Origin of the sequence: Microbispora sp. NPDC046933 (genome assembly GCF_040644635.1) — a bacterium.
Lineage (GTDB): Bacteria > Actinomycetota > Actinomycetes > Streptosporangiales > Streptosporangiaceae > Microbispora.
Genome location: NZ_JBEYWW010000033.1, coordinates 1 through 102,250 on the forward strand (window position 1 = coordinate 1; position 102,250 = coordinate 102,250).

A 102,250-nucleotide genomic window follows, 5' to 3' on the forward strand; every position below is an offset into this window, starting at 1 on the left:
CGGTGCGCTTCATGAGCATCGACGACAAGGCGATCATCTCCTACCTGGTGACCACCTACTACTCGGCGGCCGTCCTGGTCCCCGACGCCCTCGGCGTGCTGGAGAGCGTCGAGGTGAACTGACTCCACGTCGGACCGGCCGGGGCGCTCGGGGGAGTGCCCTGGCCGAGGTGGGCGGCTGGTCTGAACGGGACATCGAATCCGCGGACCACCGCCGCATGATTGGACAGCGAGGTTCGCGGGGCTGCGTCGTGAATGTCGGGGTTCGTGGGACTGCGCCGCCTGGAACCTCCGGTTCTCGCGAAGCCCGCTCCGCTCCACCCGCGGGTCTCGTCCCTGGCGTTCGCCCCTCATACGCGGCGTGACGCGGCTAAGGTGGCCGCTGGCCGGTCAGGATGTGGTTCACGAGCGTTCGCGGGGTGGGGTTGTTCGTACCGTTGGATCGCTCCCGTCGGGCGGAGGCGGCCTCCGCCCTGGGCAGCCTGGAACGTGGGATCGAGATCCTCCTGTGCCTGGCCGCCGGCATGAGGCCGATGAACCTCACCCAGGTGCACCGGTCCACCGGGTTCTCCAAGACCACCACCCATCGCCTGCTCGGGACCCTGCAGCGGCGGGGCCTGGTCACGCGCACGGGCGGCGACTACACGGTCGGCGGGCGCCTCGCCGACCTCGTGACGTCGCGCGGCTGGGCGATCCCGGGCCGCCGCCCGCCCGGCTCCCGCAGGGCGATCCTGCCGCACCTGCTCCAGCTGTACGAGGCCACCCGGCAGACGGTCAATCTCGCCGTGCCGGACGGGTTCGAGGTCGCGTACGTCGAGCGGTTGTACGGGCACAACCGGGTCAAATCGCCGTCGGACGGCGTGGACCGTGCTCCGCTGCACTGCACGGCCGCGGGCAAGGTGCTGCTCGCCTACGACGCCGGCCTGCGCGCCGCGTTCCTCTCCGCCCCGGCCCTGCGGCGGATGACCGGCCGTACGGTGACCGGACCGGTCGCGCTGGAACGCGAACTCGCGGCCGTCCGCGGTGAGGGCGTGGGCTATGCGCGTGAGGAGTTCGCCGAGGGGGTGTGCTGCGCCGCCGCGCCCGTCTTCGGCCCGGACGGCGGAGTGTGCATGGTCGTCGCCGTCGCGGCCCCGGTGAGAGCGGTGGGGGCGGCGGCGCTGCCGCGCCTCGGCGCGGCCGTGCGCAGGGCCGCCCACCGAATCACCGGCGCCCTCGTCCTGTGATCCCCGTTTCGTGGGTTGGGGCCGCCTGGTTCGGGGAAGGCTCGACCGAGCCGAGCGGCGGGGCCTGGGCCGCTCCGGCCGCCGGTGCCACGGACCGGCGGAGCCGTCGTGGTCTCAGGGAGAGTCATGCGTCGAGGACCGTACGCGTCCCGCTTGATCGGCCGCGCCGGCCTCGCCGCCGTACCGGTGACCGTGCTGCTCACGGCATGCGGGACGCCGGATCCGCAGGTGCGGACGCGGCCCGTGGCCACGGGCGGCCCGGCGTCCACCGCGATCCCCGCACCCACGGTCTCCGCGTCGCCTTCGCCCAGCCCGTCGGTCGTCTCTGCCGCGGACCATCCGGAGGCGTGCCGGAATGCCGACTGTGAGGTGGCGGTCCGCCCGGGGGACCGGTTGCGGCTCGACCGGAAGACCGGCCTCGACGCGATCACGATCGCCTCACTCGACCGGGACGAGTTGCGGCTGCGTTTCGAAGCGGGCGCGGGCGCCTTCCGCGTCCAGGGCATGAACACCGACGTCAGTCAGGACTGCGTCAACGGCCGCTGCCGGACGGAGGGCGGCCTGACACTGGCCGTGGGACGGCCCGGCAGGATCGGCGACATCCGCTTCCGGCTCGCGAGCGTGGCGCCCGACCACGCGGTGTTGATCCTGTCGCCGGCGTGACCGGCTCTTCTGTGATGGAAGGTCAGGTTCAACGCCGCCGTCGAAGGGATGACCGGGTGCGCCATCACACGAGCCAGGCCACGGGCCGTACCGGATCCGCAGCCGCGAGACGAGCCGCGCCCGCCCGGGAGGAGGTGCCTGAGGCCCTGCGAGAGATCGCAGCCGCCTGGCGCTCCGTCGGATCCCGGATCACCAGTGGAACCAGTGAATGCGACGGCAGCTGCTGCACACGAAGCAGGTGGCGTCGCGGTTGGCCCAGTCGAGATTCATGAATGTCATGCCCGTGGTCTGGAGTTTCCACCGGCGGTGCTCGAACAATTCGTTCTCGCACGTGTCGCATTTCAGATTGCGGCCGTTGGGGAGCGTGACCGGTTGTGGTTCGTCCATCTTTCGATGCTAAATCGCGAATTGGTTTCCTGGTCCGCCACGTAAACCTGTCGCGACCGGAAGCGCGCCGAACGGCTCATGAGGCGTTGTTCCTGTGGCCCATCTGGAGCGCGGGCGGGGTCGCGTCGATGACGACGATCATTTCGTCCGCGTAGCCGTCGAGGTCGTCCAGCCGTATCCACTCCTCCCCGGCACGAATCTGGTGAAAGCGGAAAGTGCCGTTCGTCTCATTGGCGGCGGTGATGCACCGGACGGGTGGCCGATCGGGCAGGCGACGCGCGAGGGCGTGGACGGTGCCCGACAGGACGATGCCCTGCCTGAGCATGTGGATTTGATGATCACGACCGACCTGCGGGCGCCTGAGGTCGTCGATCGACACGACGACGTCCGGGTGGTCGTCGAGGTGCCGGCTGTTGGCGTCGCACTCGACGCCCGTGAGGTCAATGTGATCGTGAGGCGAGAGCTCGTGCGAGTATCCCGGTGCGAACAGGGCGCCGCTGCGGTCGCGTACGAGGCCGCCGCCGAGCAGCAGCCGCTGGAGATCGGCGGCGTCGACTCCCGCCAGTCCGAGGTCGTGCTGAGGAAACCCCAGAGCCTCGGCTGCGGCGTCGTTCATCCGGACGGTGATCACCACCGCAGGGTGCCCGTCGATGCGGGGAGGGTCAAGGCAAAGTGGATCTGGGCTACGGTGGCCGTCCGTGGACGTCTATGGTGCGATCGCCTCGTTCGCCGTCATCGTGGCGCTGCTCACGCTTACGCCCGGTCTGGACACGGCTCTGATCCTCCGTACCTCGCTGCTCGCCGGCAGGAGATCGGCCTGGGCCGTGGTGCTCGGCATCCAGGTCGGCACCCTGCTGTGGGGCCTGCTCACGGCCGCCGGACTGTCGGCTCTCCTGACCGCCTCCCACGTGGCGTACGAGGTGCTGCGGTGGGCGGGCGTCGCGTACCTGGTCTGGATGGGCGGCAGGATGCTCTGGCACAGCCGCACGAGCCGGGCGGACGACGCGGCGCCGCCCGGCCTGCCGGACGCGGGATGGGGACGGGCGTTCCGCCGGGGCCTGCTGACCAACCTGCTCAACCCGAAGGTGGGTGCCTTCTACGTGGCGGTGCTGCCGCAGTTCATGCCGCGAGGCGTGCCGCACGCGGTGATGGGCGTACTGCTGGCCGGCGTGCACGTGTGCGAGGCGCTGGTGTGGAGCGCCGTGCTCATCGGGTTCACCGGGATGGTGCGCGGCTGGCTGCGCAGGCCGTCGGTCAAGCGCGCCCTGGACCGGCTCACCGGCGTCATCGTCATCGGCTTCGGCCTGCGCCTGGCGGTCCAGCAGTCCTGAGCCGCCCGTCGTAGGGACCGATCCCGCAGACCTGGGGGACGGCGGTCATCGGGACCTCCTCGGTGAGGGCGCGGACCAGCAGGGCCTCGACTCCGCGCAGCATCGCCTCGGCGATGTCCCCGGGCAGGTAGGCGGTGTCCACGATGAGGCTGAGCTGCCCGGTGTGGGCGGCCGAGACCACCGTGAAGAACGCCTTGAACCGGACACCCGGCCAGGCGTTCGTGACGTACGTCCGGGTCTTCTCGGCGAGACGGGCCACGTCCTCGTCGGGACCGGCGGGAGGCAGACCCGGCCACGTGCCGATGGTCCGCCTGTCGTTGAAGAACGCGTCGAGGTCCGGCTCGCGGCCGCGGCGGCGGCCGATCTCCTCCCGCATGGCCTGCATCTCGAACGGGTCGTAGTGCGCGTTGCGGTACGCCGTGAGCGCCCCGCGGTGCGCGGCCCGGCAGGTGGCGGCGAAGTCCGTGGCGGGCAGGTCGAGCACGAAGAGGCCGTCCTGTTCCACGGTGCCGACCATGGTGCGGGTGCGCGCGTCGCGGCGGTTGCTGTGCACGAGCTGCATGACCGCACGCGGGCGGCCGCTCACCGTGGCCAGCACGGTGGCGCAGGCGGCGAGCAGCACGCTGGTCGTGCTCATCTTCCAGCGCTCCGCCAGCCTTTGCGCCGCGGTGGCGAGCGCCACCGACTCCATCCCGACCTCGATGAACCGGGGGTCCTCCGCCTCGCGCGGCGGATGGTCGAACACGTCCAGCGGTCCCTCCGCCAGCACGGAGTGCCAGTATCGGACGGACTTGGCCGAGCGGGCGGGGTACGGCTCCTCACGCTCCACGGCCGCCTGGTCCATCGGCTGCCACTCGGCGGGCGGCAGTTCCTCGCCGCGCAGCAGGGCCCTCCACTCCTGCGACAGTGTGTTCAGCGCCTGGAAGTCCACCGCCAGATGGGAGAAGGCGAACGCCAGCGCCGTCGGGCGGCCACCTTTGACGACGACGGCGCAGCGCAGCGGCAGTTCCCGGTCGTGGGCGAAGGCCGTCCGGCCCAGCTCGGCCGCGAGCCGCTCCGCGACCCGCAGCGCCCGTTCCTGTCCCGCCTCCACCACGTCCACGGTCAGCTCGCCGCCGCGTGCCACTCGCTGCACCGGTCCTTGGGGCGTGGCGGCGAAGGTCGTACGCAGGCTCTCGTGGCGTCCGAGCAGCACGCGCAGCGTGTCGAGGACGCTGCCGAGGTCACGCCTGCCGTACACGGGGAGCACCCACGGGCAGCTCAGGAACGTCTGGCTGTCGCCCATCAGGTGGACCGCCCGCCATATCAGCCGCTGTCCCCAGGTCAGGGGCGCCTGGCCGTCCCGCGTGCCGCCGAACGCCACCGTCAGCATGAGACCGTCGTCCTTCGGGGGGACGTGGCGCAGGCCACCAGGGCGGACAGGGTGCCGACGTCCTCGAAGGTGGCCAGCTCGTCGCCGAGGTCGGCCTCCACGCCGAAGGCGTCCTCGATCGCGTGGACGAGCCGGATCCGTGCCGGCCAAGTGAGTCCGAGCGCCGACAGGGAGTGGCCGGCTGCGAGCACCTCCTCTGCGCTGATCTCGCCGTCCGACACATCGGCGATCATCTGCGCCAGCCGGCGCGTGTACTCCTCCGCCGTCACGCTGCACCACCTCCGAAAGGTTTCGACACGATGCCCACTCCGTGATCGGCATAAGGCCGGTTTCCGGCTGCTCTCTAAGCCTCCGCGTAACGGAAGAATAGGCAACTGGAGCGGAAAGGCAACAGTGAAAACAGAAAGTCCCCTTCCGAAACTTTCGGGAGGGGGCGTCGTGAGGTCGCGGCTACCTCTTGTCCGGGACGACGATCGTGATCTTGTTGCGGAGGGTGATCTCGACCGTACCTCCCGTTCTCCCCGGTGTCCTCGTTCCCGGCAATCCTGAAGATCGATTGTCTGTCCGGCCTCGTACGATGTGGCCTATGACCGGCACGGTTTCACGCTCACGGCAGAGGGCCCGTTCGACTTCGGCGCCACGTTGCGCTTCGTCGAGGACTGGCCGGCCACCAGCGGGCTGCCCTCCGACGGGCGGGCGCTGCGCTTCGCCTACTGCGCCGAGTCCGACTGGCTGCCGATTGGCGTGACCGTGACCGCCGCGCCGGGCGGGGTCGCCGTCGCCACCACGCGGGCCGCGGGGCCGCGGATCCGGGACGAGGTGGCGCGCATCCTTTCCCTCGACGTGGACGGCTCCGGCTTCGCCGAGGCCGGCGAGGCCGACCCGGTGCTCGGCGAGCTCCAGCGCGGCAGTCCCGGGCTGCGCCCGCTGTGCTTCTGGAGCCCCTGGGAGGCGGCCTGCTGGGCGGTGATCGTGCAGCGTTCGTCGATGCTCATCGCCGCCCGGATCAAACAGCGCATCGCGGAGCGGTACGGCGCGAAGGTCGTCGTGGACGGGGAGACGTACGCCGCCTTCCCGCCACCGATGACGCTGCTACAGGCCGGCGGCCTCGGCCTGCCCGCGCAGAAGGAGGAGTGGCTGCGCGGGCTGGCGCGCGCGGCGCTCGACGGCGTGCTCACCACCGAGCACCTGCGCGCGCTCGGCCCCCAGGAGGCGCTGGCCGAGCTGCGCGCCCTCCCCGGCGTGGGGCCGTTCTCCGCCGGCCTGATCCTGATCCGCGGCGCGGGCGCGCCGGACGCGTTCCCGGGCAACGAACCACGCCTGTTCGCGATCCTGCGTGAGGCGTACGGCCTGCCGGAGGACGCTCCGCCTGCCGCATACCGGAAGGTGGCCGATGCGTGGCGGCCCTACCGCTCCTGGGCCTCCTTTCTGTTCCGGGCGTCGGGCTACGGCGTCATGGACGACGAGCGGCCGCCGAGCCGGTCAGCGCGAGGCCGCTGAACACGCGCCTGCGCGCCGTCAGGCGAATGCTTGTTCCCCGGAAAATGCGGGTCGGCGCCTCGTGGTTCCTGAGAAGACGATTAACGGGTCGGGGCGTCGTCTCATCGGATTTTCATGCGGGCTGAACATCGGATGAGACTTTCCCGTCCGGGCAGGTCCTGCCGCACTAAGACGGTCATCGTCCGCGTGTCCGTTCTGAACTGGCGTGATAAGAATTCCGTAAGCAGGGCGTCGTGGTCGTGCGGATATTTAAGGATCGTCTCGGCCGCGGAAAAGGCCGATACGTTCTTCGGTGAAGACGAAATCCGGTGCGGGCACCCTCTCTGTCCGTTGAAACCCGCGCCGGTGGTTCTCCCGAGGAGGAAGAAATGCGTGCAAAAGTGACCGCCGGGCTGCTGACCGCCACTGTCGGCGCCTGCGTGCTCGTCCCGACGGCGTCGGCCTTCGCGGCGACCGGAGAGCCGGGCGCACCGCGACCCGTGGCCACCACGACGCCCAAGCAGGACCCGAAGCAGGACCCCAAGCAGGCTCCGAAGCAGGACTCCAAGCAGGCTCCGAAGCAGGACTCCAAGCAGGCTCCGAAGCAGGACTCCAAGCAGGCTCCGAAGCAGGACTTCAAGCGGAATGACGGGCAGAAGGACACCCGCGCCGCGGCGGCCACCTCGCTGACCATCACCGCCTCGGCGGGCGAGGAGACGGCGAAGCGGTCCCGGTATGACCGGCGTGCCAAGCAGTTGGCGCTGTCGGGCTCGCTGACCTCCGGCCGGTCGGGTCTGGCCGCCCAGACCATCGCCGTCTACTTCCGCAAGACCGGCTCCACCCGCTACACGTACGTCACCTCGACGCGTACGGAGTCGCGCGGGCAGTACAGCGTGAAGGTGAACAACGGCGGCGCGGGCACCTGGAAGGCCGCCTTCGCCGGTACGTCGGCCAGGCAGCAGAGCTCGGCCACGGTGAACGTCGCCTGACATTCACGCCACGACTGGGGGCGCGTTTCCGCGGGAGCGGGAACGCGCCCCCTCTTTTCGGCTCCGCTCTTTTCGGCTCCGCTCTTCTCCGCTCCACACTTTTCGGTGGCGCGGCGGTCGCGTCCCGGAAGTGTTGGCCCGGCGGGCTACAACCAGCCCTTCTCCTGCGCGGCGCGTATGGCGGTGATCCGGTTGGTCGCGCCCAGCTTGGCCATGGCACTGGACAGGTAGTTGCGCACCGTGCCCTCGGTCAGGTGCAGCGCCGTGGCGATCTGCCGTACCGACGCGCCCTCGGCCGCCAGCGACAGCGCGTCGCGTTCGCGATCGGTGAGCGGGTTCTCCCCGGCCATCATCGCCGACACGGCCATCTCCGGGTCGAGGTACCGCCCCCCGGCGTGCACCTTGCGGATGGCGGTGGCCAGTTCGTCGGCCGAGGCGTCCTTGGGGATGAACCCGCGCACTCCGGCGGCGAGCGCCCGCCGCAGGTATCCCGGCCGCCCGAAGCTGCTCAAAATGATCACTGCCTGGCCCGGCAGTCCCTCGGCGGCGGTGAGCCCGTCCATGCCGGGCATCTCGATGTCCAGCACCACGACGTCGGGACGGTGCTCGCGTACGGCGGGGGCGACCTCGTCGCCCCGGCTCACCTGGGCGACGACCTCGAGGTCGGGCTCCAGCCCGAGCAGGGTGGCGATGGCGCCGCGGATGAGATGCTCGTCGTCGGCGAGCAGGACGCGGATCATCAGACCACCGCCTCGGTCAGGACATGCTCGTGGACGGCCGTGGGCACGACCGCCCGCAGGACGAATTCACCGGAGCCGGTCGGCTGGGCGGTCAGGCTACCGCCGGCGGCGGCGAGCCGCTCGCTCAGCCCGATGAGGCCGGTGCCGCCGTCGCCGGCGCTCTGGCCGCCCACCCCGTCGTTCACCATCTCCAGCACCGCCGTCGTTCCGGTCGTCCTCAGCGTGATGCGGGTCCGGGTGGCGGCGCTGTGCCGCAGCGTGTTGGTGGCGCCCTCCCTGACCACCCACGCCAGCAACGTGGCCGGCTCGCCGGACGGAAGCCGCCCGGGTGTCTCGAGAGCGCACCGGATGCCCGCCGCCTCCAGCACGGCGCGCACGCTGTCCAGCTCGGCGGACAGGTCGATGGCGCGGTAGCCCCGCACGGCCTCCCTGATCTCCCGCAGGGCGTCCTTGGCCAGCCCGCGCACGGCCGTCATCTCCTCGGACGCCTGCTCGGGGGCGGCCCGTACGAGCTTCACCGCCAGCTCGCTCTTCACCGCGATGGCGGACAGGCTGTGGCCGACGAGATCGTGCAGGTCCCGGGCGAAGCGGAGGCGTTCCTCTGTCACGGCGAGCTGGGCCTGCGCCTGCCTGCCCTCGTGCACCTGGACGATCAGCCGGTAGACCCACAGCCAGACCCGGTTGCTGTAGGGCAGCAGGGCCAGCATCAGCAGGTAAGAGGCGATCTGCCCCCGCTGTGCGCCGAAATCCGGAACCATCAGGAAGACGAGGGCGACGTAGACGGCGGCGTCGCCCGCTGTCAGCGCCACGGCGGCCCGGGCGCTCAGCCCGAGCACCGCCGCCGCGGCCCAGGTCACGGCCAGCATGCCCCAGCCGAACGCCAGTGCCCCCAACGCGTCCCCGGTCAGTTCCCGCAGGTAGATCCCCTCGAAGGCGATCAACACCAGGGCGAGCGCACCGGAGGCGACGACGTCGCGCTTCGCGGCCCGCCCGTCGACGACGGCGCCGACGACGCGAACGAACAGCCAGCTGAAGACCGAAAGGCCCACGACCTCGAGGACGAGACGACTCCAGCCGATCTCGCCCTCGTGCGCCTCCATCATGATCCGCATCACCGGCCCGAGCCAGGCGAACACCAGCTCCGCGGCCAAGGTCCAGAAGGTGATGCGACGCGCCCGCTTGATACCGGCGTTCATGGCCCAGACCTTACCTGTCAGCCCCGGCGCGGATCCCAGCGGAAGAACCTCCTGGCCAGCAGGGCGGCGACCACGATCCATGCGGCGAGGACGCCCAAGGAGGGCAGCGCGGCGCCCCAGCGCTCCAGGAGGCCGAGCGGCTCGTGACCGGTGCCGATGTAGTCCAGGCCGAGATAGGCGGTACGCATGATCTCCACGATGGGCGTCATCGGCAGGAACTCGGTCACGCCGCGCAGCGCCTGCGGCAGGATCTCCTGCGGCAGCATCACCGGCGAGCCGCCCACCAGGAGCAGCACGACCGGCAGCGTCGCGATCTGCGCCATCTCCCCGGTGGAGGACAGACCGGAGACGGCCATGGCGAGCAGCGAGAAGAAGGCCGCGCCGAGAAGCGCGCCGAGCAGCAGCAGCGGGATGTCGGCCGGCGCTCCGGTGCCCATGACCGCGGCCATGAACACGCAGAGGATCACCACCTGGCCGAGGTACACGACGGTCGCGCCGAGAGCGCTGCCGCCGAGGACGGCCGCCTTGGACGCCGGTCCGCCCAGCAGGCGCTTGAGCACCAGTTCCTCGCGGCGGGCGGTGTAGAAGCCCGCCAGGTTCATGAACGTCGCGAAGATCAGGATGAAGGCCATCATCCCGGTCATCAGATACCGCGACGCCGGGATGCCGGCGGTCCCTCCGCCGATGTTGTTGGACGCCAGCGCCCCGGCGATCAGCAGCGGCAGCAGTACGGCGTTCACCAGGGCCGTGCGGTTGCGGAAGATGAGGGTGAGGTCGACGCGGGCCAGCCGCGCCGCCTGTGCCAGCTCGGTCATGCGCTCTCCTTCACCACGGAGTGGAAGACGTCCTCGAGCGAGGCGGTCCGGACGGCGAGCCGTTCGAGCGTGACGCCGCGCTCGCCGGCCCAGGCGAACAGCGGAACCAGCGCGGTGTGGGCCCGCGTGGCCTGGTCGCCGCCGGTGATGGTGTACGAGACGACGGGCGTTCCGCCCGCCAGGGCGATGCCGGGAGCGTGGCCGCCGATCCGTGGAAGGGCGTCCAGGGGGATCTCCGGCGGCAGCCGGAAGGAGACGTGGTCGCCCTGCCTGCCGACGACCTCCTCCGGCGTTCCCTCGACCCGGATCTCGCCCTGGTGCATGATGGCGAGCCGGCTCGCGAGGTGCTCGGCCTCCTCCAGGTAGTGCGTGGTGAGCAGGACGGTGGTGCCCTCCTTCACCAGGCCGCGGATCAGGTCCCAGGTCGTCCGGCGCGCCTCGGGGTCCATGCCGGTCGTGGGCTCGTCCAGGAACAGCACCTCGGGACGGCCGATCACCGACAACGCCAGGTCGAGCCTGCGCTTCTGGCCGCCGGACAGTTGCCGGATCCTGACCTGTGCCTTGTCGGCCAGCCCGGCCATCTCCAGCGCCTCGCCCGCGGATCGGGGGTTCGCGTGCAGGTCGCGCCACAGTCCGATGGTCTCGGCCACCGTCAGGTCGGTCAGGAAGCCGTTGTCCTGCAGCATGATCCCGACCCGTGCGCGGAGTGCCCGGCGCTCGCGGTACGGATCCAGTCCCAGCACCTCGGCCGCGCCGGAGGTGGCGGGGCGGTAGCCCTCCAGGACCTCCATCGTCGTGGTCTTCCCGGCGCCGTTGGTGCCGAGCAGGGCGAACAGCTCACCCCGGCGGACGGACAACGAGATGCCCTTGACGGCCTCGTAGTCGCCGTACCTCTGCCGGAGCCCGGCCGCCGCGATCGCCACATCGAGGGCGACCGCCGTTCCCTTCACGTCCGTTGTCATGGCTCAAGGGTGGGTTTTCCACCGCTTCCCGATGTAGTCGCCGATGCCATGAGATCGACATGGACCGCGCGGATCACCCCGATGACAAATGTCAGAACGGCCGTACGGCTGATCGCGTCCGGCCTTGACCCTGACGCTGCAGGAGGCTCGACGATCAGGGCATGAGCCAGTTCGTCAGTCCCGTTCCCATGCCCGCGCTCGACGCGACCGCCCCCGAGATCTACCGGGCTTACTACGGCATGCCGATGTTCGTCACGATCCCGACCGGCGACCTCGCGGCGTCGAAGGACTTCTGGATCCGCGGGCTCGGGTTCGTCGACCTGTTCTCCGTACCGGGCCGGCTGACCCACCTGCGACGCTGGGCCTTCCAGGACGTCCTCCTCGTGCCCGCGGAACGAGTGGGCGAGGTCCCGGCGATGAGCGTCAGCTTCGCCTGCGTCCTCAGCCAGATCGACCAGGTCGCCGCCCGCTGCGAGGAGCTCGTGCCGGGATGCACCAGCGGTCCGCGGGAGATGCCGTGGAACTCCATCGAGCTGACGGTCGTCACGCCGGAGAACGCCCGGGTCGTGATGACGGCCGCTCAGCCGCTCGATCCGCACAGCGCCCGCGCGGACGGCCTGCGAGCGATCGGCATCGAGATCCCGCACGAGTGAGCAACCCGCCCGCCCGTCTCAGACCGTGGGCCTTCGGCGAGGTCGGCGATACTGAGCCGGTGACGAGCGACGCCCGCGAACGGGAACCCGCTCCCGCCGGGCCGGCCGGCTCCGACGGCCTCACCGTCGGCCGGGCCGCCGCGCTCGTCGGGGTCAGCGTGAAGACGCTGCACCACTGGGACGCGATCGGCCTCGTACGCCCGAGCGGGCGCACCTTGGCCGGATACCGGGTGTACTCGGGCGACGACGTCGCGCGGATCCACCGTGTCCTCGTCTACCGGGAGCTCGGGTTTCCGCTCGCCGAGATCGGCCGGATCCTCGACGACCCGGGTGCCGACGCGCGCGACCATCTGCGCCGGCAGCGGTCGCTGCTCGTCGAGCGCATCTCCCGCCTGCGGAAGATGGTCCGCGCGGTCGACCGCATGCTGGGAGCGTCGAGCACCGGCATGCGGCTGACCCCGGAGGAGCAGGTCGAGATCTTCGGCGACGACTGGCGGCCCGCCTGGGTCGACGAGGCGGAGGACCGCTGGGGCGACAGCGCCCAGTGGACGCAGTACGCCGAGCGGGCCGGCGAGATGACGCCGGACGACTGGAAGAGGGTCGCGGCCGAGACAGCCGCCCTCAACGCCGACTTCGCCGCCGCGAAGCGCGCCGGCGTCACCCCCGGATCCGCCGGCGCGAACGCCCTCGCGGAGCGGCACCGCGCGTTGATGTCGACCTACTTCGACTGCACGCACTCGATGCACGCGTGCATCGGGCGCATGTTCGCCGCCGATTCCGGGTTCGCCGGCCACTACGACAAGGTCGCGCCGGGCCTGGCCGTCTGGCTGCGCGACACGATCTGCGCGAATGCCGAGGCCCACGGCGTCGACCCTGAGACGGCGACCTGGGAGTGAAGGGAGGATGGTGGCGGAGAGTGGCGATGTGAATCCGGTCCGTATGTGCAAACCCCCGTCCTCGCCTGTGCGTTCGGTCTAGCCTGAGGCTCCGGACCCCGTCGGCACCGAGCGCTTTCCTGGGACGGCCATGGAGGTGGGGTTGGACGACTCGACGAACGACACTTTTCCCACGCAGCCCGAGCTGAGTCGGCTGCTGCCCCGGTATCGGCTGATCCGCCGGCTCTCCCGGACGTCCATGAGCGAGGTGTACCTGGCGGAGGAGCTGGACCTCGGCAACCGCAGGGTGGCGCTGAAGGTCCTCAACCCGACGCTGTGCGGCGAGCCGAGCTTCCGCAAGCGTTTCACCCGCGAGGTGCGCATCGCCGCGCGGCTCGGTCACCCCAACGTCATCCCGGTCTATCAGTCGGGCGAGGCGGGCCCCCTGCTCTACCTGGTCATGCCGTACGTCGACGGCACCGACCTGGCCGCGCTCCTGCGTGACGAGGGCCACCTCGACCTGGGCAGGACCACGCGCGTCATCCGCCAGGTCGCCGCCGCCCTGGACGCGGCCCACCGCGGGGGGCTGGTGCACCGGGATGTCAAGCCGCACAACATGTTGGTCGACCGCGACTCCGGACACGTGTACCTATGCGACTTCGGCATGGCCAAGCACGTGGCGGACGAGACGCTGTCGTCGGCCGGGCAGTTCATCGGCACGGTCGACTACGCCTCGCCCGAGCAGATCCAGTGCCGCAAAGTCGATCAACGCACCGACGTGTACTCCCTCGGCTGTGTCCTCTATCAGTGCCTGACCGGGCGCAAGCCGTTCGCCGGGCAGGACCTCGCCGCGGTGGTGTGGGCCCACCTGAACGCACCGCCGCCGCGGGTGACGGACCTGCGCCCGGACCTGGACCGACGGATCGACGAGATCGTGGCCACCGCCCTGGCGAAGTCGCCGCGCGACCGCTACGCCGGGTGCGGCGAGCTGGCCGACAGGCTCGCCGAGATATCCGCCGGCGCGGCGCCGGCGCCGCGCCTTTCGCTCCGGCTGCCAAGGCTCCGGCGGCTCACGCAGAGCCGCCGGTGGCGCGTCCCGGCGATGCTGGCGACGGCGGCGCTGTTCGTCAGCATCGGCATGATCAGGTATGCGGCGAGGGGGGAGGACCTCGATCCGGCCGCGCTGGCCCGCGTCCCGGCGTCGCTGAGGGCGGGCTGCGTCCGCGTCGGTACAAGTGACAGGTTCCCCGGCGCGGCCATCTCACTGAGCTGCCGTGACGCCTTCGGCAAGGAGGCGTTGTTCGGCCTGTTCGACACGACGGCCGGCATGGATGAGGCGTACGGCGCCGCCGTACGCGAGGCCGGCATCGCACGGGGCAGCGGGGACTGCGTCTCGGGTGACACCGGCGAGCACCGTTACCCCGGCGCAGGACCGGCGAAGGGGCGGGTCCTGTGCCGGACGGCGCACGACACCATGTCCCTGGTCTGGACCGACACCTCGGCGAGGACCGTGGCGCGCGCCGGCATGCCGAAGGGCGCCGAGCCGGGTCTGCCCCGCACGTGGGCCGCCTGGCTCGGTGAGCCCCTGTTCCCGACCGGGGACGAGCGGTCGCTCATCGACGAGATGGAGGCGAAGGGCTGCAAACGGGCCGAGCCCGGTGACCTGGACAGGTATCCGGAGGCGGTGGCCGGGGTCGAGTGCGACCCGGGCGGCGGCGTCACCACGGTCTCCTACTATCGCTTCAACGACCTGGCCGCACTACAGCGCGCCTACAGCGAGCGCGCGGGCAGGATCCGGGCGCCGTACGGCATCTACTGCGGCGACAAACCGTCCGGGTTCCTGGGCAGTGGCCGATACGACCACAAGAGCGTGGAGATCGGCAGTGTGCTGTGCCATCCGGAGACGGGTGGCGGGTTCGCCGTCGAGTGGAGCATCGAACCGTTTCTCATCATGGGCCGGGCGCTTGGCACGGACTCCGGCAAGCTGGCCGACTGGTGGAGCGCGTCCGGCACCCCCTCCGCCGACAAGGTGTCGCAGGCCATCAACGCGCAGGCGCGACCCGCGTTCCCCACGGCCGCCGAGCAGGCCCTGCTACGGCACATCCCGGTCGCGTCACGGGTCAACTGCGTACGCCCACCGCAGAAACAGATAGCGACCAACGTGCACGACACGTCGATCGTCGGCGTGGTATGCGGCCCCACCCGGGGCGCCGGCATCGTCTTCTACTACCAGTTCCCCGACGGGGCGTCGATGCGGAAGAACTACGGGGTCGACACCCCGCAGAGAGACACGCCCTGCGTCACGCTCCCGAAGGACTTCACCGCGGAAGGCGTATATGTCATCGACGGCAAGCCCGCGGGTCGGCTCGCGTGCAACGGGAATGGCGATTCGCCCTACCTCGTCTGGACCGACGAGCGGCTGCACATCCAGGCGTTCGCCTTCGCCGGCCAGGATCCCAGGACCCTGATCGACTGGTGGCGCAAGGAGTCGGGACCGATCTAGAAGCGTCACCGGCTTGTCTCATCCGGTGAGCTGGCGGGTGATGGACGGGTCGGTGATGGCGGTGTCGTCGGCGAGCAGGAACGCCTTGGACAGGATGACCGACAACATGCCTCCGTCCTCCTCGAAGGGCAGGAAGACCCGGTCGCCGGCGCCGCGGGGGACGATGCACAGGTAGGCGTCGTTGGGTTCCATCAGGATGTTGCCCGACCCCAGGTGGATCTTGTAGGTCCGCAGGTCCCCGCGCACGCGCAGGAACCGGTCGGTCAGCTCAGCCCGGTCGGCGATCCTCAACCGGGGCAGGAGACGGGCCAGCGCGTCGCGCCGGGTGCGGGCGGTCTCGGTCAGATCGCCGAAGCCGTAGGACTGCCAGTAGTCGCCGTGCCCCTCGGGGTCGAGGCCGGTGGAGGTGACACCGACGGCCAGATCGGCGTCGCGCAGCGCCTCCGACAGAGACAGCGGGTCGACCTGGGCCAGCGGGACCGCCGCCCCGCGGTCGTCGGTGATACGGAGATCCCCGCTGACGCAGATGGAGACGTGGCCGAAGTCGTCCCGCTCCGCGGACTCCAGGTCCAGGGAGAACTCCCAGTGCGCGGCGAGCCCACCGGGCAGTTTCTTGGTGGCGTCCGCCTGGTCGGAGCCGTACTCCCAGCCCCAGTGGCCCAGGGACATGCCGGTCCAGCCGCGCTCGGTCAGCAGGGCTTTGGCCTGGCCGTAGCGGAGCAGATGACCGGCGAAGCGGCGCGAGTGGTCGAAGGTCCGCTCTTCGGCCGGAGTGAGCAGGTAGACCTCACGGAAGGCCTGCTTGAACGGCTGGCGCAATCCTGTCTCCATCAGGTGGTCGCGCCAGGCGCGGACCTCGTCCACGCCGTGCGAGATGGGGTGCCAGAGGCGAACCGGCGTGTCGGGACGGGGTTGTATCCGGCGTCCCGCCGGGTCGGTCAGCTCCCAGACACCGTCCACCTGGACGGGAAGCCCCGCTGGTCCCTGGAGGATCTCCCAGATCAGGGATCTGCCGTAGGGACCGGTGACCGGATGGTCGAGGTAGAACGCGCACACCTCGTGCCAGCGCCACAGGCGTTCGGTGGTCAGCGCCCGCTCGATGCGGAAGCGTTCGGCGGACAGCGCCTTCTTCAGTTCCTTGGCGGTGGCCCTGAGCTCGGCCAGCAGTTCCTTGTGCTCCTCGCGGACGGCCTTGGGGATCGTCTTGCGTATCGTGCCGCGCGGGTCGACGAAGTTCACGGCTCCGTCGACGCTCAGCCGCAGGCCGTGCTCGGTGCGGGTGCCGTCGGAGCCCAGGCCGAAGGTCGGCACGGTGCGCTCCAGCAACTGCTCTGCGGACAGGCCGGTCTGCGCGGCCACCGTGTTCAGGGTCGCCGTCACCGCGGCCAGGATGGTCTTCTTGCGGACCTTGGCCTGCACCCGGGCCAGCTGGCCGACCACTTCCAGGCCGCCGCGCCGGGCCAGCACCCCGATCGCGGCGTTGGCCAGCCGTTCGCTGCGGGCGTTGGGCCCCGACCCGCCGATCCCGGTGCCGGCGGCCACGGCGACATCCCCCAGCAGCGCCGTCACCCAGGGCTCGTCGATCAGCTCGCAGGTCCACACCATGCCCCGCAGCGGTACGGCGGTGCGCTCGTGCAGGTAGACGACCTCGGTCCACTCGTAGTCGTCGCGCCGGTGCCGGATGACGCGCTCACGATAGGCAGGCACACGGCCGAGCACCTCCCTGATCAGGGCGGTGGCCTCCGGCGTCAGCAGAGCCGCGGCCCGGTTGAGCCAGGCGGCGGTCGGCTTGGCGGAGGTCGCGGTGGTCCAGTGCCGCAACAGGGGAAGGACGTCCGCGGCGCCGAGGCGATCGGCGTACTCCTCACGGAGCAGCACGGCGAACTCGTCGTGGGTGGTGAGGAGGGTCCTCGTCGCGGTGGCGGCATCGCCGGCCGAATGCTCGATCAGCACGTTGTCGAGGAAGCGTTTGGCGGACCATTTCGCCGTCCACTTGTGCTCGCTCAGTTCGGCGTGTGCCCGGCGGAGATGCTCCAGGTACGGCTCACGCTCGGCGGCGGTCAGCCGCTTGAGGGCGGCGACGGGGACCATGAACAGCTCCTCACGCTGCTGCCCGTTGCCCAGCGGGGTGGCGGCCGTCCGCCAGAGCAGGTCGATCTCCGCCGGAGTCCAGCCGAGTTTGCGGCGGGCGACCGCCGGTGGGACGGTCGTCAGGATCCAGCAGTATCCGGGCCCGTTCTGCCGCTGCCAGAGGATGTGCATGCGCAGTTGTGCCCAGATGCCCATGGCCCGCCACTCGGCGTCGCCCCACTCCTGGGCCAGCTTCCCCATGGGAGTGTCGGCCAGCGCCGGCCGCGGCCACGCGTAGCCGTACGTGTAGACCGCGTCCAACTGCGCGAAGACGTCGAGAGCGCTCTGGTCCAGGCCGTCCAGCCAGGCACGGTGCTCGGCGGGGAGTTCGTCGGCGACACCCATGTCAGCCTCCGACCAGGGGGACGAGCTTGACGAACGACACGACCGGGGCGACGGTCAGGTCGATCTCGGTGTCCAGGTCCTCGATCTGCCGGTCGCCCACCAGCAGCAGGAACCCGTTGCGAGCGAAGGCGGCTTCGGCGGCGTCGGCCTGCTTCTCCCAGTCGAGCCTGCGGGCGGTGCGCATCCGGTAGCCGTTCAGCTCGGCCTCGGCGTCGGTGGGTTTGACCAGGCCGCGGAAGTGGTGGGAGGGGGCGGCGTTGTAGCGGGCCACCTCCTCGCGCACGCGCAGCCGCACCAGCTCTCGGGCCGAGATGCGCTCGGGCAGGTCGGGCAGGGTGAATTCCTCCAATGCCCGTCCCGTCGCGGTCTCGTCGCGAAAGGTGACCAGCGCCATCGGTACATCCCTTGATCGTCGGGGGGTGACAGCGACATCTATAGCAACCCACTCCGACAGAAACGCGTGCCGCAGGTGCGTCGGCCCGGAGTCCGCGGAGCGGGAGTGAGCGCGACGTCGAGGTGTCCGGCGAGGCAGGCGGCGCCAGCCGAGCGATCGCCCGATCCGGGCCACCATCCTGCTCAACGGGCCGCCGGTGAGCACCACCGGGCACCGGCGCCTCGTACGGACGTTTCTCGCCGCCGCGCAGACCGGCGACCTCGCCGAACTGGAAGAACTGCTCGCCGTCGGCCTCGCCCGCGAGGCCGTCCGGCCGGATGTCCGGTCCCGTTCGCCGGCTTGCGACCGGGGTGGGCTGCGTTCCGCGCGCGGTCCTCGTGAACAGCCTGCACGCCGAGGTTCCTCTCCAGCGCGGGTGATGCGACTGGTCGAACTGCGGTCGTCGAGGACGGTCCTCACCTCTCGGCCGGCGACCCGAGGCCGGCAGTCCCGGCGCCGGTGATCTGGCTGAGCTGGAAATCGGCTGCCTGGCGGGTGAACAGGCGGGCGTACTCGCCGCCGAGGGCCATCAGCTCGTCATGGGTGCCCTGCTCGGCTACACGGCCGTCGGCGAGGACGACGATGTGGTCCGCGCCGCGCACCGTGTTGAGACGGTGCGAGATGAGAAGGCTCGTACGGCCGCTGCGGTAGTCGCGGAGCCGCCGGTGGACGGCGTACTCGGCCTCGGGGTCGAGTCCCGAGCTGGGCTCGTCGAGGATGAGCAGGTCGGCGGTGTCCGTGCGGAGGAGGGCGCGGGCGAGGGCGACGCGCTGCCACTGCCCGCCCGACAGGAGCACGCCCTGGCCGGGGTCCTCGTCCTCGGCGGCGAAGAACCGCGACAGGATGGTGTCGTAGCCGCGGGGGAGGCTCACCAGCCTGTCGTGGACGTCCGCCCGGCGGGCCGCCTCGTGGATCCGCTCCGGCCTGCCGAGGGCGCCGAGGTCGCCGACCGCGACGTTCTCGGCCGCGGTGAGGTCGTAGGCCATGTAGTCCTGGAACACGGCTCCGATCCGGCGGCGCAGCTCGTCCACGCGCAGTTCGCGCAGGTCGGCGCCGTCCCAGCGGACGCTGCCGCGCTCGGGGTCGTACAGGCGGCACAGGAGCTTGACGACGGTGCTCTTGCCCGCGCCGTTCAGGCCGACCAGGGCCACGCTCCGCCCGTACGGGATGGTCAGGTTCAGGCCGCGCAGCACGTACGGATGGTCGGCGTCGTACCGGAACCACACGTCGCGGAGTTCGATGCCGTGCCGTAGCGGTGGCACGTCGCCGCCGGTGGCGGGTTCCGGCAGGTCGGGTCCGATGGTGACGACGTGGGCGTAGTGGCCGGCCAGGACGAGTGCCTCGTTCAGGTGGGCCAGCTGGATCACCACGCCGGAGAGGGAGGACTGCGTGCCTGCCACAGCGGCGGTGAGGATGGCCAGGTCGCCGATGCCGGCCTCGCCCGCCGCTATCCGGGAGACCATCATGATCAGTGCGGCGCCCGCGATGACCGTGCTGAGGGCGGTGAGCGCACCGTTGTAGCGGATGGCGGTCATGTCCACCCGGCGTTCCGCCCGCTGCTCGGCGGTCAGCTCGCCCAGCATGCGCCGCCGCAGGAAGCCTCCGATGCCGAACAGCCGGATCTCCTTGGCGGCCTGATGGTCGAGCAGCAGCGTCTGGTAGAACATCCGGCGACGTTCCGCGGGGGCTATCTCCATCCGGAGGTACGCGCGGTGGCGGCCGAGCCTGAGCTGGACGACCAGTTCGGGCACGGCGGCCGCGGCCACGACGGCGGCGAGGAGCGGGCTGAGCGTGGCGAGCGCGCCCAGGAGCCCGGTGATGGTGATACCGCCGCGTGCCGCTCCGAGCGCCGACTCGGCGACGAGCTGCGGGGCGGTCTGGGCGGACTGCTGGGCCAGCTGGAGCCGGTTGTGGAAATCCGGGTTCTCCAGCCTGGTCAGTCCCTGCATCCGGCACACCGCGGTGAACAGTTCGTCGCTGGTGCGCCACGCGATACGGCGCTGCTGCTCCCGCTGGACCCACCCGGACAGGTGGGGCAGCAGCGCGGTCAGGGCTCCGAGGACGGCCATCGCGGCGGCGAGCGGCGTCGTCGAGGGGCCCGGCCCGGCGGTCAGGCGATCGATCAGGAGTTTGGTCAGCCACGTGATCGCGACGGGGGCCGCGCCGTTCAGGACCGCCATGGCGAGCTGGGACAGGGCGAGCACCGGTCCGGCGCGCCAGACGAGCGCCAGGGTGAGCCGTAGCGGCCCGAGTCGTGACCTCACGCCGGTCAGGCGTGGGACGGCGCGGCCAGTAGCCGCTCCGGCTCATGGCCGCTGGCGGTGACGGTGGCGTCCGGGCCGATCAGGAAGAACCAAGGGAAGGCCGTGATGGCGAACGCGCCCACCATGGCGCCGCTTTCGTTCTCCACGACCACGTTCACGTCGTCCGTGAGCGCGGTGAACAGGTCCGTGGGGTCCTCCTGCCCAGCGACGATCACCGCCAGGGCCCGTACGCCGTCGGCCTCGGCATCACGGGCGGTCGCGGCGAAGACGGGTGCCTTCGGCAGGCAGTGCCGGCAGTCGGTGCTGAAGAACCCGATCAGGGTGCGCTCGCCCGCGAAGTCGTCCGCGGTGACCTTCGTGTTCGCCGCTGTGAGCGCGGAGAAGGCGGGGACTTCGGAGCCGACGGGAAGGCTGGGGTTCTGGGGATGTCCCCAGTCGGGGCGCGACTCCCCGGACGGCTTTCGCAGTCTCCTGATGACCGCGCCGGTCAGGAGCAGGTTCAGCAGTACGAGCCCGCCGAGGAGGATGACGGCGGCGACCAGGACGGTCATGGGCGTTCCCTTCGGTGTGGGGGTCGACCTGGCATCGGGAGTCGGTCCGCTCCGGGTTGGCGGAAGAGGTCGGCCAGGTCGTCGAGGAGGACGACGGCGCCGGTGGCGACGGATGCCCCGAGCAGGCAGAGTGCGGCGGCGGGCAGCGTGACAGGCGCGCCGCCCGCCGTGGATGTCATGGCGGCCCCGGCCACCGCGCACACGACGAGTACGGCGTTGCGCGCCACGTGCCGGCGGCTGATCGGCTGGTCCGATCCGCCGAGGCATCGGCACGGTTCAGCCGTTCCCCGCCGCAGTGCCACCAGCAGGACGACGGCGAACGCGAGGAGCAGGCCTCCCGCGAGCAGGAGGCCCGCCCTGCCGTCGCCGTCGAGGCCGGGCGCCGCCAGCATGACGACGGTCCCGGCCTCGACGGCGACGACGACGGCGGCGGCGGGCGTCCCGAGAGTCGCGGGAAGGCCGCCGAGCCGCCGTGCCGCCATGGTGAACTCGCCGAAAGCCTGCCTCGTCCGCAGCTTCGTGAGCACGGAGACCAGGAAGACCCCCATCAGCACGAGCCGGAGAGTCAGCACGGCGTAGACCATGGGATCTGCTACCTCACGTCAGCAGTAACCGACGTAGTACCAGGTGCCGCAGTCCGAACGGACGTACTTCAGGCAGATGGAGCCGGTGGGGTTCGGGTAGCAATGCTTCTCGTGGTGGCACGCGTAACCGGGCGGGCCGTAAACGTTCCCCACGTAGTAACACGTGTCGGCCCGGGCTTCGGCGCCGGGGAGGAGCCTTCCGAGCAGCCGGTCTCCCAGGCGGTTCAGGGTGCGGATCATACTTTCTCCCTTCACGGGGGTTCGGGCGTTGGGGTAGCCCGGTTCGTCAGGATGCTCCGCGCGACCTTCGCCGCGGTTGCGCACGGTTGCGCGATATGCCGCAGGCGTCGCGCTACCGCGGCGCAACCCGGGTCCATCACAATCGCGAACGGCTGACCAGGCCGAAAGGGTGACAATGCACCATGTTGTGATTTCGCTGCTCTCGCTGGCCGCGGTCGCCGTGGCGGTCGCGGCCCGGCGACGCTTCGTCGTGGTACGGGTGGCCGGGACGAGCATGGTTCCGACGTACCAGCCGGGAGATCGGGTGCTCATACGGCGCGGCGGGCGGGCGGTCCTGCGGCGCGGCCAGGTGGTGGTCTTCCGGCGCCCGCAGCCGGACGGTACGGGCTCTTCGGGACGCGCGTCCGGACTGCGCGGGACGGAGTTGCTGATCAAGCGGGTCGCCGCGACGCCGGGCGACAGGGTGCCCGACCAGGTCGCGCCGGGCGTGCACGCCGCGCCGGGCGACGTGGTCCCGGCCGGCCGGCTGGTGGTCCTCGGCGACGGACCTGCCAGCCGGGACTCGCGCCACTGGGGCTACCTGCCGGTGAGCGAGGTGCTGGGCGTCGTCATCCGCAGGTTGTCGTGATCGGTCGAGGCCCGTCCGCGCCGCCCGCCACGGCGATCTCGGCGATCTCGGCGGCCTCGGCGGTGTTGCCGAGCCGCTGGAACAGCCGGTGAGCCGCCGCCCAGGACCGCGTGGCCGCCTCCCGGTCGCCGCGGTCGTGCTGGGCGCGGCCGAGGGACTTGAGCGCGAGCGCCTGCTCGTGGAGGTCGTGCAGCCCGCGCGCCATGCGCACCGCCTCGTCGAGCGTGCGTACCGCCTGGTCCGCCCGGCCGCCGTGACGGTAGGACTCGCCCAGGATGCGGAGCCCGACGGCCCGTCCCGACGGGACCGCGTACTCGTCGAACACGGCCAGCGCCTGCTCGATCAGCTTCGCCGGGTCCCGGCGCCCGAACCGCAGGGACAGATCGCCGATGGCGAGCAGGAGGTACGCCTCGAGCAGTCGCTCGCTCCGCCGCCGGCACATCTGCAGGCCCTCCCAGAGCCGATGGGGAATGCGCGTCAACGTGGTGTCGTCGCGGCAGGCGGCGGCCATCTCCCACAGGGCGAGGGTCCTGGCCACGAGGCTGTTCCCGCGGATCGCCAGGCGGAGCGCGCGCTCCGCGCAGGCGCCCGCGTCCTCGTGGAGCCCCTGCTCCCGGTCCGTCACGGCGCGGACGTACCAGAGACGACTGAGAGCGAGCTCGTAGCCGATCTCCTCGGCCACGGCCATGGCCTCGTCCGCCACCGCACGGGCCTGGCCGGAGTCGCCCGCGCGGTGCAGCGCGAACGCCCGCAGGCACAGCAGGTCGACCGCGCCGTGCCGTTCCCCCGCCGCGAGGAGCGCCGAGAGTGCCGCCTCGATCGCCTCCGGGACGACGCGGCGCCACGGCTCCACGCCCATCATGCGGAGGTGGCCGAGGCCGCGCGTCATCACCGCCTCGCCCCACCGGTTGCCGCCCATCGCGCACGCCCGCAGCGCCAGCTCATGCGAGGACGACCAGTCCCGGTAGTGGCCGCGGAAGGCGTAGTAGCCGGCCGCGCGGGCGGACAGCTCCCAGGCCAGCTCGTCCAGACCGAGCCGGCACGCCTGCGTCACTCCCGCCAGCAGGGTCTGCCGCTCGCTGTCGAACCAGGCCGGCGGATCGCCCACCAGGGCCCTGGTGGTGGCGGGGTCGGCGTACCAGCGAGGGGCCGCGCCACGGATGACGGAGGCCACCTGCTCCGGCAGGCCGCTTTCCGCCGCCTCCGCCAGCGCGAGCAGCGCGCCGAGAACGCGGCTGATCGCCTTGTGCCGTTCGCCGGCGGTCTCCTCCACCTCGGCGCGTTCCCGCGCGTAGAGCCGTACGAGATCCTGGAGACGGTAGCGGAACTGCCCGTTCCCGTCGCTGCCCTCGCAGCTCAGGAGCTGGGCGTCGACGAGCAGATCGGCGTACGTCTCGGCTTCGCGCACCGTCACGTCGAGGGCAGCCGCGAGCATCCAGGCGGCGAAGGAGGGGAGGTCGAGCAGGCCGAGCATCCGCAGCGCCCGCCGGCCGGTCTCGTCGAGACTGTCGTAGTCGGCGGCCAGCCCCGCCCGGACCGACAGGTCGCCGACGGCGAGCTCGTCCAGACGCCGCCGCTCCGCCCGCAGGCGATCCGCCAGGTGTTCGAGGTGCCAGTGCTCGCGCAGCGCCAGCTTCGCCCCGGCTATCCGTATCGCCAGGGGCAGGTGACCGCAGAGCCGGACGATCTCGGCCGTGACCGGGGGCCGCGCCGCCACCCGATCCGGCCCGGCGATCCGCCCCAGCAGCTCCGACGCGCAGGCGGGGTCGAGCGGGCCGAGGCGTACGGAGCGGGCGCTCACCCCGGCGACCCCGCGCCTGCTCGTCACCAGTACGGCGCAGCCGGAACCGCCCGGCAGGAGCGGCCTGACCTGCTCCTCGCCCGCGGCGTCGTCCAGCACGACCAGCACGCGGCGATCGGCCAGGAGGGTACGGAACAGCTTCCCGCGATCCTCGGCCCCGTCCGGCACCGCCCGCGCGTCCACCCCGAGGGCGATCAGGAACCGTGCCAGCGCCTCGGCCGGGTCGGTCGGCCACCGGGAGGTCCCGCGCAGGTCGATGTGGAGCCGGCCGTCGGTGAACGTCTCCCGCAGGCGGTGGGCGACGTGGACCGCGAGCGTCGTCTTGCCGGTGCCCGCCCCGCCGTACACCGCTACGACCGGCGTCGCGGAGGAGTGCCCGTCCGCGCCGGTGAGCCACAACCGCAGTGACTCCGCCATGTCCTGCCGTCCGGTGAAATCCGCGATGTCCGGTGGCAGATGGCACGGCACGGTCGTCGCGGGCCCCGTCCACCCCTCACCCGCCCGGCCCTCCGCGTCGTTCCCGGGGTCGTTCCGGGGGTCGTTCCCGGGGTCGTTCCGGGGGTCGTTCCCGGGGTCGTTCGCCGGGTCGTTCGCGGGGTCGTGACCGGCGGTGTTCCGGGCTTCGAGGTACGCGGCGCGCCCGTCCGCGCAGGCCGTCCCCTCCGGGCCGAGGATCTCGTCGACGAACGGGCCGGTCGCCTCATCCCGCAGGATCGCCTCGTGAACCCGCCGCAGCAGGCGGCCGGGTTCCACGCCGAGCTCCTCGCCGAGCACGGTCCGCGTCCGCTGGTAGACCCGTAACGCCTCGACCTGCCGCCCGGCCCGGCTCAGGGCCAGCATCAGGCAGGCGTGCAGGCGCTCCCGGTACGGATGCAGCCCGGCCATCTCGGTCAGGCCGGGGACCAGCTCCGCGTGGCGGCCACGGGCCAGGTCGACGACGGCCAGCTCCTCGCAGGTCAACAGCCGCTCCTCCTCAAGCCGCCGGGCCTCGTCGGCCACCAGCGTCACGTCCCCGATGTCGGCGTAGGCGGGCCCCCGCCACAGGCCGAGCGCGCGCTCGAACAGCATGCCCGCCTGCGCCAGATCCGCGTTCCTCCTGGCGGCCCGCCCCGCCGCCGTGAGCTCCTGGAAGCGCAGCGCGTCCAGCTCCGGCGGCAGTACGGTGGCGGCGTAGCCGCCGATGCCGTGGACGACGCGGTCGCGCTCGCCCATCGCCTGCCTCAGCCGCAGCACGTAGATCTGGAGGGTCTTGTTCGCGCTGCGCGGCGGCGTGTCCCCCCACAGGGCCTCGATCAGCGCCGGCACCGCCACCGGCCTGCCCGGCGTACAGAGCAAGGCCGCCAGCAGGCGTCGCAGCATCGCCGCGCCCAGCGGGACGGGCACCCCGTCGCGGCTCACCCGCAGCGGCCCGAGAACGTCGAACTCGAACACCGTCACCCCTCGCGAGGCCGGTCACCGTGGCGAGCCTTCGATCAGCCGAGGTGCCCGCCGACTCCCCTCCCCGGCCATGCCCTGCCCCGGCGACCCCGTCGCATGGTCACCTTCTCTTCGCGTGAGTGTGCGGGCTCGCCGAGCATCGAGGACGCCGGTATATGCGAGGTATAGGCCCTGGTGGGCCGGCCTGGGAACCCACGGAGGGGTGTCGTCCTGCGGGCTCGACGTGGCCGCACCCCAGGGATCGAGCCCCTGGCATGGCGAGACGACGTGCCGGACGAACTCACCGCACCGGCCGGGCAGCCTTGTTCGGCCACGGAACCACTGGAGTGGAGAGGGAGGGATCTGGCCGAGGGGACGGTGTCCCTGGGGTTCGGTTTCCCGAACCGCCAGGTGACGACGCGCTCGACGGCCTACTCGTGCAGGTGTGCGGCGTGGATCTGGAGAGCGAGCGGCTGCCATGTCAGAGCGTCTTTTCACTTGGTGAGGAGCGCTACGGCATCAGGGGCGAGACGGCCGAGGGTTCCATCGGGGCGCAGGAGGTTGTGACACCCGTCAAGCTCGACGTATGCCTCCAAGTAGTAGCCGGAGCTCAGCGCTGCGAACCGGGTGTGGTCGCTCGGGCAGTCGCTTGCCGGTGCGGCATCCAGGGCGCCGAGCAGGGTGCGCAGTTTGCGGCCCTGGAGGATGTACGAATATTCGAGCCTTCCCTTGACCGAGTTCCAGGTCTGGGCCGTGTCCGGGGTCTTCTTCGCGAGGCGGAAGACGCATACCCGTAGACCCTGCGGTGGAGGGTTCCAGATTTGGTGGGCGGCTCCTGGCCGTCCCATGCGGCGAAGAACGTCGGGGTATTCGTCGCCGCAGCCGGCCCGGAAGGCCTTTTCGCTCTCGACTCTCCGAATGGGTATCTGTTCGTCGACGTGGTACGGCAGGCTGCGAATGGCGGCCAGAGCGGAGGGGAACGGCTTTCCGCATACGCCGGTGGGCACGTTGGGTAGCACCGCCCTGCCGGAGGAGTCGACCACGACGAAGTAGTCGACCTTGATGCCCACGTCCAGGCAGTCCTGACCGAATAACGACCTCTCGGATGGGCGGCGTAGCTCGGTCATCAGCTCGGTTGCGGGGCCGTCGGCGTGCTCTTGGATCACGACCTCCCAGCGCCCCTTGCCGGGCAGGTAGCGGAACTCCCAACGGCAGCGGGTGATTCTGACCGGGATGAAGCCGTCGGGGAGCGGCTGGCGTGATGCGGCCGGCAGGTTCGGGTCCGACCTCTTCGGGCACGAAGCGGTGACAACGTGGTCCAACTGCATGGTCCTGTTTTCCTGGCGGTCGCATCCGCTGAGAGCGACGACAGCGAACAGGGCGAGAACTACCCGGAAAGATCGCACTCCACTGGGACGTGTTGCCTGTCCTCTTTGGTTCAGTGAGGGCAGCTTTGGTTCAGTGAAGGCAGCGATCAAGGACAAGGCGGTCGCCGCCATCGCCGAAGTTCGCGACGGAGACACGACCTGGCGAGCCGCGAGCGGCAAGGCAAGCTGAACAACGCCCAGCCGGCTCCGGTGAACGGGCGGTTCCGGGCCGGGAGCGTCACCAAGTCATTCACGGCTACCGTGGTGCTTCAACTCGTGGGAGAGGGAAAGCTGCGACTGTCCGACAGCGTGGAACAGTGGCTGCCGGGGCTCGTGGACAAGGGCGCCGACATCACGATCAGGCACCTCCTCCAGCACACCAGCGGCCTCCGCGAGTACTCGACGGGCATGATGGACGAGGCGGGCATCCCAAGGAGCGAACTGGTGGAAAGGGCGGAGAAGCTCTCACGCGACTTCCCGCCCGCGTTCCCGGGGCCTCTCCGGAGGTGTACGGCCCGCACGCCCCCGCGTACGTGCCGGTCAGCAGGGGCGGCAAGGTCGTCCCTGTTGACGTCACGCGGTTCAATCCCACGATGGCCGGTGCGGCGCCGCCATCAAGCCATCGCCCGCCGATGCCACTGCCAGCGGTGTCGGGGAGTGCGAGCACGTACCGAGCACGGCTGACTCCCAATTGATCATTGCATCGTGGCTCCACACAATGAATTGCCCCGCGAAGTTGCTCGAGAGCTGGGTGATATTCGCGCGGCTCGGCTGCTCTTCATGTCATGATCATGGGTTGTCGTCGGGGGTACGAACGAAACGAGAGAGACGGGTCGCATGGACGCGATCATCAGCCTGATCATGATGCTGATCTCGGCAACGATCACCCTTACTGTGATGGTCTGCAAGCTGATGTTTCAGCTCACCATGATGATGGTTCGGCTCACGGTGCAAATGATCAGCGCTTTCAGCCGTCGCTGAGGGGGACGATCGGCTCCGCAACCGCTTCATTGCCGGACATGACGGCGCGGTCTTGTGGGGCAAGTGCGTCGAGTACGGCGTGGCTGACGTACGGCGGGAGGCCCAAGCCGCCGCCGGCCGGGACCGGTTCCCAGGCCGCATGCCCGGCCGGCGAGCGGGTGATGGGTCCGCTGCACGGCGGCGCCCCGCGCCGCCGCCTTGACTACCGAGCAGGCCGCCTCGCCCCTCGCGGCCCGGCCGTATGACCTGCGCCACGCGGCCGTGTCCCTCTGGCTGAACGCGGGTGTCTGAGGGCCGGGCTGAGGCACGAAGCCCAGCCCGTCGATCGCGCCCAGCCCCGCACGACGTCAACCACCGTGAGACCCTCGACGCTCCGCCTCCGCTGGATCTCGACCTCTGGGAGGCCGTCGTGGAAGTCACCTACGACAGCCCCGAAGGAGAGGCGCTCCTCATCGACTGGGCGCGGAGCGTGATCGATGACAGCCCCTCTCTGACACCCCACGGCCCCGGCAGCTACCGTCTCCGCGTCCACGCGCGCGGCAGGGACATGGAGTGGAGGGAACTCGCCCCGAGCGAGCCCGGCGAAGAGCACCTGATTCAGATCTGGCCGGCCCCACCGGCCGACGAAGTAATTCACAAACTCGAAGACCTCATCGTGAAGATCATCCCGTAGATATCCCGTGAGATACCTGCGTGGCCGGCCGTTCCGTCGGATACCTGCGGTGCTCCTCTCCGGGATCGCCGTCGCCCTATTGCGAGCGGTCGCGAGATCGGTTCTTCTTGAAGTGGCGCCAGAAGATCTTGAAGTGATGCCACCAGATGTAGGCGGCGGCGGTGCCACCGATTACTCCTCCCACGAAGTCGTCGCCAGCCAGGAGATCGTGAAGGCATACGAACAAGACAACAGGGCCGCCGATGAGAATGAACCATCCCGTCCATGCGTCATCACAGCGACCCCGCTTGTGCCCGGATTCGTCGGAGGGGTCGGCCACAACAGCAATGTAGCTGGCGCTGCTTGACTGTGCACTGGCCGCAGAGCCGTCCAGGTCAGGCTGCCGCATGTTGGCCGTGCTCAGGACGTCGGCATGCGAGGATGACCTGCGGCGTCGCCTCTCAAGGTTGTACAGACTTTTCGTCGGACTCGCATGCCAGAATCTCCATGATCTGTCCCTGGAGAGAACGGGATTTTCATGAGCGGCTACGACTGGCTCGATGACGATGCGTTCTGCGCAACATTCGTCCGCGGCCTTACCCCGCACGAGGCGCTGGCCCGCCTTGGCATTGACGTATTCGACGGCGATGACGAGGAAGGCGAGATCGAGGAGGGCCTCATCTCTGCCCGGTCGGCTGAGGGCGGCACCATTCTGAGCGAAGAGAACGGCTACGCCGGCACGCTGGACAAGGTGCTGCGGCCCTTGTCGGCCGGGACGGTCACGGCGAGTGTCTTCGTCAACGTGAACCTGGTCGCGTCCTTCGACCATTACGTTGACGGCCGCAGGATCCTGTCCTTCGATCCGCTGTTTCCCGGTGACGAGGATGGCATCCCAGAGGACTACCTGGCCGACCGGGTCGAGCTCGGGCTGATTGGTGACAAGTACGAGGGCGGGCTTGCCGCTGCGCTGCTGCTGGCCGAGCGCATCACCAAGGTGCGGCCGAACGCTTCAAGTGACATCGTGGCCGCCCACGGCGTTCTCGAGTACTGAGCCGCTTCCGCCCTGTTTCCACGGCTCAACGGTGCAGTCCCGAAGCCTGTCCGAGCTTGGAGCCGCTTGCATGTAGTTCGGACGATTGCCAACCGCACTGCACGCTGAGCCGGGGTGAGGAACGAACCCCAAATCTTCGATCGCTCCCGACCACGACAGACAACGGCCACCCCGTGGCGATCGTCGTGCTGCATTGGGGCGGCGGCGCGACCAGAGGCCGGCGGATGGCCTTGGTACGGCGCGACGTGCGTGCGGTGACGGCCCAGCGTCCTGGGCGCGCGTCGGGACGGGCCCCCAGTCCGCAGCGCCGCCGCCCCTTGAGCTCCCCAACGGGGAGATCCGCATCTACCACAGCGAGTTCACCGCCTGGCTGGAGCCTCCGGGAGGCGACGTGAACGCCTCCTACGACGTGAGGTTCTCGGATACCAGGCGAAACAAGTCGAGCAAGAAACCGTCCTACGAGGTGCGCTGGAAGGTCGGCGGCCGGGAGAAGTCCGAGAGCTTCGGGACCAAGGCGCTCGCGGACAACTGGTTGTCCGACCTGCGGCAGGCCGCCAAGCGCGGTGAGGCGTTTGACTGGGCTTCCGGAATCCATGCTCAAGGCCAAGAAGGCACGCACCTGGTACGCCTTCCCGGTCGCTTACGTCGAGACCCGATGGCCTCACTCGGCGGCCAAGAGCCGGGAGGGCATGACGGACGCGCTGTCCAACGTCACGCCCGTACTCACCAGCGACCGGCCGGGCCGACCGGATGACGAGACCCTGCGGCGTGCGCTGCGGGAGTTCGCCTTCATCCCGGCCGACCGTCGCCCGGCCCCCTCGCCGGAGATCGCGGCGGCCCTGCGCTGGCTGGAAGCGGCCTCGCTGCCCTTGACCGTGCTGGAGGACGCCAAGAAGGGCCGCACTGGAAGCCCTCTCGCTGCTCCCCGAGGGCAAGGTCGCGCAGGCGTCCGGGAAGATAGACCGGCGCGTCGTCGTCAACCCGGCCCAGGCGCGGGAGCTCCTGGTCGCGCTCACCTACTGCGGCCGTAAGCGCGGGCCTATGCTCGTGGCGATGTTCGCCTGCATGTACTTCGGCGGCCTGCGTCCTGCCGAGGCGGCCGGGCTGCGTGAGGAAGGACTTCACTCCCGAGCAGGTCGCCTCGCCACTGGCCACTCGGCCGTATGACCTGCGCCACGAGGCCGTGTCCCTCTGGTTGAATGCGGCTGCCCACGCTCCGGAGGCGGCTGAGCGGGCCGGTCACGGCGTGGACGTCATGCTCCGCGTCTACGCCAGATGCATCGATGGGCAACGCGAGATCGCCAACCAACGGATAGAAGGCGCGCTTGCATCGTGACTGATCAATGCGGCGATACTGGCCTGGTGGAACTTTCCCCCGAACTCAACAATCGCCTGGCTGAGCTGCGAGGTGAACTCCTCTGGGGTCGGCTCTCTGGGATTGCGCCGGAGGCCGGTTGGCTGGCTTGCGAGCTCATGGAGGCCGGCCTCAACTCTCCTGCCGTCTGGGAGCTCGCGGGTTATGCGTTGTCCATCGGCTCCATGACCGAAGTCGAGCCGCTCGTCCGTGAGGTGCTGGCCGAGAGCGGCTTCCCACCCATTGATCTCCAGCGCACGCCATGGGGGGTCGCTCGGGATGTCGCGCAGGGCATCGCCGAGAGTACGGTTCCAATCGCCAAGGGTGCGGACTTCCTGATCTTCGAACTCGGCGACAAATGCGATCGTCCCGAGGAGATCTATCTGCTGCAGGGGATGGTGGATGGCTGGGAGGACGTATGGGACACCCCACCAAGTGACGACGAGATCCGAGAGCAAGCAAGAAAGATCGCCGACGCCGCAACAGGTCGGCTGGCGGCGATGGTGGATCAGGAGTCGTAAGAAGTGGGAACGGCGCCAGTCAAGGGCCTCGGGTCGCTCCGGGGCCCTTCGGCGTTCTCTGGAGGTAGGTCTCATCCCGCAGAGGTCCCGGGAAGCCCCGCGCGACCTGGGGAAACGTGACCAGCATCATCCCGCGTATATCCCGTGACTGGCGACAGACGGCGGCTCTCGGCGGCGTACGGCTGCACACGGGTCCAGAGCGTGATCAAGCGAAAGTCCAGGTCAGGGGCCAAAGAGGCTGGGTGGGGGAGCGTGCCCTGAGCGCGCCCGGGCCGCCGAGCTCCTCACCTGGACGAACACGCCAAGGTCTGGGATTTCCGGTTACCGGGCATAACTCAGGATCGAGGCCGCGCTTTTTACATTCCACCAGTTCCCCCCAGTCCGCCCGGCAACCTCTTTCCGTCATCCCTAGCTGTTGCATGCATTCAAGAAAGACCGTTCCCAGCTCTTGACATGACAGAGGAGAGAGATCTTGCTCGACGCAACTCAGATAATCCAAGGTGAGGGCTGAACAGGTGGACGGTCCCGCACCCTTGACGTCCAGGCGCATACACCGCTCGACGACGCGGCGTGCGCCTTTACAGACGGTCTCTTCCCAATGTTCAGATCTCTGCTGACATTCGGACGCCATGACACTGACCTGCGTGCATTCGGGGGATACGGAATGCACGCCACGGAATCTCTCGAACATTGGCCGCTCGGCGGCCGCTGACCCGGCCAGCACCATCATCAACACGCTGGCGACGCACAGCATCGCCAGGAGTGGTCGCACGCCGCTCATGGATCCCCTCTTCGATCGCATTGCCATCAATGACAATCAGGCTTGAACTTCGGGTTCAACAAGCCAGTACCGGCTGATCGAGAAGAATTTGTGTAGGTGATCCAGGCGCCGCAGCCCGGGTACTCGTCGCGGAAATCTGACCATTTACTGTTGATCCATTCAATGCCCTTCTTCGCGACGGCATCTCCGACCAGCCCGACGAGGCCGCAGATGGTTTCGGCTTTCTCATTCTTAGTGACGAGGCCACTGAACTCGCAAGGAGTGCCCAGCCCTCCTTCCCAATCGCCCAGCATATTCTCCATCAGCCACAATTCTGGCGCGTAGTAGTAGTCCGTGCACTCGATCACGCGGCCACCACCAAGCGTCTCACAAGGCTTGCTGTCCGGCTTGCCGTCGCAGTGCTTGTGCTTCGGGTTCGACAGGCACCAGGCGAACTTCTCGGCCAGGCCGTTGCACTGCTTTTCTGTTCCCTTTTCTTCGGCCAGGCACTCGGACTGGATCAGACCAATGTAGGCGCAGTCGGATGCCGCGTGGCCCGCCTTCACGCAGTCCATGTACTGGTCGGCGACGCCGGTGCACTAACCGGCGGCTACTCGAACCGTTTCTCCTTCTTCTTGGCATTCCCGATCGAGCCGGTCGATCTGCAGCGCACATAGGTGTCACGGAGTTTGTGGCAGACGGGGTCGGCGTCCATGCCCTGCTGCCGGCAGTCCTCGTATTCCCGGGTGGCCTCGGCGCAGACCCCCTTGTTCGGACCGGTGTCGTCAGTCGTCCCTCGGCAGATTCCGTACTCCTGCGTGCCTTCGATGCAGATCGTCCGATCAATGCCCCCCTTTCGGCAGGCCTTGTAGCCAGGCATCGCGTCATGACAGTAGTCCGTGCCCTTTCCCGGGCATCGCTGCAGGCCTTCTCAACCGCCTTGTTCTCACACGTCTGGTAATTCCCGCTCTTGAAGTAGCACTGGCTGAGCTGGCCGTAGGCGTCCTTGCAGGCGTCGGCCGCGTCGCCGTATCCGCCGTACCCCTTCTTGCAATCCTTGAAGAAGGTGGCGAGCTCTCCTCGTCGTCGCAGTATGACCCTGTCAGTCGCCGTCCAGATGAAGCTCCAGCGCGGGATTTGCTGCGCACTCTCGGGCAAGGTCCTCGAACTCCCGGATCACCGGACGTCTTCGGCTGTGACAGCAAAGGCTCGAAGCCGAGCAAGCTCTTCGATGAACTGCGGCATCTCAGCCGATGTCAGGATCACGCTCCCGTACGGGTCGATCCTCTCCAGCATCGGATTCATGCTGCGCCCACGGATCTGATCGACGAGGCGAACGAACGAATCATTGTGATCCAACGCCGTGGCAGCGGACGTAAGCCTCCTGCTCTTGGGGCTGGACCCTGGTTGTTCCACCCGCATCAGCACGGCGTCGACGCCCATGATCACACCTTACTCAGGGCCCGGTTCCCCGCCGGGGCCCTTCGGCGTGCTTGCCTCGGGATCGTTCCGGGGATCGGCAGAATCCGCCGGGCGACCTGCGGAGACGTGGCCAAGATCATTCCGGGTATATTCCAGGAGTGGCCGCCTGGGGCTGCATCTGGTGGCGTACGGCTGCACACGCGATCAGAGCCCGATCAAGAGAAAGCCCAGGTCAGAGGCCGGATGGGCTGATGGGAGGAGCGCGCCCTGAGGGATTCGAACCCCCGACCGTCGGATTAGAAGTCCGATGCTCTATCCAGCTGAGCTAAGGGCGCTCGTGCCTAATTCTGCATGATCCGGGGACCTGGTACACACCCGGTTTCCCGGACATGAGCCGGACCACCCCTCGCGCGGGTCCCGCGCCTGGTGGCTGCGGCCGTCGGGGATTGCCGATCGGCCTGCGCCGACGCTGCTCAGGCCCCTGTGCGCGAGGGCGTCCTTGACATCCCGCAGGTGTCGCGTCCGGCGCCGCCGACCGGATTCAGCGCACCTCACGTCACCCGGCCGTCGCTCGCCGTGCTCTCGCGGAGGAAGGCAAGGACGGGTTCCGCCTGGCCGCGCAACCCGTGTCCGGCGTCGGGCAGGAACCTGATCGTGGCGTGCTTCACCGCACGCCTCACCCGGCGCTCGGTGTCGCGGGAGTCGAGCATGACGTCCCGGCCGCCGAGGATCACGAGCACGGGCATGGTCAGGCCGCCGAGGGCGCCGTCGCCGAACACCGGCAGTTTCTCCCTGCGTGGCCTGAAGTGCCGGGAGATCTGCGCCGCGTAGTCGAGATACGCCGCAAGGCGAGGTTCCGAGCCCGAGGGCGCGTCGCCCATGACCATGGTGAGCACCCGGCGCCGTCCCCACTCGCCGAACAGGAGCAGGACCAACGCCCGCACCGCGAAGCTCGCCTTCTGCCGGCCGATGCCGCCCGGGCACAGCAGCGCGAGCCGCTCGACGCGCCCGGGACGGCGGATGGCGTAGTCCACGGCCATCCAGCCTCCCAGTGACGCGCCCACGAGCGACACCCGCGACAGCCCCAGACCCTCCAGCACGTCGTCGAGCCACAGGGCGTACGCATCGGAGCCCAGCGGAGGCCGTGAGGGAGCGCTCAGACCCGGCTCGCCGATCAGGTCGACGGCGTGGACGCGGTAGTGCCGCGCCCAGGTCGCGACGTCGCCCATCCACATCGCGTTGTTCGTGGTCGAGCCGTGCAGCAGGACCAGGGGTGGCGCGTCCGGGGGGCCCGAGACGATCACGAACGTCTCGCCCTCGCGGGTCGGCACGCGCAGCCGGTCGGACGCGACCGGCCAGCGGCCGAGGATCTCCTCGTACCGCTCCCGAAGTTCGCGCTCGCCTTCGCCCGTGGAGTAGATGCCGGTGGTCGTCATGCCGCCTTCCTTCCCTATAGGTACGGAACCTTCTCCAGGATAAGGAACTAAAGGGAATAATAGCGACATGTGCAGTTGGTTCGAGTGATCTCGCGGCTACACTGCATCGCCATGTCCGTGCGCGAGATCCCACTGATCGGAGACGTCTCCGAGGGGGTCGTACGGGTGGGGGCGACGGTACGACGGCCGATGCGACCCTCGTCGGCGGCGGTCCACGAACTGCTGCGGCACCTGGAGGCCGCCGGCTTCGACCGGGCGCCGCGGTTCGCCGGGATCGACGAGCGGGGCAGGGCGATCCTGACGTACGTCGAGGGCGTGGTGCCCGCGCATCCTCTGCCCGCGTACGCGGTGAGCGACGAGGCGCTGACCGCGCTGGCCCGGCTGCTGCGGCGCTTCCATGACGCGGCGGCCTCGTTCAGCCCGCCTCCCGGCGCCGTCTGGGAGGACGGCTCGGCGCCGGAGGGCCCCGCCGAGCTCGTGGGCCACTGCGACGTCACCCCGGCCAACGTCGTCTTCCGTGAGCGCCCCGGCGCGGGGCTCCTGCCGTACGCGCTGATCGACTTCGACATGGCCAGGCCGACGACGCGGCTGTTCGACGTGGTGACCACGCTGCGGCACTGGGCCCCGCTCGCCGATCCCCTGGACCGCGACCCGCTGCAGCGGTCCCTGGACGCGGCGGCCCGCGTCCGGCTGTTCTGCGACGTGTACGGCCTGCCGGCGCGGGACCGGCTCATGCTGGTGGAGACGGCCAGGATGCGGTTCGGCCGCTCCTACGCGCTCATGCGAGACCGGGCCCGCACGCTCGGCGGCGGCTGGGCGCGCATGTGGGCCGGCGGCGCGGGCGGACGGATCAGGCGCGCGGCCGCCTGGCTCGACGCCAACGAGGACGCGATCCAGCGCTGTCTTCTCGGCGACGAGCCCATCTCATGACAAACAGGCACGTACGGCAGAATGCCTGCGTGATCCGGATCATGGACGGTGCCACGGCGGCGGGGCTGCTCGCCGGGGCCGCGATCGACGCCGCGGTGGGGGATCCCCGGCGGGGCCATCCCGTCGCGGTGTTCGGCACCCGGGCCGCCGCCCTCGAAAAGCGGATATATCGCGATTCGCGGTTAGCGGGCATCGCCTACACCACCGTCTGCGTCGGCGCGGCGACGGTCACAGGAGTGATCGCCGAGCGGATGACCCGGTCGAGCCCGGTCGCGCGGGCCGCGGTCACCGCCGCCGCCACCTGGGCGGTCCTCGGCGGCACGACGCTGGGCAGGGAGGGCAGGCTGATGGCCCACTCGTTGAAGGAGGGCGACCTGGCCGCCGCCCGCGCACGCCTTCCGCACCTGTGCGGGCGCGACCCGTCCGGGCTGGACGCCGCGGAGCTCGCGCGGGGCACGGTCGAGTCCATCGCGGAGAACACCTCGGACGCCGTCGTCGCCCCGCTCGTGTGGGGCGCGGTCTTCGGCGTGCCCGGCCTGCTCGGCTACCGCGCGGTGAACACGCTCGACGCGATGGTGGGCCACCGGTCACCGCGCTACGCCAGGTTCGGTTGGGCCTCGGCCCGGCTGGACGACGTGGCCAACTACGTGCCGGCCCGGCTGACGGCCCTGCTCACGGCGGGCCTCGCCGGTCTGGTGGGCGGTTCCCCGCGCCGCGCGGCGGCCGTCCTCACGCGGGACGGGCACCGCCACCCCAGCCCCAACTCCGGACGCTGCGAGGCGGCCTTCGCCGGAGCCCTCGGCGTACGTCTCGGCGGGGCGAACGACTACGGCGGCAGGGTGGAGCACCGCCCGGAGCTGGGCGACGGTCCCCGCCCGGCCGTCTCCGACATCCCCAGGTCCGTACGGCTGGCGCGCGCGGTGTCGTACGCGTCGGTCGGCCTGGCCGTCGCCGCCCGGCTGGCCCTCGCACAGAACCGCCGAAGGGATCGACGATGAGTGCACTCGTCCTGCTGCTGGTCTTCGCGGTCGTCTTCAGCGTCGTGGTCGCGGTGATCGTGGTCGCCGTGCTGATCATGCGCGCGTCACGGCAGCCCGCGCCGCCACCACGAGACCGGAATGATCTGCCCCAGGATTGGTAGGTTCGACGGCATGGGCGGAGAAAGCGGAGAGAACCGGGTCCTGCTGGTGTTCGACGGCGACTGCGCCTTCTGTCAAACGTGCGTGAACACCGGGCATCGCGTCCTGCCGTACATGCCCGTCGTGCGGGCGTGGCAGGGCCTCGACCTCGACGCGGCAGGCCTGACGCGCGAGGAGGTCGCGACGTCCGTGCAGCTCCTGGGCCCGGACGGGCTGCGTGCGCACGGCGCGCGCGCCGTCGCGCTGATCCTCGCCCTGCAGCCGCGCGCGGCCTGGCGCGCGGCCGGACGGGTGATGCTGACGCCACCGGTGAGCTGGCTCGCCGAGGCGGGCTACCGGCTGGTCTCCCGCTACCGCCACCTCCTGCCCGGCTCCACCACCTGTGGCATGCCATGACCTCCGCGTGACCTCCGCTTTGCCGAAGGTGGGAACAAACACGACCGGCAAGTGTCCGGAAGCGGGCATACCCCGCGCCTGACCGGAGCGCCACCATTGCGGCATGACAGCAGTGGTGGAAACCGAAGGACTGACGAAGTTCTACGGTGCGAGACGGGGCCTCGAGGACCTCACCCTCCAAATCCGGCCGGGCGAGGTCTTCGGCTATCTGGGCCCCAACGGCGCCGGCAAGACGACGACGATCCGGCTGCTCCTGGACGTGATCCGGCCGACGTCCGGCCGGGCGACCGTCCTCGGCGCCGACACCCGTGATCCGCGCGTACGCGCCCGGATCGGCTACCTCCCGGGCGAGCTGGCCCTGGAGGGCAGGGAGCGGGCCCGCGACTACCTGCAGTTCCTCGCCGACGTACGCGGCGGCGTGAGCCGCGGCAGGATCGACGAGCTGGCCGAGCGGCTCGACGCCGACCTGTCCGTCAGGATGGGCGAGCTGTCGAAGGGCAACAAGCAGAAGGTCGGCCTCATCCAGGCGTTCATGCACGAGCCCGAGCTGCTCATCCTCGACGAGCCGACGAGCGGGCTCGACCCGCTGGTGCAGCAGGAGTTCCTGGCCATGGTCCGGGAGGCGCGCACGGCCGGCCACACGATCCTGATGTCGTCGCACGTGCTCGCCGAGGTGGAGCACGTGGCCGACCGGGTGGGCATCGTGCGCGCGGGCCGCCTCGTCGCGGTCGAGGACATCGCCGCGCTGCGCGAGCGGGCCGTACGGCACGTGGAGCTCCACTTCGACGCGCCGGTCCCCAAGGAGTCGTTCGAGGGGCTCCCCGGCGTACGCGACGTGGTCGTCCAGGGGGCGAGCCTGCGCTGCACGATCGACGGCAGGCCCGACGCGCTGATCAAAGCGGCGGCCCGTTACACCGTGGTCCACATGGTCAGCGCGGAGCCCGACCTTGAGGAGATCTTCCTGACCTACTACAGCGAGGAGGAGGGCCGCCATGCCCACGCTGGTGCGTAAGAGCCTGGGGGAGTACCGCCGCGCCCTCATCGGCTGGACGGTCGGACTGTGCGCGTTCCTCGGGATGTACATCTCGATCTACGCGAGCATGATGAACGACCCCGAGACGTTCAGCAAGCAGGCCATCGCGAAGTATCCGGGTGCGTTCAGGGACCTGATGGGCGGCATGAGCGACATCGCGACCGGCCGCGGCTACCTGCAGGCGGTCGCCTACCAGCTTCTCGGCCCGCTGCTGTTCACCATGTGCGCCGCGATCCTCGGCAACCGGGCCATCGCCGGCCCGGAGGAGGCCAAGACGCTGGAGCTCACGCTGACGCTGCCGATCGACCGCAGACGGCTGCTCCTGGAGCGCTGGGCCGCGCTGGCGCTCGGCCTGCTCGCGGTGGCGCTGGTGACGCTGGCCGTCGCCACCGGGGCGTCGTCCGCCGCCGGCATGGACGTGCCGTTCGGCAGCATCCTCGCCGCGCACACCGGCCTGTTCCTGCTCGTGCTGTTCTTCGGGACGCTGACGCTGTGCGTGGGCGCGGCGTTCGGGCGCAAGCAGGTCGCGCTCGCCGTGGTCGGCGTGTGGGGTGTCGCCGGGTACATCGTGGAGACCATGGGCAAGAGCATCGACGCGATCTCCTGGCTGCGCTGGCTCTCGCCCGTCCACTACTACCTCGACGGCAGGCCGCTCTACCAGGGCTGGCCGTACGGTGACTACCTTTTGCTGCTGGGTGCGACGGCCGTCCTCCTCATGACGGCGCTGCTCGCCTTCGAACGGCGTGACGTAGGGGTGTGATGGACAGCGTTCTCGCTCGCGTGAGCGAGGCGACCGGGGTGCCCGCCGACTTACTCGGCGGGTTCCTGTCGGTTCTGGCCGCGTCGGCCGCCACCGGCAGGCTGCCCGGCCGCGCCGACATTGACGGCCTGCGTGAGTGCGGCGCCCTCGCCGCCGAGCGCGGCATCCCACTGCGGGTGCTCGCCGACGCCTGCCTGCACGCCGCCGAGATCACCGCAGGCGGTGCCTTCGGCGCCGTACGCCGCGGCATGGCCGCCTACATCGAGGGGTACGAGGAGGCCCAGCGCGCCGCACTCCGGCAGGAGGAGGAGGCCCGCCGCCTGTTCGTCGACGACCTGCTGCAGGGGAGGGCGGACGCCGAGCGGGCCGAGCACTTCGGCCTGCGGCTCGCCGGGGCGTACGTCGTGACCGTGGCCAGGCCGGGCACCCCGGTGGCGCCGGGCGACCCGCTGGCCGCGAGGATCGAGCAGGCGCTGGTGGCGAGGTTCGGGTCGCACAACATCCTGGTCGCCGTCCGCGACGGCCTGCTGGTGTGCGTGTCCCCGGGCGCGCTGACCGCCGCGAGCGGCGAGTTCACCCACCACGTACGCTCCGCGCTGACGACCTGGCGGGCGGGGGTGGGCCGCCCCCACCAGGGCCCGGGCGGCATCGTCACCTCCTACCGGGAGGCGGTCAACGCGATCGACCTCGGCGAGCGGCTGGGCCTGCGGGCCCAGGTGCTGAAGGCGGCCGACCTGCTGGTCTTCCCGGTGCTGCTGCGGGACAGGGAGGCGATCGTGGACCTCGTCTCCACCGTGCTCGGGCCGCTGACCTCCGCCCGCGGCGGGCCCGAGCCGCTGCTGGAGACGCTGGAGGCCGTCTTCGCCTCCCAGGGCAACCACACGGCGGCGGCGCGCAGGCTCGGCGTCAGCACCCGGGCGATCACCTACCGGCTGGAACGGATCCGGAGGCTGACCGGCTTCTCGCCGAGCGACCCCACACAGCGGTTCACGCTGGAGACGGCCGTGCTCGGGGCCCGCCTCCTGGAGTGGCCGGCCCACCCCCTGGTCTGATCGAGGCATCCCCCGCCACCTTCAACGTATAGGGGACGGGGGGACTTGCGGCAAGGCCCCGGTGACGGCGCACAATCGGGGGCCGTGAGCCGGGCCGTCCCAGGGTGGACGCCGCACCGAGCGGCGAGCACGCTCACGTCGTCCATGCCATCCCAGGGGAGTGCACATGCGCGTGCTGTTGTCCACGATCGGAACGCGAGGGGAAGTCCAGCCGATGGTGGCGCTGGCCGTGGAGCTGCGGGAACTCGGGCAGGAGGCCCGCCTGTGCGTGCCTCCCGACTTCCGCGACTGGATCGAGGGCCTCGGATTCCCCGTCGTGCCCATCGGCCCAGAGCTGCGCCCGACCGCGTCGGCCGCCCCACGGGTCCAGGCCCCGCCCACACCCGAGCAACGCCTGCGGATGATCGAGGGCACGGTCGCCGTCCAGTTCGCCACGATCCCCGCCGCGGCCGAGGGCTGCGACGTCATCGTGGGTGGCGGGGCCATGTCGATGGCCGCACACTCGGTGGCGGAGCGGCTGGGGATCGGCTACGTCTACGTGAGCTACTGCCCCGTCACCCTGCCGTCACCACACCACGCACCCGTGCCCGTCTGGGGGCAGACGCCGGCGGACGCGACGGCCGGCAACCGCGCGCTCTGGGCCGAGGACGCGCGGCGCTGGAACGGCACCGCCGGCGCCGCGCTCAACGCCCACCGGGCCGCGGCCGGGCTGGCTCCGGTGGCGGACACGCGAGGTCACATGTTCACCGACCGGCCCTGGCTGGCCGCAGACCCGACGCTTGCGCCCTGGCCCGAGCCCGCGGACATCGGCGTCGTGCAGACCGGCGCCTGGATCCTGCCGGACCGGCGCCCGCTGTCGCCGGAACTGGAGAAGTTCCTCGACGACGGCGAGCCGCCCGTCTGCGTCGGCTTCGGCAGCGTCCACGCTCCCCGGGACATCGCGCAGGCGACCGTCGACGCGGCCCGCGCGCTCGGACGCCGCGTGATCGTGCTGCGCGGCTGGGCCGGCCTGTCCCCGGCGGACGACGAACCCGATTGCCTGCCGATCGACGAGGTCAACCAGCAGGCGCTCTTCCCCCGGGTCGCCGCCGTCGTCCACCACGGCGGCGCGGGCACCACGACCGCCGCCGCGCTGGCCGGGGCGCCCCAGGTCGTCCTGCCGCAGCACTACGACCAGCACTACTGGGCGGGGCGGGTCGATGATCTCGGGATCGGGATCGCCCACCCGCCCGCCGAGCCGACCGCCGGGTCGCTGACCGCGGCTCTCGGCCAGGCCCTCCACCCCGGCGTGGCGGCCCGCGCCGGAGCCGTCGCGGGCGAGGTGCGCACCGACGGCGCCGCGGTCGCCGCGCGGCGGCTGATCGCCCTGGCGGCCTGAGGACGGTTCCCCGTGGTGCAGGGGCTCAGCGGTTCAAGGGCTCAGCGGTTCAGGGGGTCGGCGGTTCAGGGGATCAGCAGCAGCTTGCCGGTCGTCCGCCTGCCCTCCAGGTCGTCGTGGGCACGCCGGGCCTCGGCGAGCGGGTAACGCTGGGAGACGTGCACCTTCACCGCGCCGGAGGCGACCCAGCCGAGCAGGTCGTCCGCCCGCGACAGCAGCTCCTCGCGGGTGGCCGTGTAGTGCGCGAGCGTGGGCCGGGTCAGGAACAGCGAGCCGCCCGAGTTGAGCCGCTGCGGGTCGACCGGCGGGACGGGCCCGCTGGCCGCGCCGTACAGCGCCATCATGCCGCGCGGCCGCAGTGACGCGAGCGACCCGTCGAACGTGCTCGCCCCGACCCCGTCGTAGACGACGTGCACCCCGGCGCCGTCGGTGATCTCCCTGACGGCCTCGGGGAAGCCCTCGTAGCCGACGACCTCGTCGGCGCCCGCCTGCCGGGCGAGCTTCTCCTTCTCGGCGCTGGAGACCGTGCCGATCACGCGGGCGCCGCGGAGCTTGGCCATCTGAACGAGCAGCAGGCCCATGCCGCCGGCCGCCGCGTGCACGAGCACGTCGTCGCCCGACCGGATCGCGTACGTGGAGTGGGTCAGGTAGTGGGCGGTCAGCCCCTGGAGCAGCACCGCCGCGGCGAGGTCGGGCGACAGCCCCTCGGGCAGCCGGACCACCTTCTCCGCCGGGACCACGGCCTTGGTGGCGTACGAGCCCATGACGCCGGCCCAGCCGACCCGGTCGCCGGGCACGACGTCGGTCACGCCGGGCCCGACGGCCGTGACGGTCCCGGCGCCCTCGTTGCCGGGCACCAGCGGGAGCGGCAGCGGGTAGCGCCCCTCGCGGTGGTAGACGTCGATGAAGTTGACGCCCGTCGCCGCCACCTCGACCAGCACCTCACCGGGGCCGGGCTCGGGGTCGGGCCGTTCGGCGTACTCCAGCACGGAGGAATCACCGTACGCGGGGACGACGATGGCATGCATGCGCGGCTCCTGTTGTCTTCGGCTCGGTTCCTGTCGTCCCCAACCGGCCCGGCCGTATCCGTTGTTCCCGTCCCCGGAAAGCTCAGAAGCCGGTGAGAGTGATCTTGCCGATCGCGCTGCCCGATTCGAGGACGCGGTGGGCCTCACGCAGGTTGGCCGCGTTGACAGGGCCGAGGTCACGGGTGGCGGTGGTGGTGACGACCCCGGCGTCCACCAGCCGCGCGACCCGGTCGAGGATGCGGCGCTGGTTCACCTGGTCCGGCGTACGGAACATCGAGCGGGTGAACATGAACTCCCAGTGGAAGGAGATGCTCTTCGCCTTCAGGACGCCGATGTCGAGGGTGTCGTGGTCGTCGATGGCGACGATCTGGCCGAACGGCCTGAGGATCTCGGCGTACGCCGGGAGGTTCCGGTCGGTGCCGGTCGTGCTGAAGACGTGGGTCACGCCCTCCGGGGCGACCTCCTTGAGCTGCTCCGCCAGCGGACGGCGGTGGTCCACCACGTGGTGGGCGCCCATCCGGCGCGCGAACTCGACGGTCTCCGGGCGGGAGGCGGTGCCCACCACGGTCAGGCCGGTGAGCGCGCGGGCGAGCTGCACCGTGATCGAGCCCACGCCGCCCGCGGCCGCCGTCACCAGCAGCGTTCCGGTTTGATCGAGGGCGTCGCCGCGCAGGCCCAGCCGCTCGAACAGGCCCTCCCAGGCCGTGAGGGAGGTCAGCGGCAGCGCGGCGGCCTCGGTGAAGGAGAGCGTGGCCGGCTTGTGGCCGACGAGGCGCTCGTCGACCGCGTGGAAGCGGGAGTTCGCGCCTGCCCGGTCGAGCGCCCCGGCGTAGTAGACCTCGTCGCCGACCTCGAAAAGCTCCACCTCGGCGCCCACGGCGACCACGGTGCCGGCCGCGTCCCAGCCGAGCACCCTGGCGTCGCCGCCCGGGTCCGCGTTCTGGCGGACCTTGTAGTCCACCGGGTTCACGGCGACGGCCTCCACCCGGACCAGCAGATCGCGCGGGCCGGGTCGCGGCACCGGCAGCTCCACGTCCAGGAGGCTTTCCGGGTCGTCCACGGGCAGGTTGCGCCGGTAGGCGACGGCGGGCATGGTCCCGTTCTGGTTCTCGGTCATGTCTGTCCCTTGCGCTTCATGGATTGTGTGCCGGGGCGCCGGTCGTACGGCCCGGCGGCATGACCCGCACGGTATCCACCGACGCCTGGTTACCCGCAAGGGATACGAGTACCCATCGGGAACCATCGAGGTGAGAGGGCTAGTCCGAGCCGGGGAAGCGGTCGATGTTCCGCTCCACCCACGTCCGCAGATGGGCGAGCGGGACGTTGGCGTCCCTGCCGAGCGGGGTGAGGCTGTATTCCACGCGCAGCGGCACTTCCGGGTACACGTCGCGGTCGATCAGCCCGTGGTCCTCCAGGCGGCGCAGGGTCTGGGTGAGCACCTTGGGGCTGACGCCCTGGAGGCGGGCGCGCAGCGCGCCGAAACGCTGCGGCCCGTCCTCCAGGGCGCCCAGGGCCAGCGCGCTCCACTTGTTGGCCAGCAGGTCGAGCATGTTGCGGCACGGGCAGGCGGCCGAGTAGACGTCCTTTGGATCCTCGCAAACGGTCTTCATAGTGTGAAGATACCCAAAGGGAACTAACTACCGTTAAGTAACTGCCCCGGGTGGGAGACCAACCGGCGCAGCAGCGGCAGGTCGACGCTCTCCAGCGTCGGCACCGCCGTCACACCGCTGACAGCGCCTGAGGAGCCGACCATGATGACCGCGCACCCGGCGGACCGGGCCGAGGCGACGCCGGTCGGGCTGTCCTCGATCGCCACGCACGCGGCCGGGTCGACGCCGAGCCGCGCGGCGGCGGCCAGGTACGGATCGGGGAAGGGCTTGTTCCTGGCGCTGTCGCCGGCGGCCACCGACAGCCGGAAGCGGTGCCCGCCGACGGTCCCGAGCACCAGGTCCACCACCGGCCGTGGGGACGCGCTGACCAGCCCGGCCGGGATCCCGGCCGCGCGCAGGGCCTCCAGCAGCGCGACCGCACCGGGGAGCGTGGTCACCCCGCTCTCGATCCGGCCGGTGAACGCGTCCGTCAGCATGGCCTCGACGGCCCGCGCCCCGGGACCCCCGGTGGTGTCCAGGGCGGCTGCGATGCGCAGGGCGGCGTCCTCGACCGAAAGGCCGAACAGTGCCTCCCGATCGGCTTCGCCGAGAGGAGTGCCGAGGCCGTCCGCGACCTCCACGCAGGCGTCCCACCACAGGTCCTCGGTGTCCACCAGCGTGCCGTCCATGTCGAACAGGACCGCCGCCGGGCCGCACTCCCTAGACGACATCGGGTTCGGGGACCGGCGCCGCGGCTCCGGTCTCCGGACGGGCCGACACGAGCACGGGCCGCTCGACCAGCCCGACCCGTACGGCGGTGCCGGGGGCGAAGCGCGCCGAGTCGTGGCCGGGGACGTCGGCCAGCACCTCGGTGCCGTCGCCCAGCCGGACCCGCAGGCGGGCGGTGGAGCCGCGGAACGACGACACCATGACGATCCCGTCGCCGCCGGCCTCCGGGGTGACCAGCACGGCCTCGGGCCGCACGAGCACGTCCGCCCGCGCGGTGTCCGGCGCGGGGCCCTCCACGGGCAGCGTCTGCCCGAGCACCGTGACCCGGTCGCCCGACAGCAGGCCGGGCAGGTGGTTCATCGCCCCGACGAACTCGGCGACGAACGCGGTCGCCGGCCGGTCGTACAGCGTGGCGGGGTCGGCGACCTGCTCCAGGCGGCCGTCGCGCAGCACGGCGACCCGGTCGGCCATCGACAGCGCCTCCTCCTGGTCGTGCGTCACGAAGATCGTCGTGATGCCCAGGGAGAGCTGCAGGCGGCGGATCTCCTCGCGCAGCGTGACCCGCACCTTGGCGTCGAGCGCCGACAGCGGCTCGTCCAGCAGCAGCACCCTGGGCTCCAGGGCGAGCGCGCGGGCCAGCGCCACGCGCTGCTGCTGGCCGCCGGACAGCTGGTGGGGGTAGCGGTCGCCGACCGAGGGCAGGCCGACCAGCTCCAGCAGCTCCTGCGCGCGGGCGTGCCGCCTCGCGGCCGGCACCTTCCGCACCCGCATGCCGAAGCCCACGTTGTCCCTGGCGTTGAGGTTGGGGAAGAGGGAGTAGGACTGGAAGACCATGCCGGCGTCGCGCCGGTTGGCCGGCACCCGCGTGATGTCCGCGCCGTCCACGAGGATCTCGCCCTCGTCGGGCTGCTCGAAACCGGCCAGGCAGCGCAGCGCGGTGGTCTTGCCGCACCCCGACGGGCCGAGCAGCGCGATCAGCTCCCCCGGCTCGACCGTGAGGTCGAGCCCGTCCAGCGCGACCGTGCTGCCGAACCGCCGCCGCAGGCCGCGGAACTCGACCCGGGCGCCGTTCATGATCCACTCCTTTGCCTCGCGCCGGCGGTCGACAGGGCGAGCAGCAGCAGCCAGGTGATCAGCAGGCTGAACACCGAGACGGCCACCGACACCTGCGCCTGCGAGCCGGAGATCCGGTAGATCCAGTTGGGGAAGGTCTGGAAGCTGAGCAGCCGGGCGATCGTGAACTCCCCGAGAACCAGCGCCAGCGTGAGGAACGACGCGCCGGCCATCGCCGACCGCATGTTGGGGATGATCACCCGCAGCAGCACGTGGGGCCACGACGCCCCGAGGTTCCTGGCCGCCTCCGACAGTGTGCGCACGTCGATCGCGCCGAGGCCCGCGTCGAGCGAGCGGTAGGCGAACGGCAGCGCCAGCACGACGTAGGCGAGCACGAGCACCACCGGGAAGTCCGGGTTCTGCACCGCGATGATCGTCTGGTAGAAGGGCGTGCTCGCCAGATAGTCGGGCCCCCACCGCAGCACCGTGCTGATCCCGGCCACGAACGTGATCGGGGGCACCACCAGCGGCAGCGTGCAGATCACCTCGAGCACCGGCCGCAGCCCCGGCGCGCCGAGCCGTACGGCCACCGCGGCGGGCAGCGTCAGCAGCAGCACGAGGACGATCGTGGCGACCCCGAGCCCGAGCGACAGCAGGAGGCTGCCGCCGAAGCCCTCGGCCGAGAAGATCTGGCCGTACGCGTCGAGCGAGAAGCCCTGGTCGGGCACCTTCACCGTGAAGACGAACGACGCGATCAGCGGGACGAGGAAGTAGACGGCGGCGAGCGCCAGGACCACCCCTCGCCACACGCGGGGACGTGCTGCCGTCGCGCTGCGTTGCCGCGGCCGGCCGGACCGGGCGGCGCCGGGCACCGTCCCGGGAGTCACCTGTGTGGTGACTTGGGGGGTCAGCGAAGCCATCGAGCGCTCCTTCGCTGCAGCGGGAGGTAGACGGCCATGACCAGGCCCGCCACCAGGATCATGTCGAGGCTGAGGGCCAGCGCGACGTTCTCGTGGCCGATCAGGACGTTGCCGGTGAGCGCGTCGGCGATCTTCAGTGTGACCAGCGGGACGGTGGACCCGACCATGGCCTGCGCCGTGGCGTAAGCGGAGAACGCGCCGCCGAACAGCAGCACGACCCCGCCCAGCAGCGCCGGGGTCAGCACCGGCACCCCGACGTACCGCCAGAACTGCCAGGTGCTCGCGCCGTTGTTCTGCGCGGCCTCGCGCCACTGCGGGCGCAGCCCGTCGAGCGCGGGCACGACCGTGAGCACCATGAGGGGGATGGAGAAGTACAGGTAGACCAGGGTGAGCCCCCAGAAGTTGTACAGGCTCCACCCGTGGTCGCCGAGGCCGAGCGTGGTGGTGACGACGCCCGAGTTGCCGAGCGTGGCGATCCATGCGAAGGCCAGCGGCACCCCGCCGAAGTTGGCCAGCACGCCGGAGGCGGTCAGCACCGCCTCGCGCAGTGCCCGGAACCTGGAGGTCACCACGGCCTGGGCGAGGAAGGTGCCGAGCACCCCGCCCAGCACCGCCACGAGCGCCGAGATCTTGACGCTCCCGATCAGCGCGGTCAGGTACGCGCCCTGGAGCGACTCGGTGATGTTGGCGGTGCTGAGCGTGCCCTCCTTGGTGAACGTGCCACCGAGGAGGACCAGCATCGGCACGCCGAAGACGATGACGACGAAGACCAGCAGCGGCAGGGCCGCCCACCGGCTCTTCGATCGCGTACGGCTGTCGCGCACGGTCTCAGCCCGAGACCGCCGCGCCCCACCCGCTCGCCAGGGTCTCCTTGGCCTTGTTGACCTGGTCGGGAGTGGGGAAGGAGGGGGTGCCCTCGACCTTGGGGAGCTGGGCGACCATGGCCGCGTCCGCGCTGCCGTCCTGCTGCATGGAGGGCAGCAGCACCGGGCGGGCGTAGCCCTTCAGCCAGAGGTTCTGGCCCTCCGGGCTGTAGAGGAACTCCTGCCAGAGGCGGGCGGCGGCGGGGTGCGGCGCCCACTTGTTGATCGCCTGGGCGTAGAAGTTGGCGTACTGGCCGTCCGAGGGGATCGAGATCTTCCAGTCCACGCCCTTGGACGAGAACTCCTTGGCGTAGCCGGCCTGCAGGTAGTCCCAGTCGAGGGTGATCGGGGTCTCGCCCTTCTCCACCGTGGCGGGGGTGGCCTCGACGGGGTTGAAGTTGCCGTTCTCCTTGAGCTTCTTGAAGAAGTCGATGCCGGGCTGGATGTCGTCGAACGAGCCCTGGTTGGCGAGCGAGGCGGCGTACACGCCGGCGAAGGCGGCGCCGGCCTTGGTCGGGTCGCCGTTCAGCGCGACCATGCCCTTGTAGTCGGGCTTGAGCAGGTCGGCGAACGTCTGCGGGCAGGTCTTGACCCGCTTGGCGTCGCAGCCGATGGAGATGTAGCCGCCGTAGTCGTAGTACCAGGCGCCGCTCGCGTCCTTCTGGCCTTCGGGGATCTTGTCCCAGCTCTGCACCTTGTACGGCGCGAACAGGCCCTCCTGGGCGCCGCTGAGCGCGAAGGCGCTGCCGAGGTCGAGCACGTCGGGGGCGCGGTCCTGGCCCTTGAGGGTCTTGACCGCGTTGATCTCGTCCTGGCTGGAGCCGTCGGGGTTGTCGCTGGTGATCTTGATGCCGTACTTGGCCTCGAACGCCTTGATGACCTCGCCGTAGTTGGCCCAGTCCGGCGGCAGCGCGATGGTGTTGAGCCGCCCTTCCTTCTTGGCGGCCTCCACCAGCTTGTCCAGCCCGCCGAAGTCCTGGGCCGAGGTCGCGGTGGCCGCCGTGGAGCCGGCCGACTCCGAGCCGCCGACGGCGGTCGTGGGGGCGGCGCCGCACGCCGCGATCACTGAGGTGGTTATCGTGAGCGCGGCCACGAGGCCGGCGGTACGCGTGGACAACTTTGTCCCTCCCACTGAGGTGCGTGGATCGAACGTAGGCGAACTTGTACGAACAAGCCAGAGCCAGTAAGTCGCATATCCATGTCAGTGGCGTGAACGGAAGGGCTCAGCACGATGGCGCGCTACGAACGGATCGCGAGTGACCTTCGGGACGCCATCGTCGGGGGGGACTATCCGATAGGCGCCCAGCTCCCCTCCGAGGCTGAGCTGGCCTTACGGTATTCGGCCGCACGCGGGACCGTCCGCCAGGCCGTCGCCCTGCTCGCCGCCGAGGGGCTGGTCGGGTCCCGGCAGGGCGCGCGGCGCATCGTGCTCGGCAGCGAGCGCAGCCAGAGCTTCGCCGAGTTGCACAGCTTCGCCCAGTGGGCACGGTCGATGGGCTACCGCGCCGGCGGCACCGTGCTGTCCTCCCTGCGCCGCCCGTGCTCGCCCTCCGAGGCCGTACGGCTGTCGCTGGAGCCGGGGGAGGAGGTGCTCGCCGTGCTGCGGCTGCGGCGGCTCGACGGTGAGCCGGTGCTGGTCGAGCGCACCGTCTACGCCGGCTGGATAGCCTCCGCCGTCGAGCGGCTCGACCCCGACTGCGAGTCGGTGACCCAGGAGCTCTACGAGTCGGTCGGCCTGGTCTTCGCGTACGGCGAGCACCTGATCGACGCGGTGGCGGCCGGCAGCGAGGACGCCCGGCTGCTCGGCGTGCGGCGGGGCAGCCCCCTGCTGCGCCAGCGCCGCGTCACCACCACCCAGGAGGGCCGGCCCGTCGAGTGCTCCGACGACCGCTACCGCGCCGGCAGCGTGACCTTCAGCATCCGCAACTCCACCTCCGCCAATCCCCTCGTCCGCCGCGCCGGCGACTGATCCGCCGCCCTCAGGGGACCAGGTAGGCGCTGTCGCGGGCGTCGGTGACGGCCATGTGGCCGGGCGCGTGGCCGATCGCGAACGGCGGCCGCGACCGCATCACCGCGGCCTGCGGCGTCACCCCGCAGGCCCAGAAGACCGGCAGCTCCCCGTCGCGCACCTCGACCGGGTCGCCGAAGTCCGGCGTGCCGAGGTCGGTGATGCCGAGCGCGGCGGGGTCGCCGACGTGCACCGGCGCGCCGTGCACGGCCGGATAGCGCGAGGTGACCCGTACGGCGGTCGGCACCAGCTCGGCGGGGATCGGGCGCATCGACACCACGAGGGGCCCGGAAAGCTCGCCCGCCGGAACGCACGGCCGGTCGGTCAGATACATCGGCACGTTCGTGCCCGCCTCGATGTGGCGTATCGGGACGCCGGCCTCCAGCAACGCGGCCTCGAACGTGAAACTGCAGCCGATGAGGAAGCCCACCAGGTCGTCGCGCCAGTACGACGTCACGTCGGTGACCTCGGCGACCTGCTCGCCGTCCCGATAGACGCGGTAGGCGGGCAGATCGGTGCGCAGGTCGCCGTCGAAGATCGACGCGAACGTCTCGCCCGGCTCGGTGACGGCGAGCACCGGGCAGGGGCGCGGGTTGCGCTGCGCGAACACCAGGAAGTCGTACGCCCTGTCCCTCGGCAGCGCGATCAGGTTGGCCTGCGCCCATCCCGCCGCCCAGCCGGAGGTGGGCGTGACCAGCCCTCCCCGGAACAGCTCCCGCGCCTCGCGCGGGGTCAGACGTGCGGGGTCGGTCACCTTCGTCCGTTCCATCACGGTCTCCTCGAAAGTCAGTGGAATCGATGGCCGCCGGCCACCCGGAAACGAATGCGCTGCCCGGGGCGGGCCTGCGCCGCCCGGTCGACGTGGTGATCGCGCACCACCGCGATGACGGGATATCCGCCGGTCACGGGGTGATCCGCGAGGAAGAGCGTCGGCTGTCCCGACGGCGGCACCTGCAGCGCGCCGGGGACCATGCCCTCGCTCGGCAGCTCCCCGTCGCGCGCGCGTTCCAGGCGCGGCCCGCGCAGCCGCATGCCGACCCGGTCGCTGTGCGCGGTCACCTCGTACGGCTCGGCGCACAGGGCCGCCAGCGCCCCGGGCTCGAACCAGTCGTGGCGTGGTCCCGGTATCACGTCCAGCATGAGGACGCCGGGCTCCGGCCCGGGCACCGGCTCTGGCACCGGGGCGAGATCGGCCACGGGAAACTCCGCCGGCGCCGGCCCGACCGGGAGCACCGATCCGGGTGCCGGACGTTCCGGGCCGAGCCCGGAGAGCAGGTCGGTGGCCCGTGACCCCAGCACCTCGGGCACGTCGATCCCGCCGCGGACCGCCAGATAGGTGCGCAGCCCGCGGGACGGCACGCCGAGTCGCAGCGTGGCCCCGTCGGGCAGGCGCTCGACCGACGCGTGCCCGATGCCGCGCGTGCGCCCCTCGGCGTCGGTGACGGTGGCGGGGCAGGGCGCGCCGGTGAGCGTCACGAGCAGGTCGCCGATGGCGCGCACCCGCAGCCCGCCCAGAGTGACCTCCAGGCAGGCGGCGTCCTCGGGATTGGCCAGAAGGCGGTTGGCCAGCCGCAGCGCGCCGCGGTCCGCCGCGCCGGAACGCCCGACGCCGAGATGGCTGTGGCGGCGGCGTCCCAGGTCCTGCACGGTCGTGAGGGGACCGGGAGCCAGCACCAGCAGCGCCCGCCGAAGCTCGCTCACAGTGCCCCGCTCACAGTCGCCTTGCTCACAGTGCCTCGCTCATGGTCGCCTCGCTCATGGTCGCCTCGCTCATGGTCGCCTCGCTCATGACGCCTCCGTGAACCGCACCCGGACCCCCGGGCGCAGCAGAGCGGGCGGGTCGGCCGCGATGTCCCACACCACGGTCTCGGTGCGCCCGATCAGCTGCCAGCCGCCCGGCGACTCGCGCGGGTAGACCCCGCTGAACTCTCCGGCGAGCCCCACCGCGCCGGTGGGCACGCGCACGCGCGCCTCCGGCCGCCGGGGCACGGCCAGGCGGGGGTCGCCGCCGATCAGATATCCGAAGCCGGGGGCGAACCCGCAGAAGGCGACAGTCCAGGGTGTTCCGGTATGCGCCGCCACGACCTCACGTTCGGTGAGCCCGGTCAGCCGGGCCACGTCGGCGAGGTCGTCGCCGTCGTACACGACCGGGATCACCACCTCCTCGGTCGTCGTACGGCGGCCTGCGGCCGGCCGTACGGCCAGGACGGCGGACTCCACCGCGGCGTGGCGCGCCGGCGGCTCGAACCGGACGAGCAGCGTCCGCGCCGCGGGGACGATGTCGACGATTCCCGCCGGGGGGTCGGCCGCGAGGGCGTCGTAGAGGGCGACCACCTCCTCGAGACGGCCCACCTCGACCAGGACCGCGTGCTCACCGCAGCGGTGCAGCCGTGCGTTCACGGTTTCTCCTCGGCGAAGGGCGCCAGGTCGATGCCGTTCGCCTTGAGCGCGTCACGGACCTCGAGGGCCATGGCGACGGCGCCGGGGCTGTCGCCGTGCACGCAGATCGAGTCGGCCGTGACGGTGAGCGGTGTCCCGTCGACGGCCTCGATCGGCTCGCCCCTGGCCATGCGCACGCTGCGCTCGGCGACGCGGGCGGGATCGTGCAGGACGGCGCCGGGCACGCCGCGCGGCACCAGCGTGCCCTCGCGGGTGTAGGCACGGTCGGCGAAGCATTCCGCGACCGTGGTGAGGCCGGCCCGGCAGGCCTGGCGCAGCCACGCCGAGCCGGGGAGGCCGAGCACGGGCAGGCCGGGGTCGTAGGCCCGCACGGCCGCGACCACCGCGGCGGCCTGCGCCTCGTGGTGCACGATCGCGTTGTAGAGCGCGCCGTGCGGCTTGACATACCTGACCTTGGTGCCCGCCACCCGCGCGAAGGCGTCCAGGGCGCCGATCTGGTAGATGACGTCGTCGGCGAGTTCGACGGGCGGCACGTCGACGAAGCGCCGCCCGAAGCCCGCCAGGTCGCGGTAGCCGACCTGGGCGCCGATCACCACGCCGCGCGCGGCCGCGGTCTCGCAGGTGCGCCGCATGATCACCGGATCTCCGGCGTGGAATCCGCAGGCGACGTTGGCGCTCGTGACGATCGACAGCAGCGCGTCGTCGTCGCCGAGCGTCCACTGGCCGAAGCCCTCGCCCAGGTCGGAGTTGAGGTCGATGCACATGGTGTTGTAAGACACGTCAGCTCCAGAGCGCGCTGATCCCGCTGAGGGAGTTCCAGCCGAGGTAGATGGTCAGCGCCCAGGCGAGCACGCCGACGCCGAGGAGCCAGACCGGGTAACGGTATCCGCCCATGAGATCACGGCGGCGCGCGGCGACCCAAAGGATCACGGCCAGGCCGACGGGCAGGATGAGGCCGTTGAGCGCTCCGGCGAGGATCAGGAGGTTGGCCGGGGCCTTGCCGAGGAGGAGGAAGACCGCGGTCGAGACCAGGATGAAGGCCACCGTGATCCACGAGCGGTAGCGGTCCATCCGGGGCGAGAAGCTGGCGAGGAACGAGACCGACGTGTACGAGGCGCCGATGACCGAGGTGATGGCCGCGGCCCACAGGACGACTCCGAACAGTCGCAGGCCCAGCTCGCCCGCCGCGCTCCGGAAGATGTCGGCGGCCGGGTTCGCCGCGTCCGCGGCGAGCCGGAACCCTCCGGCGACCACGCCGAGCGCGGCGAGGAAGAGGATCACCCGCATGACCCCGGTGACCAGGATGCCGGTGACCGAGCCGCGGGAGATCTGCCCGGCGTTCTCCGGCCCGGTCACGCCCGCGTCGATGAGCCGGTGCGCCCCCGCGTACGTGATGTAACCCCCGACCGTGCCGCCGATCAGCGTCGTGACGGCGAGGAAGTCGACCGTGTCGGGCAGGACCGCCTGCCGCAGGGCCTCGCCCACCGGCGGGTGGGAGACGATCGCCACGTACAGCGTCAGCGCCACCATCACGACGCCGAGGACGACGACGATCCGGTCCACGGCGACCCCGGCCCGCCTGCTGAGGAAGATGGCGACGGCGATCAGGGCGGATACCGTGCCGCCGATCTTGACATCGACCCCCGCGAGGGCGTTCAGGCCGAGTGCCGCGCCGCCGACGTTGCCGATGTTGAACACCAGGCCGCCGAAGGCCACGAGGACGGCCAGGAGATATCCCGAACCGGGCAGCACCCGGTTGCCCAGCGTCTGGGCGCGCATCCCGGAGACGCCGATCACCCGCCAGACGTTCAGCTGGACGGCGATGTCGACGAGGATCGACGCGACGATCACGAACGCGAACGCCGCCCCGAGCCGGGCCGTGAACGTCGTCGTCTGGGTGATGAAGCCGGGGCCGATGGCGCTCGTGGCCATGAGGAACATCGCGCCGAGCAGCGCCGAGCGCGGTCCTCGGCTCCCGATGCCCGCAGGTGAAGCGGTGTCCGCGGGTGAAGCCGCCTGGATCTTGGGGGGTTGACTCATGGGAGACTCCTTTGCTCACCTCCCGCGAAATTAGAGGATTGTTCAACGATTCATCAAGCCCCTTGTAGGTTACTTCCGCGCTACAACTGGGTGTGATCACGCGAAGTCCGATGGTGATCGCGGAAATCAGGTGACATGTCGCGGCCTAAGCTGGGAGTGATCTGACGGTCGAGAAAGGGTTACGGCGATGACGGCGATGGCTGACTGGGCGGCACGGTTGAGCGCGGCTCGGCCGGTGCTCGATCGGGCCAGCGCCGCGGAACTGGTCGCCGACGTCCTGCGGGAGAACGTCATCGACGGCTCCCTGCCCCCGGGCACCCGACTGTCGGAGGAGACGATCGGGAACCTGCTCGGCGTCTCCCGCAACACGCTCCGAGAGGCGTTCAGGCTGCTGTCGCACGAGAACCTGCTGGTGCACGAGCTGCATCGCGGTGTCTTCGTCCGCAAACTCGCCGCGGCCGACGTGGCGGACATCTACGCGATGCGGCGCATCCTGGAGACGGCGGGCGTGCGGGCCGCGGTCACGGCCCCGCCCGAGGCCGTACGGGAGGTGCGGCGCCACGTCGACGAGGGCCAGGCGGCCGCGGAGAGCGGCGACTGGGCGGCCGTCGGCACCGCCAACATGCGCTTCCACCGCGCGATCACCGCGCTGCTCGCCAGCCCGCGCGTGGACGAGACCATGGCGCGCCTGCTCGCCGAGCTGCGGCTGGCCTTCCACGTGATGGGCGAGCTCAGGACCTTCCACGAGCCCTACCTGGAAGACAACGCGCGCATCGCCACGCTGCTGATAGACGGCGACCACGAGCGGGCCGAGCGGGAGCTTGTCGCCTACTTCGACACGGCGGAGGCCCAGCTGCTGGCCGCCTACGCGGAACGCGGGGTGTGAGCTCCTCGCCGACGCCAGGCCCCCGGTGACGCCTGGGCGCCAACGTCCTGCACCGGGCCGGGGGAGCCGGCCACCTGTCGGGCGGTCGGTGGACGTACGGGGACGTTTCCGGCGGGTCCGCTCGGGACACCCGGGTGGCCGCCGTCGTCGGGGAGCCGGGGGCGGCGCGCGTCTGGGCGGCGGTGACGGACGCCACCGAACGAGAGGAGCCGCCGTACCGGGGCGGCGGGATCCGGATCGGCGAGTGATCCGCCGGCGGACGCGCTTCCTGGGCTTTCGTTCCCGGAAACGGACCGCGCCGACTTGCGTTCGATCTCCTGGGAACGTATGTTCGAAGTAGCGGCGATTCTGCCCGAATCATCCGCCCGTCTTCCCCCGGGTGGCCACGAAGCCACAGGGAGAAGGAGTCTTGAGCAGACTTTACGGCGATCCGATCGAGGTGTGGGTCCGGGACGGGCATCCTGCCCAGTTCGTCTGGCGTGACCGGCTCTACACCGTCCGCGAGATCCAGGACCACTGGGTGGTCGCCAGGGAATGGTGGAAGACCTCGGACGCCGATCCCGGCGAGCGGCGCTTCTGGCGAGTGGGGGCCGCGGCCGGCAAGGAGGTCGGGACCTATGAACTGCGCTTCGACACCGCCAGCGGCGGCTGGCTCCTGCTGAGGGCCTGGGACTGATGGGAACGCTCCAGCTACCCACGACGTTCGGGGGACGGGCCGCTGGAGGACGGACCGGGGGACGGACGGGGGCGCGCCCGTGACGGAACCCTTCGCCCACCTGCACGTGGCGTCCGCCTTCTCGCTGCGGTACGGCACCGCGTTCCCGTCCGCCCTCGTCCGGCGGGCCGCCGAGCACGGCATGGACACGCTGGCGCTGACCGACCGCGACGGCCTCTACGGCGCGGTCAAGCACGTCATCGCCTGCCACGAGCGGGGCGTCCGCCCGGTCGTCGGCGTCGACCTCGCCCTCGACAAGGGTTCTTCCACGTCGGACGACCTGTTCGGGGGCGGCCTGCCGTCCGCCCGCCCGGCCCACGGCCGCCGTACCGGACACGGACATGGACACGGACACGGACATGGACACGGCCGCCCGGCGGCGGGCGAGCCGGCACGGGTCGTCGTGCTCGCGCGCACCGGCGGCTGGGCCTCGCTGTGCCGCCTGGTCACGGCGGCCCACCACGCGGGGGAGCGCGGCGAGCCGTACGTCACGCCGGGGATGGTGGCCGAGCACGCGACCGGCCCGGACGGCGGGCCGCGGCTGACCGTGCTGCTCGGGCCCCGCTCCGGCGTCGGCCGCGCGGTGGCCGAGCGGCGCGACGACCAGGCCCGGGCCCTGCTGGCCGCCTGGCGCGCGGTGGTCCCCGACCTGGTCGTCGAGGTGTCCGACCTGTACGGCTACCGCGACGCGAACGTCGCCACCCGAATGATCGGGCTGGCCGACTCGATGGGCGTGCCGGTCGTGCTGACCAACGCGGTCCGCTACCTGGACGCCGCCGATCACCAGGTCGGCAACGTGCTCGACGCGGCGCGCAAGCTGGTGCCCCTCGACGGGCGGCATCTCGACGACCCCACCGCCCACGCGTACCTGAAGGACGGCGCCGAGATGGCGCGGGTGGCCGCGCGGATCTGCGGCGGCGACACCGGCCGGGCGGCGCGGCTGCTGGCCGAGACGCGCCGCGTGGCCGAGCGGTGCGTGCTCGACCCCGTCGAGATCGTGCCCCTGCTCGAACCCGAGCGGCCCCGGCTCCACCTGCCGGAGGTCGGTGAGGACCCGGTGCCCCTGCTGCGGCGCCGCTGCGAGGAGGGGCTGGCCCGGCGGGGCCTGGAGCGCTCGGCCGAGGCCCGCGACCGGCTCGCCGCCGAACTCCACGTCATCGAGAGGAAGCGGCTGTCGGGCTACTTCACGTCCGTCGCCGGAATCACGGACATGATCCGGGCGATGGGCGTGCGGTGCGCGATCCGCGGCTCGGGGGCGGGCAGCCTGGTCAACTACCTGATCGGCATCGGCGAGGTGAACCCGCTCGAACACGGCCTGCTGATGGAGCGCTTCCTGTCGGAGGGCCGCAAGGGCCTGCCCGACATCGACATCGACGTGGAGTCGGCCCGCCGCCTCGACTGCTACCGCGCGATCCTGGACAGGTACGGCGAGGAGCGGGTGGCCTGCGTGTCGATGATGGAGACCTACCGCGCCCGCAGCGCGATCAGGGACGTCGGCGCCGCCATGGGCCTGCCGCCGCACGAGATCGACGTCATCGCCAAGGCGTTCCCGCAGGTGCGGGCCAGGCAGATCAGGGCCGCGCTGTCCGACCTGCCGGAGCTGCGCGACAGCGGGCTGAACGACCGGTCGCTGGAGACCGTGTTCCGTCTGGCCGAGCGGCTCGACGGGCTGCCCCGGCACATCGCGCTGCACCCCTGCGGGGTGCTGATCGGCAACTCCACGCTGCGCGACCGCACGCCGGTCGAGCGCAGCCTGCTCGACTTCCCCATGTCGCAGTTCGACAAGGACGACGTCGAGGAGGCGGGCCTGCTCAAGCTCGACGTGCTCGGCGTGCGCATGCAGTCGGCGCTCGCCTACGCCCTCCAGGAGGTCGAGCGGGTCGAGGGGCGGCGGATCGACCTCGACGCCGTCCCACGCGACGACCAGGAGACCTACGACATGATCCGCCTCAGCCGCACGATCGGCTGTTTCCAGATCGAGTCGCCGGGGCAGCGCGAACTGGTCGCCAAGCTGGAGCCGCGCACGATGCACGACCTGATCGTGGACATCTCGCTGTTCCGTCCGGGACCGGTCAACTCCGATATGGTCACGCCCTACCTGGAGACCAGGCACGGCTTCCGCGAGGCGCGCTACCCGCACGAGTCGCTGCGCGAGGCGCTCAGGGAGACCAACGGGGTGGTCGTCTTCCACGAGCAGGTCATGAAGGTCATCGACATCATGACCGGGGCGGGGCTGTCGGAGGCCGACCGGGCGCGCCGGGCCCTCGGGACACCCGAGGGCCGCGAGGCCGTGCGCGCCTGGTTCGTGCCGCTCGCCCGGGAGAACGGCTATGCCCCCGACGTCGTCGAGCGGGCGTGGAAGGTGCTCGACGCGTTCGGCGGGTTCGGGTTCTGCAAGGCGCACGCGGCGGCGTTCGCGCTGCCCACCTACCAGTCGGCATGGCTGAAGCGGCACCACACGGCCGCGTTCCTCGCGGGCGTGCTCACCCACGACCCCGGCATGTACCCGAGCCGGGTCATCCTCGACGAGGCCAGGCAGTGCGGGGTGGACGTCCTGCCCCTCGACGTCAACCGCTCGGGGAAGACCTGGCTGGTCGAGCGGACGGGTCCGGTGGAGGACGGCCCCGGGGAGTTCGGCGGCGGGTACGGCCTGCGGGTGCCGTTCTCGGCCGTCCGCGGGGTGAGCGAGGCCGAGGTGGAGCGCATGGTCGCGGGCCGGCCGTACACCTCGCTGGCCGACTTCTGGGAGCGGGCCCGGCCCTCACGCCCGGTCGCCGAGCGGATCGTGGAGGTCGGCGGGTTCGACGCGCTGCACGGCCTGCGGCCGGGGGAGCCGCGCTGGCGGCCGGGACGGCTGACCAGGCGCGACCTGATCGCCCAGGTCGGCACGCTCGACCGCGGCTCTCCCGTGGGCGCGGCGGGGCAGCTTCCGATGGGGTTCACCGATCGGGTCACGCCCGGCGAGCTGCCGGAGATGACCGAGGCCGAGGCCGTCGAGGCCGAGCTGGAGATCCTCGGCATGGACGTGAGCCGCCACGTCATGGACTTCTACCGCGACCTGCTCGACGCGCTGGGCGTGACGCGGGCCAGGGACCTGCTCCGGCACCGCAACGGTGCGGAGATCCTGGTCGCGGGGGTCAAGGTCGCCACCCAGACGCCCGCGGTGCGGTCGGGGCAGCGGGTCATCTTCACCACCCTGGACGACTCCACCGGCCCGATCGACCTCACGTTCTTCGAGTCGGTGCAGGCGCACACGGCCGCGACCGTGTTCGGGTCGTGGCTGCTGGCCGCCAGGGGAGTGGTGCGGCGCACCGGGGGCCGGGCGGTCTCGCTGCGGGCCGTGCACTGCTGGAACCTCGCCGACCTCGACCACGTGTGGCGCACGCAGGGGCTCGACGCCGTACGCGCCGTGGTCAGCGAGGTGCCCGCGCCCGGCGCCGGCGTGGGCGGACGGCCCGTCGAGTACGGCAACGGCTTCCGGGTGTCGCCCTACTCCGACAACGGAGCCCCGCCGGCCGTACGCGAGGGGCTGTTCCCGGGCCATCCGGCCGAGCCCCAGCGGCGGCTCTGGCATGCCAGCTCCGGCAGCTCGGGACCGTCGCCCGGCCGGTGATCCTGCCCGCCGCCGTCCGTGCGCGCGGCCGGTGCCGCCGCGTGGGGCGTGCCGGACGGCCGTGCGCCGTGGGGGAGGTGAACCGGCGGCCGGGCGGCGGGGCGCGCCGCCCGCTTCTGCCCGGCGCCCGAGTGCCGGGCGGTGACCTCGCGGACCGTCGAGGCGCACAGGAGCGCCGCGACGGCGACCGCGGCCGCCTGCGGCGTGCCGAGGCCGGTCAGCCCCTCCCGCGCCGGGCCCGCGAACACCAGCCCGAGCGCGGCCAGCCAGCTCAGCCACCAGCAGGCGAGGAGAATCAGCCACCGGGTGCGCTCCGCGGGCCCGTCGCCCGGCACCTCCCGCCCGCGGCCACGCGGTCCGTGCCCCGAAGCGCCCGAGCCGTCTGCCCGCCGCGTACGCGCCGACGGGCGATCGCGCCGCCGCACGGGGGTCTCACGCCAGGCCAGGTCCGCGAGGAACGGCGGGACCACGAGGTTGACTCCGGGCACGAGGCACGCCGCGGCGAGCGCGGCGGGCGGCGTGGCCGGGCGCACCTGCCGCAGCCAGGCCAGGAAGGCGAACGCGGCGGCCACGGTGGCGGTGAGCAGCACCAGGACCAGCACGGCGAACGTCGTCGCGGCGCCGCTGACGGCCCGCGCGGCGGGAGAGGCGGGATCGCCGCCGAAGGCCGCGATCTGCGCGGCCAGCCGCCTGCCCCGGGCCTCCTCGAACACGGCGAGCGCGGTCACCGAGACGACCTGGGCGGCGAGGGCCGCGTACACGCCGCCGGCCGCCCGGCTCACCGCTGAGGACGTGGACCGCATCTGTTCTCCCCCCGCGCCGGCGCGTGACCTGCCTCACTCTTATCCCGTCCGCGACGCCGCTAATCCGGCCCCGGCCTGCCGGAGAACATGAGAGGTATACGACACCTGCGGCTTTTGTGCTGCTACGTCGTGATTGGGGGTTGGTGGAATGGTTTTCGGGGCCGAATCCGCTGAAGTACCCGACCACCCTGTGGAGGGCGATCCTCGCCATGTCCGGGGGCCTTCCACCGGCGCCGGCGCCCGGGTTCTCCGCATGGTTCGCCCACTTCCGGATAACGCTCCACGGGATGCTTCGGCGCGCGTCGAAACACCGTGGCCCTAGCCTGCGCGGCACATCCCCTCGCATCCCTGGAGGCCGACGCATGACCGACACCCCGCTGACCGACGACCGCGAGCCCGCGCGGGTCGTGGCCGAGATGATCGACCACGTGCTCCGCCTGGCGGCGACCTGGACCGCCTGGGACGGCCGTCCGGTGCCGTCGGGCGACCGGATCTACACGCCGCACAAGGCGATTCGCCGGGTGGCCGACCACCTCGTGGACCATTTGGCGGAGATCGAGGACCGGCTGGCCGGTCGCGTGCCCCTGCCCGACCACTGGCACGCATCATTGATCACCACGGCTGCCGACCTCGCCCCGTTCACCGAGCAGGACCTCGAGGAGGCCCGCAGCAGGCTCACCCGGCTCGCCCGGATCTGGACGGCCTGCCTGGAGGCGCTGACCCCGGAGCAGCTCGACCACTCGCCGGGGGAGGGCTGGACGCTCCGCCAGGTCGCCTTCCACCTCGGCGGGTCGGTGTACTACGCCGACGCGGTGGGCGACCTGTCCGGGATGGAGTCGCGGGTCCTGTTGCCGGGCAAGCGTGATCTCACCGCCTCCCGGCCCGGCTCCGAGACCTGATTACTCTATCCATCCGGCTGAAAATCGGTTTTCTCCATTTCCGGAATAGGACCATCGCCAAGTGAAGCGCTCTCCCGTGTGTGCCGGATGTATCATTCTTTGCGCATAACAAATGATCGTGATCGAGAAGGCGGTCCGGACACAGGTCTGCCCTCCCTTGGCAGAACGGAAAGCCGAGTCCGCCGCCGGTGTCCCGGCTGTCCGGTAGCCCGGAACGGCCACCGGAGAAGGGGACGGTGATGAACGGCCGGAACACTCCGCTGAGAATTCCCTATCGCATCCTGGTGATCATTGCGGCGGTCGTTCCGGTCGTCCTCTCCACTGCGGTCGGGTCGGTGCTGGTGAACGAGGCGCAGGCTTTTCCCGACGATGTCGGGGAGTGGGTGAAACTCCTCCTCGGGGCGGCCCTGCTCGTGTTCGCGGCCTTTGCCCTGACCGTCCTCGGATGGATGACAAGGCTGCTCCTGAGGCGGCCCGAGACCGAGGATGAGCTCCGCGTTCTCGAATTGCTGAACCGGCTGGGAAAGACCCTGAAGAGGCCAAGTGGGGTGGTCGCCATCCTGGCCGCGCTCGCGCTCATCGCTCCGATCGCGTGGCTGCTCCCGAACGACGGGCTGGAGCCGGGCACGCTGTACATCATGAGCGCCAAGGACGAAAGCGGGGCGGCCAACGTCCGGAACATCCTCGTGCAGCAGTGGAACCAGGCCCACCCCGACAACCCGGTGAAGTTCTCCCCCAGCGGGGACACGGAGCCCGACGACCAGCACACGCGCATGGTCGAGGACGCGAAAAAGGGCCATCAGGCGGACGTGTACGTCCTCGACGTCGTCTACATGCAGGAGTTCATCAGCAACGGCTACATACGGCCGCTCGACGAGTCCAGGCGGCCCCTGGAGGCGAAGACCGACGACTTCCTCAAGAACGTCCTGGACACGTGCAGGGACATGAGCGGGGACAGTAAGGCCTTATGGGCGCTTCCCTGGAACACCGATGCGGGGTTGCTCTACCGGCGCTCGGAGGGGCCCCGCCCGGAGAGCTGGACCGATTACTTCCCCCGTTCCGCCAACGCGGCCCATCTGTTTCGCTCGGAGAGCCTGACGATCACCGCGCTGGAGGCGATCTGGGCCCACGGCGGCGACGTGGTGAACGCGGACGGACAGCTCGTGCTGACGCCCAACGACAGCGCCGTCAACTTCGACCAGAACGCCAGCGACGCGTTGAAGGATCTGGCGGACGTTTATAAAGGGAAGGAACCGGAGGACAAGGGCGACGCCGAAGAGGCGGCCCTCCGGGAGTTCACCCGCGGCAATGCCGACGTCATGCGCAACTGGCCGGTGGGGTACGACAAGCTGGCCAAGCCTCCGAACGGTCTTCCCTCTCTCCAGGTCACGCGGCTTCCGCATCCGAGCGTGCTCGGCGGGCAGAACCTGGCCGTATCGAACTCGACGCGGAAGCCGAAGGCGGCCCAGGCGTTGATCGAGTTCCTCACGAGCCCGTCCAGCGAACTGATCCTCTTCGAAGTGGGGGGATTCGCCCCGACGCGGGATTACGCGTACAAATACGCCACACGCCCCTACCGTGAGGAACTCAAAACCGCCGTGACGGAGGCACGTCTCCGCCCGGTCACTCCGCACTACACCGAATTCAGCGCGACGTTCCGTGACGGCATCATGGACGCGATCCGCAACAAGGGGCGACTCCCTCCCGATTTCCCAAAGCGGCTGCGCGATGCCGCCGCGGGCGGCCCACACGACAACTGAGCACCGGCTCTGCCCGCCCGGCGGCCCTGAGACCGCCCGGCCGGTGGGCGCCTCCGGGAGACCCGAACCCGGGGATGGCCGCGGCCGGGGTTCGCCGCCCGCTCCGCGCGCCGATCTCCGATGTCCGGCGCTCAGGACGTGAGCGCGCGGACGACCTCGGCGGCCGGGCCCGGCGGGAGGGCCGCGTGCACGAGTTCGACCCGGTGGACGATCCTCGGCGCGACCAGCGGCACCCGCACCCCGCACGGCGCGGCGGACGCGGGCAGCAGGGTCAGGCCGTGCCCGGCCGCGGCCAGGCGCGCCGCGACGGCCGGGTCGTGGCCCTCGTAGCGGATGCCGGGCCGCAGCCCGTCGAGTCGTGCCACCGCGCGCAGGCGGTCGAGCGGCATCACCTCCGGGGCGTCCACCCACAGGGCGTCGGCCAGGTCGTCCAGCCGCAGGCCGGCCCGGCCCGCCAGCGGGTGCCCCTCCGGCAGCACGACGACCAGCTCCTCCTCCCGCACGCCGACGGTGGTGAGCGGCCCCGCGTCGGGGAGGTTCAGCGGGTCGGAGGGCGCGGCCGGGCCGTCGGCCAGCGCGAGGTCGGCCTCGCCCGAGGCCACCAGCGCCACGGCCGCCGCCGCGCCGGCGATGCGCAGCGTCGTCACCCCGGCCAGCGCCGCCGCCGTGCCCGCCGTGAGGGCGAGCGGGCCGGCGGCGACGGTGAGGGTCCGAGGCTGTGCGGACAGCCGCGCCACGTCCGCCCGCGCGGCCCGCAGCCGCAGCAGCAGCGGCCCCGCGTGCTCCAGCAGGCGCTCGCCCGCCCGGGTCGGCCGTACGGGGCGGCGGGTGAGCAGCGGCACCCCGAGGTCGGCTTCCAGCGCGGCGATCTGCTGGGACACCGCGGGCTGGGTGTAGCCGAGGCGGTCCGCGGCGGCCGAGAACGACCCCTCGGCGACCACGGTCACGAACGTGCGCAGCAGATGAGGGTCCACGGAAATCAGCATCTCTTATGCAGACCTCAGAAATCATCATTTGTCATTAAGTTCGCACGTCGCCAGCATTGAGGTCATGAGACCCCGCATCGCGCTGGTGGGCGACCGGTCGCCCACCGTCCGCTCCCACACCCGCATCCCGCTCATCCTCGACGCGCTGCGCGAGCGTGAGGGGCTGGACCTCGACGCCTACTGGATCAGGACCGACGAGGTCGGCGATCTCGGCGGGTTCGACGGCGTCTGGATCCTGCCCGGCAGCCCCTACAGCAGCGAGCAGGGCGCGATCACGGCCGCCAGGACCGCCAGGGAGAACGCGATCCCGCTGCTCGGCACCTGCGCCGGCTTCCAGCACGCGCTGCTGGAGTACGCCCGCCACGTGTGCGGGCTGAGCGTGAGCCACGCGGAGAACGACCCGGACGCCCCGAACCCGCTGATCAGGCAGCTCGCCTGCTCCCTCGCCGGGCACGAGGCGGCGGTCCGGCTCGTCCCCGGCTCGCTCGCCGAGCGGATCGTCGGCGCCGACCGGACCGTGGAGCGGTACTTCTGCTCCTACGGCCCCGATCCCGCCTACCTGGAGACCCTGGCGGCCCACGGCCTGCGCTTCACCGGTCACGACGAGGAGGGGGAGACGCGGGTGGCCGAGCTGCCCGGCCACCCCCTCTATCTGGTCACGTTGTTCCAGCCCGAGCTGGCCGAGCGTCAGCCCCATCCGCTCGTGCGCGCGTTCGCCGCCGCTGCCGCCGACCGGGCGGCGCTCACCCGAGGACCAGATCCCGTACGGCTCTGAGCGTGGGCTCGTCACGAGGGCCCATGACGAGCAGCGTGGTGACCGGGCTGCGGCGCCACAGCTCCAGCCGCTCCCGGATGCGGCCGAGCGGCCCGAGGAGCGCGATGCCGTCGGCCAGCTCGTCGGGAATGGCGGCGAACGCCTCGTCGCGACGGCCGGCCAGGTAGAGCTCCTGGATGCGGCGGGCCTGCTCGGCGTAGCCCATCCTGCCGATGATGTCGGCGTGGAAGTTGCGGGTCCTGGCCCCCATGCCGCCGATGTAGAGGGTCAGCATCATCTTCACGCCGTCGAGCGCGGCCCGCAGATCGTCGGTGACGACCACCATGACCATGGCGGCGACGTCGAACCCCGGTTTCGCGCCGGCCAGGGCGTCGCCGTACATCGCCTCGATCTTCTCGGGGAAGGCGAACAGCGGCAGCCAGCCCTGCCCGACCTCGGCGGCGAGCGCGACGTTCTTCGGGCCCTCGGCGCCCAGGTAGACCGGGATGTCGGGCCGCAGCGGATGGGTGATCGGCTTGAGCGGCTTGCCGAGGCCGCCGGGCAGCGGCAGCGGATAATGCGGGCCGGGGTTCGTCACCGGCTCCTCCCGCCGCCACACCTTTCGCATGATCTCGACGTACTCGCGGGTGCGGGCGAGCGGCGCGGCGAACGGCTGGCCGTACCAGCCCTCGACGACCTGCGGGCCCGAGGCGCCGACGCCGAGCAGCAGCCGCCCGCCGGTGAGGTGGTCGAGCGTCATCGCGGTCATCGCGGTCGTCACCGGGGGCCGGGCGGACAGCTGGGCCACGCTGGTGCCGAGCTTGATGCGGCTGGTCCTGGCGCCGTACCAGGCCAGCGGCGTGAACGCGTCGCTGCCGTACGCCTCGGCGGTCCACACCGACTCGTATCCCAGCCGCTCGGCGGTCCGCACGACCTCGGTCGCGTCGTCGGCGTTCCGCTGCCAGTACCCGAGGTTCAGCCCGAGTCTCAGATCATCGGCCACACGCGTGATTAGAACACGTTCTATGAATCCCGGCCAGACTCCGGATAGGCGCGGGCAAGATGCTCGGCGACCGCGGCCGCCGCGGCCCCGGCGTCGCCGTCCGCGATCGCCCGGTGGATGCGCCGGTGGTCGTCCTGCAGGCCGCCGGTGTCGCCGAGCCGTACGACCGCGTCCACGGCGTAGCGGCGCAGGGCGTCGCGCAGCGCCCGCATGACCGCCACGATCAGCCGGTTGCCCGCCGCCTCGGCGAGGGCCAGGTGGAACGCGATGTCGTGCTCGACGAACTCGGCGGGGTCGCGCGCGGCGTCCATGGCCGCGATCGCCTCCGCCATCCGCGCCGTCGCCGGTCGCGTGGAAGCCGCCGGCGTGGAAGCCGTCAGCGTGGATGCCGTCAGCGTGGATGCCGGCGCGGGAGCCGTCGGCGTGGATGCCGCCGCCGCGGGAGCTGCCGGTGCGAGAGCCGCCGCCGCCCGGGCCGCGGCCCACTGCTCGATCATCAGCCGAGTGTCGATCACCTCGCGCATCGAGAGCGTGGCGAGGCCGAGGTGCAGCCGGAGCAGGTCCGTGAGCGCGTTTCCCGGGCGGGAGGTGAGCACCGCCCCGGCGTCCGGGCCCCGGCCGGCCTGCGACGCGACCACCCCGAGCGTCTCCAGCACGCGCAGCGCCTCCCTGACCGACGACCGGCCGACGCCGAGCTGCTCCGCGAGCTGCCGTTCGCCCGGCAGGCGGTCGCCCACGGTCAGGCCGTCGGACGCGATCCGCTCCTCGATCCGGGCGAGCACCTCTTCGAAGGCGCGCGGGCGGGCGTCAGGACGCCGGCGTTCGTCGGTGGTCAATACGGCTCCTCGCTCGGGTGTCGCCGGGGGCGAACCAGGATGTATGGTCTGACCATATTTGGTCTGACCATACACGCCGGGAGGGCATGTGCGGGTAGCCCTGTTCGTCACCTGCGTCAACGACACGCTCTTCCCGGACACCGGGCGGGCCGTCGTGCGCCTGCTGCGCCGTCTCGGCGTCGAGGCCGACTTCCCCCGCGCCCAGACCTGCTGCGGGCAGATGCACGCCAACACCGGCTACCGGGACGAGGCCGTACGGCTGGCCAGGCGCAGCATGGCGGCGCTGCGCGGCTACGACGCGGTCGTCGTCCCCTCGGGCTCGTGCGCGGCCATGATCCGCGAGCAGTACCCGAAGCTGGCCGGGGGGTCCGGACCCTTCGCCGAGACGGTGGCGCAGGTCGTGCCAAGGACGTACGAGCTGACCGAGTTCCTGGTCGACGTGCTGGGGGTGACCGACGTGGGGGCCTACTTCCCGCACCGGGTCACCTATCACCCGACGTGCCACTCGCTGCGCGGCATTCATCTCGGCGACCGCCCGCTGACGCTGTTACGCCAGGTCAAGGGGATCGAACTGGTGCCGCTGCCGGGCGCGGAGGAGTGCTGCGGCTTCGGCGGCACCTTCGCGCTGAAGAACGCCGACGTGTCCGCGGCGATGTGCGCCGACAAGGTGCGGGCCGTCCTCGACACCGGCGCCGAGGTGCTGTGCGCGGCCGACAACTCGTGCCTGATGCACATCGGCGGCATGCTCGGCCGGCAGAAGTCGGGCGTACGGGTGCTGCACCTGGCCGAGATCCTCTGCTCGACCGAGACGGCGGGTGTCCGATGAGCGTCACCTTCCTCGGCATGCCGGCGACCCGGCCCTTCCCCCGCAACGCCGCGAGAGCCGTACGCGACTCGCAGTTGCGGTTCAACCTGCGCAAGGCGACTCGGACGATCAGGGCCAGGCGGGCGAGCGTCGTCGCGGAGGCGCCCGACTGGGCCGAGCTGCGCGAGGCCGGCCGGGCGATCAAGGAGCACACGCTCCGCAACCTGGACAGATACCTGGTCCAGCTGGAGGAGGCCGTCACGACGGCAGGCGGCCGCGTCCACTGGGCCGCCGACGCGGCGGAGGCCAACCGGATCGTCGCCGGGCTGGTGAAGGCCACGGGCGAGACCGAGGTCGTCAAGGTCAAGTCGATGGCCACCCAGGAGATCGGCCTCAACGAGGCGCTGCTGGAGCACGGCATCACCGCGTACGAGACCGACCTGGCCGAGCTGATCGTGCAACTGGGCGACGACCGGCCCTCGCACATCCTCGTCCCGGCGATCCACCGCAACCGCGCGGAGATCCGGGAGATCTTCGCCGAGCACATGTCCGGCTGGGGCCGGCCCGCCCCCGAGGACCTGACCGACGACCCCGCGGCGCTGGCCGAGGCGGCCCGGCTCCACCTGCGCGAGCGTTTCCTGAAGACCAAGGTGGCGATCTCCGGGGCCAACTTCGCGATCGCCGAGACCGGCACCATGGTCGTGCTGGAGTCCGAGGGCAACGGCCGCATGTGCCTCACGCTGCCGCGCACGCTGATCAGCGTGGTCGGCATTGAGAAGGTGCTGCCGACCTGGCGCGACCTGGAGGTCTTCCTGCAGTTGCTGCCGCGCAGCTCCACCGGGGAGCGGATGAACCCCTACACCTCGACGTGGACCGGCGCCGCCGAGGGCCAGGAGTTCCACCTCGTGCTGCTCGACAACGGCCGCACCGGCGTCCTCGCCGACGAGGTCGGGCGGCAGGCGCTGCGCTGCATCCGCTGCTCGGCCTGCCTCAACGTCTGCCCCGTGTACGAACGGGCGGGCGGCCACGCGTACGGGTCGGTCTATCCCGGGCCGATCGGGGCGATCCTGACGCCGCTGCTGCGCGGCATGGGCTCCGAGCTGGACCGCTCGCTGCCGTACGCCTCCTCGCTGTGCGGCGCCTGCTACGAGGTCTGCCCGGTGGCCATCGACATCCCCTCCGTACTGGTGGACCTGCGGGCCCGGGCCCGCCACCCCTGGCCCGAGCGCGCCGGGATGGCGGCGGCCGGATGGGTGTTCGAGCGGTCGGGACGGCTGGCGCGCCTGCAGCGGGCCGGGGGACGGCTGCGCCGGCTCGTGCCCCGCAGGCTGCCCGGCCCGCTCGGCGGCTGGACCGACACCAGGGACCTGCCCGAGGTGCCCCGCGAGTCGTTCCGCGAATGGTGGGACCGCACGGACGGAGGCCGCCGATGAGCTCCCGCGACCTGATCCTCGGCCGGATCCGCCGCGCACTGGCGGGCGTGCCCGACGTCGAGATCACCCGTGCCTACCGCGGGCCCTCCGCCGAGGGTCTCGCGGGCGGCACGGCCGGCGTCTCCGGCCCGGCCGAGCCACGACCGGTTCCGCCCGGGGACCAGGCCCCGCCGTCCGACGAGCGGATCCGCCTGTTCGAGGAGCGGGTCCGCGACTACCGCGCCGTCGTCCATGTCCTGGACGAGGCGGGCACGGCCGAGCGCGTCGCGCGGTCCCTCGCGGGGCACGGGGCGCGGCGGGTCGTCGTGCCCGCCGGGTTCCCCGCGCGCTGGCTCGCCGCCGCGGACGTGGAGGCGGTCGGCGACGACCCGCCGCTGAGCGCCGCCGACCTTGACGCCGTGGACGGCGTGCTCACCACCTGCGCCGTCGCGATCGCCGAGACCGGCACGATCGTCCTCGACACCGGGCCCGGCCAGGGCCGGCGGGCGCTCACGCTGGTGCCCGACTACCACCTGTGCGTGGTGCGGGCCGCCCAGATCGTCGCGGCGGTGCCGGACGCCGTCGCCCGGCTCGACCCCGCCCGGCCCCTGACCTGGATCAGCGGTCCCTCGGCGACCAGCGACATCGAGCTGAACCGGGTGGAGGGCGTCCACGGCCCCCGCACGCTCGAAGTGCTGATCGTGACCTGAGCCCACCCGCTCGCCCGGGCGGAACGGCCCTCACGGGCAGGCACGGCCCGGGGCGGTGCGGCGCCGCGGGGCGCGCGGCCCCCTGCCGACCCTGTGCCGACCCTGCGCCGACTCCGTGCCGACCCTGTGCCGGCCGCCGCCGGGCTCAGGGGTCTCCCGCCTAGAAGCGCAGCAGCGCGCCGATGCCGTCGGGCGACTCGAGGCGCGGAACGAACCACAGCTCGGCGTCGGTCGCGGCCACCGCCCGAGCGAGGGCGGCGTCCGCGCGTTCCCGCAGGGGCTCCTCGACCCCCCAGGCGGCCAGCTCCGCCGGGTCGGTGGACAACTGCGTGGGCTCGGGCCCGATCCACATCATGGCCGTGGATGACGGGTCGTCGTGCATCAGCACCGTGCCCACGCGCCGATCGCGCAGCGCGCGTGCCGTCTCCGCCAGGCCCGTCACGGCGTTGCCGGCCGCGTACGTGTTCAGCAGTTCCTCGCAGCGCCGATCGGTCCAGGCCCGGCAGGCCCCTTCGACCTCCTGCCGGAAGTGGTCCAGGTCGGCGCCCGGAGCGCGGCTGCCGTGCTCGGCCACTGTCAACCGCCGTACGACGTCCTTGGCGAGGTAGTCGGTCACGAGCGCGCGGGCCTTGGGATCACCGGCCAGCACCACGACCTCCGCGCCGATGCCGTGCGCCTCCTTCTCCACCACCTCGGCGACGGCCACGGCGTTGCGGCGCCAGCCCTCCTCGACCTCCCGGTCGAAATTGGCCTGCGACCAGCCGCCCTGGCCGGTCTTCTGGATCGGCCGGTCCGGGTCCGCCACCTGCACGGTGAGCTCACGCCGCCGCCCGTCGGCCACGACGGCGACGTGGCCTCCGGCCCGGTCGGCCAGCACCTCGACGTGCGGGACGTGCTCGCCGCGCTGCGCGAGCAGCGGCACGACGTGGGGCAGCGGCGACCATCGCGCGGTCTGGCGGCGCGGCCGGGTGGCGAGCGGCTCGGTGAGCACCACCTCGCCCTCCCTGGCGAAGGCGGCCCGTCCGGGCGCGGCCCACACGGGATCGAGCATCAGCTCGCCGATGGGGTCGAGGGCCGAGGCCGGCGCTCCTTCCCCGGCGAGCCGCTCCCTGAGATGGGCCCACCGCCGCTGGATCACGTTGGCGGCGCCCTCGGACGACCGGTCGGTGTCCACGTATACAGAGGCGTACGGGCCGCCCCGCTCGTACAGCCCGCGAATGAAGTCCAGTCTCACCGGCCCTCCTACCAGCGCTGCCGTTCCACTCCGAGCCCGAGTGCCTCCGCCACCTCCCCGATGTTGTGGAACCTCATCTCGGGCAGCCGCCGTACGGCGTCGATCACGGCGTCGGGGGCGTTCTTGCGCTCCGCGTGGGCGAGCAGTTTGGCCGGGTCGGCGGGGAAACCGGCGTCGCTGAGCCAGGTGGCGAGGTGGCTGCGGCGCTCCACGTCGGCGGGGGTGATGCCGAGCGGCGTTCCGGGTTCGCGGCCGGGCGGCTGCCGGCGCGGGGGCGACATGTCCTCCTCGGGCTGCTGTGTCGGCTCGGGCTCGCGCCACTCCTCGGCCCGGCTGCTTCCGGCGCCCTGCACGAGGCCTTGCGTCTCGTGCTTCTGCTCCTCGTCGAGCCGGCGGCCGTGCTTGGCGCTGCCGCGTTGGATACTCATGACCTCACCTCCCGATTAGGGTCACTGACGTGCCTCGTACCCGGACCGCCTGCCCCAAACATCGAGAGCGGTGAGGCCGTGTCCCACATAATCAGCGGCGGGCGAAAAATCCGCTTATGTGATGGAGTGACGCATTGTTCGACGAGCGGCTGACGATCAACACCGAACGGCTGATCCTGCGGCCGTTCGGCCCCGGGGACGCGGGCCAGGTGCGGGCCATCATCGAGGACGGCGCGCACCTCACCGCGCTGCCGCCGGGCGCGCCCGGGCACGCGTCCGGCATCGCGCAGTGGCTGTCGTACGGCGTGCACGAGCTGTGGCGCTCGGGCCAGGGCATCCACCTCGCGATGCACGCGCGGGACGGCGTGGTCGGGTCGATCAGCCTCTTCAAGGCCCAGTGGGGCGCGGGCACCGCGGAGGTGGGGTACGGCGTGCATCCCGCCTACCGACGCCGGGGATACGCGACCGAGGCGGTCCGCGGGCTCGTCGGCCGCCTGCTCGGGGAGGGCACGCTGCGGCGGATCGAACTGCGGGCCAACGCCGACAACCTCGCGTCGATCAGGGTCGCGGAGAAGGCCGGCTTCACCCGTGAGGGACTGCTGCGCGGCGCGGGGTTCGAGGACGACGGCCCGCACGACCTGGTGGTCTTCGGCCGGCTGCGCGGCGACGAGCGGTCCGTCCCGCGCCGCAGGATCGAGAGCGAGCGGCTGGTGCTGCGGCCGTTCGCCCGGCAGGACGCCTTCGACGTCGTCGACGCGGTCAGGGGCGATCCCGAGATCGCCCGCTGGATGCCGTGGGCCGAGGGCTACACGCTGGAGCGCGCTCTGGAGTGGTGCACCCGGCTCGCGCACGCGAACGGCCCCGGCTATGGTGGCAACTTCGCGATACAGCCGAAGGACGGGGAACGGCTCGCCGGAGCCATCGGCGTGCAGCGCGAGGACCACGAGCGCGGGGACGCCGAACTGGGGTACTGGATCGCGCCGTGGGCCCGCCGCAGGGGCTACGCGGTGGAGGCCACGCAGCTTGCCACGGCCCACCTGTTCGACCTCGGCTTCCACCGGGTCCACCTGCTGATCGCGACGGGCAACCGCGCCAGTCAGGCGGTCGCGAGGAAGGCCGGGTTCATCGAGGAGGGCATCATGCGGCGGGCGCTGCCGGTTCCGGGTGGCTGGGCCGACGCCGTCCTGTTCGGCATGCTCAACGGGGAAATTTCATGGCAATAGGTAAAGAATCCCCCTAGTCGCTGGGCCCATCGGTCAAGTGACCACCATGATTGAGGGCCGGAAGGCTATCCTCGCCAGCCGTGAGCCTCCCGCCGGCCGGTGAGCACGCGTCCCGATGCGGGAGACCCCGGCCCGGCGCGCACCGGCGGCACCGGCCCGGACGGGAGCGGGGGATCGTGAACGACACGCAGGTCAACTGCAGGGGAGAACAGCTAGATGAAACCGCCGCTGCTGCTCATCGGCCACGGCACCCACGATGAGACCGGCGTCGCCGAGTTCGGCAGGTTCGTTCACCGCCTCCGCTGCCGCCTCGACGGGCTTCCCGCCGAGGTGAGCGGCGGCTTCATCACGAACGCCCGCCCGCCGCTCGGCGACTCCATCGCCTCTCTCGTGGCCCGGGGGCACCACCACCTGATCGCGGTGCCGCTCAGCCTGACCGGCGACCGGCGCGCGCTCGGGGACATCCCCGGCACCATGGCCCTGGAGCAGGAGCGGCACCCGACGCTCGAATACGACCTCGGCCGCCCCCTCGGGCCCGACCCGCGCGTGCTCAAGCTGCTCGCGGAGCGGCTCGCCGACGCCCGCGCGGAGATGCCGCGGTTCGTGACCGACGAGCCGCCCGCCGAGATCGAGCCCGGCGAGACCGCGGTCGTCCTGGTCGGGCACGGCTCCACCGACCCCGCCGTCAACGCCGAGGTCCACCGGGTCTCGCGGCTGTTCTGGGAGACCCACGCCGCCGACCTGCTCACCGTCGAGACCGCGTATGTGTCGCACACCCGCCCCGGCGTGCCCGGCGGCCTGGAGCGCTGCCGCAGGCTCGGCGCCAAGCGCGTGATCGTCCTGCCGTACGTCCTGTTCGCCGGCGGAGTCCTCGAACGCATCTGGGCACAGGCGCTGGCGTACGGCGCCAACCACGAGGGCCTCGACATCCGTTGCGCCGAGGTGATCGGCGACTGCGAGGGCCTCGCCGACGTGGTGATCGACAGGTACGAGGAGGCGCTCGCCGGGGGCGGTCAGTCCTCGGCGCCGGCCGCGCGCCGCCCGTCGGCGGTGCTGCCGGTGACCCGGCCGTTCCCCGCGGGGCGCGTGGAGCCGGGCGCCGCGGCGGAGGGGGGCCTCGTGACCGCCATCGCGCGCCTGGACACGGCCCGGGTCGCCGATCCCGAGCCGCCGGCCTCCGAGCCGCTCGACGTGGACGCCTTCGACGTGGAGACGTTCGGCGCCGAGACGTTCGACACCGGGACCCTCGACACCGAGACGTTCGACGCCGAGACCCTCGATGCTGGGACCCTCGACGCCGGGACCCTCGACGCCGGGACGCCGGAACCGGAAACGGAAGGCGAGATCGAGGCCGATAGCATGATCGGCGTGGCCGGCCGCGGCGATGCGGGGGAGGAGCCCCGCGGCGATGCGCCGGACGGGCCGCTCGCCCAGCCCGGAGTCGCCAGCGTGGTGTAGTCACCGCGTAAAAGGAGAGAGTATGACGTCCCTCGGCGAGACGATCGACGCGATCCGCCCGGTCGAGCCCGGCCCCATGGCGGAGGCCAGGGCCCACCAGGACAGGCTCACCAAGCCGAGCGGCTCGCTCGGAGTGCTCGAGGACGTCGCGGTGCGGCTCGCCGGCATCGCCGGGACCTGCCCGCCGCCGCTCCCGGTCCCCGCCGCCCTGGCGATCTTCGCCGCCGACCACGGCGTGCACGCCCAGGGGGTGAGCCCCTGGCCGCAGGAGGTCACCGCGCAGATGGTGGCCAACTTCACGGCGGGAGGAGCCGTCGCCAACGCCTTCGCGGCCGAGGTGGGCGCGTCGGTGACCGTCGTCGACGTGGGCGTCGTGGCCGACCTGCCGCCCGCGCCCAGGCTGCTCGCCCGCAAGGTCGCGTACGGCACGGCCGACCTGTCGCAGGGGCCCGCGATGACGCCGGAGCAGGCCACCGCCGCCCTGACGGCCGGGATCGAGGTCGCCCGCGACCTGGTGGACGCGGGCGGCCGCTGCCTGGTCACCGGCGACATGGGCATCGCGAACACCACCGCGTCGGCCGCCCTGATCTGCGCCTTCACCGGCAGGCCCGCAGCCGAGGTCACCGGGCGGGGGACCGGCGTCGACGACGCCACCTACGAGCACAAGATCGAGATCGTCCGGCGGGGCCTGCGGGCCAACGGGATCGCCGAGGCGGGAGCCGTACCTGACGGGCCCGGCGCGGCGCTGCGCGTGCTCGCGGCGGTCGGCGGCCTGGAGCACGCGGCGATCGCCGGTTTCGTGCTCGGTGCCGCCGCGGCGCGGGTGCCCGTGATCCTGGACGGGGTGATCGCGGGGGCGGCGGCCCTGGTGGCCGGTGCGCTCGCGCCCGACGCGATCGGCTACTGCCTGGCCGGGCACCGCTCGGCCGAGCCCGGCCACGCGGCGGCGCTGGCCCACCTGGGCCTCGACCCGCTCGTCGACCTGCGGCTGCGCCTCGGGGAGGGAACCGGCGGGCTGCTCGCCCACCCTCTGGTCAGCGCGGCGGCGCGGGTCATGCACGAGGTCGCGACCTTCGACTCCGCGGGCGTGGCGGACAAGGGCGATTGAGCCCCGCGCTGGCCCGCGGGCGACCGCCTCGTGGACTCACAAGTCTCATCCTGTGAATGTCGCCCGAGCCCAGCGGGTAGGTTTGCCTCCTAACAATGCACGCTTGACGCAATAGGGAGACAGGGGTCATGGCGCCCTACCTGCTCGGCCTCCGCCTCGACGGGCGGCGTGTGCTCGTGGTCGGCGGCGGACGCGTCGCTCAGCGACGGGTTCCCGCACTGCTCGACGCCGGAGCCTCCGTCACCCTGATCTCGCCCAGTGTCACCCCGGCGCTGGACGACCTCATCGCCAGTGGGCGGGTGACCTGGGAGCGGCGGCCGTACCAGGTCGGCGACTGCGACGGCGCCTGGCTGGTGCACGCCTGCACCGACCACCGCGACGTCAACACCGCGGTCGCCGCCGAGGCCGAGGCCAAGCGCATCTGGTGCGTGCGGGCGGACGACAAGGACGCCTCCGCGGCCTGGACCCCCGCCAGCGGGCGGGTGGAGGAGGTCGGCGTGGCGGTCACCGCCGGCGGTGACCCCCGCCGTGCGGCCGGCATCCGCGACGCGATCGTCGGCGCGCTGCGCGACGGCACCGTGGACGCCCGGCGGCACCGCACCAAGCCGGTCGGCGTCGCGCTGGTGGGCGGCGGCCCCGGCGACCCCGGCCTGATCACCGTGCGGGGACGCCAGCTCCTGGCCCAGGCCGACGTGGTCGTGGCCGACCGCCTCGCGCCGCGCGCGCTCCTGGACGAGCTGTCGCCCGACGTCGAGCTGATCGACGCGGCGAAGGTGCCGTACGGCCGGTCGCTGTCCCAGGAGAAGATCAACGAACTGCTCATCGAGCACGCCCGCAAGGGCAGGTTCGTCGTACGGCTGAAGGGCGGCGACCCGTTCGTCTTCGGCCGCGGCGGCGAGGAGATGATCGCCTGTGCCCGGGCGGGCATCCCGGTGACCGTGGTGCCGGGGATCACCAGCGCGGTCGCGGTCCCCGGGGCCGCCGGAGTTCCGGTCACCCATCGCGGGGTGAGCCAGGAGTTCCATGTCATCTCGGTGCACGTCGCGCCCGGCGACCCCAGGTCCACCGTCGACTGGCCCGGATTGGCGAGATCGACGGGAACCCTGATACTTCTCATGGCGGTCGAACGGATCAAGGAGATCGCCGAAACGCTGGTCCGAGACGGACGTTCACCGGAAACTCCCGTGATGGTGGTACAGGACGGTACTCTTCCGACCCAGCGAGCCGTTGCCGCCACGTTGTCGACCGTGGCGGAACGGGTGACCGCGGCCGGAGTGCGGCCTCCGGCGATCGTGATCGTCGGCGAGGTCGTCAAGGTCGGCCAGGAGATCGAAATGGTGCGAGCGGAGCGGATCCCGTGAGATCGGCAGCCAGGAACACGCCCGACCACGGGACCGGTGCGGGTTCCGGCGACGCCGTGACCGAGAAGCGGGGCATCGAGGAGCACCCGGAGTCGCCGGGCGAGCAGACCATCGCGTTCCGCCCGATCCGCGACGACGAGCCCGCGCCTGAGCCGGTTTCGCGTCCCTCGGGCCCGCACGGGCGCGGTCCGCTGCGTGCCCCGTCCGCCGGGTCCGTCGCGGACGCGGCCGTACGGCCCGCCGAGCCCCGCACGGCCACGGACGGCACGGCCGCGGACGACACGGAGGACACGGAGGACACGGAGGACACCGACGACACGCAGGGCCCGGACGACACTGCGGACGAGGAGGCCGAGGACGGCGCCGCGCAGGACGCACCCGATCCCTCCGGGGACACCGCGCCTTCCGGGGACAGCGCGCCTTCCGGGGACGATGCGCTCTCCGGAGATGCCGCGCCTTCCGGAGATGCCGCACGGGAAGCGCCGGGGGCCGCCGGCGAAGGTTCCGAGGGCGACGATTCCGAGGGCGACGATTCCGAGGGCGAGCAGGTGGACGGCGACGGCGAACAGAACGCCGAAGACGCCGCGGACACCGAGGACGCGGAGAACCTCGAACAGGCGGACGACGCCGAGGACGCGGACGACGGCGATCGGGTCCGTTCGTTCCCGATGCCGGAGCCGGTCTCCGCGGCGCTGACCGAGGCGCTCAACCAGCTCCGTACGGCCGTGAAGGGCCTGCACTTCGGTCTCGACGTGCCCGGTTCCGAGGAGGCGCGCAAGGCGCAGGCGGCGGTCCTGGCGCAGCTCGACGACTACGTCATCCCGCGCGTCCACATGAGCACCGCGCCCGCGCTGATCGTCGTGGCCGGTTCGACGGGGGCGGGCAAGTCCACCATCGTCAACTCGCTCGCCGGGCGGAAGGTCTCGGCCACGGGAGTGCGCCGCCCGACCACGGCGACGCCCGTGATCGTCTGTCACCCCGACGACCACGGGTGGTACGCGCGGGGCGATCTCCTCGGCGGCCTGAACAGGCTCGACGAGCCCAGGAGGGACGCACCGCCCGGCAGCGTGGTGCTGTCGTCGAGTCCGTCCCTGCCCCGGGGGCTCGCGCTGCTCGACACCCCCGACATCGACTCGGTCGTGGAGGAGCACCACGAGATCGCGCACCGCATGCTGGACGCCGCCGACCTGTGGGTGTTCGTCACCACCGCGTCCCGCTACGCCGACGCGCCGTCCTGGGGTCTGCTGCGCCGGGCCAAGGAACGCGGGGCGCGTCTGGTCATCGTGCTGTCCCGGGTGCCGCCGAAGTCCCGCGAGGTCGTCGTCAAGCACTTCGGCCGGATGCTGAAGGAGTACGGCCTGGGCGAGGTCGAGTGCTTCGTCATCAACGAGACGGCCGTACAGGACGGGCGGCTGCCCGAGATCGAGATCGCGGATCTCCGCATGTGGCTGTCCGCGCTGTCGGTCGACGACGAGCGGCGGGAGGCGGCGGTCAAGGCGACGCTGAACGGCGTGCTGAACAGCTTCCGCACCCGGCTGCCCGCGCTCGCCCGGCATCTCGAGACCCAGGTCGCCCTGCGCGCCGATCTGCGCTCGGACGTGGACGCGGCGTACATGGGCGCCCTGGCGCGGATCGACGAGGCGACCAGGGACGGCTCGCTGCTGCGCGGGGAGGTGCTCGCGCGGTGGCAGGACTTCGCCGGCTCGGGCGACCTCATGCGCACGCTCCAGCTGCGCCGCGGCGCCAAGGGGCACCAGCAGGGCCCCGAGCGGGTGCGCGGGCTGAAGGCCGCCCTGCGGGCCGGTCTCGAAGCGCTGGTCAACTCGGCCGTCCAGCAGGCCGCCGAGGAGGTCGTGGCGCGCTGGCGGCAGCGGGCGGGCGCGGGCGACCGGCTGGCCGCGACACCGGGGCTCGGCCGCCCGTCGGAGGAGATCGTCCGCAGGACCACCAGGACCATCACGGCCTGGCAGGACCACGTCACCGAACTGATCCGCACCGAGGGCGTGACCAAGCGGTCGGTGGCCAAGCTGATCTCCTTCGACGTGGAGTCGCTCTCGCTGATCTTCATGATCGGGCTGCTCGGGTACGGCGCCACGGACGCGCCGGCGGGCGCGGGCGCCGGCGCACTGCCCCAGCGGCTGCTGCGCGGCCTGCTCGGCGCCGAGTCGCTGCGCAACATCAGCGCCAAGGCCCGCAGCGACCTGCGCGCCCGCGTCGGCCTGCTCTTCGACGAGGAGACCCTCCGGTACGTCGACGCGCTCGACAGCGCCGGCATCCCGGACGAGGCCGCGGCGACGCGGCTCTACCAGGCAACGTACAACCTCGAGGTCGCACGATGACGGAGGCGATCCGGCAGACCACGCCCGGGTACGCCTCCGGCACAACGGTGAGGAATCCATGACGGCTGTCAGCACCGCCGAAACCCAGCACGGGCTCGGCTCCAGGCTCGCCGCCCTGGCCAAGATCGTCGAGCTGGGACAGGGCCGGCTCGACCCGGCACTGGTCGCGGAGGCGGCCCAGCTCCTGCTGCGCGCGGGCGACCGGCTCAAGCTGTCGTCCGACCACACGGTCGTCGCGCTCGCCGGTGGCACGGGCAGCGGGAAGTCGTCCCTGTTCAACGCCGTCTCCGGGCTGGAGCTTTCGCCCATCGGCGTACGCAGGCCGACCACGGCGCGCACCCACGCCTGCGTGTGGGGCATCGACGGCGCGGGCCCACTGCTCGACTGGCTGCAGATCCAGTGGCGGCACCGGTTCGCCCGCGCCAGCGCCCTCGACAAGGGCGAGAGCCGGTTGCACGGGCTGATCCTGCTCGACCTGCCCGACCACGACTCGATCCGCGCGCTCACCGACCACGAGGCCCACCGGCTGATCCAGGTGGCCGACCTCATCGTGTGGGTGCTCGACCCGCAGAAGTACGCCGACGCCTCGGTGCACCGGCGTTACGTGACCGAGCTGACCGGGCACGACGCGGTGACGGTCTTCGTGCTGAACCAGTCCGACCGGCTCACCCCGGAGGAGCAGGCGGAGTGCGTGGCCGACCTGGAGGACCTTCTCCGTCGTGAGGGCGTCGCCCGCCCGCGGGTGGTCGCGACGTCCGCCACCACCGGCAAGGGTGTGGACAGCCTGAAGGCCGTCCTGGCCGAGTCCGTGGCCGCCCGGCGGGCGGCCTACCAGCGTCTGGAGGCCGACCTCGACCGGCTGGTGCTGCGCCTGGTGCAGGACGTGCCGGAGCTGCTGCGGGTGGAGCCCGCGGTGGACGAGGCGCGGCGTGCCGGGCTGATCGATGCGCTGTGCGACGCGATCGGCGTCTCCGCGCTCGGCGAGGCCCTCGAGAACGTGTACGCCGTCCGCTCCGCCGACTGGGTCGGCTGGCCGTACGCGCGCTGGGCGGCCCGGCTGCGGCCCGACCCGCTCAAGAGCCTGCGTCTGGGGGCCGTGAAGGACGACATACGCGGCCTGGTCGCGAGTTCTGTCACCGCTCAGCCCGCCGAGGTGGACAACGCGGTGCAGGCGCTCGCCGACGGGCTGACGGCCGGCATGCCCGAGGTGTGGCGCGACGGCGTGCGCGAGGCGGCCCGCTCGCGGGTGGACGAGCTTCCCGGGGCGCTGTCGGACGAGCTGTCGGAAGTGGCTCCGCCGCTCGACCGGGTGCCCGCCTGGTGGTGGCTCCTGAAGATCTGGCAGTACCTCCTGGTGGTCATGTTCGTCGCGAGCCTCGCCTGGGCGGGCGCGATCCTCGCGTACGGAGTGTTCAAGGTGGGCCGTCCCTCGGCCGAGGTTTTCGGCGACGTGGCCGTGCTGCCCTGGGTGGGGCTGATGATGATCAGCGTCCTCGGGCTCGGCCTGTTCTCGGCCATGGCGAGCAGGAACTTCGTGGTGCTCGCCGCGGGCAAGGAACGCGACCGGATGGAGCACGACATGAGACGCCGCGTGGGCGTCCTGGCGCAGGACATGGTCGTCCAGCCGGTCGAGCGCGAGCTGAACCGCTACAACGAGTTCTTCGGCGCGATGGCGGCCACCCGGCGCTGAACGGCCTTCCGCCCGTTTGCGGACGACCGGGTCGGCCGTCCTCGTACGGCGGCCGGTGTTGTCCACAGGTGGGGCTTCGTCCACAGAACGGGTTTCTGGGACGTGTGGCGGTGGCGCGCGCGGCCAGTGTGTCACCCGGGCCCGGCGAGTGACCGGGCCGGGGAGGCACTTCGATGAACGACATCTTCGTCACGCTGAGCGGGAACGTCACCGACGACCCCCGGCAGTACCACTTCCGCGACGGCTCGCGGGTCACCTCGATGCGGATGGCCGTCAACAGGCGCGTCCTCGACCAGCAGACCAACACCTGGCAGACCAGGGACACCACCTACTACACCGTGCGCTGCTATCGGGGCCTGGCGGACAACGTGCAGCAGTCGATCCGTAAGGGCCACCCGGTCGTGGTGTACGGCAAGCTGCGGATCAAGCAGTTCGAGCGCGACGGCGAGCAGCGGTTCTGGGCGGAGATCGAGGCCAGTTCCGTGGGCCATGACCTGAAGTGGGGCATCGCCACGTTCGAGAAGCCGATCCGGGCCTACTCGGCGGGTGCGCCGAGCGACGACGAGCGCCAGGCCATGGAGGACGCGACGCGGGAGTGGGAGCTGACCGGCCCCGCCGCCCTCGGTGCTGCGTCCGTCGGCGGAGGCGTCAACGGCAGCGGCAGCGGGAGCGGCGACGAGGCGTTCGACAGCCTCGTCGGCGGACGAGGCACGAACGACGCTGCCCTGCAGGCCGCCGGAGCCTGGCAGGCCGGCGACATGCGACAGGCCGCCGCGTCGAAGGAGACACACCCGGGAGAGGCGCCAGGGGCGACGGACGCGTCCACGGTGACCGGCGCAACTGCGGCGACCATGGCGACCGGCGCGACCGGGGCGGCTGACCTGACGGACCCGACCGATACGCCGGATCCGGAGAACGGGGACGACGACTCTCAGGACAGCGCCGACGCCTGGCTCCCACGCGCCCTGGCCGCCTGAGCACTCCCGCCGCCCACCCACCCCGCACCAGAGGGGAGGTTGCACGTGCGTGGCGAGGCACCGCCGCAACCCGAGAGGTGCCCGCCCGCACTCGCTCGCGGGCCGCGCGCCCGGGCGGGGTGGCGGGTCTTCGGCCGTCGGGGTCGTCGGGCCAGTTGGGCCCGGAGGTCGGCGGGCAAACCGCCGCAGATGCCTCCTTAGCCCATCAGATGCAGATGGCCATCGTGCCAAGGTAGCGGTTCCCGTCGCGCTTCGCACACTCCGCAACTATTGTGTTACTCATCGTGAGATGGGCTTCGGCTACTGGGGGGCGGGATGACGGCAACCGGTCAGACCTCGGCCAGGCCGCGAAGCGCGATCTGCTCGCGAAGTCGCTGGCCGCTGCTGGCCCAGCCGCCCGCCCTCGTGTCCTACGTGTGCGCGATCGTGGCGTTCGACGCGGTCCTGATCGCGGTGCTGGCCAAGTCGACCGCTTTCCACGCTCACCACCTCGCCATGTTCGGGGCGCTCACCGTGTGCGGTGCGGTGTGCATCGAGGCGACCCGACGCCTCGGCATGCCCGCCGGTGTCTCCCGTGACCTGCTGTCCGCCTGGTGGTTGCCCGTGGCGTTCCTGCTCCCGCCGGTCTACGCCCTGCTCGCGCCCATACCGATGCAGATCCTGCTGCAGATCAGGGTCCGGGCGACCGTGCTGTACCGCCGCGTGTTCAGCGCGGCGGCGATCGGGCTCGCGGCGGCCTCCGCCTCGGCCGTCTTCCATCGCTGGGTCCCCGTCCCCACACACCTGTCAGCGGGGGAGGGCAGGCCGATCGCGGTCGCGGCGGCCTGCGCGGTGCTGTTCACGGTGCTCAACACCGCGCTGATCGCGGTGGCGGCGCACGCGTCCGACCCGGAGGGCCGCTGGGGCGAGGTCCTGTGGGACCGCGAACGCGTCCTGCTCGACGCGGTCGAGCTCTGCCTCGGCGTGCTCGTCGCGGTCGTCTGCGGGCTCAACCTGGCGCTGCTGCTGCTCATGCTGCCGCCCGTCGTGCTGCTCCAGCGGAGCCTGCTGCACGCGCAGCTCCAGGCCGCGGCACGTACGGATCCGAAGACGGGCCTGCTGAACGCGGCCGCCTGGCAGCGGGAGGCGGACACGGAGATCGTCAGGGCTCAGCGGACAGGGGACGCCCTCGCGCTGGTCCTGGTGGACATCGACCACTTCAAGAAGGTCAACGACACCTACGGCCACCTGGTGGGCGACCAGGTCCTCGCCCAGGTGGCGGCCACCCTCCGTACGCAACTGCGCGAGTACGACGTGGTGGGGCGGTTCGGCGGCGAGGAGTTCGTCGTGCTGCTGCCCGGCGCCGACGTGCACGAGGCGAGGCGGGTGGCCGAGCGGCTGCGCACCCGGGTGGGCCGGATGGTGGTCCCCGCCGAGCAGGCGACGATCACGGTCACGGTCTCCGCCGGGGTGGCCATCATGAACGTTCACGGTGAGGATTTGATCGAGTTGCTGGCCGCCGCCGACCTCGCCCTCTACCGCGCCAAAGAGCTCGGCAGGGACAGGGTCTGCCTCCCCGCCGCCCCAGTGGCCCCACCTCCCCGCAGCGCGGACGGCGCTGCCGGTGCTATCCCCTAGGCTTGAAGGTATGCCGGAGTACATCTACACGTTGCAGCGCGTGCGCAAAGCGCACGGTGACAAGGTGGTCCTCGACGACGTCACGCTGTCGTTCCTGCCGGGGGCCAAGATCGGTGTCCTGGGCCCGAACGGCACGGGCAAGTCGACGCTGCTCAAGATGATGGCGGGGCTGGAGCAGCCGTCCAACGGCGAGGCCCGGCTGATGCCCGGCTTCACGGTCGGCATCCTGCTACAGGAGCCGTCGCTCAACGAGTCGAAGACCGTGCTCGGGAACGTCGAGGAGGGCGTCGCCGAGACCAAGGCGATGCTCGACCGGTTCAACGAGATCGCCGAGCAGATGGCCACCGACTACAGCGACGAGTTGCTGGAGGAGATGGGCCGCCTGCAGGACGCGCTCGACCACCGCAACGCCTGGGACCTCGACAGCCAGCTCGAACAGGCCATGGACGCGCTGCGCTGCCCGCCGCCCGACGCCGAGGTGACCACGCTCAGCGGTGGCGAGCGGCGCCGGGTCGCGCTGTGCAAGCTGCTGCTGGAGCAGCCCGACCTGCTGCTGCTCGACGAGCCCACCAACCACCTCGACGCCGAGAGCGTCCAGTGGCTGGAGCAGCACCTGGAGAAGTACCCCGGCACCGTCCTGGCCGTCACCCACGACCGTTACTTCCTCGACAACGTGGCCGGCTGGATCCTGGAGCTCGACCGCGGCCGGTGCTACGCCTACGAGGGCAACTACTCCACCTACCTTGAGGCCAAGGCCGCGCGTCTGAAGGTCGAGGGCCAGAAGGACGTCAAGCGCAAGAAGCGCCTGGAGGAGGAGCTGGAGTGGGTGCGTTCCAACGCGCGCGCCCGCCAGACCAAGAGCCGCGCCCGTCTCCAGCGCTACGAGGAGATGGCCGCCGAAGCCGACAAGTACCGCAAGCTCGACTTCGAGGAGATCCAGATCCCGCCGGGCCCGCGTCTGGGCACGACGGTCATCCGGGCCGAGAAGCTGAGCAAGGGCTTCGGCGACCGGCTGCTCATGGACGAGCTGTCCTTCGACCTGCCGCGCAACGGCATCGTCGGCATCATCGGCCCGAACGGCGTCGGCAAGACCACCCTGTTCCGGATGATCACGGGGTCCGAGACTCCGGACACCGGGTCCGTCACGGTCGGCGAGACCGTCAAGATCTCGTACGTGGACCAGGGCAGGGCCGGCATCGACCCGAGTAAGAACGTCTGGCAGGTCGTCTCCGACGGGCTCGACCACATCAAGGTCGGCAACGTCGAGATGCCCTCGCGGGCGTACGTCGCGGCGTTCGGCTTCAAGGGCCCCGACCAGCAGAAGCTCGCGGGCGTCCTGTCCGGCGGCGAGCGCAACCGGCTCAACCTGGCGCTCACCCTCAAGCAGGGCGGCAACGTGCTGCTGCTGGACGAGCCCACCAACGACCTCGACACCGAGACGTTGTCCAGCCTGGAGAACGCGCTGCTCGACTTCCCGGGCTGCGCCGTGATCACCTCGCACGACCGGTGGTTCCTCGACCGCATCGCCACCCACATCCTGGCGTGGGAAGAGGGTTCGAACTGGTTCTGGTTCGAGGGCAACTTCGCCGACTACGAGAAGAACAAGATCGAGCGCCTGGGCGCGGACGCCGCCCGCCCGCACCGCGTCACCTACCGCAAGCTCACCCGCGACTGATCGGGCCTTTCGCCCCGTCCCCCGCCGCCCGGCGGGGGACGGCGAGGACCGGCCTTGTCCCCTCGTCGGCGGAGCCGCACGGGGGTTCGACCATCAGGTCTTGAGAGATCTCCAGGCTTCCACAGTCGCTTCGGCGATGATCTCTATGCGGCGGCCGTACGCCGGATGCCCATCGGCCACGAAGCTGCCGTCTCTGGTCGGCAACCCGCAGAAGGCGGCGCGGAAGGGGCCGGGGGATCCGCCCTGCGGGAGCGGGGCATACTCCGCGAGAGGCGCCATGTCGTAGCTCGACCGTGCCCCGTGCCTGTTTCGCGCCACCTGATGAGCCGCCACGCGGAGCAGCGCGTCGAGGCCCTTGTCCACGTAGAGCTGCAGCAGGCGGAACTGACCGTCGAGGTACTTCCCATGGGCTCTGGAAGGATGCTGCAGGAGATACGCGCACACCACGGGTGTGTGCCACCTGTACATCTGAGGATCGGTCTGCTCCTCGGCCAAGATCGCGTGGTAGTAGTCCACGCACCCGCCCAGCGGGCCGGTAGTCGCACCGCAGTCGCACCGATCCATGCCGGGGCCGTCTGTCATGGTGCGCACCATAGGCGGCGGACGACGGCGTCGTCGACAGCATTTCGTGCAGAGCCTGCCGGCCACGGCTCACGGGCCGTCCAGCCCGTGCGGTGAGCGCATCACACGGCTGCCCCCGCCGTGGAGGCGGGGAACGAGGGCCCACTAGGTTGGTCCGGTGACCGAGTTGCGCCATCTCCCGGAGCAGGTGACCCGCTACGTCTTCGAGCGCAAGGTGCGCTTCGCCGACATCGACAGCTTCGGCCACGTCAACAACGTCCGCTTCTTCGACTACCTCGAGGACGCCCGGGTGTCCATGCTGTGGGGGCGGCCGCGTGAGATCGCGGGCCGCAGGCAGGACCTGGTGGTCGCCCGGCATGAGATCGACTACCGACGGCCCCTGACCTTCCGCCCCGATCCTGTCCGCGTCGAGGTGTGGGTCACCGAGATCTCCAGGGTCCGCTTCACCCTCGAGTACGAGATCCGGGACGACCAGACGCTCTACGTCGAGGCGCGCAGTGTCATGGTCGCCTACGACGCCGCGGCGGCCCGTCCCCGCAGGCTCGACGAGGACGAGCTCGCGTACCTCAAGCGGTTCTCCGCCGTCTCCTGAGGGCCATGAGCGTCTCCACCGCTGAACGGCCCCCGCGGCTCCCCGGACGCCGTCATCAGCCATAGGAGCGGCCCGCGACCGGCCGCGACGATCAGAGCCGACGGCCGGTCCGGGACGGGGCGAGGTCAGCCGGTGAGCAGCCAGGCGGCGGTGTCGGCGGGAAGGGTGGTGCCGTCGAGCGGGCCGCTGGTGATCAGCACCCGGTCGTGGGGCGGGAGCGCGACCGCGCCCTCGCCGCAGTTGGTCACGCAGATCAGCCGGCCCCGCTGGAAGAACAGCGTCTCCTCCGGCGACTCCAGCCAGGTGATCGCGTCGGGCAGCGTGCCGCGCAGTTCCCGGCGCGTCTGCAGCGCCCGGCGATAGAACCACAGCGTCGAGGACGGGTCGGCCGCCTGCCGTTCGGCCGTGAGGTCGGCCCAGTCCCGCGGCTGGGGAAGCCAGGACCCGCCGGACCCGAAGTCGTACGGCGGTTCGGTGCCGGACCAGGGCAGCGGCACCCGGCAGCCGTCGCGGCCGGGCACCTCGCCGTTCGACCGGGCGAAGATCGGGTCCTGCCGCGCCTCCGGAGGCAGGTCGGTGACCTCGGGCAGCCCGAGCTCCTCACCTTGGTAGAGGTAGGCCGACCCCGGCAGGGCGAGCATGGCGAGCAACGCCGCGCGGGCCCGTGCAAGACCGGCCCCCGGGTCGAGCGACCCCTGGCCGTAGCGGGTCACGTGCCGTACGACGTCATGGTTGGACAGCACCCAGGTCGGCGAGGTGACGGCCTTGAGAGTGTCGTCGATGACCTTCCGGAAGGCCGTGGCGGACCAGGGGGCCTCCAGCCAGGCGAAGTTGAAGCTCTGGTGCAGCTCGTCCGGCCGCACGTACAACGCGAGGTCCTCGGCCGAGTCGGTCCAGACCTCGCCGATCGCGACGCGGGTGCCGGGATAGGAGTCGAGCACCCGCCGCCAGTCGCGGTAGATGTCGTGCACCTCCGGCTGGCTCCAGATCGGCGACTTGGAGGTGAAGCCCGGATCGGTGTCGGGCAGCCCTTCCGCCTTGATCAGGCCCATCGCGACGTCGATCCGGAAGCCGTCCACCCCCCGGTCGAGCCAGAACCGCAGGATGTCGAGGAACTCCTCCCGCACCTCGGGGTTGCGCCAGTTGAAGTCGGGCTGCTCGGGCGCGAACAGGTGGAGGTACCACTGACCGTCGGGCACCTGGGTCCACGCCGGGCCCCCGAAGGTCGACAGCCAGTTGTTCGGCTCTCCATGGCCGCTTCCGCCGCCCTCGGGGCCGCCGTCCCTGAACATGTACCGCTCGCGCTCCTGGGAGCCCCTGAGGGACGCCAGGGCCTTCTGGAACCAGGGGTGGGCCGACGAGCTGTGGTTCGGCACGATGTCCACCATCAGCCGCAGGCCGTGCGCGTGCGCGTCGGCGACCAGGTCGTCGAAGTCGGCCAGCGATCCGAACAGCGGATCGACGTCGCGGTAGTCCGCCACGTCGTATCCGCCGTCGGCCATGGGGGAGGGGTAGAAGGGGGTCAGCCAGATCGCGTCGACACCGAGCTCGGCGAGGTACGGCAGGCGGTCACGGATTCCCGCCAGGTCGCCCGTACCGTCGCCGGAGGCGTCGGCGAAACTGCGGACGTAGATCTCATAGACAACGGCATCACGCCACCAGGGGGTTGTTTCCATGAGTCTTGGGCTGCCCGCTGCTTCCGTTACTTATGCGTTGACCATGCTATGGGCGGCGTAGACGAGGTAGTCCCACAGCTGCTTCTCGAGCTCGGCCGGCAGGTCGAGGGAACGCACGGCGTCGCCCATGTGCCTGAGCCAGGCGTCTCGTGCCGCCTCGTCGATGACGAACGGCACATGCCGCATCCGCAGCCGGGGGTGGCCGCGCTGCTCGCTGTAGGTCCTCGGGCCGCCCCAGTACTGCATGAGGAACAGGCGCAGCCGCTCCTCCGCCGCGGTGAGGTCCTCCTCGGGGTACATCGGGCGCAGCTGCGGGTCCTCGGCGACGCCCTCGTAGAACCGGCGGACGAGCCGGACGAAGGTCTCCTCGCCGCCGATCGCCTCGTAGAAGGACAGGGTCTGCTCGCTGGTCACGATTTCAGCCTAAGTCAGCTACCGGTCGGTAAGGTCAGGCGGCGAAGGCGAGGCTCTTCTCGTCGAAGGCCCGCTTCACCCGAAGGCGCAGCTCACGGGCGACCTCCAGGTGCCGCGCGGGCACGGTCTTCGCGCTGATCCTGAAGATGACGGACGAGCCCGAGACCGACTCCAGGCCGAAGACCTGCGGCTCCTCGACGATGACGGTGTCCCGGTAATCCGGGTCGTCCCACATGTCGCGTGCGATGTCGTTCAGCAGCTCGCGGACCGTCGCCACGTCGCTGTCGTACGGCACCGGCACGTCCACCAGGGCCCTCGACCAGCCCTGCGACTCGTTGCCGATCCGGGTGATCGTGCCGTTGCGCACGTACCAGACCTTGCCGTCGGCGTCGCGCAGACGGGTGATGCGGAGAGTGACGGCCTCCACCGTGCCGACGGCCACCCCGGTGTCGATCACGTCGCCCACGCCGTACTGGTCCTCCAGCAGCATGAACATGCCGGCGATGAAGTCCTTGACCAGCTCCTGGGCGCCGAAGCCGACCGCCACACCGATGATGCCGACGCTGGTGAGCAGCGGCGCCAACTCGACCCCGAGCTTCGCGAAGATCATCAATGCCGCGGTGCCAAGGATCACGACGGACGCGAGGCTCCGCAGCACGGAGCCCATCGTCTCGGCGCGCGCCCTGCGGCGCTCCGTCATGATCGCCGCCGCGGCCTCCGTGCTGGTCAGCACGGTCTTGCCGCGCAGCCGCTCCGGCAGCACGCCGACGCTGGCCCGCATGGTGAGCCGGGTGATCAGCCGATGTACGACGTTCCGGATGATCAGCGCCCCGGCCAGAATCAGCACCAGCATCACGAGTACGTCGACGACGCCGGCCACGAGCTGCACCCAGGCCGGGAATTCCCGGTCCGGGAAGGCGCTGTTGAGGACCGTGCAGAAGACGCCCTCGCTCTTCTCGCACGCCTTCGTCACAGCCGCGGCCGCCTCGGTCAGGTCGGGCACGGTCGGCGCAGGGCTGGGCGTCGCGGGCGACAGCGGTAACACGAGGTGGATCCCCCCTGGATCGGTTCAACGGCAGGTCATGAACGTAGCCAATACTGCCGACTGATCCGGCCTCCGTCACATCGCCGGGGAAGACGGAAGCGTGTCCCGTCCGGGGCCGCGGAGGGCGGACCGGAAACGCTCCAGTGACGGTGTGGCAGGGCGCGGGCGCGCACCCGGAAGCGCGCCCGTCGCCGTTCTCCAAGTGGGGGATCCCCCCCGATCACCGTCCGGCCCCACCTGCTCGACAGGGCCGGACGGCGGTCCATGACGACCGGCGGACCCGCGGCCCGCCGGTCGCGCCACGGTGCGGACGGGGTCGGTGCGGACGGGGTCGGGGCGGGCGGGACGCCGCAGCGTCGCCGTCGCGCCGGGGCGGCACGACGACCACGCTCCGCACCGGGCGTACCACCCGCCCCCCGAGGCCGCGGTGGATGCGACGGCCCACGGCGACTGCGCTCTCACTGCTTTCACCATGGGGCCGTCGCCTTCCCCTACTCGCTCACCGCGGCAAGCACGCGGGCCACCTTCGTGGCCGCTCCGGCGGGGTCGTCCGCCCGGTGCATCCGCTCACCCCAGGACCACCAGTAGTCGGCCGCCTGGCAGACGACGTTCTCGGTAAGGCTCGTCGCGTCGGGGTTGATCACGCGCACGTAGGCGCGGCCCGACGGAGTGCGCACGACTCGCGCGAGTAAGCCCCGGGCGTCGAGTTCGGCCACCAGATGTTCCAGGCGCCGGAAATCGTCCTCCCCCACCGTAGGTCCTCCTTCATTTCCGTTCGCGGGCGGAATGTGTACTTTGCGTTCCCGTCTGTTCACTGTGGTGCGCCCAAGATGGCTCACGGAAGTGCTCGGGTCAACGAGGGCGAGAAGCGGCCGCGGTGAAGGAAATCCCATGTTGGTTGAAAGAAAACCCCTATCGGGAGACGATCCTTAGTCGGCACGTTCAAGTTGGGGGCTTGGCCACGCCAACTATGGTCCATCATTATGGTGTGGGCGGAGCGCGACGAGTGAGTCACTCTCCGTCACGAAGCGAGGACCGCTCGAGACCACGGGCTGCTAGTGCGGCCGGCCACGAGAGAGGGGCCGGAATGTCCGGCAGGCAACACAGGGAGACGGAGATCGCGCGCCGGATCCGGGCGCGGGGCCTGGCCGCCGGGCGCAGCCTGGCCCAGATCGCCGAGGAGATCCACAACGACTGCGGGCCACAGTTCGGCACGACCCGGATCAAGGCACATCGTCTCTCGCACGGTGTGGCGCTCGCCGACGTGATCGAGCAGGTGCGCGCCCTTTTCGAGAGGGACGGAAAGGCCGTCCCCGGCATCGGGGAGACGCTACTGTCCGCGTACGAGTCGGGCATGAAGCGGCCCGGCCCGGAGTATCTCCACTACCTGTGCTCGGTCTACCGGGTGGAACCGCTGGCCCTCGGGTTCGAAAGCCCGTGCATCTGCGGCCATGGACATCTGGCCGAATCAGGCGGCGGGGACCCAGAAGAGGACAGACCTAACACTTCACCCGCTCCGTGGGGTGCGCCGACCCCGTCGGGCGGCGGCACCCCTTCGGTGGACGGGGGCGAGGAGGACGAGAACGTGCTACGGAGGACGCTGTTGAGGCTCCTCGCCGGCGGCACCGTTGGGGCGGTTGGGCTCAAGGGGCTCGACGAAGAGGTGCTCGGCGCGGTGGAGAACCTCCGCCGGCGGATGGACGAGACCATGGTCACGGCCACGGTCTCGCCGGCGATGCTCGATCAGTGGGAGCAGGCCACGTCCGGCTTCGGGCGGCAGTACATGAACACCCCACCCGTACGGCTGCTCTGCGACGTGATGCTGGAGTTCACCGCGGTACGCAAGGCGCTGGACCGCCGGCAGCCCATCGACGTGCAGGAGCGGCTGTGCCGGATGGCCGCCCAGCTCGCCGGGCTCTCGGGGATGATCATGATCGACCTCGGGGACCAGCGGATGGCTCGCTCGTTCTTCCGCACCGGCCGGATGGCGGCGGACGAGACGGGCGACCGGGCCCTGCGCGCCTGGGTCACCGCCCGGGAGGCGCTGGTCCCGCTCTACTACGGCGACCCGCGCGAGGCGCTCACGCTGGCGAAGAAGAGCCGCGACCTGGCCGGTCACACCCCCTGTGCCGCGCGGACCATGGCGCCGGTCGTCGAGGCGAGGGCGCTGGCGAAGATCGCCGGAGTCAACGGCTCGCGGCACGAGGTGGTCGAACAGGCCAAGCGGGCCCTGCACCGCGCCAGGGCGGCCTTCCAGCAGATGAACGACAGCGACCGGGAGGACCCGGCCTTCGGCTACACGGAGCGGCAGCTCTACTTCTACCAGGGCGACGTCCTGGTGAAGCTGGGGCAGACCGTGGAGGCCGACGTGATCCTGGAGCAGGCACTCGCCAAATACTCCGACGAGGACCTGCTCGACCAGACCCTGATCCGGTTCGACCAGGCGTTGTGCCGGCTCATCGACGGCGACGTCGACGCCGCGCTCAAGCTCGGCCAGGCGGCCATCGAGATGGTCGACAAGGAATACCGGACCGACCTCATGCTCAAGCCCGCGTACGACCTGGAGAAGGCCGTCAGAGCCAAGTACGGCGATTCGCCCAAGCTCAAGGCCTTCCGTGAGGTGATCACGCAGAGCCGGGTCGAGGTTCCGCGCGACCTGTTCCAGGACGCCGTGTGACGTGGGTAGCGAGGAGGACGTGTGGCAGGAGACGCGCTGGCGGGAGATCCCGAGCCGGGAGATCCCGTGAGAGGCGGGGAGGGCGGGATCGCACCGCTGAGGATCCGGCGATACCGCTGGTCCGACCTCGACGCGGTGTGGTCCCTCCATCAGATCGGCCTGGCCCAGGTGGGCGTCGTGCCGGGCGACGGCGTCTACTACGACGACGACTTCCCCCGGATCACCGAGGTCTACCTGGCTGCCGGGGGTGACTTCCTGGTGGGGGAGGTGCCCGGGGCGGGGCTCGTCGCGATGGGCGGCCTGCGGCGCATCGACGCCGACACGGCGGAGATGTGCCGGCTCCGGGTCCACCCCGATCACCAGCGGCGCGGCTACGGCGCGGCGATCACGCAGGAGCTCGAGGAACGGGCGCGCCGGCTCGGCTACAGGACGTTGCGCGGCGACACCACCCTGCGTCAGGTCGCCGCGCTGGAGCTCTACCGCAAATCCGGGTGGCGGGAGCTGCGGCGCGAGGTACGCGGCGACAACGTGGTGATTTATATCGAGAAGCAGCTAAATGCCGTGGTCTCTCCACTTTTCTCCCGATAGATAATGCTTCCATCCCTTGGCGGATAGCTGATCCCTGCGAATACTTGTGCCTTGTCCGCAAGAGTGGGGAAAGAGGCGTGATGAAGAAGATCATTATCCGTAAGCCGGGGACGACCAAGCTCAGCGGCACCTCGAGCGTCATCCACAAGGGGTGAGGGACCACCCGAGCCACATCTGGGTCCGGGGAGATCTCTCCCGGGACCGCGTGGCGGCCCTCCACGCGCTTGCCCTGGAGGTGCCGCCTCCCGTGGCGCCCGTCGTCAACGGGCACCGCCGGCTACGCGGTCCGTACACGATCGGTGGCGCGATACTGCGCGCCCTCGTCCCGGTCGCCTTGGAGCGTTCCCCGGGCCTGGTGGCGGAACACGACATCGAGATCCGCGCCGTCGCCCCCTGCCTGCGCCCTCTGGTGCCGGCGCGGCGGCAGACCATCGAGGCCCGCCTGACGGAGGACGAGCGGATCCTCGTGCCCGCGCCGCGCCGCACGCTGCGGATCGCCAACGGGATCGCCGAGTTCGTCCGCGGCTGCCTCGAAGAGCCGCGGACGCTGCTGGTGGACAACGTGCACGAGGCGGATCCGGCCGACCGTGAACTGCTGCGCGTCCTGGCGCGCCGGGTGCCGGATCTGACGCTGGCCCTGGGCTCCGCCGACTCCCCGTGGGAGGGCACGCGGGAGGGCATGCGGCAGGTGGACGCGCGGGCCCGGGGCGGGCCGCCCGACGACTACGTCGCCTCGGACTGCACCTCCGACGACCCCCGCGCCTACCGGGCGTACCTGTCGCTGCCACCGGAGGAACGGGCGCGCCGGCACGACCGGCGCGCCGCCGAGCTGAGGGCCGACGCCGCGGCGGCGGAGCACGCCCTGGGCGCGGTGCCGTACCACCTGGAGCACGGCCGCGACCTGGACGCGGCGGCGCAGGCCCTGTGGGCGGCGGTGGACCACTGCGTCACCGAGGGCTTCCTGCACGCGGTCGTGGAGCTGGGCTCGCGCGGCCTGCGGCTGGTGGCGCCGGGTTCCGACCTGTGGTGGCGCTTCCTCCATCGCACCGCGACCGCCCTGGCGGGGCTGGGCCGGCGGGCGCACGCACAGGAGCTGTACGACCAGGCCCGGAGGGTCAGCGTCGATCCGGCCGTGCACGCCGCCGCCGCGTACGGCACGGCGATGCTCGACGCGCGCGACCGCGATCCGGCGCGGCGCGACCTGGCCAGGGCCAGAGCCTGGATCAACGAGGCGATAGCGATCTCCACGCTGCTGCCCGACAGGCGGACGCGCGCCTTCAAGCTCGGGTTCGACCAGAACGGCCGCGCGCTGATCGAGCTGCGGGAGGGGCGGGTCGACGAGGCGCTCGGGCTGGTGCAGTCGGCGATCGACCTGGCCGAGCGCGATCTTCCACCGGACGCCCACCCCGTGCACCGGATGGTGCTGTTCGCCAACCGCGCGCAGCTCCTCGCGCGAAAGGGCCGCAGGGAGGAGGCGCTCGCCGACTTCGACCGGGTCGTCGCGATCGACCCGGGCTTCCCCGACCACTATCTCGACCGGGGCAACCTGCTGGTCGAGATGGGACGTACGGACGAGGCGCTGGCCGACTACGAGGCCGCGATGCGGGTGAGCCCGCCGCTGCCCGAGGCGTACTACAACCGGGCGGAGCTGCGCCTGGCCGCCGGGGATCTGGACGGCGCCCGGGCCGACCTCGACCATGTCCTCGAACTCGACCCCGGCTACCTGGACGCGTACGTCAACCGGGCCGGCGTGCTGGAGATGCTCGGCGAGCACGAGGCCGCCAGGCGCGACGTCGAGGCGGGGCTCGCCCTGGACCCCGGCAACGCGCACCTGCACGGCGTGCTCGGGCAGCTGGAGACCGAGGCCGGCCGCTACGCGGAGGCCGCCCTGGCCTTCGACGCGGCCCTGACCGCCGATCCCCGCCTCGCCTCGGCCTGGGCGAACCGTGCGACGCTGCGGTTCGAGACCGGCGACGCGCGGGGCGCCGTCGACGACCTGACCCGGGCGATCGAGCTGAGCGAGGACGCGGCCCTGTTCTTCAACCGGGCCACCGCGCTCGACGCGCTCGGCCGCGGCCGGGAGGCGCTGTTCGACCTGCGCCGGGCGCTGGCCCTGGCCCCCGACGACCCCGACGTACGCGCGGCGCTGGAGCGGCACGAGAAGGAGGGATGACGGGGGGCGCTCACGGCGAGGTGCCGAGCAGCCGCTCGACGACGTCCGGAAGGCCGGGCGGGTCGAGCGGCTCGGGCAGCGCGGGGAGGGCGGAGATCGCGTGCCAGGCATGCCCCCGCAGGGCGCCGTCCTCCTCCTCGGTCAGCTCGGCGGACGCCACCGGCGGCGCCACGTCGAACCGGGCCAGATAGAAACGCTCGGTCTTCACGTAGTGCCTGCCGAGCCAGTGGAAGTCCCGGGGGACCGGCACCCACCGGTCCAGTACGGCGTCGCCGGGCAGGCCGGTCTCCTCCCACAGCTCGCGGCGGGCGGCCTGCAGCGGCGACTCGCCCGGCTCGATGCCTCCTCCCGGAGGCTCCCAGAACACCCTGCCGGAGACCGGGTCGTGCCATCGCAGCAGCAGCACCCGGGAGCGGCCGTCCACGCACACCACGCGCGCGGCCGGCCGGTCGTCCGCCTTCCCCGCCTCCACCTGCCCGCACCCTCCGATCGGCTGGCCCTACCCTTGAACCCGACACCGTCACCCGTCGAGGATCTGAGCATGAGCGCTGAACACGTGCTGACCCTGTCCTGCCCGGACCGGCCCGGAGTGGTCGCGGCCGTCTCCGGACTGCTGGCCGGGAAGGGCTGCAACATCATCGAGAGCCAGCAGTTCGGCGACCCGGTCGAGCAGCGGTTCTTCATGCGCGTGCAGTTCTCCAGCGGGTGCTCCACCGACGAGCTGCGGGCGGCGTTCGCCTCGCTCGCGCCGGAGTTCGCCATGGAGTTGCAGCTCTTCGACCTCGCGGTGCGGACCCGGGCGCTGGTGCTCGTCAGCCGGTTCGACCACTGCCTCAACGACCTGCTCTACCGGGTGCGCTCGGGTCTGCTGCCCATCGAGATCGTGGGTGTCGTGTCCAACCACCCCGACCTGCGCCCGCTCACCCAGTCGTACGGCGTGGACTACCATCACCTGCCGGTCACCGCGGAGACCAAGCCGCGGCAGGAGGCGGAGATCCTCACGCTGGTCGACCACTACAAGGCCGACCTGGTCGTGCTCGCCCGCTACATGCAGGTGATCTCGCAGGATATGTGCGCCAAGCTCGCCGGACGCATGATCAACATCCACCACTCGTTCCTGCCGTCGTTCAAGGGTGCCAAGCCGTACCACCAGGCGTACTCCCGCGGTGTGAAGCTGATCGGCGCCACGGCGCACTACGTGACGCCCGACCTCGACGAGGGGCCGATCATCGAGCAGGAGGTCGCGCGGGTGAACCACACCCACTCGCCCGAGGACCTCGCCGCGATCGGCCGCGACCTCGAATGCCAGGCGCTGGCCCGGGCCGTCCGCTGGCACGCCGAGCACCGCGTGCTGCTGGACGGCCACAAGACCGTCGTCTTCCCGCGCTGACGCTACGCCCCGACCTTCAGACCGGTGTGCCGGGCCAGGAACGCGAGCTGGTCGGCCGCGAGCTCGACCGACCGGCTCACGGCCCGGGCGCCGTGCCCCACCTCGGTCTCGTTGCGCAGCAGGATCGGGCGGTCGCCCGCCTGCGCGTGCTGCAGGGCCGCCGCCATCTTCCACGCGTGCAGGGGATGGACGCGGGTGTCGGAGGCGAACACGGCGAACAGCGTGGCCGGGTACGACACCCCCTCGCGGACGTGGTGGTACGGCGAGTAGCCCCACAGCCAGGCGAACTCCTCCGGCACGTCGGCGGAGCCGAACTCGACGTTCCAGGTCGCCCCGAGACCGAACTTCTCGTATCGGACCATGTCGAGCAGCGGGGCCAGGCAGACGACGGCCGCGTACAGGTCGGGGCGCTGGGTGAGCGCCGCGCCGACGAGCAGGCCGCCGTTGGAGCCGCCGGAGATGCCGAGCCGGTCCGGGCTGGTGACGCCGGTGGCGATGAGGTGCTCGGCCGCGGCGTGCAGGTCGTCGAAGACGTTCTGCTTGTTGCCGAGCATGCCGTCCCGGTGCCACTGCTCGCCCTCCTCGCCGCCGCCGCGAAGCTGGGCGACCGCGTAGACGCCGCCCGCCTCGACCCACGCCAGCGTCGCGGCGGAGAACCCGGGGTTCATCGGGACCCCGAAGCCGCCGTAGCCGTACAGGATGGTGGGGCGGGGCCCGGAGCCGGGGCGCGAGGTGATCAGCATGTGCACCTCGGTGCCGTCCTTGGACCGGTAGACCACCTGCTCGGTCGTCGCCTCGGGCACCTCCACCGCGCCGGGAGGCGCCTCCCACAGCGAGGTCTCGCCGGTCAGCGCGTCGTAGCGGTACACGGCGGTCGGGGTGATGCCGTCGGTGTAGCTGAACCAGGCCTCGTGCCCGCCCTCCGGGCGCTCGACGATCCCGCCGATCGAGCCGAGCCCCGGCAGCGGGACCGCGCCGATCCGCTCGCCGCTCTCCAGGGCGTGGACGGAGATCTCGCCGATCGCGTGCCGGGTCCAGCCGACGAGCAGGACCGGCTCGGCCATGCCGTCGAGGATCGCGAAGTCGGACAGCACCGCCTCGGCGTCCTCGGGGATCAGGTCGCGCCAGTGCTCGGGGCCGGGCGTCTCCGGAGAGGTGACGCAGACCCGCCCGCGCGGGGCGTCGAGATCGGTGAAGACGTAGAGCCGCCCGTCACGGCCGAAGTGGAGCCCGGTCTGCGCGTCGACGTCCTGCTGCACGGTGACCAGCTCCGGCGCCTGCGGCGACGAGGCGACCAGGTCGGCCACCCATAGGTCGTTGCGCGGCGCCGTCCCCCGTGAGGCGGAGATCGACAGCCACCTGCCGTCGAGGGAGACGGACACCCCGTAGTAGTTGGTCTTCTCCAGGCCCTCGCCGAAGATCAGCACGTCGTCGTCGGGAGAGGTGCCGACGCGGTGCAGGTAGACGCGTCGGTGGAACTGCTCCTCGCCGGCCGGGACCAGCGAGGGCGCCAGCCTGCGCACGTAGTAGAACGCCTCGCCGCCGGGCAGCCAGGCCACGGGCGAGTAGCGGCAGCGGTCGATCGGCCCCTCGACGACCTCTCCGGTCGCCACGTCGACGACGTACAGGCGCGACTCCTCGTCGCCGCCGACCGAGATCTGGTACGCCAGCCGGTTGCCCTCCTTGTCCGGCTGGTAGGAGTCGAGCGTGGTCAGGCCCGAGGGATCGAGGGCGCCGGGGTCGAGCAGCACGCGCTCGCCGTCCCCGTCCGCGACGTACAGGACCGGGTGCTCCTGGTCCGGGGCCCGGCGGGTGAAGAAGCGGCGCTCGCCGCGCCAGGACGGCGTCCCCACCGACCCGGAGCGCAGCAGTTCGGCGACGCGCTCGCGGAAGTGGTCGCGCCCCTCGAGTTCGGCGGACCGGAACAGGGTCTCCTGCGCGTCCAGCCACTCCTTCGTCGCCGGATCGTCGGAATCCTCCAGCCACCGGTACGGGTCGGGGACGGGCGTTCCGTGGAGATCGTCGACGATGTCGTCACGGCGGGCTGGTGGGTACGGCACTCGGCTCATGCTGGCACTTTAAATCAGCCGGACGACTGCGACGGTACATCGTCCGTACCCGGCCAAGACGGGAATAAAGGGGTGATCGGCTGGGCATAGAAGCAGCAGGCGTTCCAGTCGTTCACCCCGCGGACCTTTTTATGGGGTGGCGAAGGGGCCGCTGAGAAGGCCACACTTTGGTGAAGGGCGGTGCCGTGGTGACGATCCGCTGGGCCGTCCGGCGGAGGTCCCTGTGACGGAAGCATCCGGGTCCCAACCGACGGGGCCACAACCCAGGCGCACAGCCGAGACCGCTGTGGAGGTCGGCTGATGCGCCAAGTCCTGCTACTGAACGCCACGTACGAGCCGCTGACCACGCTCTCCCTGCACCGGGCCGTCATCCTGGTGCTGAGAGAGAAGGCCGACGTCGTCCACCGCGACGGCCGGGGCGCGGTCCTGCGCTCTGCCAGCCGCACGCTCGACGTTCCGTCGGTGATCCGGCTCCGGCGATACGTCCGCATTCCCTACCGGACGCGTATCCCGCTCACCCGGGCGGCGCTGATGCGCCGGGACAACTTCCGCTGCGCCTACTGCGGCCAGCGGGCCGAGACCATCGACCACGTCATCCCGCGCTCCCGGGGAGGCCCCCACACCTGGGAGAACTGCGTCGCCTCGTGCATGCCGTGCAACCACCGGAAGGCCGACAGGCTGCTGGAGGAACTCGGGTGGGCGCTGCGCGTGGCCCCCGTGGTGCCGCACGGCGCGCACTGGCGGCTCATCGGCGCGCAACTCGACGGCGATCCGCAGTGGGCGCCCTACCTGTCGGAGACGGCGGCCTGACGGGTGTCGTCATGAAATGGACGATCACCACCGACGTGGAGGAGTACGCCGCGGCGGCCGAGCCCTGGCTGCTGCGCGATCCCGTCCGCAACACGGTCATGCTGACCGTGCTGCGCGGAATCCGCAGCGGCCAGTTCACGGCCGATCCCCTGCTGGCCTGGCTGGAGGACGGCGGCACGGTGGCGGGGGCGGCCTGCCGGACCCCGCCCTATCCGCTCGCGCTGGGCGACGTCCCGCTCGCGGCGCTTGCCCTGCTGGCGCGTGACCTGATCGAGATGGACCACGACGTGCCCGCGGTCGGCGGTCCGGTGGCCGCCGCGGAGGCGTTCGCCCGGGCATGGTGGCGGCCGGAGACGCGCCGCCGGGCCGAACGCCTCTACCGTCTCGGCACGCTGCGGGCTCCCTCCGTGCCGGGCAAGCCCCGTGTGGCCGGCCCCGACGACCTGCCGACGGCCGTGCGCTTCTTCCGGGAGTTCCAGGACGAGGCGCACGTCGAGCGCACGGCCGACCCCACTCCGGTCGTCGCCGCGCGGCTCAACCGTGAGGAACTGGTCTGGTGGGAGGACGACGACCGGCCGGTGTCGATCGCCGGGGCCTCCGCGCCGATCGCCGGCATGTCGCGGATCGGGCCCGTCTACACCCCGCCTGATCTGCGCGGGCGCGGGTACGGCAGCGCCGTCACCCACGCGGCCAGCAGGAAGGCGCTCGACGACGGCGCCGGCGAGGTGCTGCTGTTCACCGATCTGAGCAACCCGACATCGAACTCCATCTACCAGCGGCTCGGCTTCCGGCCCATCGAGGACTACGTGACCATCCACTTCGCCTGAGCTCCTCGTCGCACCGCTGGGACCCCCGGCCGTGTCGTCTCCGTCACCGGTGAGCAGGCCGCGCCCGGCGTTCGCCTGCCGCCGGCCGGGACGACGCGCCTCTCGCGGTCGTAATCTGAGGGCATGCCTCGCTATGACTACCGCTGCCGCGCGTGCGGATCGACGTTCGAGCTCAACCGTCCCATGGCCGAGGCGGGCGCACCCGCGGTGTGTCCCTCCGGCCACGACGACACCGTGAAGCTGCTGTCCACCGTGGCCGTCACCGGAAGGGCGTCCGGCGCCCCCGCCGCCCGCCCCGCAGGGGGCGGGGCGGGCGGCGGTTGCTGCGGCGGAGGATGCTGCGGCGGTTAGGACTGCCCTTCCTCCGGGAGGTTCCGCGGGCGTGCCGGGCACGCCCGCGGTTTTTCATGCCTGCGCTCGAAGCCGCTGCGTCTCTGGCGTCTCCCGCGTCTCTGGCGTCTCCCGGTGTCTCCAGGCGGCATCCGGCTCAGTGCCAACAGCCTGTGGCCCACTTTGTCGCTATAGAGGTCTACTTCTGACTGATAGAGGCGGAAGTAGAAGTGAATCAAGACTATCTTTCGACTGAGCTGGAAGTTACTCTCTGCGTCAGAGACAGCGCCCCCGATCAACGCGTCACAGCCCGGCTCGGGCTTCCCGGCCGCGGCCTCTCGCAGCGAGGTGAAGCTTTGCCTGCCGTGTTTCCGGCTCTTCGGAGCGTCCACAGAAACCTGATCGCGCTCGGCCTCGCCGGCGTGCTGGCCGTCCCCCTCGTCCTCGCCTCTCCCGCGAGCGCGGCCGCGCCGCCCGGCCTGAGCGCTCGCGTGCCCCGCCCGTCCACGGCGACCGGCGCGAACGTGGCGAACCCGGTGGTAACGGGACCGATCGCCAGCACCACTCCCGTCGGGGATCCCGCACACGGCTACCCGTTCCTCGCCACCGACGTCGACCTCAAGGCGGCGGGCTACGTCGAGCAGGAGTTCTTCATCTCCGGCACGGCGACGAGCTACGCGACCCGTGGCACGGACACGGCGATTGCAGTCAGCACCGGCAACCCGTACAGCACGCGAATCGTCGTGCGACGTCCGGTCTCGGCTCGGACGTTCAACGGGGTCGTGATCGCCGAGTGGTACAACGTCAGCAACCAGTGGGACCAGGAGGTCGACTGGTTCCAGTCGCACGAGCACCTGATGCGGGAGGGGTACGCCTGGGTCGGGGTCTCGGCCCAGCGCGCCGGAGTGCACTCCACGACCGGACTCAAGGCGTGGAGCCCGCAGCGTTACGGAGCCCTCGACGTGACCGCGGGCGGGACGATCAACGACGACAGCCTGTCCTACGACATCTTCAGCCAGGCCCTGAAGGCCGTCCGCGGCCCCGCGGGCACCGACCCGCTCGGCGAGCTTCCCCCGCCCCGGTACGTGATCGCCACCGGCCACTCGCAGTCGGCCGGCCGCCTCGCGAACTACTACAACGGCGTCCAGCCGCTCGCGAACGTCCTCGACGCGGTCGTCCTGCACGGCGGGGGCGGTGTGCTGCGCACCGACCTGGCGGCGCCGGTGTTCCGGATCAACTCCGAGGGCGACGTGAGCAGCGGCATCCTGTCCGCGGCGGCCCGCGCTCAGGGCGACTCGGCGGTCCTGACCAGCTGGGAGGTGGCCGGCGCGTCGCACGGCGACTGGAAACTGATCAGAGACTACGGACCGTTGCGCAAGCGTGACATCGGCACCTACCCCGGCGGGTATCCCGGTGAGCCGCAGACGTGCACGCTGCCCTCGTTGTCCCGCATTCCCCAGCACATGGTGCAGAACGCCGTATACGACCACACCGTCGCCTGGGTCGCCTACGGCGTGCGGCCCCCGGCGGCTCCCAAGATCCGGATGACGGACACGACGCCGCCGGCGATCGCGCGTGACGGCCTCGGGATCGCGCTCGGCGGCATCCGGCTCGCCCAGCAGGAGGCGCCGCTGCGCGTCAACAGCGGCACCAACACCGGTCCGGGCTTCTGCTTCCTCGACGGAAGCTCGGTGCCGCTGACCGACGCCCGGCTCGCGGAGCTCTACCCGACCGTACGGTCGTACGTCGACAAGGTCGTCGCGACGACGCTCGCCGACGTCGAGGCCGGGTACATCCCGCGGTCGTTCACCCGCGACCCCGCCTGGTACTCCGGCATCCGCGACGTCATCGGCGAATACGTCGCCGCCGGTCGTATCTCCGAGTCCGTCGCGTCGGCCCTGGAGGACCGCCTCCAGCACGCCGAACGGGCCGGTCTCGCCGGCGACGCGCCTCCTGCGATCGCCCACCTGCGGCAACTCGCCGAGCGGGCGGACGGGCGTATCGGGGACGACGCGGCCAGGGCCGGGATACTGCGGGTGACCCATGCGCTCATCGCGCTCCTCACGGAGGCGCGGGAGACGGAGCACACGGGCCGCTAGCCCGGAGCTTTGCTCGTCGGTCTTCGCGGTGGCGGCCGCCGTGAGCCGAGCGGGTCCACCGCAACATGAGGTCGGGTCCGGTGGACGGGTCCGCAGGCGTGCCGCCCACGCCTGCGGACCCGTCCGGGCGCGGGGGCGCCCGGGGGGGGGACCCGCCCCCGGGGGGGGGGGAGACGGGGGGGGGGGGGCGCCGCGGCGGGGCCGGGGGGGGGGGGGAGGGGGGACGGGGGGGAGGGGGGGCG

Annotated in this window: 97 protein-coding genes, 1 tRNA gene and 2 pseudogenes; 53 read left to right on the forward strand and 47 right to left on the reverse strand. The window is 71.4% G+C overall.

The features are described from left to right. From ABZ857_RS33950 to ABZ857_RS33960, 3 genes and pseudogenes are all read left to right on the forward strand, one after another. A pseudogene (locus ABZ857_RS33950) lies at window positions 1-122 on the forward strand (hypothetical protein); the annotation flags it as partial. Between the two features lie 314 nt (window positions 123-436). Further along, the gene (locus ABZ857_RS33955; RefSeq protein WP_357051442.1) at window positions 437-1,225 is read left to right on the forward strand and encodes an IclR family transcriptional regulator; all 789 of its coding nucleotides are present in this window, start codon (window positions 437-439) and stop codon (window positions 1,223-1,225) included. A gap of 126 nt (window positions 1,226-1,351) precedes the next feature. After that, window positions 1,352-1,888, forward strand: a complete 537-nt coding sequence (locus ABZ857_RS33960; RefSeq protein WP_357051445.1) for a hypothetical protein — start codon at window positions 1,352-1,354, stop codon at window positions 1,886-1,888. A gap of 189 nt (window positions 1,889-2,077) precedes the next feature. Here ABZ857_RS33960 and ABZ857_RS33965 read toward each other — a convergent pair whose 3' ends face one another. Together ABZ857_RS33965 and ABZ857_RS33970 are read right to left on the reverse strand one after the other, a co-directional pair. After that, complete coding sequence (locus tag ABZ857_RS33965) at window positions 2,078-2,275, reverse strand: hypothetical protein (RefSeq protein WP_193201734.1); 198 nt, start codon at window positions 2,273-2,275, stop codon at window positions 2,078-2,080. A gap of 76 nt (window positions 2,276-2,351) precedes the next feature. After that, entirely contained in the window at window positions 2,352-2,906 is a 555-nt protein-coding gene (locus ABZ857_RS33970; protein ID WP_357051448.1) for a hypothetical protein, read from the reverse strand. A 67-nt stretch (window positions 2,907-2,973) separates the two neighbouring features. Here ABZ857_RS33970 and ABZ857_RS33975 point away from each other — a divergent pair, with 67 nt between their 5' ends. Then, a complete protein-coding gene (locus ABZ857_RS33975) occupies window positions 2,974-3,606 on the forward strand; it encodes a LysE family translocator (protein WP_357051451.1) in 633 nt (210 codons plus the stop codon). Here the strand turns inward: ABZ857_RS33975 and ABZ857_RS33980 are convergent. Beyond that, window positions 3,566-4,978, reverse strand: a complete 1,413-nt coding sequence (locus ABZ857_RS33980) for a condensation domain-containing protein (RefSeq protein ID WP_357051454.1) — start codon at window positions 4,976-4,978, stop codon at window positions 3,566-3,568. The two genes, ABZ857_RS33975 and ABZ857_RS33980, sit on opposite strands and share 41 nt — an antisense overlap. Further along, complete coding sequence (locus tag ABZ857_RS33985; protein WP_357051457.1) at window positions 4,972-5,247, reverse strand: acyl carrier protein; 276 nt, start codon at window positions 5,245-5,247, stop codon at window positions 4,972-4,974. Before ABZ857_RS33985 ends, ABZ857_RS33980 begins: the two co-directional genes overlap by 7 nt. A gap of 310 nt (window positions 5,248-5,557) precedes the next feature. On the opposite strand from ABZ857_RS33985, the gene ABZ857_RS33990 reads away from it, so the two are divergent. Both ABZ857_RS33990 and ABZ857_RS33995 read left to right on the forward strand, forming a co-directional pair. After that, window positions 5,558-6,478: a hypothetical protein gene (locus ABZ857_RS33990; RefSeq protein ID WP_357051460.1), complete on the forward strand. Its 921-nt coding sequence runs from the start codon at window positions 5,558-5,560 to the stop codon at window positions 6,476-6,478. A gap of 368 nt (window positions 6,479-6,846) precedes the next feature. Further along, window positions 6,847-7,446, forward strand: a complete 600-nt coding sequence (locus ABZ857_RS33995; protein WP_357051463.1) for a hypothetical protein — start codon at window positions 6,847-6,849, stop codon at window positions 7,444-7,446. Between the two features lie 146 nt (window positions 7,447-7,592). Here ABZ857_RS33995 and ABZ857_RS34000 read toward each other — a convergent pair whose 3' ends face one another. From ABZ857_RS34000 to ABZ857_RS34015, 4 genes are read right to left on the reverse strand one after another with little or no spacing between them, the layout of a single operon-like run. After that, the gene (locus tag ABZ857_RS34000) at window positions 7,593-8,186 is read right to left on the reverse strand and encodes a response regulator transcription factor (RefSeq protein WP_357051466.1); all 594 of its coding nucleotides are present in this window, start codon (window positions 8,184-8,186) and stop codon (window positions 7,593-7,595) included. Then, window positions 8,186-9,382 carry a histidine kinase gene (locus ABZ857_RS34005; protein ID WP_357051469.1) on the reverse strand — a complete coding sequence of 399 codons (1,197 nt, stop codon included), beginning with the start codon at window positions 9,380-9,382 and terminating at the stop codon, window positions 8,186-8,188. Before ABZ857_RS34005 ends, ABZ857_RS34000 begins: the two co-directional genes overlap by 1 nt. Before the next feature lie 17 nt (window positions 9,383-9,399). Continuing rightward, window positions 9,400-10,197 (reverse strand): ABC transporter permease, encoded by a 798-nt coding sequence (locus ABZ857_RS34010; RefSeq protein ID WP_357051472.1) that lies wholly within the window; start codon window positions 10,195-10,197, stop codon window positions 9,400-9,402. Next, entirely contained in the window at window positions 10,194-11,159 is a 966-nt protein-coding gene (locus ABZ857_RS34015; protein ID WP_357051474.1) for an ABC transporter ATP-binding protein, read from the reverse strand. The genes ABZ857_RS34010 and ABZ857_RS34015 overlap by 4 nt, the downstream gene beginning before the upstream one ends. 161 nt (window positions 11,160-11,320) lie before the next feature. Between ABZ857_RS34015 and ABZ857_RS34020 the strand changes: the two genes are divergently transcribed. From ABZ857_RS34020 to ABZ857_RS34030, 3 genes are all read left to right on the forward strand, one after another. After that, window positions 11,321-11,812: a VOC family protein gene (locus tag ABZ857_RS34020; RefSeq protein ID WP_357051477.1), complete on the forward strand. Its 492-nt coding sequence runs from the start codon at window positions 11,321-11,323 to the stop codon at window positions 11,810-11,812. A gap of 59 nt (window positions 11,813-11,871) precedes the next feature. Then, window positions 11,872-12,708, forward strand: a complete 837-nt coding sequence (locus ABZ857_RS34025; protein ID WP_357051480.1) for a MerR family transcriptional regulator — start codon at window positions 11,872-11,874, stop codon at window positions 12,706-12,708. A 142-nt stretch (window positions 12,709-12,850) separates the two neighbouring features. After that, window positions 12,851-15,190, forward strand: a complete 2,340-nt coding sequence (locus ABZ857_RS34030) for a serine/threonine-protein kinase (RefSeq protein ID WP_357051483.1) — start codon at window positions 12,851-12,853, stop codon at window positions 15,188-15,190. A gap of 18 nt (window positions 15,191-15,208) precedes the next feature. Here the strand turns inward: ABZ857_RS34030 and ABZ857_RS34035 are convergent, their stop codons facing one another. The 6 genes from ABZ857_RS34035 to ABZ857_RS34060 all read right to left on the reverse strand — a co-directional run bounded on the left by ABZ857_RS34035 (window position 15,209) and on the right by ABZ857_RS34060 (window position 21,737). After that, complete coding sequence (locus tag ABZ857_RS34035) at window positions 15,209-17,665, reverse strand: DUF4132 domain-containing protein (protein ID WP_357051486.1); 2,457 nt, start codon at window positions 17,663-17,665, stop codon at window positions 15,209-15,211. 1 nt (window position 17,666) lies between these two features. Continuing rightward, window positions 17,667-18,059: a hypothetical protein gene (locus ABZ857_RS34040; protein ID WP_357051489.1), complete on the reverse strand. Its 393-nt coding sequence runs from the start codon at window positions 18,057-18,059 to the stop codon at window positions 17,667-17,669. 455 nt (window positions 18,060-18,514) lie between these two features. Further along, entirely contained in the window at window positions 18,515-20,362 is a 1,848-nt protein-coding gene (locus ABZ857_RS34045) for an ABC transporter ATP-binding protein (protein WP_357051492.1), read from the reverse strand. 5 nt (window positions 20,363-20,367) lie between these two features. Continuing rightward, complete coding sequence (locus ABZ857_RS34050; protein ID WP_357051495.1) at window positions 20,368-20,913, reverse strand: redoxin domain-containing protein; 546 nt, start codon at window positions 20,911-20,913, stop codon at window positions 20,368-20,370. After that, the gene (locus tag ABZ857_RS34055) at window positions 20,910-21,485 is read right to left on the reverse strand and encodes a MauE/DoxX family redox-associated membrane protein (protein WP_357051499.1); all 576 of its coding nucleotides are present in this window, start codon (window positions 21,483-21,485) and stop codon (window positions 20,910-20,912) included. Before ABZ857_RS34055 ends, ABZ857_RS34050 begins: the two co-directional genes overlap by 4 nt. 30 nt (window positions 21,486-21,515) lie before the next feature. Further along, entirely contained in the window at window positions 21,516-21,737 is a 222-nt protein-coding gene (locus ABZ857_RS34060) for a hypothetical protein (RefSeq protein WP_357051502.1), read from the reverse strand. A 187-nt stretch (window positions 21,738-21,924) separates the two neighbouring features. Between ABZ857_RS34060 and lepB the strand changes: the two genes are divergently transcribed. Next, window positions 21,925-22,365 (forward strand): signal peptidase I, encoded by a 441-nt coding sequence (lepB, locus tag ABZ857_RS34065; RefSeq protein WP_357051505.1) that lies wholly within the window; start codon window positions 21,925-21,927, stop codon window positions 22,363-22,365. Here lepB and ABZ857_RS34070 read toward each other — a convergent pair. Beyond that, complete coding sequence (locus ABZ857_RS34070) at window positions 22,346-25,597, reverse strand: BTAD domain-containing putative transcriptional regulator (protein WP_357051508.1); 3,252 nt, start codon at window positions 25,595-25,597, stop codon at window positions 22,346-22,348. The two genes, lepB and ABZ857_RS34070, sit on opposite strands and share 20 nt — an antisense overlap. Before the next feature lie 479 nt (window positions 25,598-26,076). Then, complete coding sequence (locus ABZ857_RS34075; protein WP_357051511.1) at window positions 26,077-26,910, reverse strand: hypothetical protein; 834 nt, start codon at window positions 26,908-26,910, stop codon at window positions 26,077-26,079. Between the two features lie 249 nt (window positions 26,911-27,159). Between ABZ857_RS34075 and ABZ857_RS34080 the strand changes: the two genes are divergently transcribed. From ABZ857_RS34080 to ABZ857_RS34090, 3 genes are all read left to right on the forward strand, one after another. Continuing rightward, window positions 27,160-27,633 (forward strand): serine hydrolase domain-containing protein, encoded by a 474-nt coding sequence (locus ABZ857_RS34080; protein ID WP_357051514.1) that lies wholly within the window; start codon window positions 27,160-27,162, stop codon window positions 27,631-27,633. Window positions 27,634-27,786: 153 nt separating this feature from the next. Continuing rightward, entirely contained in the window at window positions 27,787-27,930 is a 144-nt protein-coding gene (locus tag ABZ857_RS34085) for a hypothetical protein (RefSeq protein WP_357051517.1), read from the forward strand. Between the two features lie 409 nt (window positions 27,931-28,339). After that, the gene (locus ABZ857_RS34090) at window positions 28,340-28,603 is read left to right on the forward strand and encodes a hypothetical protein (protein WP_357051520.1); all 264 of its coding nucleotides are present in this window, start codon (window positions 28,340-28,342) and stop codon (window positions 28,601-28,603) included. A 76-nt stretch (window positions 28,604-28,679) separates the two neighbouring features. On the opposite strand, the gene ABZ857_RS34095 is transcribed toward ABZ857_RS34090, so the two are convergent. Beyond that, window positions 28,680-28,922: a hypothetical protein gene (locus ABZ857_RS34095; protein ID WP_357051522.1), complete on the reverse strand. Its 243-nt coding sequence runs from the start codon at window positions 28,920-28,922 to the stop codon at window positions 28,680-28,682. A 198-nt stretch (window positions 28,923-29,120) separates the two neighbouring features. Here ABZ857_RS34095 and ABZ857_RS34100 point away from each other — a divergent pair, with 198 nt between their 5' ends. The 4 genes from ABZ857_RS34100 to ABZ857_RS34115 all read left to right on the forward strand — a co-directional run bounded on the left by ABZ857_RS34100 (window position 29,121) and on the right by ABZ857_RS34115 (window position 32,335). Then, window positions 29,121-29,633: a DUF6461 domain-containing protein gene (locus tag ABZ857_RS34100; RefSeq protein ID WP_357051526.1), complete on the forward strand. Its 513-nt coding sequence runs from the start codon at window positions 29,121-29,123 to the stop codon at window positions 29,631-29,633. 391 nt (window positions 29,634-30,024) lie between these two features. Continuing rightward, complete coding sequence (locus ABZ857_RS34105; RefSeq protein ID WP_357051529.1) at window positions 30,025-30,387, forward strand: hypothetical protein; 363 nt, start codon at window positions 30,025-30,027, stop codon at window positions 30,385-30,387. Window positions 30,388-30,995: 608 nt separating this feature from the next. Continuing rightward, window positions 30,996-31,508: a hypothetical protein gene (locus tag ABZ857_RS34110; protein WP_357051532.1), complete on the forward strand. Its 513-nt coding sequence runs from the start codon at window positions 30,996-30,998 to the stop codon at window positions 31,506-31,508. Between the two features lie 629 nt (window positions 31,509-32,137). Then, window positions 32,138-32,335 (forward strand): hypothetical protein, encoded by a 198-nt coding sequence (locus tag ABZ857_RS34115; protein WP_357051535.1) that lies wholly within the window; start codon window positions 32,138-32,140, stop codon window positions 32,333-32,335. On the opposite strand, the gene ABZ857_RS34120 is transcribed toward ABZ857_RS34115, so the two are convergent. The 5 genes from ABZ857_RS34120 to ABZ857_RS34140 all read right to left on the reverse strand — a co-directional run bounded on the left by ABZ857_RS34120 (window position 32,316) and on the right by ABZ857_RS34140 (window position 35,126). Further along, the gene (locus ABZ857_RS34120) at window positions 32,316-32,834 is read right to left on the reverse strand and encodes a hypothetical protein (protein ID WP_357051538.1); all 519 of its coding nucleotides are present in this window, start codon (window positions 32,832-32,834) and stop codon (window positions 32,316-32,318) included. The genes ABZ857_RS34115 and ABZ857_RS34120 overlap by 20 nt on opposite strands. A 44-nt stretch (window positions 32,835-32,878) precedes the next feature. Then, on the reverse strand, window positions 32,879-33,148 hold the full coding sequence (locus tag ABZ857_RS34125) for a hypothetical protein (protein ID WP_357051541.1): 270 nt from the start codon (window positions 33,146-33,148) through the stop codon (window positions 32,879-32,881). Between the two features lie 296 nt (window positions 33,149-33,444). Beyond that, entirely contained in the window at window positions 33,445-33,711 is a 267-nt protein-coding gene (locus tag ABZ857_RS34130; RefSeq protein WP_357051544.1) for a hypothetical protein, read from the reverse strand. A gap of 240 nt (window positions 33,712-33,951) precedes the next feature. Next, window positions 33,952-34,025: transfer RNA gene (locus ABZ857_RS34135), tRNA-Arg, on the reverse strand. Between the two features lie 216 nt (window positions 34,026-34,241). After that, window positions 34,242-35,126, reverse strand: coding sequence for an alpha/beta hydrolase (locus ABZ857_RS34140; protein ID WP_357051547.1), 885 nt, complete (start codon window positions 35,124-35,126; stop codon window positions 34,242-34,244). Window positions 35,127-35,237: 111 nt separating this feature from the next. On the opposite strand from ABZ857_RS34140, the gene ABZ857_RS34145 reads away from it, so the two are divergent. From ABZ857_RS34145 to ABZ857_RS34180, 8 genes are all read left to right on the forward strand, one after another. Next, complete coding sequence (locus ABZ857_RS34145) at window positions 35,238-36,056, forward strand: aminoglycoside phosphotransferase family protein (RefSeq protein ID WP_357051550.1); 819 nt, start codon at window positions 35,238-35,240, stop codon at window positions 36,054-36,056. After that, window positions 36,053-37,054, forward strand: coding sequence for a cobalamin biosynthesis protein (locus ABZ857_RS34150; protein WP_357051554.1), 1,002 nt, complete (start codon window positions 36,053-36,055; stop codon window positions 37,052-37,054). The genes ABZ857_RS34145 and ABZ857_RS34150 overlap by 4 nt, the downstream gene beginning before the upstream one ends. Further along, window positions 37,051-37,197, forward strand: coding sequence for a hypothetical protein (locus ABZ857_RS34155; protein WP_357051556.1), 147 nt, complete (start codon window positions 37,051-37,053; stop codon window positions 37,195-37,197). The genes ABZ857_RS34150 and ABZ857_RS34155 overlap by 4 nt, the downstream gene beginning before the upstream one ends. 10 nt (window positions 37,198-37,207) lie before the next feature. After that, on the forward strand, window positions 37,208-37,591 hold the full coding sequence (locus tag ABZ857_RS34160) for a DCC1-like thiol-disulfide oxidoreductase family protein (protein WP_357051559.1): 384 nt from the start codon (window positions 37,208-37,210) through the stop codon (window positions 37,589-37,591). Window positions 37,592-37,694: 103 nt separating this feature from the next. Continuing rightward, window positions 37,695-38,603, forward strand: a complete 909-nt coding sequence (locus ABZ857_RS34165; RefSeq protein ID WP_357051562.1) for an ABC transporter ATP-binding protein — start codon at window positions 37,695-37,697, stop codon at window positions 38,601-38,603. Continuing rightward, a complete protein-coding gene (locus ABZ857_RS34170; RefSeq protein WP_357051565.1) occupies window positions 38,584-39,384 on the forward strand; it encodes an ABC transporter permease subunit in 801 nt (266 codons plus the stop codon). Before ABZ857_RS34165 ends, ABZ857_RS34170 begins: the two co-directional genes overlap by 20 nt. Window positions 39,385-39,404: 20 nt before the next feature. Further along, window positions 39,405-40,436: a helix-turn-helix domain-containing protein gene (locus ABZ857_RS34175; protein WP_357051568.1), complete on the forward strand. Its 1,032-nt coding sequence runs from the start codon at window positions 39,405-39,407 to the stop codon at window positions 40,434-40,436. 166 nt (window positions 40,437-40,602) lie between these two features. Continuing rightward, a complete protein-coding gene (locus ABZ857_RS34180) occupies window positions 40,603-41,814 on the forward strand; it encodes a glycosyltransferase (RefSeq protein WP_357051571.1) in 1,212 nt (403 codons plus the stop codon). A gap of 65 nt (window positions 41,815-41,879) precedes the next feature. Here the strand turns inward: ABZ857_RS34180 and ABZ857_RS34185 are convergent, their stop codons facing one another. From ABZ857_RS34185 to ABZ857_RS34220, 8 genes are all read right to left on the reverse strand, one after another. Further along, complete coding sequence (locus tag ABZ857_RS34185; protein ID WP_357051574.1) at window positions 41,880-42,842, reverse strand: quinone oxidoreductase; 963 nt, start codon at window positions 42,840-42,842, stop codon at window positions 41,880-41,882. An 82-nt stretch (window positions 42,843-42,924) separates the two neighbouring features. Beyond that, the gene (locus tag ABZ857_RS34190; RefSeq protein ID WP_357051577.1) at window positions 42,925-43,959 is read right to left on the reverse strand and encodes a zinc-binding alcohol dehydrogenase family protein; all 1,035 of its coding nucleotides are present in this window, start codon (window positions 43,957-43,959) and stop codon (window positions 42,925-42,927) included. A 139-nt stretch (window positions 43,960-44,098) separates the two neighbouring features. After that, a complete protein-coding gene (locus tag ABZ857_RS34195) occupies window positions 44,099-44,452 on the reverse strand; it encodes a helix-turn-helix domain-containing protein (protein WP_357051580.1) in 354 nt (117 codons plus the stop codon). 23 nt (window positions 44,453-44,475) lie between these two features. Continuing rightward, window positions 44,476-45,162: an HAD family phosphatase gene (locus tag ABZ857_RS34200; protein ID WP_357051583.1), complete on the reverse strand. Its 687-nt coding sequence runs from the start codon at window positions 45,160-45,162 to the stop codon at window positions 44,476-44,478. Then, window positions 45,152-46,234, reverse strand: coding sequence for an ABC transporter ATP-binding protein (locus tag ABZ857_RS34205; protein ID WP_357051586.1), 1,083 nt, complete (start codon window positions 46,232-46,234; stop codon window positions 45,152-45,154). The genes ABZ857_RS34200 and ABZ857_RS34205 overlap by 11 nt, the downstream gene beginning before the upstream one ends. Continuing rightward, window positions 46,231-47,133, reverse strand: coding sequence for an ABC transporter permease (locus tag ABZ857_RS34210; RefSeq protein ID WP_357051589.1), 903 nt, complete (start codon window positions 47,131-47,133; stop codon window positions 46,231-46,233). The genes ABZ857_RS34205 and ABZ857_RS34210 overlap by 4 nt, the downstream gene beginning before the upstream one ends. Further along, on the reverse strand, window positions 47,121-47,957 hold the full coding sequence (locus tag ABZ857_RS34215; protein ID WP_357051592.1) for an ABC transporter permease subunit: 837 nt from the start codon (window positions 47,955-47,957) through the stop codon (window positions 47,121-47,123). Before ABZ857_RS34215 ends, ABZ857_RS34210 begins: the two co-directional genes overlap by 13 nt. 4 nt (window positions 47,958-47,961) lie before the next feature. Next, complete coding sequence (locus ABZ857_RS34220) at window positions 47,962-49,113, reverse strand: ABC transporter substrate-binding protein (protein ID WP_357051595.1); 1,152 nt, start codon at window positions 49,111-49,113, stop codon at window positions 47,962-47,964. A 114-nt stretch (window positions 49,114-49,227) separates the two neighbouring features. Here ABZ857_RS34220 and ABZ857_RS34225 point away from each other — a divergent pair, with 114 nt between their 5' ends. Continuing rightward, window positions 49,228-49,965 (forward strand): GntR family transcriptional regulator, encoded by a 738-nt coding sequence (locus tag ABZ857_RS34225; RefSeq protein WP_357051598.1) that lies wholly within the window; start codon window positions 49,228-49,230, stop codon window positions 49,963-49,965. Window positions 49,966-49,975: 10 nt separating this feature from the next. Here ABZ857_RS34225 and ABZ857_RS34230 read toward each other — a convergent pair whose 3' ends face one another. From ABZ857_RS34230 to ABZ857_RS34250, 5 genes are all read right to left on the reverse strand, one after another. Continuing rightward, entirely contained in the window at window positions 49,976-50,773 is a 798-nt protein-coding gene (locus ABZ857_RS34230) for a putative hydro-lyase (protein ID WP_357051601.1), read from the reverse strand. A 17-nt stretch (window positions 50,774-50,790) separates the two neighbouring features. Beyond that, on the reverse strand, window positions 50,791-51,705 hold the full coding sequence (locus ABZ857_RS34235) for a biotin-dependent carboxyltransferase family protein (protein WP_357051604.1): 915 nt from the start codon (window positions 51,703-51,705) through the stop codon (window positions 50,791-50,793). An 84-nt stretch (window positions 51,706-51,789) separates the two neighbouring features. Beyond that, a complete protein-coding gene (locus ABZ857_RS34240) occupies window positions 51,790-52,404 on the reverse strand; it encodes an allophanate hydrolase subunit 1 (RefSeq protein WP_357051607.1) in 615 nt (204 codons plus the stop codon). Beyond that, a complete protein-coding gene (locus ABZ857_RS34245) occupies window positions 52,401-53,168 on the reverse strand; it encodes a 5-oxoprolinase subunit PxpA (protein WP_357051715.1) in 768 nt (255 codons plus the stop codon). The genes ABZ857_RS34240 and ABZ857_RS34245 overlap by 4 nt, the downstream gene beginning before the upstream one ends. Before the next feature lie 16 nt (window positions 53,169-53,184). After that, on the reverse strand, window positions 53,185-54,345 hold the full coding sequence (locus ABZ857_RS34250) for an NRAMP family divalent metal transporter (protein WP_357051718.1): 1,161 nt from the start codon (window positions 54,343-54,345) through the stop codon (window positions 53,185-53,187). Between the two features lie 286 nt (window positions 54,346-54,631). Between ABZ857_RS34250 and ABZ857_RS34255 the strand changes: the two genes are divergently transcribed. The 5 genes from ABZ857_RS34255 to ABZ857_RS34275 all read left to right on the forward strand — a co-directional run bounded on the left by ABZ857_RS34255 (window position 54,632) and on the right by ABZ857_RS34275 (window position 63,120). Further along, window positions 54,632-55,330: a GntR family transcriptional regulator gene (locus ABZ857_RS34255; RefSeq protein ID WP_357051610.1), complete on the forward strand. Its 699-nt coding sequence runs from the start codon at window positions 54,632-54,634 to the stop codon at window positions 55,328-55,330. Window positions 55,331-55,739: 409 nt separating this feature from the next. Further along, window positions 55,740-56,006 (forward strand): DUF6504 family protein, encoded by a 267-nt coding sequence (locus tag ABZ857_RS34260; RefSeq protein ID WP_030509646.1) that lies wholly within the window; start codon window positions 55,740-55,742, stop codon window positions 56,004-56,006. A 79-nt stretch (window positions 56,007-56,085) separates the two neighbouring features. Then, complete coding sequence (dnaE, locus tag ABZ857_RS34265) at window positions 56,086-59,658, forward strand: DNA polymerase III subunit alpha (protein ID WP_357051614.1); 3,573 nt, start codon at window positions 56,086-56,088, stop codon at window positions 59,656-59,658. A gap of 1,165 nt (window positions 59,659-60,823) precedes the next feature. Continuing rightward, a complete protein-coding gene (locus ABZ857_RS34270; protein ID WP_357051617.1) occupies window positions 60,824-61,360 on the forward strand; it encodes a hypothetical protein in 537 nt (178 codons plus the stop codon). Between the two features lie 239 nt (window positions 61,361-61,599). Then, a complete protein-coding gene (locus ABZ857_RS34275) occupies window positions 61,600-63,120 on the forward strand; it encodes an extracellular solute-binding protein (protein WP_357051620.1) in 1,521 nt (506 codons plus the stop codon). A 131-nt stretch (window positions 63,121-63,251) separates the two neighbouring features. Here the strand turns inward: ABZ857_RS34275 and ABZ857_RS34280 are convergent, their stop codons facing one another. Further along, window positions 63,252-64,094: a LysR family transcriptional regulator gene (locus ABZ857_RS34280; protein ID WP_357051623.1), complete on the reverse strand. Its 843-nt coding sequence runs from the start codon at window positions 64,092-64,094 to the stop codon at window positions 63,252-63,254. A gap of 76 nt (window positions 64,095-64,170) precedes the next feature. Here ABZ857_RS34280 and ABZ857_RS34285 point away from each other — a divergent pair, with 76 nt between their 5' ends. Continuing rightward, on the forward strand, window positions 64,171-64,881 hold the full coding sequence (locus ABZ857_RS34285; protein WP_357051626.1) for a hypothetical protein: 711 nt from the start codon (window positions 64,171-64,173) through the stop codon (window positions 64,879-64,881). Here the strand turns inward: ABZ857_RS34285 and ABZ857_RS34290 are convergent. Both ABZ857_RS34290 and ABZ857_RS34295 read right to left on the reverse strand, forming a co-directional pair. Continuing rightward, a complete protein-coding gene (locus ABZ857_RS34290; RefSeq protein WP_357051629.1) occupies window positions 64,850-65,863 on the reverse strand; it encodes an LLM class F420-dependent oxidoreductase in 1,014 nt (337 codons plus the stop codon). The two genes, ABZ857_RS34285 and ABZ857_RS34290, sit on opposite strands and share 32 nt — an antisense overlap. Window positions 65,864-65,883: 20 nt before the next feature. Then, window positions 65,884-66,699, reverse strand: coding sequence for an FCD domain-containing protein (locus ABZ857_RS34295; RefSeq protein ID WP_357051632.1), 816 nt, complete (start codon window positions 66,697-66,699; stop codon window positions 65,884-65,886). Window positions 66,700-66,787: 88 nt separating this feature from the next. Here ABZ857_RS34295 and ABZ857_RS34300 point away from each other — a divergent pair, with 88 nt between their 5' ends. The 3 genes from ABZ857_RS34300 to ABZ857_RS34310 are packed head-to-tail and all read left to right on the forward strand — an operon-like array spanning window position 66,788 to window position 69,626. Continuing rightward, window positions 66,788-67,525: a (Fe-S)-binding protein gene (locus ABZ857_RS34300; protein WP_357051635.1), complete on the forward strand. Its 738-nt coding sequence runs from the start codon at window positions 66,788-66,790 to the stop codon at window positions 67,523-67,525. Beyond that, window positions 67,522-68,937, forward strand: coding sequence for a lactate utilization protein B (locus ABZ857_RS34305; RefSeq protein WP_357051638.1), 1,416 nt, complete (start codon window positions 67,522-67,524; stop codon window positions 68,935-68,937). The genes ABZ857_RS34300 and ABZ857_RS34305 overlap by 4 nt, the downstream gene beginning before the upstream one ends. Then, window positions 68,934-69,626 carry an LUD domain-containing protein gene (locus ABZ857_RS34310; protein WP_357051641.1) on the forward strand — a complete coding sequence of 231 codons (693 nt, stop codon included), beginning with the start codon at window positions 68,934-68,936 and terminating at the stop codon, window positions 69,624-69,626. The genes ABZ857_RS34305 and ABZ857_RS34310 overlap by 4 nt, the downstream gene beginning before the upstream one ends. Before the next feature lie 160 nt (window positions 69,627-69,786). Here ABZ857_RS34310 and ABZ857_RS34315 read toward each other — a convergent pair whose 3' ends face one another. Next, window positions 69,787-70,860 (reverse strand): Vms1/Ankzf1 family peptidyl-tRNA hydrolase, encoded by a 1,074-nt coding sequence (locus ABZ857_RS34315; protein WP_357051644.1) that lies wholly within the window; start codon window positions 70,858-70,860, stop codon window positions 69,787-69,789. A gap of 8 nt (window positions 70,861-70,868) precedes the next feature. Next, a complete protein-coding gene (locus ABZ857_RS34320) occupies window positions 70,869-71,288 on the reverse strand; it encodes a DUF2795 domain-containing protein (RefSeq protein ID WP_357051647.1) in 420 nt (139 codons plus the stop codon). Between the two features lie 134 nt (window positions 71,289-71,422). Between ABZ857_RS34320 and ABZ857_RS34325 the strand changes: the two genes are divergently transcribed. From ABZ857_RS34325 to ettA, 9 genes are all read left to right on the forward strand, one after another. After that, on the forward strand, window positions 71,423-72,511 hold the full coding sequence (locus ABZ857_RS34325; protein WP_357051650.1) for a GNAT family N-acetyltransferase: 1,089 nt from the start codon (window positions 71,423-71,425) through the stop codon (window positions 72,509-72,511). Window positions 72,512-72,727: 216 nt separating this feature from the next. Further along, the gene (locus ABZ857_RS34330) at window positions 72,728-73,969 is read left to right on the forward strand and encodes a sirohydrochlorin chelatase (protein ID WP_357051654.1); all 1,242 of its coding nucleotides are present in this window, start codon (window positions 72,728-72,730) and stop codon (window positions 73,967-73,969) included. Between the two features lie 22 nt (window positions 73,970-73,991). After that, window positions 73,992-75,077, forward strand: a complete 1,086-nt coding sequence (gene cobT / locus ABZ857_RS34335; protein WP_357051657.1) for a nicotinate-nucleotide--dimethylbenzimidazole phosphoribosyltransferase — start codon at window positions 73,992-73,994, stop codon at window positions 75,075-75,077. A 128-nt stretch (window positions 75,078-75,205) separates the two neighbouring features. Continuing rightward, on the forward strand, window positions 75,206-76,438 hold the full coding sequence (gene cobA / locus ABZ857_RS34340) for a uroporphyrinogen-III C-methyltransferase (RefSeq protein WP_357051660.1): 1,233 nt from the start codon (window positions 75,206-75,208) through the stop codon (window positions 76,436-76,438). After that, window positions 76,435-78,777 carry a dynamin family protein gene (locus ABZ857_RS34345; protein ID WP_357051663.1) on the forward strand — a complete coding sequence of 781 codons (2,343 nt, stop codon included), beginning with the start codon at window positions 76,435-76,437 and terminating at the stop codon, window positions 78,775-78,777. The genes cobA and ABZ857_RS34345 overlap by 4 nt, the downstream gene beginning before the upstream one ends. Before the next feature lie 58 nt (window positions 78,778-78,835). Continuing rightward, window positions 78,836-80,467, forward strand: coding sequence for a GTPase (locus ABZ857_RS34350; protein WP_357051666.1), 1,632 nt, complete (start codon window positions 78,836-78,838; stop codon window positions 80,465-80,467). Window positions 80,468-80,640: 173 nt separating this feature from the next. Next, entirely contained in the window at window positions 80,641-81,444 is an 804-nt protein-coding gene (locus ABZ857_RS34355) for a single-stranded DNA-binding protein (RefSeq protein WP_357051669.1), read from the forward strand. Window positions 81,445-81,759: 315 nt separating this feature from the next. Further along, window positions 81,760-83,061, forward strand: a complete 1,302-nt coding sequence (locus ABZ857_RS34360; RefSeq protein ID WP_357051672.1) for a GGDEF domain-containing protein — start codon at window positions 81,760-81,762, stop codon at window positions 83,059-83,061. 10 nt (window positions 83,062-83,071) lie between these two features. Continuing rightward, window positions 83,072-84,736 carry an energy-dependent translational throttle protein EttA gene (ettA, locus tag ABZ857_RS34365; RefSeq protein ID WP_357051675.1) on the forward strand — a complete coding sequence of 555 codons (1,665 nt, stop codon included), beginning with the start codon at window positions 83,072-83,074 and terminating at the stop codon, window positions 84,734-84,736. 93 nt (window positions 84,737-84,829) lie between these two features. Here the strand turns inward: ettA and ABZ857_RS34370 are convergent, their stop codons facing one another. Beyond that, on the reverse strand, window positions 84,830-85,330 hold the full coding sequence (locus ABZ857_RS34370) for a DUF5946 family protein (RefSeq protein ID WP_357051678.1): 501 nt from the start codon (window positions 85,328-85,330) through the stop codon (window positions 84,830-84,832). 145 nt (window positions 85,331-85,475) lie between these two features. Between ABZ857_RS34370 and ABZ857_RS34375 the strand changes: the two genes are divergently transcribed. Continuing rightward, window positions 85,476-85,910 carry a thioesterase family protein gene (locus ABZ857_RS34375; RefSeq protein ID WP_357051681.1) on the forward strand — a complete coding sequence of 145 codons (435 nt, stop codon included), beginning with the start codon at window positions 85,476-85,478 and terminating at the stop codon, window positions 85,908-85,910. A gap of 125 nt (window positions 85,911-86,035) precedes the next feature. Here ABZ857_RS34375 and ABZ857_RS34380 read toward each other — a convergent pair whose 3' ends face one another. The 4 genes and pseudogenes from ABZ857_RS34380 to ABZ857_RS34395 all read right to left on the reverse strand — a co-directional run bounded on the left by ABZ857_RS34380 (window position 86,036) and on the right by ABZ857_RS34395 (window position 89,797). Further along, window positions 86,036-87,586: an alpha-amylase family glycosyl hydrolase gene (locus ABZ857_RS34380; protein WP_357051684.1), complete on the reverse strand. Its 1,551-nt coding sequence runs from the start codon at window positions 87,584-87,586 to the stop codon at window positions 86,036-86,038. Window positions 87,587-87,622: 36 nt separating this feature from the next. After that, a pseudogene (locus tag ABZ857_RS34385) lies at window positions 87,623-87,982 on the reverse strand (globin); the annotation flags it as partial. A gap of 52 nt (window positions 87,983-88,034) precedes the next feature. Beyond that, a complete protein-coding gene (locus ABZ857_RS34390) occupies window positions 88,035-89,045 on the reverse strand; it encodes a mechanosensitive ion channel family protein (RefSeq protein WP_357051687.1) in 1,011 nt (336 codons plus the stop codon). Window positions 89,046-89,536: 491 nt separating this feature from the next. Further along, window positions 89,537-89,797 carry a hypothetical protein gene (locus ABZ857_RS34395; RefSeq protein WP_030509616.1) on the reverse strand — a complete coding sequence of 87 codons (261 nt, stop codon included), beginning with the start codon at window positions 89,795-89,797 and terminating at the stop codon, window positions 89,537-89,539. Between the two features lie 335 nt (window positions 89,798-90,132). Here ABZ857_RS34395 and ABZ857_RS34400 point away from each other — a divergent pair, with 335 nt between their 5' ends. The 3 genes from ABZ857_RS34400 (at window position 90,133) to ABZ857_RS34410 (ending at window position 94,483) form a co-directional block, all read left to right on the forward strand. Continuing rightward, on the forward strand, window positions 90,133-91,722 hold the full coding sequence (locus ABZ857_RS34400) for an XRE family transcriptional regulator (RefSeq protein ID WP_357051690.1): 1,590 nt from the start codon (window positions 90,133-90,135) through the stop codon (window positions 91,720-91,722). Window positions 91,723-91,743: 21 nt separating this feature from the next. After that, a complete protein-coding gene (locus ABZ857_RS34405; RefSeq protein WP_357051693.1) occupies window positions 91,744-92,310 on the forward strand; it encodes a GNAT family N-acetyltransferase in 567 nt (188 codons plus the stop codon). Window positions 92,311-92,461: 151 nt separating this feature from the next. Next, complete coding sequence (locus ABZ857_RS34410) at window positions 92,462-94,483, forward strand: tetratricopeptide repeat protein (RefSeq protein WP_357051696.1); 2,022 nt, start codon at window positions 92,462-92,464, stop codon at window positions 94,481-94,483. 10 nt (window positions 94,484-94,493) lie between these two features. Here ABZ857_RS34410 and ABZ857_RS34415 read toward each other — a convergent pair whose 3' ends face one another. Then, window positions 94,494-94,955 carry an NUDIX domain-containing protein gene (locus tag ABZ857_RS34415; protein ID WP_357051699.1) on the reverse strand — a complete coding sequence of 154 codons (462 nt, stop codon included), beginning with the start codon at window positions 94,953-94,955 and terminating at the stop codon, window positions 94,494-94,496. Between the two features lie 69 nt (window positions 94,956-95,024). On the opposite strand from ABZ857_RS34415, the gene purU reads away from it, so the two are divergent. Further along, window positions 95,025-95,873 carry a formyltetrahydrofolate deformylase gene (gene purU, locus ABZ857_RS34420; protein WP_357051702.1) on the forward strand — a complete coding sequence of 283 codons (849 nt, stop codon included), beginning with the start codon at window positions 95,025-95,027 and terminating at the stop codon, window positions 95,871-95,873. A 2-nt stretch (window positions 95,874-95,875) separates the two neighbouring features. Here purU and ABZ857_RS34425 read toward each other — a convergent pair whose 3' ends face one another. Beyond that, window positions 95,876-97,942: a prolyl oligopeptidase family serine peptidase gene (locus ABZ857_RS34425; RefSeq protein ID WP_357051704.1), complete on the reverse strand. Its 2,067-nt coding sequence runs from the start codon at window positions 97,940-97,942 to the stop codon at window positions 95,876-95,878. A gap of 300 nt (window positions 97,943-98,242) precedes the next feature. On the opposite strand from ABZ857_RS34425, the gene ABZ857_RS34430 reads away from it, so the two are divergent. The 4 genes from ABZ857_RS34430 (at window position 98,243) to ABZ857_RS34445 (ending at window position 102,008) form a co-directional block, all read left to right on the forward strand. Continuing rightward, the gene (locus tag ABZ857_RS34430; protein ID WP_357051707.1) at window positions 98,243-98,752 is read left to right on the forward strand and encodes an HNH endonuclease; all 510 of its coding nucleotides are present in this window, start codon (window positions 98,243-98,245) and stop codon (window positions 98,750-98,752) included. Between the two features lie 11 nt (window positions 98,753-98,763). Next, complete coding sequence (locus ABZ857_RS34435) at window positions 98,764-99,579, forward strand: GNAT family N-acetyltransferase (protein WP_357051709.1); 816 nt, start codon at window positions 98,764-98,766, stop codon at window positions 99,577-99,579. Window positions 99,580-99,702: 123 nt separating this feature from the next. Continuing rightward, window positions 99,703-99,930 (forward strand): zinc ribbon domain-containing protein, encoded by a 228-nt coding sequence (locus tag ABZ857_RS34440; RefSeq protein WP_357051712.1) that lies wholly within the window; start codon window positions 99,703-99,705, stop codon window positions 99,928-99,930. Between the two features lie 344 nt (window positions 99,931-100,274). Further along, window positions 100,275-102,008, forward strand: coding sequence for an alpha/beta hydrolase domain-containing protein (locus tag ABZ857_RS34445; protein WP_357051720.1), 1,734 nt, complete (start codon window positions 100,275-100,277; stop codon window positions 102,006-102,008). Window positions 102,009-102,250: the final 242 nt, after the last annotated feature.

Excerpts from the sequence above, each read along its gene's own strand:
- ABZ857_RS34005 (WP_357051469.1), bottom strand. The coding sequence starts at position 9,382 with ATGAACGCCGGTATCAAGCGGGCGCGTCGCATCACCTTCTGGACCTTG.
- ABZ857_RS34305 (WP_357051638.1), top strand. The coding sequence starts at position 67,522 with ATGAGCGTCACCTTCCTCGGCATGCCGGCGACCCGGCCCTTCCCCCGC.
- ABZ857_RS34185 (WP_357051574.1), bottom strand. The coding sequence starts at position 42,842 with ATGCATGCCATCGTCGTCCCCGCGTACGGTGATTCCTCCGTGCTGGAG.
- ABZ857_RS34225 (WP_357051598.1), top strand. The coding sequence starts at position 49,228 with ATGGCGCGCTACGAACGGATCGCGAGTGACCTTCGGGACGCCATCGTC.
- ABZ857_RS34150 (WP_357051554.1), top strand. The coding sequence starts at position 36,053 with ATGACAAACAGGCACGTACGGCAGAATGCCTGCGTGATCCGGATCATG.
- ABZ857_RS34205 (WP_357051586.1), bottom strand. The coding sequence starts at position 46,234 with ATGAACGGCGCCCGGGTCGAGTTCCGCGGCCTGCGGCGGCGGTTCGGC.
- ABZ857_RS34370 (WP_357051678.1), bottom strand. The coding sequence starts at position 85,330 with ATGGTGCGCACCATGACAGACGGCCCCGGCATGGATCGGTGCGACTGC.
- ABZ857_RS34430 (WP_357051707.1), top strand. The coding sequence starts at position 98,243 with ATGCGCCAAGTCCTGCTACTGAACGCCACGTACGAGCCGCTGACCACG.
- purU (WP_357051702.1), top strand. The coding sequence starts at position 95,025 with ATGAGCGCTGAACACGTGCTGACCCTGTCCTGCCCGGACCGGCCCGGA.
- ABZ857_RS33980 (WP_357051454.1), bottom strand. The coding sequence starts at position 4,978 with ATGCTGACGGTGGCGTTCGGCGGCACGCGGGACGGCCAGGCGCCCCTG.
- ABZ857_RS34075 (WP_357051511.1), bottom strand. The coding sequence starts at position 26,910 with ATGCAGTTGGACCACGTTGTCACCGCTTCGTGCCCGAAGAGGTCGGAC.
- ABZ857_RS34010 (WP_357051472.1), bottom strand. The coding sequence starts at position 10,197 with ATGACCGAGCTGGCACAGGCGGCGCGGCTGGCCCGCGTCGACCTCACC.
- ABZ857_RS33960 (WP_357051445.1), top strand. The coding sequence starts at position 1,352 with ATGCGTCGAGGACCGTACGCGTCCCGCTTGATCGGCCGCGCCGGCCTC.
- ABZ857_RS34250 (WP_357051718.1), bottom strand. The coding sequence starts at position 54,345 with ATGTTCCTCATGGCCACGAGCGCCATCGGCCCCGGCTTCATCACCCAG.
- ABZ857_RS34130 (WP_357051544.1), bottom strand. The coding sequence starts at position 33,711 with ATGGGCGTCGACGCCGTGCTGATGCGGGTGGAACAACCAGGGTCCAGC.
- ABZ857_RS34440 (WP_357051712.1), top strand. The coding sequence starts at position 99,703 with ATGCCTCGCTATGACTACCGCTGCCGCGCGTGCGGATCGACGTTCGAG.
- ABZ857_RS34140 (WP_357051547.1), bottom strand. The coding sequence starts at position 35,126 with ATGACGACCACCGGCATCTACTCCACGGGCGAAGGCGAGCGCGAACTT.
- ABZ857_RS34285 (WP_357051626.1), top strand. The coding sequence starts at position 64,171 with ATGAGACCCCGCATCGCGCTGGTGGGCGACCGGTCGCCCACCGTCCGC.
- ABZ857_RS34160 (WP_357051559.1), top strand. The coding sequence starts at position 37,208 with ATGGGCGGAGAAAGCGGAGAGAACCGGGTCCTGCTGGTGTTCGACGGC.
- ABZ857_RS34425 (WP_357051704.1), bottom strand. The coding sequence starts at position 97,942 with ATGAGCCGAGTGCCGTACCCACCAGCCCGCCGTGACGACATCGTCGAC.
- ABZ857_RS34245 (WP_357051715.1), bottom strand. The coding sequence starts at position 53,168 with ATGTGCATCGACCTCAACTCCGACCTGGGCGAGGGCTTCGGCCAGTGG.
- ABZ857_RS34200 (WP_357051583.1), bottom strand. The coding sequence starts at position 45,162 with ATGTCGTCTAGGGAGTGCGGCCCGGCGGCGGTCCTGTTCGACATGGAC.
- ABZ857_RS34190 (WP_357051577.1), bottom strand. The coding sequence starts at position 43,959 with ATGACCGAGAACCAGAACGGGACCATGCCCGCCGTCGCCTACCGGCGC.
- ABZ857_RS34100 (WP_357051526.1), top strand. The coding sequence starts at position 29,121 with ATGAGCGGCTACGACTGGCTCGATGACGATGCGTTCTGCGCAACATTC.
- ABZ857_RS34015 (WP_357051474.1), bottom strand. The coding sequence starts at position 11,159 with ATGACAACGGACGTGAAGGGAACGGCGGTCGCCCTCGATGTGGCGATC.
- ABZ857_RS34035 (WP_357051486.1), bottom strand. The coding sequence starts at position 17,665 with ATGGGTGTCGCCGACGAACTCCCCGCCGAGCACCGTGCCTGGCTGGAC.
- ABZ857_RS34310 (WP_357051641.1), top strand. The coding sequence starts at position 68,934 with ATGAGCTCCCGCGACCTGATCCTCGGCCGGATCCGCCGCGCACTGGCG.
- ABZ857_RS34125 (WP_357051541.1), bottom strand. The coding sequence starts at position 33,148 with ATGCCTGGCTACAAGGCCTGCCGAAAGGGGGGCATTGATCGGACGATC.
- ABZ857_RS34210 (WP_357051589.1), bottom strand. The coding sequence starts at position 47,133 with ATGGCTTCGCTGACCCCCCAAGTCACCACACAGGTGACTCCCGGGACG.
- cobT (WP_357051657.1), top strand. The coding sequence starts at position 73,992 with ATGACGTCCCTCGGCGAGACGATCGACGCGATCCGCCCGGTCGAGCCC.
- ABZ857_RS34060 (WP_357051502.1), bottom strand. The coding sequence starts at position 21,737 with ATGATCCGCACCCTGAACCGCCTGGGAGACCGGCTGCTCGGAAGGCTC.
- ABZ857_RS34195 (WP_357051580.1), bottom strand. The coding sequence starts at position 44,452 with ATGAAGACCGTTTGCGAGGATCCAAAGGACGTCTACTCGGCCGCCTGC.
- ABZ857_RS34155 (WP_357051556.1), top strand. The coding sequence starts at position 37,051 with ATGAGTGCACTCGTCCTGCTGCTGGTCTTCGCGGTCGTCTTCAGCGTC.
- ABZ857_RS34040 (WP_357051489.1), bottom strand. The coding sequence starts at position 18,059 with ATGGCGCTGGTCACCTTTCGCGACGAGACCGCGACGGGACGGGCATTG.
- ABZ857_RS34360 (WP_357051672.1), top strand. The coding sequence starts at position 81,760 with ATGACGGCAACCGGTCAGACCTCGGCCAGGCCGCGAAGCGCGATCTGC.
- ABZ857_RS34180 (WP_357051571.1), top strand. The coding sequence starts at position 40,603 with ATGCGCGTGCTGTTGTCCACGATCGGAACGCGAGGGGAAGTCCAGCCG.
- ABZ857_RS34270 (WP_357051617.1), top strand. The coding sequence starts at position 60,824 with ATGACCGACACCCCGCTGACCGACGACCGCGAGCCCGCGCGGGTCGTG.
- ABZ857_RS33965 (WP_193201734.1), bottom strand. The coding sequence starts at position 2,275 with ATGGACGAACCACAACCGGTCACGCTCCCCAACGGCCGCAATCTGAAA.
- ABZ857_RS34085 (WP_357051517.1), top strand. The coding sequence starts at position 27,787 with ATGGACGCGATCATCAGCCTGATCATGATGCTGATCTCGGCAACGATC.
- ABZ857_RS34350 (WP_357051666.1), top strand. The coding sequence starts at position 78,836 with ATGACGGCTGTCAGCACCGCCGAAACCCAGCACGGGCTCGGCTCCAGG.
- ABZ857_RS34050 (WP_357051495.1), bottom strand. The coding sequence starts at position 20,913 with ATGACCGTCCTGGTCGCCGCCGTCATCCTCCTCGGCGGGCTCGTACTG.
- ABZ857_RS34380 (WP_357051684.1), bottom strand. The coding sequence starts at position 87,586 with ATGGAAACAACCCCCTGGTGGCGTGATGCCGTTGTCTATGAGATCTAC.
- ABZ857_RS34165 (WP_357051562.1), top strand. The coding sequence starts at position 37,695 with ATGACAGCAGTGGTGGAAACCGAAGGACTGACGAAGTTCTACGGTGCG.
- ABZ857_RS34230 (WP_357051601.1), bottom strand. The coding sequence starts at position 50,773 with ATGGAACGGACGAAGGTGACCGACCCCGCACGTCTGACCCCGCGCGAG.
- ABZ857_RS34000 (WP_357051466.1), bottom strand. The coding sequence starts at position 8,186 with ATGATCCGCGTCCTGCTCGCCGACGACGAGCATCTCATCCGCGGCGCC.
- ABZ857_RS34115 (WP_357051535.1), top strand. The coding sequence starts at position 32,138 with ATGACACTGACCTGCGTGCATTCGGGGGATACGGAATGCACGCCACGG.
- ABZ857_RS34275 (WP_357051620.1), top strand. The coding sequence starts at position 61,600 with ATGAACGGCCGGAACACTCCGCTGAGAATTCCCTATCGCATCCTGGTG.
- ABZ857_RS34255 (WP_357051610.1), top strand. The coding sequence starts at position 54,632 with ATGACGGCGATGGCTGACTGGGCGGCACGGTTGAGCGCGGCTCGGCCG.
- ABZ857_RS34020 (WP_357051477.1), top strand. The coding sequence starts at position 11,321 with ATGAGCCAGTTCGTCAGTCCCGTTCCCATGCCCGCGCTCGACGCGACC.
- ABZ857_RS34330 (WP_357051654.1), top strand. The coding sequence starts at position 72,728 with ATGAAACCGCCGCTGCTGCTCATCGGCCACGGCACCCACGATGAGACC.
- ABZ857_RS34435 (WP_357051709.1), top strand. The coding sequence starts at position 98,764 with ATGAAATGGACGATCACCACCGACGTGGAGGAGTACGCCGCGGCGGCC.
- ABZ857_RS34170 (WP_357051565.1), top strand. The coding sequence starts at position 38,584 with ATGCCCACGCTGGTGCGTAAGAGCCTGGGGGAGTACCGCCGCGCCCTC.
- cobA (WP_357051660.1), top strand. The coding sequence starts at position 75,206 with ATGGCGCCCTACCTGCTCGGCCTCCGCCTCGACGGGCGGCGTGTGCTC.
- ettA (WP_357051675.1), top strand. The coding sequence starts at position 83,072 with ATGCCGGAGTACATCTACACGTTGCAGCGCGTGCGCAAAGCGCACGGT.
- ABZ857_RS34145 (WP_357051550.1), top strand. The coding sequence starts at position 35,238 with ATGTCCGTGCGCGAGATCCCACTGATCGGAGACGTCTCCGAGGGGGTC.
- ABZ857_RS34355 (WP_357051669.1), top strand. The coding sequence starts at position 80,641 with ATGAACGACATCTTCGTCACGCTGAGCGGGAACGTCACCGACGACCCC.
- ABZ857_RS33995 (WP_357051463.1), top strand. The coding sequence starts at position 6,847 with ATGCGTGCAAAAGTGACCGCCGGGCTGCTGACCGCCACTGTCGGCGCC.
- ABZ857_RS34320 (WP_357051647.1), bottom strand. The coding sequence starts at position 71,288 with ATGAGTATCCAACGCGGCAGCGCCAAGCACGGCCGCCGGCTCGACGAG.
- ABZ857_RS34400 (WP_357051690.1), top strand. The coding sequence starts at position 90,133 with ATGTCCGGCAGGCAACACAGGGAGACGGAGATCGCGCGCCGGATCCGG.